The 115,343-nt window shown below is 72.1% G+C and carries 92 protein-coding genes, 1 other RNA gene and 1 riboswitch (2 of these 94 running past the window's edge); of the genes, 47 read left to right on the top strand and 46 right to left on the bottom strand.

Annotated elements, in window-relative coordinates:
* A protein-coding gene (locus P3T29_RS03240) for a carbohydrate-binding module family 20 domain-containing protein (protein WP_280714776.1) crosses the window boundary here: on the bottom strand, nucleotides 1–444 show its start. 1,224 nt of this gene lie to the left of the window's left edge; only the first 444 of its 1,668 coding nucleotides appear in the window; its start codon is at nucleotides 442–444; the stop codon falls past the left edge of the window.
* A 325-nt stretch (nucleotides 445–769) separates the two neighbouring features.
* A complete protein-coding gene (gene pulA / locus P3T29_RS03235) occupies nucleotides 770–6,283 on the bottom strand; it encodes a pullulanase-type alpha-1,6-glucosidase (protein WP_280714775.1) in 5,514 nt (1,837 codons plus the stop codon).
* Between the two features lie 393 nt (nucleotides 6,284–6,676).
* On the opposite strand from pulA, the gene P3T29_RS03230 reads away from it, so the two are divergent.
* Nucleotides 6,677–7,636, top strand: coding sequence for a phosphatase PAP2 family protein (locus P3T29_RS03230; RefSeq protein ID WP_280714680.1), 960 nt, complete (start codon nucleotides 6,677–6,679; stop codon nucleotides 7,634–7,636).
* A 100-nt stretch (nucleotides 7,637–7,736) separates the two neighbouring features.
* Here the strand turns inward: P3T29_RS03230 and P3T29_RS03225 are convergent, their stop codons facing one another.
* The 10 genes from P3T29_RS03225 to P3T29_RS03180 all read right to left on the bottom strand — a co-directional run bounded on the left by P3T29_RS03225 (nucleotide 7,737) and on the right by P3T29_RS03180 (nucleotide 22,129).
* Nucleotides 7,737–9,410, bottom strand: a complete 1,674-nt coding sequence (locus P3T29_RS03225) for an MFS transporter (protein WP_280714679.1) — start codon at nucleotides 9,408–9,410, stop codon at nucleotides 7,737–7,739.
* Between the two features lie 266 nt (nucleotides 9,411–9,676).
* Nucleotides 9,677–12,748, bottom strand: a complete 3,072-nt coding sequence (locus P3T29_RS03220) for a bifunctional [glutamine synthetase] adenylyltransferase/[glutamine synthetase]-adenylyl-L-tyrosine phosphorylase (protein WP_280714678.1) — start codon at nucleotides 12,746–12,748, stop codon at nucleotides 9,677–9,679.
* Between the two features lie 93 nt (nucleotides 12,749–12,841).
* Entirely contained in the window at nucleotides 12,842–13,975 is a 1,134-nt protein-coding gene (locus tag P3T29_RS03215; RefSeq protein ID WP_280714677.1) for an FAD-dependent monooxygenase, read from the bottom strand.
* Nucleotides 13,976–14,032: 57 nt separating this feature from the next.
* Nucleotides 14,033–14,638 carry an ATP/GTP-binding protein gene (locus P3T29_RS03210; protein WP_280714676.1) on the bottom strand — a complete coding sequence of 202 codons (606 nt, stop codon included), beginning with the start codon at nucleotides 14,636–14,638 and terminating at the stop codon, nucleotides 14,033–14,035.
* A 20-nt stretch (nucleotides 14,639–14,658) separates the two neighbouring features.
* Entirely contained in the window at nucleotides 14,659–15,021 is a 363-nt protein-coding gene (locus P3T29_RS03205) for a DUF742 domain-containing protein (RefSeq protein WP_280714774.1), read from the bottom strand.
* Between the two features lie 62 nt (nucleotides 15,022–15,083).
* Complete coding sequence (locus P3T29_RS03200) at nucleotides 15,084–15,518, bottom strand: roadblock/LC7 domain-containing protein (protein ID WP_280714675.1); 435 nt, start codon at nucleotides 15,516–15,518, stop codon at nucleotides 15,084–15,086.
* A complete protein-coding gene (locus tag P3T29_RS03195; RefSeq protein WP_280714674.1) occupies nucleotides 15,515–17,950 on the bottom strand; it encodes a nitrate- and nitrite sensing domain-containing protein in 2,436 nt (811 codons plus the stop codon). The genes P3T29_RS03200 and P3T29_RS03195 overlap by 4 nt, the downstream gene beginning before the upstream one ends.
* 409 nt (nucleotides 17,951–18,359) lie before the next feature.
* Nucleotides 18,360–19,874, bottom strand: a complete 1,515-nt coding sequence (locus P3T29_RS03190; RefSeq protein WP_280714673.1) for a pyridoxal-dependent decarboxylase — start codon at nucleotides 19,872–19,874, stop codon at nucleotides 18,360–18,362.
* Nucleotides 19,871–21,331, bottom strand: coding sequence for a diaminobutyrate--2-oxoglutarate transaminase (locus P3T29_RS03185; RefSeq protein WP_280714672.1), 1,461 nt, complete (start codon nucleotides 21,329–21,331; stop codon nucleotides 19,871–19,873). Before P3T29_RS03185 ends, P3T29_RS03190 begins: the two co-directional genes overlap by 4 nt.
* Before the next feature lie 117 nt (nucleotides 21,332–21,448).
* Entirely contained in the window at nucleotides 21,449–22,129 is a 681-nt protein-coding gene (locus tag P3T29_RS03180; RefSeq protein ID WP_280714671.1) for a pyridoxamine 5'-phosphate oxidase family protein, read from the bottom strand.
* A 484-nt stretch (nucleotides 22,130–22,613) separates the two neighbouring features.
* On the opposite strand from P3T29_RS03180, the gene P3T29_RS03175 reads away from it, so the two are divergent.
* Genes P3T29_RS03175 through P3T29_RS03155 form a run of 5 tightly spaced genes read left to right on the top strand, consistent with a single transcriptional unit; the run spans nucleotide 22,614 to nucleotide 28,389 of the window.
* Nucleotides 22,614–24,011 (top strand): SidA/IucD/PvdA family monooxygenase, encoded by a 1,398-nt coding sequence (locus tag P3T29_RS03175; RefSeq protein WP_280714670.1) that lies wholly within the window; start codon nucleotides 22,614–22,616, stop codon nucleotides 24,009–24,011.
* Nucleotides 24,012–24,041: 30 nt separating this feature from the next.
* Nucleotides 24,042–24,392 carry a cupin domain-containing protein gene (locus P3T29_RS03170; protein WP_280714669.1) on the top strand — a complete coding sequence of 117 codons (351 nt, stop codon included), beginning with the start codon at nucleotides 24,042–24,044 and terminating at the stop codon, nucleotides 24,390–24,392.
* Between the two features lie 55 nt (nucleotides 24,393–24,447).
* Complete coding sequence (locus P3T29_RS03165) at nucleotides 24,448–26,094, top strand: class I tRNA ligase family protein (RefSeq protein WP_280714668.1); 1,647 nt, start codon at nucleotides 24,448–24,450, stop codon at nucleotides 26,092–26,094.
* A 43-nt stretch (nucleotides 26,095–26,137) separates the two neighbouring features.
* Nucleotides 26,138–27,214 carry an FAD-dependent oxidoreductase gene (locus tag P3T29_RS03160; RefSeq protein ID WP_280714667.1) on the top strand — a complete coding sequence of 359 codons (1,077 nt, stop codon included), beginning with the start codon at nucleotides 26,138–26,140 and terminating at the stop codon, nucleotides 27,212–27,214.
* On the top strand, nucleotides 27,211–28,389 hold the full coding sequence (locus P3T29_RS03155; RefSeq protein ID WP_280714666.1) for an MFS transporter: 1,179 nt from the start codon (nucleotides 27,211–27,213) through the stop codon (nucleotides 28,387–28,389). The genes P3T29_RS03160 and P3T29_RS03155 overlap by 4 nt, the downstream gene beginning before the upstream one ends.
* Here P3T29_RS03155 and P3T29_RS03150 read toward each other — a convergent pair.
* The 6 genes from P3T29_RS03150 to P3T29_RS03125 all read right to left on the bottom strand — a co-directional run bounded on the left by P3T29_RS03150 (nucleotide 28,362) and on the right by P3T29_RS03125 (nucleotide 32,402).
* Complete coding sequence (locus tag P3T29_RS03150) at nucleotides 28,362–28,733, bottom strand: hypothetical protein (RefSeq protein WP_280714665.1); 372 nt, start codon at nucleotides 28,731–28,733, stop codon at nucleotides 28,362–28,364. The genes P3T29_RS03155 and P3T29_RS03150 overlap by 28 nt on opposite strands.
* Nucleotides 28,730–29,344 carry a sigma-70 family RNA polymerase sigma factor gene (locus P3T29_RS03145; RefSeq protein ID WP_280714664.1) on the bottom strand — a complete coding sequence of 205 codons (615 nt, stop codon included), beginning with the start codon at nucleotides 29,342–29,344 and terminating at the stop codon, nucleotides 28,730–28,732. The genes P3T29_RS03150 and P3T29_RS03145 overlap by 4 nt, the downstream gene beginning before the upstream one ends.
* An 89-nt stretch (nucleotides 29,345–29,433) precedes the next feature.
* A complete protein-coding gene (locus P3T29_RS03140; protein WP_280714663.1) occupies nucleotides 29,434–29,811 on the bottom strand; it encodes a hypothetical protein in 378 nt (125 codons plus the stop codon).
* A 185-nt stretch (nucleotides 29,812–29,996) separates the two neighbouring features.
* Nucleotides 29,997–30,185 (bottom strand): hypothetical protein, encoded by a 189-nt coding sequence (locus P3T29_RS03135; protein WP_280714773.1) that lies wholly within the window; start codon nucleotides 30,183–30,185, stop codon nucleotides 29,997–29,999.
* A gap of 68 nt (nucleotides 30,186–30,253) precedes the next feature.
* Nucleotides 30,254–30,715 (bottom strand): hypothetical protein, encoded by a 462-nt coding sequence (locus tag P3T29_RS03130; RefSeq protein WP_280714662.1) that lies wholly within the window; start codon nucleotides 30,713–30,715, stop codon nucleotides 30,254–30,256.
* 325 nt (nucleotides 30,716–31,040) lie between these two features.
* Nucleotides 31,041–32,402 carry a glutamine synthetase family protein gene (locus tag P3T29_RS03125; protein ID WP_280714661.1) on the bottom strand — a complete coding sequence of 454 codons (1,362 nt, stop codon included), beginning with the start codon at nucleotides 32,400–32,402 and terminating at the stop codon, nucleotides 31,041–31,043.
* A gap of 219 nt (nucleotides 32,403–32,621) precedes the next feature.
* Between P3T29_RS03125 and P3T29_RS03120 the strand changes: the two genes are divergently transcribed.
* Nucleotides 32,622–34,376, top strand: coding sequence for an NAD+ synthase (locus tag P3T29_RS03120; protein WP_280714660.1), 1,755 nt, complete (start codon nucleotides 32,622–32,624; stop codon nucleotides 34,374–34,376).
* A 58-nt stretch (nucleotides 34,377–34,434) separates the two neighbouring features.
* Here P3T29_RS03120 and P3T29_RS03115 read toward each other — a convergent pair whose 3' ends face one another.
* From P3T29_RS03115 to P3T29_RS03105, 3 genes are all read right to left on the bottom strand, one after another.
* The gene (locus P3T29_RS03115; RefSeq protein ID WP_280714659.1) at nucleotides 34,435–35,511 is read right to left on the bottom strand and encodes an endonuclease/exonuclease/phosphatase family protein; all 1,077 of its coding nucleotides are present in this window, start codon (nucleotides 35,509–35,511) and stop codon (nucleotides 34,435–34,437) included.
* A 119-nt stretch (nucleotides 35,512–35,630) separates the two neighbouring features.
* Entirely contained in the window at nucleotides 35,631–36,338 is a 708-nt protein-coding gene (locus P3T29_RS03110; RefSeq protein WP_280714658.1) for a TetR/AcrR family transcriptional regulator, read from the bottom strand.
* A gap of 72 nt (nucleotides 36,339–36,410) precedes the next feature.
* Nucleotides 36,411–38,015 (bottom strand): MFS transporter, encoded by a 1,605-nt coding sequence (locus tag P3T29_RS03105; protein WP_280714656.1) that lies wholly within the window; start codon nucleotides 38,013–38,015, stop codon nucleotides 36,411–36,413.
* A 284-nt stretch (nucleotides 38,016–38,299) separates the two neighbouring features.
* Between P3T29_RS03105 and panB the strand changes: the two genes are divergently transcribed.
* From panB to P3T29_RS03090, 3 genes are all read left to right on the top strand, one after another.
* On the top strand, nucleotides 38,300–39,232 hold the full coding sequence (gene panB, locus P3T29_RS03100) for a 3-methyl-2-oxobutanoate hydroxymethyltransferase (RefSeq protein ID WP_280714655.1): 933 nt from the start codon (nucleotides 38,300–38,302) through the stop codon (nucleotides 39,230–39,232).
* 156 nt (nucleotides 39,233–39,388) lie between these two features.
* Complete coding sequence (locus tag P3T29_RS03095) at nucleotides 39,389–40,384, top strand: ATP-binding cassette domain-containing protein (RefSeq protein WP_280714654.1); 996 nt, start codon at nucleotides 39,389–39,391, stop codon at nucleotides 40,382–40,384.
* Nucleotides 40,381–41,205, top strand: coding sequence for an ABC transporter permease (locus P3T29_RS03090; protein ID WP_280714653.1), 825 nt, complete (start codon nucleotides 40,381–40,383; stop codon nucleotides 41,203–41,205). The genes P3T29_RS03095 and P3T29_RS03090 overlap by 4 nt, the downstream gene beginning before the upstream one ends.
* A 35-nt stretch (nucleotides 41,206–41,240) precedes the next feature.
* Here the strand turns inward: P3T29_RS03090 and P3T29_RS03085 are convergent, their stop codons facing one another.
* The gene (locus tag P3T29_RS03085; RefSeq protein ID WP_280714652.1) at nucleotides 41,241–44,594 is read right to left on the bottom strand and encodes a BTAD domain-containing putative transcriptional regulator; all 3,354 of its coding nucleotides are present in this window, start codon (nucleotides 44,592–44,594) and stop codon (nucleotides 41,241–41,243) included.
* Nucleotides 44,595–44,784: 190 nt separating this feature from the next.
* On the opposite strand from P3T29_RS03085, the gene P3T29_RS03080 reads away from it, so the two are divergent.
* Entirely contained in the window at nucleotides 44,785–45,600 is an 816-nt protein-coding gene (locus tag P3T29_RS03080; RefSeq protein ID WP_280714651.1) for a site-2 protease family protein, read from the top strand.
* Between the two features lie 110 nt (nucleotides 45,601–45,710).
* A complete protein-coding gene (locus P3T29_RS03075) occupies nucleotides 45,711–47,759 on the top strand; it encodes a transglycosylase domain-containing protein (protein WP_280714650.1) in 2,049 nt (682 codons plus the stop codon).
* Between the two features lie 94 nt (nucleotides 47,760–47,853).
* Here P3T29_RS03075 and P3T29_RS03070 read toward each other — a convergent pair whose 3' ends face one another.
* A complete protein-coding gene (locus tag P3T29_RS03070) occupies nucleotides 47,854–48,036 on the bottom strand; it encodes a hypothetical protein (RefSeq protein ID WP_280714649.1) in 183 nt (60 codons plus the stop codon).
* A gap of 100 nt (nucleotides 48,037–48,136) precedes the next feature.
* Entirely contained in the window at nucleotides 48,137–48,829 is a 693-nt protein-coding gene (gene npdG, locus P3T29_RS03065) for an NADPH-dependent F420 reductase (RefSeq protein WP_280714648.1), read from the bottom strand.
* A gap of 46 nt (nucleotides 48,830–48,875) precedes the next feature.
* Here npdG and P3T29_RS03060 point away from each other — a divergent pair, with 46 nt between their 5' ends.
* Both P3T29_RS03060 and P3T29_RS03055 read left to right on the top strand, forming a co-directional pair.
* The gene (locus tag P3T29_RS03060; RefSeq protein ID WP_280714647.1) at nucleotides 48,876–49,457 is read left to right on the top strand and encodes a hypothetical protein; all 582 of its coding nucleotides are present in this window, start codon (nucleotides 48,876–48,878) and stop codon (nucleotides 49,455–49,457) included.
* Between the two features lie 66 nt (nucleotides 49,458–49,523).
* Entirely contained in the window at nucleotides 49,524–50,849 is a 1,326-nt protein-coding gene (locus tag P3T29_RS03055) for an MFS transporter (protein WP_280714646.1), read from the top strand.
* 28 nt (nucleotides 50,850–50,877) lie between these two features.
* On the opposite strand, the gene P3T29_RS03050 is transcribed toward P3T29_RS03055, so the two are convergent.
* A complete protein-coding gene (locus P3T29_RS03050; RefSeq protein WP_280714645.1) occupies nucleotides 50,878–51,096 on the bottom strand; it encodes a hypothetical protein in 219 nt (72 codons plus the stop codon).
* Nucleotides 51,097–51,200: 104 nt separating this feature from the next.
* On the opposite strand from P3T29_RS03050, the gene map reads away from it, so the two are divergent.
* Nucleotides 51,201–52,046: a type I methionyl aminopeptidase gene (gene map / locus P3T29_RS03045; protein WP_280714644.1), complete on the top strand. Its 846-nt coding sequence runs from the start codon at nucleotides 51,201–51,203 to the stop codon at nucleotides 52,044–52,046.
* Between the two features lie 125 nt (nucleotides 52,047–52,171).
* Here map and P3T29_RS03040 read toward each other — a convergent pair whose 3' ends face one another.
* Nucleotides 52,172–52,873 (bottom strand): bifunctional DNA primase/polymerase, encoded by a 702-nt coding sequence (locus P3T29_RS03040; protein ID WP_280714643.1) that lies wholly within the window; start codon nucleotides 52,871–52,873, stop codon nucleotides 52,172–52,174.
* Between the two features lie 398 nt (nucleotides 52,874–53,271).
* Here P3T29_RS03040 and P3T29_RS03035 point away from each other — a divergent pair, with 398 nt between their 5' ends.
* The 6 genes from P3T29_RS03035 (at nucleotide 53,272) to P3T29_RS03010 (ending at nucleotide 57,040) form a co-directional block, all read left to right on the top strand.
* The gene (locus tag P3T29_RS03035) at nucleotides 53,272–53,493 is read left to right on the top strand and encodes a hypothetical protein (RefSeq protein ID WP_280714642.1); all 222 of its coding nucleotides are present in this window, start codon (nucleotides 53,272–53,274) and stop codon (nucleotides 53,491–53,493) included.
* Nucleotides 53,494–53,803: 310 nt separating this feature from the next.
* A complete protein-coding gene (locus tag P3T29_RS03030) occupies nucleotides 53,804–54,091 on the top strand; it encodes a helix-turn-helix transcriptional regulator (protein ID WP_348532788.1) in 288 nt (95 codons plus the stop codon).
* 90 nt (nucleotides 54,092–54,181) lie between these two features.
* Complete coding sequence (locus tag P3T29_RS03025; protein WP_280714641.1) at nucleotides 54,182–55,798, top strand: MFS transporter; 1,617 nt, start codon at nucleotides 54,182–54,184, stop codon at nucleotides 55,796–55,798.
* A 186-nt stretch (nucleotides 55,799–55,984) separates the two neighbouring features.
* A complete protein-coding gene (locus P3T29_RS03020; protein WP_280714640.1) occupies nucleotides 55,985–56,383 on the top strand; it encodes an ACT domain-containing protein in 399 nt (132 codons plus the stop codon).
* A 158-nt stretch (nucleotides 56,384–56,541) separates the two neighbouring features.
* Nucleotides 56,542–56,688: a hypothetical protein gene (locus tag P3T29_RS03015; RefSeq protein WP_280714639.1), complete on the top strand. Its 147-nt coding sequence runs from the start codon at nucleotides 56,542–56,544 to the stop codon at nucleotides 56,686–56,688.
* Nucleotides 56,689–56,818: 130 nt separating this feature from the next.
* Complete coding sequence (locus P3T29_RS03010) at nucleotides 56,819–57,040, top strand: hypothetical protein (protein ID WP_280714638.1); 222 nt, start codon at nucleotides 56,819–56,821, stop codon at nucleotides 57,038–57,040.
* A 36-nt stretch (nucleotides 57,041–57,076) separates the two neighbouring features.
* Here the strand turns inward: P3T29_RS03010 and P3T29_RS03005 are convergent, their stop codons facing one another.
* From P3T29_RS03005 to P3T29_RS02995, 3 genes are all read right to left on the bottom strand, one after another.
* A complete protein-coding gene (locus tag P3T29_RS03005) occupies nucleotides 57,077–57,517 on the bottom strand; it encodes a hypothetical protein (RefSeq protein ID WP_280714637.1) in 441 nt (146 codons plus the stop codon).
* 181 nt (nucleotides 57,518–57,698) lie between these two features.
* An RNA gene (rnpB, locus tag P3T29_RS03000) (RNase P RNA component class A) lies at nucleotides 57,699–58,100 on the bottom strand.
* Nucleotides 58,101–58,174: 74 nt separating this feature from the next.
* Nucleotides 58,175–59,641, bottom strand: coding sequence for an MFS transporter (locus tag P3T29_RS02995; RefSeq protein WP_280714636.1), 1,467 nt, complete (start codon nucleotides 59,639–59,641; stop codon nucleotides 58,175–58,177).
* A 260-nt stretch (nucleotides 59,642–59,901) separates the two neighbouring features.
* Here P3T29_RS02995 and P3T29_RS02990 point away from each other — a divergent pair, with 260 nt between their 5' ends.
* On the top strand, nucleotides 59,902–60,996 hold the full coding sequence (locus tag P3T29_RS02990; protein WP_280714635.1) for a porin PorA family protein: 1,095 nt from the start codon (nucleotides 59,902–59,904) through the stop codon (nucleotides 60,994–60,996).
* Between the two features lie 237 nt (nucleotides 60,997–61,233).
* Nucleotides 61,234–62,040 carry a peroxide stress protein YaaA gene (gene yaaA / locus P3T29_RS02985; protein WP_280714634.1) on the top strand — a complete coding sequence of 269 codons (807 nt, stop codon included), beginning with the start codon at nucleotides 61,234–61,236 and terminating at the stop codon, nucleotides 62,038–62,040.
* 150 nt (nucleotides 62,041–62,190) lie between these two features.
* Here the strand turns inward: yaaA and P3T29_RS02980 are convergent, their stop codons facing one another.
* The 3 genes from P3T29_RS02980 to P3T29_RS02970 all read right to left on the bottom strand — a co-directional run bounded on the left by P3T29_RS02980 (nucleotide 62,191) and on the right by P3T29_RS02970 (nucleotide 65,125).
* Complete coding sequence (locus P3T29_RS02980) at nucleotides 62,191–63,372, bottom strand: bifunctional RNase H/acid phosphatase (RefSeq protein WP_280714633.1); 1,182 nt, start codon at nucleotides 63,370–63,372, stop codon at nucleotides 62,191–62,193.
* A gap of 4 nt (nucleotides 63,373–63,376) precedes the next feature.
* Nucleotides 63,377–64,120 (bottom strand): C4-type zinc ribbon domain-containing protein, encoded by a 744-nt coding sequence (locus P3T29_RS02975; RefSeq protein WP_280714632.1) that lies wholly within the window; start codon nucleotides 64,118–64,120, stop codon nucleotides 63,377–63,379.
* Nucleotides 64,121–64,219: 99 nt separating this feature from the next.
* On the bottom strand, nucleotides 64,220–65,125 hold the full coding sequence (locus tag P3T29_RS02970; protein WP_280714631.1) for a Nif3-like dinuclear metal center hexameric protein: 906 nt from the start codon (nucleotides 65,123–65,125) through the stop codon (nucleotides 64,220–64,222).
* Between the two features lie 502 nt (nucleotides 65,126–65,627).
* Here P3T29_RS02970 and lanL point away from each other — a divergent pair.
* The 6 genes from lanL to P3T29_RS02940 all read left to right on the top strand — a co-directional run bounded on the left by lanL (nucleotide 65,628) and on the right by P3T29_RS02940 (nucleotide 74,895).
* Nucleotides 65,628–68,525 carry a class IV lanthionine synthetase LanL gene (lanL, locus tag P3T29_RS02965; protein WP_280714630.1) on the top strand — a complete coding sequence of 966 codons (2,898 nt, stop codon included), beginning with the start codon at nucleotides 65,628–65,630 and terminating at the stop codon, nucleotides 68,523–68,525.
* Between the two features lie 64 nt (nucleotides 68,526–68,589).
* The gene (locus P3T29_RS02960; protein WP_280714629.1) at nucleotides 68,590–70,605 is read left to right on the top strand and encodes an alpha/beta fold hydrolase; all 2,016 of its coding nucleotides are present in this window, start codon (nucleotides 68,590–68,592) and stop codon (nucleotides 70,603–70,605) included.
* A 221-nt stretch (nucleotides 70,606–70,826) separates the two neighbouring features.
* Nucleotides 70,827–70,970: a VenA family class IV lanthipeptide gene (locus P3T29_RS02955; RefSeq protein ID WP_280714628.1), complete on the top strand. Its 144-nt coding sequence runs from the start codon at nucleotides 70,827–70,829 to the stop codon at nucleotides 70,968–70,970.
* Nucleotides 70,971–71,105: 135 nt separating this feature from the next.
* Nucleotides 71,106–72,734 carry an ABC transporter ATP-binding protein gene (locus P3T29_RS02950; protein WP_280714627.1) on the top strand — a complete coding sequence of 543 codons (1,629 nt, stop codon included), beginning with the start codon at nucleotides 71,106–71,108 and terminating at the stop codon, nucleotides 72,732–72,734.
* A gap of 18 nt (nucleotides 72,735–72,752) precedes the next feature.
* Nucleotides 72,753–74,567 (top strand): ABC transporter ATP-binding protein, encoded by a 1,815-nt coding sequence (locus P3T29_RS02945; protein ID WP_280714626.1) that lies wholly within the window; start codon nucleotides 72,753–72,755, stop codon nucleotides 74,565–74,567.
* A 172-nt stretch (nucleotides 74,568–74,739) separates the two neighbouring features.
* The gene (locus tag P3T29_RS02940) at nucleotides 74,740–74,895 is read left to right on the top strand and encodes a hypothetical protein (RefSeq protein WP_280714625.1); all 156 of its coding nucleotides are present in this window, start codon (nucleotides 74,740–74,742) and stop codon (nucleotides 74,893–74,895) included.
* A 49-nt stretch (nucleotides 74,896–74,944) separates the two neighbouring features.
* Here P3T29_RS02940 and P3T29_RS02935 read toward each other — a convergent pair whose 3' ends face one another.
* Complete coding sequence (locus P3T29_RS02935) at nucleotides 74,945–76,033, bottom strand: alcohol dehydrogenase catalytic domain-containing protein (protein ID WP_280714624.1); 1,089 nt, start codon at nucleotides 76,031–76,033, stop codon at nucleotides 74,945–74,947.
* 160 nt (nucleotides 76,034–76,193) lie between these two features.
* Here P3T29_RS02935 and P3T29_RS02930 point away from each other — a divergent pair, with 160 nt between their 5' ends.
* The 5 genes from P3T29_RS02930 (at nucleotide 76,194) to P3T29_RS02910 (ending at nucleotide 81,784) form a co-directional block, all read left to right on the top strand.
* Nucleotides 76,194–77,507 (top strand): M48 family metallopeptidase, encoded by a 1,314-nt coding sequence (locus P3T29_RS02930; RefSeq protein ID WP_280714623.1) that lies wholly within the window; start codon nucleotides 76,194–76,196, stop codon nucleotides 77,505–77,507.
* Between the two features lie 76 nt (nucleotides 77,508–77,583).
* The gene (locus P3T29_RS02925) at nucleotides 77,584–78,249 is read left to right on the top strand and encodes a class I SAM-dependent methyltransferase (protein WP_280714622.1); all 666 of its coding nucleotides are present in this window, start codon (nucleotides 77,584–77,586) and stop codon (nucleotides 78,247–78,249) included.
* 226 nt (nucleotides 78,250–78,475) lie between these two features.
* Nucleotides 78,476–79,699, top strand: coding sequence for a hypothetical protein (locus tag P3T29_RS02920; protein WP_280714621.1), 1,224 nt, complete (start codon nucleotides 78,476–78,478; stop codon nucleotides 79,697–79,699).
* Nucleotides 79,700–79,706: 7 nt separating this feature from the next.
* A complete protein-coding gene (locus tag P3T29_RS02915; RefSeq protein ID WP_280714620.1) occupies nucleotides 79,707–80,669 on the top strand; it encodes an N-acetylmuramoyl-L-alanine amidase in 963 nt (320 codons plus the stop codon).
* A 110-nt stretch (nucleotides 80,670–80,779) separates the two neighbouring features.
* Nucleotides 80,780–81,784, top strand: coding sequence for a hypothetical protein (locus tag P3T29_RS02910; protein ID WP_280714619.1), 1,005 nt, complete (start codon nucleotides 80,780–80,782; stop codon nucleotides 81,782–81,784).
* Nucleotides 81,785–81,914: 130 nt separating this feature from the next.
* Here P3T29_RS02910 and P3T29_RS02905 read toward each other — a convergent pair whose 3' ends face one another.
* The 3 genes from P3T29_RS02905 to P3T29_RS02895 all read right to left on the bottom strand — a co-directional run bounded on the left by P3T29_RS02905 (nucleotide 81,915) and on the right by P3T29_RS02895 (nucleotide 85,113).
* Entirely contained in the window at nucleotides 81,915–82,973 is a 1,059-nt protein-coding gene (locus P3T29_RS02905; protein ID WP_280714618.1) for a prenyltransferase, read from the bottom strand.
* Nucleotides 82,970–83,704 (bottom strand): class I SAM-dependent methyltransferase, encoded by a 735-nt coding sequence (locus P3T29_RS02900; RefSeq protein WP_280714617.1) that lies wholly within the window; start codon nucleotides 83,702–83,704, stop codon nucleotides 82,970–82,972. Before P3T29_RS02900 ends, P3T29_RS02905 begins: the two co-directional genes overlap by 4 nt.
* Nucleotides 83,705–83,799: 95 nt before the next feature.
* Complete coding sequence (locus tag P3T29_RS02895; protein WP_280714616.1) at nucleotides 83,800–85,113, bottom strand: glycosyltransferase family 4 protein; 1,314 nt, start codon at nucleotides 85,111–85,113, stop codon at nucleotides 83,800–83,802.
* Between the two features lie 236 nt (nucleotides 85,114–85,349).
* On the opposite strand from P3T29_RS02895, the gene P3T29_RS02890 reads away from it, so the two are divergent.
* The 7 genes from P3T29_RS02890 (at nucleotide 85,350) to pip (ending at nucleotide 93,025) form a co-directional block, all read left to right on the top strand.
* Nucleotides 85,350–85,961: a TetR family transcriptional regulator gene (locus tag P3T29_RS02890; RefSeq protein WP_280714615.1), complete on the top strand. Its 612-nt coding sequence runs from the start codon at nucleotides 85,350–85,352 to the stop codon at nucleotides 85,959–85,961.
* Between the two features lie 132 nt (nucleotides 85,962–86,093).
* Nucleotides 86,094–86,159, top strand: a riboswitch (cobalamin riboswitch).
* 110 nt (nucleotides 86,160–86,269) lie between these two features.
* Complete coding sequence (locus tag P3T29_RS02885; protein WP_280714614.1) at nucleotides 86,270–87,649, top strand: terpene cyclase/mutase family protein; 1,380 nt, start codon at nucleotides 86,270–86,272, stop codon at nucleotides 87,647–87,649.
* A complete protein-coding gene (locus tag P3T29_RS02880) occupies nucleotides 87,646–88,335 on the top strand; it encodes an SCO2322 family protein (RefSeq protein ID WP_280714613.1) in 690 nt (229 codons plus the stop codon). Before P3T29_RS02885 ends, P3T29_RS02880 begins: the two co-directional genes overlap by 4 nt.
* 8 nt (nucleotides 88,336–88,343) lie before the next feature.
* Nucleotides 88,344–89,483 carry an energy-coupling factor transporter transmembrane component T gene (locus P3T29_RS02875; protein ID WP_280714612.1) on the top strand — a complete coding sequence of 380 codons (1,140 nt, stop codon included), beginning with the start codon at nucleotides 88,344–88,346 and terminating at the stop codon, nucleotides 89,481–89,483.
* Nucleotides 89,480–91,102, top strand: a complete 1,623-nt coding sequence (locus P3T29_RS02870; RefSeq protein ID WP_280714611.1) for an ABC transporter ATP-binding protein — start codon at nucleotides 89,480–89,482, stop codon at nucleotides 91,100–91,102. Before P3T29_RS02875 ends, P3T29_RS02870 begins: the two co-directional genes overlap by 4 nt.
* A complete protein-coding gene (locus P3T29_RS02865; RefSeq protein WP_280714610.1) occupies nucleotides 91,099–91,977 on the top strand; it encodes an ECF transporter S component in 879 nt (292 codons plus the stop codon). Before P3T29_RS02870 ends, P3T29_RS02865 begins: the two co-directional genes overlap by 4 nt.
* 82 nt (nucleotides 91,978–92,059) lie before the next feature.
* Nucleotides 92,060–93,025, top strand: a complete 966-nt coding sequence (gene pip, locus P3T29_RS02860; RefSeq protein WP_280714609.1) for a prolyl aminopeptidase — start codon at nucleotides 92,060–92,062, stop codon at nucleotides 93,023–93,025.
* An 86-nt stretch (nucleotides 93,026–93,111) separates the two neighbouring features.
* On the opposite strand, the gene P3T29_RS02855 is transcribed toward pip, so the two are convergent.
* Together P3T29_RS02855 and P3T29_RS02850 are read right to left on the bottom strand one after the other, a co-directional pair.
* Entirely contained in the window at nucleotides 93,112–95,181 is a 2,070-nt protein-coding gene (locus P3T29_RS02855) for a phospholipase C, phosphocholine-specific (RefSeq protein WP_280714608.1), read from the bottom strand.
* A 256-nt stretch (nucleotides 95,182–95,437) separates the two neighbouring features.
* A complete protein-coding gene (locus P3T29_RS02850) occupies nucleotides 95,438–95,773 on the bottom strand; it encodes an antibiotic biosynthesis monooxygenase (protein ID WP_280714607.1) in 336 nt (111 codons plus the stop codon).
* A gap of 158 nt (nucleotides 95,774–95,931) precedes the next feature.
* Here P3T29_RS02850 and P3T29_RS02845 point away from each other — a divergent pair, with 158 nt between their 5' ends.
* The gene (locus tag P3T29_RS02845) at nucleotides 95,932–96,720 is read left to right on the top strand and encodes a GNAT family N-acetyltransferase (RefSeq protein WP_280714606.1); all 789 of its coding nucleotides are present in this window, start codon (nucleotides 95,932–95,934) and stop codon (nucleotides 96,718–96,720) included.
* Between the two features lie 64 nt (nucleotides 96,721–96,784).
* On the opposite strand, the gene P3T29_RS02840 is transcribed toward P3T29_RS02845, so the two are convergent.
* Nucleotides 96,785–98,755 (bottom strand): MDR family MFS transporter, encoded by a 1,971-nt coding sequence (locus P3T29_RS02840; protein ID WP_280714771.1) that lies wholly within the window; start codon nucleotides 98,753–98,755, stop codon nucleotides 96,785–96,787.
* Nucleotides 98,756–99,138: 383 nt separating this feature from the next.
* Here P3T29_RS02840 and P3T29_RS02835 point away from each other — a divergent pair, with 383 nt between their 5' ends.
* A complete protein-coding gene (locus P3T29_RS02835; protein ID WP_280714605.1) occupies nucleotides 99,139–100,077 on the top strand; it encodes a peptidoglycan-binding domain-containing protein in 939 nt (312 codons plus the stop codon).
* A 22-nt stretch (nucleotides 100,078–100,099) separates the two neighbouring features.
* On the opposite strand, the gene P3T29_RS02830 is transcribed toward P3T29_RS02835, so the two are convergent.
* The 3 genes from P3T29_RS02830 to P3T29_RS02820 form a co-directional block, all read right to left on the bottom strand.
* Nucleotides 100,100–100,681 carry a TMEM165/GDT1 family protein gene (locus P3T29_RS02830; RefSeq protein ID WP_280714604.1) on the bottom strand — a complete coding sequence of 194 codons (582 nt, stop codon included), beginning with the start codon at nucleotides 100,679–100,681 and terminating at the stop codon, nucleotides 100,100–100,102.
* A 207-nt stretch (nucleotides 100,682–100,888) separates the two neighbouring features.
* Entirely contained in the window at nucleotides 100,889–101,641 is a 753-nt protein-coding gene (locus P3T29_RS02825) for an ABC transporter permease (protein WP_280714603.1), read from the bottom strand.
* Between the two features lie 3 nt (nucleotides 101,642–101,644).
* The gene (locus P3T29_RS02820) at nucleotides 101,645–103,261 is read right to left on the bottom strand and encodes a phospholipid carrier-dependent glycosyltransferase (RefSeq protein ID WP_280714602.1); all 1,617 of its coding nucleotides are present in this window, start codon (nucleotides 103,259–103,261) and stop codon (nucleotides 101,645–101,647) included.
* 183 nt (nucleotides 103,262–103,444) lie between these two features.
* Here P3T29_RS02820 and P3T29_RS02815 point away from each other — a divergent pair, with 183 nt between their 5' ends.
* The gene (locus P3T29_RS02815) at nucleotides 103,445–104,521 is read left to right on the top strand and encodes a MerR family transcriptional regulator (RefSeq protein ID WP_280714601.1); all 1,077 of its coding nucleotides are present in this window, start codon (nucleotides 103,445–103,447) and stop codon (nucleotides 104,519–104,521) included.
* Between the two features lie 58 nt (nucleotides 104,522–104,579).
* Here P3T29_RS02815 and P3T29_RS02810 read toward each other — a convergent pair whose 3' ends face one another.
* Complete coding sequence (locus P3T29_RS02810) at nucleotides 104,580–105,881, bottom strand: MFS transporter (protein WP_280714600.1); 1,302 nt, start codon at nucleotides 105,879–105,881, stop codon at nucleotides 104,580–104,582.
* Nucleotides 105,882–106,003: 122 nt separating this feature from the next.
* Here P3T29_RS02810 and P3T29_RS02805 point away from each other — a divergent pair, with 122 nt between their 5' ends.
* The 3 genes from P3T29_RS02805 (at nucleotide 106,004) to P3T29_RS02795 (ending at nucleotide 112,234) form a co-directional block, all read left to right on the top strand.
* A complete protein-coding gene (locus P3T29_RS02805) occupies nucleotides 106,004–106,588 on the top strand; it encodes a MarR family transcriptional regulator (protein ID WP_280714599.1) in 585 nt (194 codons plus the stop codon).
* 350 nt (nucleotides 106,589–106,938) lie between these two features.
* Complete coding sequence (locus P3T29_RS02800) at nucleotides 106,939–110,817, top strand: Pls/PosA family non-ribosomal peptide synthetase (RefSeq protein WP_280714598.1); 3,879 nt, start codon at nucleotides 106,939–106,941, stop codon at nucleotides 110,815–110,817.
* A gap of 40 nt (nucleotides 110,818–110,857) precedes the next feature.
* The gene (locus P3T29_RS02795) at nucleotides 110,858–112,234 is read left to right on the top strand and encodes a M1 family metallopeptidase (protein WP_280714597.1); all 1,377 of its coding nucleotides are present in this window, start codon (nucleotides 110,858–110,860) and stop codon (nucleotides 112,232–112,234) included.
* A 203-nt stretch (nucleotides 112,235–112,437) separates the two neighbouring features.
* Here P3T29_RS02795 and P3T29_RS02790 read toward each other — a convergent pair whose 3' ends face one another.
* The 3 genes from P3T29_RS02790 to P3T29_RS02780 form a co-directional block, all read right to left on the bottom strand.
* Nucleotides 112,438–114,282: a glycosyl hydrolase family 18 protein gene (locus P3T29_RS02790; protein WP_280714596.1), complete on the bottom strand. Its 1,845-nt coding sequence runs from the start codon at nucleotides 114,280–114,282 to the stop codon at nucleotides 112,438–112,440.
* Nucleotides 114,283–114,605: 323 nt separating this feature from the next.
* A complete protein-coding gene (locus P3T29_RS02785) occupies nucleotides 114,606–115,184 on the bottom strand; it encodes a Uma2 family endonuclease (protein WP_280714770.1) in 579 nt (192 codons plus the stop codon).
* Nucleotides 115,185–115,268: 84 nt separating this feature from the next.
* Nucleotides 115,269–115,343: the end of a hypothetical protein gene (locus P3T29_RS02780; protein ID WP_280714595.1), read on the bottom strand. Its footprint extends 417 nt past the window's final position; 75 of the gene's 492 nt are visible here — the last part of the coding sequence; the start codon falls outside the window, past its right edge; its stop codon occupies nucleotides 115,269–115,271.

Below are 115,343 nucleotides of genomic sequence, written 5' to 3'. Positions count from 1 at the left end.
GTAGTTGGTGATCGGCTGGCGGCAGGAGTGGAAGTCCTGGTCCTGGTAGGTGCCGGGGTAGTTGTACTTGGTGTAGTTGGTCCCGCCGGTGCCGGTGCCCGAGCCGGCCGTCATGTGGTTGATCACCGCATCGGCGATGACCTTGACGCCCGCCGCGTGGCAGGTGTTCACCATGTTCTGGAACGAGGTGCGGTCGCCGAGCCGCCCGGCGATCTGGTAGCTGACGGGCTGGTAGGAGGTCCACCACTGCGGGCCCTGGATGTGCTCCTCGGCCGGGGAGACCTCGACGTAGCCGTAGCCCTTCGGGCCCAGCGTGTCGGTGCAGGCCTTGGCGACGGAGTCGAACTTCCACTCGAACAGGGTGGCGGTGACGTCCTTGGTACCCGGCGGGGTGGCATGGGCGACGGTGGGGGCGAGCGTGAGGCCGGTGCCTATCGAGAGCACCAGAGCGGCGGAGGCGCTCAGCGCGCCCAGCGTGCGGGCACGCCGACGGGTGGGGGAGGTGGTGACCACATTGTCTCCAGGGGGGCTGGGGTGGCAGCCTGGTACGCCCGTGAACGTGGGGGCACGGGCGGTCAGAAATGACGGCGTTACACCTGAGTAGCTTGCTGCAAGAAGACTGAAACTTGCAGGAAACTTTCAGTGCGCTGAATTTATGGGCGCGTGAAGATCACGTCAAGGCTGCCGGATGCAACATTTCGATGTCGACAACAGGGGCCCCACCCGAAGGCGGAGCCCCTGCGTTCGCGCAGAAGGTGCGACGGTTACGTCAGTTCTGGACGAACACCGCCACGGTCCGGGCCGGCACCGTGAAACTCCCGGTGGCGGCGTCGAAGCCGGACTGCTTCACCACCTGGTCAGTGCCCTGCGCCTGCACCGGGTGCAGGCTCTCGCTGGTCCCGGCCAGGCCGGGAACGGTCTGGCGCTGGGCGGCCGGGGTGGCGTTGAAGACCACCGTGATGCCCTTCTCCGCGCCGGGCAGGCCCGTCCCGTCCAGGTGCAGCGTGATCACCCCGGGCGTCTCCCCCGCCGTGCCGGAGAGCGGATAGGAGAGCCGCTGCTGCACCTGGGCGGCGGTGCTCAGCGCGAACAGCGGCGAGGACTGCCTGATCCGCAGGAACTGCTGGTACTGCGCGGTGGTGGCCTCGGTCTGCGCGCAGCCCATGGCCAGGTTCGGGTCGGCCAGCAGCGGCTTCGCCGCCGCCCACATCGACTGGTTGTCCGCCGCCATCGGCAGGCCGTGGCCCCAGCCGGTGCCCTGGGTGCAGTCCCAGTGGATGGAGTTGAACCAGTCGCCGGAGTTGAAGGAGTTGGCGTCCAGCGACTTGGAGCGCAGCAGGTCACTGCCGGCCACCGCGAAGCCCGGTCCCTGGGCGAGCGCGGTGAGCGAGAGCCCGAGCGCCTGCATCCTGGCCCGGTCGGCGGGCGAGGTGCCGGTCGGCAGCTTGTAGGCGAGGGCGTCGAACAGGTCGGTGTTGTCGTGCGCGTCGACGTACTCGACCGCCTCGCCGGGGTTGGCCGCGTAGCCGGTGGGCGAGCCGTTGTAGTCGACTCCCGCGCCGGTGACGGCCTTTCCGGAGCTGTCGGTGAACGAGTACCCCGCCAGGTTGCCGGTCAGGCCGACCTCCAGCTGGTCCATCTGGTGCAGCAGCGCGGCCTTCTGCTGGTCCGGAGTGCCGTTCGCCGCCGAGCCGTTGGGGTCGGTGTAGAGGCCCGAGGCGAAGCCCTGCTGCGGCGCGGAGGAGAGCATGAAGTTCCCGCCGCGCGCCGCGTCCCGGACCCGGTCGTTGAAGGTCGCGATGCCGGTGCCCGCCATGTTCTGCTGAGTGGCCTGCACGAAGCGGGAGTTGTTGGCGACGACGCCGAAGTTCCAGCCCTCGCCGTAGAGGAAGACGCCCTTCCCGTCCACCCCGTCCTTGGCCTTGGTCAGCCCTCGCAGCGCCGACTGGACGTCCAGCATGGTCGACTTGGGGTCGATACCCATCAGGTCGAAGCGGAAGCCGTCCACCTTGTACTGCCGCGCCCAGGTGACGACGGAGTCCACCACCAGCTTGTTCATCATGGCGTGCTCGGGCGCGGTGTCCGCGCAGCAGCTGTCCGTGGTGACCTTGCCGTCGTCGGCGAGCCGCTGATAGTAGCCGGGGACGACCTTGTCGAGCACCGAGTGGTCGGCCTGCCCGGCGGCGGCGGTGTGGTTGTAGACCACGTCCAGCACCACCCGCAGCCCGGCCTCGTGCATGGCCTGCACCATCTGCCGGAACTGCACAGTACGTGCCGTCCCGTTCGGGTCGGTGGCGTACGCGCCCTCGGGCACGTTGTAGTGCAGCGGGTCGTAGCCCCAGTTGTACGCGTCGTCGGCCTGGACCGCCGCCACGCACTCCTGCTGCTTGTCGCTGTCCGGGGGCAGCGAGGCGAGGTCGCAGGCGGGCAGCTTCTGGTCGGCGCTCGGCGGGATCGAGGCGATGTCGAAGGTCGGCAGCAGGTGGATGGTGGTGATGCCGGCCTTGGCCAGCGCCCGCAGGTGCTGCATCCCGGCCGACTTGGACTCGGTGAAGGCCAGGTAGGTGCCGCGTTCGGCGGCGGGCACGGTGGTGTCGGCCGCCGAGAAGTCCCGGACGTGCAGCTCCTGGATCTGCTGCTTGACCGCCGGGATCGCCTGCGGGGTCTGCTGCTGGTCCCAGCCGCCCGGCTTGGTGGAGCGGTCCGCGAGGTCCGCCACCAGGCTCCGCTTCGAGTCGGGCGAGAGCGCGACCGAGTACGGGTCGGTGACCAGGTTGGTGACCTGCTGCTGGACGCTCGGCGCCCAGACCTTGACCTGGTACAGGTAGTACTTGCCGCTCAGTTGCCCGGCATCCCGGGTCAGCGACCAGACGCCGCTGGCGTCGTCGCGCCGCATCGGGACGGTCTTCGGGGTGCCGCCGGTCGCCTGGTCGAAGAGCTGGACGGAGACCTCGGTGGCCGTGGGCGCCCAGAGCGACAGGGTCACACAGTGGTTCTGGTAGACCGGGCCGAGCTTGGCCCCGGCCGCCTTGGCCGCGTAGAGGTCGTCCAGTACGCCGGGGAGCTGCACGCCGGTCGCCGCGAGCACCGCGCCGTTCGGCAGGTGCTCGCTGAAGACCGGTTCGCTGCGCAGTGCCTCGGTGATCCGCGCGGTGTCACGGGAGTCCACGGTGAAGGCCCGGTAGCCCGCGAGGTTCGGGTACTTGGCCTTCTGCGCGTCGGTCAGGGCACCGGGGTTGAGCCGGATCCAGTGCCCGGGCTTGCTGAGCGCGCCCTTGTCGACCGTGAGCCCGCCGGCGGGATCGTAGATCAGCTGCGCGCTGGTGCCGCCCGCCAGAGTGCCGTCGCCCGCACCGTAGTTGGCGGGGACGACCACCGTTCTGGCGTCGATCCACTGCGCCTTGGCGGTGGAGAGGTCGAGCTGCGAGGAGCTGCCGGACGGTTCGGGGAGGAGGTAGCTCTGCTGGCCGCCGATGATCCAGATCTCCCGGCCGCTGCTCGCGAAGTCGAGCGACTGGTCGTTCGGCAGGTCCTTGTCGTTGCCGTTGTGCAGGATGTAGCTGAGGCTGGTCGCCCCCGCCGCGAGCGGCACCTCGAAGACGTCCCCGAAGCCGTCCCGGCCGGCGGGCTGCAGCGGCTTGCTCCAGTCGGTGGGCGTCGCGGCGCCCGTCCAGTCGTGCAGGCCCCAGCCGTCGTAGTTGCCGTCCGCGCGGTGGTAGTGGATCACCGCCGTGCCGGCCGGGGCCGGAGCGGCCGGGTCGGGATCGGTGGTGTGGACGGTGGGATCGCCCTCCTTGACCCACACCTCGCCCGTGCTGCCGATGTCGATGTGCCGGTCGGTGGCGACGTCCTTGGTGCCGTTGTTCTCCACGATGAACCCGACGTCGGCGGCGCCGTCCTTCAACTTGACGTAGGCGAACGCCCCGTACGCGTCCCGGCCGGTGAACCCGTGCCCGGCGGGCCAGTTGGTCTGCTCGCCGTCGGCGAGGTCACCCCAGGCGTAGAGGTTCCAGCCGTCGTAGTTGCCGTCCTTGCGCTGGTAGTGCACCACCGCGTACGGGCGCGAGGTCCTGGTCGGGACCGGCTTCGGGTCCGGGGTGCCGGTGGTGAAGGAGCCGGTGGCGGACCGCAGTCGGCCACTGGAGTCCTGCACCACGGCCTTGTAGCGGACCACCGTCCCGGGCGCTGCGGCGCTCACGTCCTGCGTCACCTTGAAAGTGACTTGGCCGGCAGAGCCGGACGTTCCCTCGTCGGCCGTCCCCAGCGTCTGCCAGTGCCCGTTGCCGATCTGCGCGGCGAACGAGACCCGGTCGAAGCCGCCGCCCGGCACGTCCGCACCGATGGTGACCGTACCCGTCGCACCGTCCGCCGGTGCCTGGAGGGCGAGTTGCGGGGCCGCGTCCGTCTTCGCGAGCCTGCCGGCCGCCTTGAACACCACCGAGGAGAGCGGCGGCACGGTGACGGTCAGCTTCTTGTCCGCGCCGCTGGCGCCGGCCGAACCGGCCTGCGGGTACAGCTGGTTGAAGCTCATCCCGGCCGAGAAGGTGTCGAGTGCGACGGTCTTCGCGTCGGTGGAGTTGTTCACCGCGACCAGGTACTCGACCTGCTGCTTGGCGTCGATCCGGGAGAACGCGTACACACCCGGCCCGTCCGCCGCGTACCGCTCGATCTGCGCGCCGTCGGCGAGCGCCGGGTTGGCCTGCCGCAGCTTCGCCAGCGTCGATATGCCCTGGTAGAGCGCGCCGCTCTGGCCGTACCGGTCGGCGGAGCCCGGGGTGCCGCCGATCACGTTGTCGGTGTTGTACGAGGGCGTCCTGGAGGCGAACATGTCCTGCCGGGCGTCCTTGTCGCCGCCCGCGCCGGTGAAGCCCTGCTCGTCGCCGTAGTAGACCACGGGCTGACCACGCGTCAGGAACTGCAGCTCGTTGCCGAGTTGGTCCTTCTTCAGCAGCGTCGCCTGGTCGGCCCCCGGGTTGTCGCTCTGCAGGAAGCTGCCGAACCGGCCCATGTCGTGGTTGCCGAGGAAGGTCGGCAGCTCGTACGCGTTGCTGTCGGCGCTGGTGTATCGGTAGTCCTGCGAGTACACCGCCGAGAGGGCCTTGGCGGAGCCGTTCTGCGACACGAAGCTGCGGGCGCCCTGCTGGAACGGGAAGTCCAGGGTGGCCTGCAGCTTGCCCTGTGTCACGTACGGCGCGGTGACGGTCGGGTCGGCCGAGTAGACCTCGCCGAACATGAAGAAGTTCTTGTTGCCGTGCTGGGCCGCGAACTTCTTGAGCGAGGGCGCCCACTGCTGCCAGAAGGCCATGTCGACGTTCTTGACGGTGTCGATCCGGAAGCCGTCGACGCCTGTCTGCGCCACCCAGTCCTGGTAGACCTTCTCGAAGCCCTTGACCACCGCCGGGTTCTGGGTGTCCAGGTCGTCCAGGCCGGCGAAGTCACCCTCGGTGGCGGACTCGCCGGCGAAGGTCGAGTTCCCCCGGTTGTGGTAGAGCGAGGTGTCGTTGAGCCAGGCCGGGGACTTCACCGTGGCGTCGGCCGGAGTACGGAAGACCGGCGTGTACGGGAAGGAGTTCGAGGTGAGCTTCGGCCACTTGCCGCCCGCGTCGGCGATGGCGGTCTCGTCGACCGGGTTCCCGTCGGTGTCGAGCGTCGGGTAGGCGCCCGTCGAGCGGTAGTCGTAGCTCTGCTGGGCGTAGTCGATGACGTCGGCGGTGTGGTTGGTGATGACGTCGAAGAAGACCTTCATGCCCTTGCCGTGCGCCTTCGCGATCAGCTCCTTGAGCTGGGCGTTGGTGCCGAAGTGCGGGTCGACCTGGGTGAAGTCGGTGATCCAGTAGCCGTGGTAGCCGGCCGAGGCGGCGGCTCCGGTGCCCTGCACCGGCTTGTTCTTGAAGATCGGGGCCAGCCAGATGGCGGTGGTGCCCAGGCCCTGGATGTAGTCCAGCTTGTTGATCAGGCCCTGTAGGTCACCGCCGTGGTAGAAGCCCTTGTCGGTCGGGTCCAGGCCGTTGTCCATCCGCGAACCGGTGATGCCCCCGGTGTCGTTGCCGGGGTCGCCGTTGGCGAAGCGGTCCGGCAGGACGAAGTAGAACTGCTCGCGGGTGAGGTCGTGCCGGGCCGCCGAGGCGGCGAGGGCGGCGTCCGAGGGCGGGGGCGGCGGAGCGGCGGCGGCCGCGACGGGGGCCGAGCCGAGGGTGGCCGCGAGCAGAGTGGCGGCGAGCAGACCGGCCGCGCGGCCGGGTCTGCGGTAGGGGGTGGTGCTCCGTGGGTGGCGGGGCGGCACTTCGGCCACTGAGGGCTCCCTTTGGGCGGCTCGTCGACGTTTGAGTGGCGTGGACGCTAGCGGCTGCAAGATATTTCAGCAAGATGTTGAAAACGTTGCAATCAAGGTCTTCACCGAACCGTTGCGAAGCAGCCGGAGGCCGCCGGGAGCGAGGCGGGCCCCAGAGCCGGGACCCACGCCGGGGCCCAGCCGGAACCCAGTCGGGGCCCGGCCGGACAGGGCGGACGGGCCTCGGAGGGGGTCGGCTCGACCGGTGGTCTGCGAACGAGTCACAATGGACTTCATGCCCACCCCAGGTACCACGCCCCTCACGCTTTTGGGGGACAGCTGGTGACGAATCCCCTACCGCAGGATGAGCGGGCGGCCACAAGTCGTCTGGCAGACTTCTCGTCCATGGGGGAACCGACCGAGATCCGTAATGCGAGCGCAGACCGCGCCGACGCGGCTCGCGGGGCCGGTTCCGTCCCGGGCGAGGACCGTACGGTCCACCGACCGGACGGAGCCACCCGCGCCGCCCAGACGCCTGCCGCCGCGCTGCGCAGCCGTGTCCGCGATCAACGCCGGACACCTGCGAGACCTCGGCTCTGGTTCGAGCTGGCCCTGATCGGCTTCAGCTACCTGATCTACTCGCTGGTCCGCAACGCCGTCCCGACCCAGGCGACGGCGGCCCAGCACCACGCGAGCATGATCTGGCACTTCGAGCAGAGCCTCGGCATCGCGGTGGAACGCTCGGTGAACCACGGCGTCAACTCGGTCAGCTGGCTGATCGTGGGGATGAACTACTACTACGCCACGCTGCACTTCATCGTGACGATCGGCGTGCTCATCTGGCTCTACCGCTCGCACCCGGGCCGTTACGCCGCGGCACGGTCGGTGCTGTTCGTGACCACCGCGATCGCCCTGGTCGGGTTCTACTTCTTCCCGCTGGCGCCGCCCCGGCTGATGGACAACGGGCACTTCGTGGACACCGTGTCCGTCCACCACACCTGGGGTTCGATGGCCTCCGGGGCGGGCGCGCACGTCTCCAACCAGTTCGCCGCGATGCCGTCGATGCACATCGGCTGGTCGCTCTGGTGCGGCCTGACGATCTTCTTCCTGGCCCGCCGCCCATGGGTCCGTGCCCTCGGCCTGGCCTACCCGCTGGCGACGCTGGTCGTGATCATCTCGACCGCCAACCACTTCTGGATGGACGCACTGGGCGGCGAGGTCTGCCTGGCGGTCGGCTTCATGGCGTCCCGGGCGATCTACCACGTCTGGGTCTACCGGCTCCCCCGCCACCCGGGCGGATCCGACGCCGACCCACCGATCACCGTCCCCGAACAGTGGGCCACCCCGGTCGCAGCACAACGCTAGACGCTGAACCAAAGCAGGGGCGCGGGGAACTGCGCGAAACCGGAAGGCACCGACCTGTGCCCTCCCGCTTCGCGCAGTTCCCCGCGCCCCTGTCCGTGTTTCAGGCCTTCACACAGGGCGCGCCCCGGGGGAGGCCGTAGCGGCTGGCCACCTGGTAGGTGCCCGCGTGGGCGGCGTGCAGGACCGTCCAGTCGCTGCCGCCCTGGGTGAGGCAGCTGCCGGTGCCACCCGCGTCGCCGCCCAGGGAGAGCCAGGGGGACCACGGGATGCGCAGCAGTACCGAGCCCGGCTCCGGGACGTCGATGGTGACGGCGGCCGGCCCGGCGAGCTGTACGGTCGCGGGCGGGGCCACCAGCGGCAGTGCGTCCATCACGCGGTAGAGCTGCCAGTTCGCGTCCTTCCACACCGGGCTCAGCCAGTCGTGCGGCTCCTGGACGATCCGGGCCTCGTCGACCGCCGCGTCGTCCGGCGGTCCGGCGGGCAGCACCACGAAGCCGACGCCCCAGAACTGCAGCCAGGCGTGGTAGTCGTCCGGGCTGAGGGTGTCCTGGTAGAAGAGCGGGTTGCGCGCGACGTCGGCCTGCCGGTTCCAGCCCCGGGCCAGGTTGACGTACGGCGCGATGTCGGACGCCTCCCCGTGGGTCCGCAGCGGCACCACCTCGACCCGGCCCCGGTCGGCGCCGATCCGGCGGAGTTCGTCGATCAGCGGCTTCGGGTGCAGGGCCGTCGCCTGGGCCGGCACCGTGGCGACCAGGTCGCCGATCGGCTTGGTCACCTGCCAGACGGCACCGACGCACAGCAGCAGGGCGACCGCCACCCGGCGCCGCCGGGCCCGCAGCGGGTCCGCCGGGACGCCCGGCGGCCGGTGGAACAGGGCGGCGAGCAGCACGGTGGGCCCGAAGAGCAGCGGCAGGCGCTCGACGTTGCTGCCGACCGGTGACGGCACCACCCAGGTCAGCGCGGCCCCGAGGGCGTAGATCGCCGAGCCGGCCCGCAGGACACGCCATCCGCGCGGCAGTACGAGGGCGGCGCAGGCGGCGGTCACCGCCAGCGGCGCGGCCAGCCACCAGTCGAAGGGCTGCACCCCCTGGAAGGGGAAGAGCAGCGCCGTCCCGCCGATCACCAGGAAGGGTCCCGCCGCGACGGCGTAGGACTCCGGCCGGCGCCGGTCGAGGAAGAGCGCGGCCGCGACCACCTCCAGGAACAGCCCGGCCACCGGGCTGGCCATGGTGGCCAGTACGCCGAGGCCGAGGACGGCGGCGAGCCGGCGCCGGTCATGGCCGGCCGCCGGGAACAGCAGTGCCACCGCGCCGAGGGCGAAGAGGATCCCGAGCGCGAAGGTGACCCGGCCCGAGAAGAGGTCGGCGGAGAGCGCGAGGGCCGTCCAGAGCGCGAGCACCAGCGGCCGGCCGGCCCGGACCCGGGTCAGCAGCCGCGCGGCGACCGCTGCCGACGCCGTGGTGGCGAGGACCCCGGTGGTGCGCACGCCCAGCCAGCCCATCAGGTACGGGGACAGCAGGCTGTAGGACGCGGTGTGCATCCCGCCGTACCAGGAGAGGTTGTACGCCGAGTCGGGGTTCTGCCGGATGAACTCCGTCCACGCGTACTGCGCGGCCAGGTCCCCCGAGTCGTTGGCCAGGAACAGCGCCCACAGCACGTTCAGTACGGCGGCGAGCGCGGTGGCGGCGAGCAGCGGGTCGCGCAGACCCGGCAGGCCCAGTCCCAGCCGGGGCCGTCCGCCCACGGCGGACTTCGCCCATCCCCAGGTGGCCATACGGTCTCTCTCTGCCTGGAACGGGCTCGGAAGCACCCACCGGAGCGGTTGCCGGGGTCGGTGCGGGTCGTCCATGATCGACGGGACGGTTGTGAGCCTACCGGCCGATGGGACGTCAGACCGGAGTTTCGCACACCTGTCCTTCGCCCGCCCGCCCAGGTCGCCCGAGCCGTCCGGCAGCCCGTCCCGCTGCGGGCTCAAGGGCCATAATCCGGGCCGTGATCAGGGCCGTGATCCGGCGTGATCAGGGCCGTGATCCGGCGTGATCAGGGGCCGTAGAACAGCCGCTCCACCACCGCGCGGGCCCGGCGGGTGGTCCGGCGGTAGTCGTCCACCAGCTCGCCCGAGTGCCCGGCGCCGTAACCGAGGTAGCGCGCCACTCCGGCGAGTTCGCGGGCGTCGCCGGGGAAGCTGTCTCCCGGGCGGCCGCGCACCAGCATCACCGCGCTGCGCACCCGGGAGGCCAACTGCCAGGCCGCGTCCAGCACGGCCGCGTCCTCCGCCGTCACCAACCCGGCCTCGGTGGCGGCCGCCAGCGCGGCCCTGGTCCTGGTGGTGCGCAGCGCGGGCAGTTCGTGCCCGTGCTGGAGCTGGAGCAGCTGGACCGTCCACTCGATGTCGGCGAGGCCGCCCCGGCCGATCTTGGTGTGGGTGGTCGGGTCGGCCCCGCGCGGCAGCCGCTCCCTCTCGACCCGGGCCTTTATCCGGCGGATCTCGATCAGGTCCTTCTCGGGCACCCCGGTCCCCGGGTAGCGCAGCGGGTCGATCACGGCGCGGAACCGCTCGCCCAGCTCGGCGTCGCCCGCCACCGGCTCGGCGCGCAGCAGCGCCTGGCTCTCCCAGACGTGCGACCAGCGGCGGTAGTACGCCTGGTACGAGGCGAGGGTGCGCACCAGCGGGCCCTGCCTGCCCTCCGGGCGCAGGTCGGCGTCGATCAGCAGCGGCGGCTCGGGCGAGGGCGCGGAGAGCAGGGTGCGCAGCCGGTTGCAGACGGCCTGGGCGGCGCGGGCGGCGTCGTGTTCGAGCGAGCCGAGCACCGGCTCGTGGACGAAGAGCACGTCCGCGTCGGAGCCGTAGCAGAGCTCGCGGCCGCCGAACCGGCCCATCGCGATCACCGACAGCCGGGTGGGCAGCTCGCCGTGCTCGCTCTCCCAGGCGGCGACGCAGGCCCTCAGCGCGCCCTGCAGGGTGGCCGCGTTGAGGGCGGTCAGGGCCTCCCCCGCCGTGTCCAGGGCGGTGCCCGGGTCGTCCCCGAGCCGGCCGAGCACGTCGGCGGCGGCGGTCCGGAACAGCTCCCGGCGGCGTACCGAGCGGGCGGCGGCGACCCCGGCCTCGGCGGACCCGGCCCGGCCGACGGCGGACAGTATCTCCTGCTCCAGCGCGGCCCGCCCGCGCGGGACGAGGCCGTTCGGGTCGCCGAGCATGGCGACCGCCTCCGGCGCGCGGAGCAGCAGGTCGGGGGCGAGCCGCCCGGCGGAGAGCACCCGGGCGAGCTGTTCGGCGGCGGCGCTCTCGTCGCGCAGCAGCCGCAGGTACCAGGGGGTGCGGCCGAGCGCGTCGGAGACCTGGCGGAAGCCCAGCAGCCCGGCATCCGGGTCGGCCGAGTCGGCGAACCAGCCGAGCAGCACCGGCAGCAGGGTCCGCTGGATGGCGGCCTTGCGGCTGACGCCGGAGGCGAGCGCGGTCAGGTGGCGCAGGGCGTTGGCCGGGTCGGCGTAGCCGAGGGCCTCCAGGCGCGCCATGGCGGCCTGCGGGCTGAGCCTGGTGTCGGGCAGCGGCAGCTCGGCGACGGCGTCCAGCAGCGGGCGGTAGAACAGCTTCTCGTGCAGCCGCCGGACCTCGACGGCGTGCCGCTTCCACTCCCGTTGCAGCGCGGCCACCGGGTCGGCCCGGGTGTCGTCGTTGATCAGCTCGGTGAGGGAGCGGGCCAGCCGGCGCTGGTCGGCGTCCTCGCGGGGCATCAGGTGGGTGCGGCGCAGCCGGTGCAGCTGGATGCGGTGTTCCAGGCTGCGCAGGAAGCGGTAGGCGGCGTCGAGCGAGTTGGCGTCGGCGCGGCCGACGTAACCGCCGTCGCGGAGCGCGGCGAGCGCTTCGAGGGTGTTGCCGCTGCGCAGGCTGTCGTCGGTGCGGCCGTGCACCAGCTGGAGCATCTGGACGGCGAACTCGACGTCGCGCAGCCCGCCGGGCCCGAGTTTGAGCTGCCGGTCGAGCTCGGTGGCCGGGATGGCGTCGACCACCCGGCGGCGCATCTGCTGCACGTCGGTGACGAAGTTCTCCCGCTCGGCGGCCTGCCAGACCAGCGGCGCGGTGGCCTCGGTGTACGCGGCGCCGAGTTCGGCGTCGCCCGCCACCGGACGGGCCTTCAGCAGCGCCTGGAACTCCCAGGTCTTGGCCCAGCGCTGGTAGTACGCGAGGTGGCTGGCGAGGGTGCGGACCAGCGGCCCGTTCCGGCCCTCGGGGCGGAGGTTGGCGTCCACCGGCCAGATCGTGCCCTCGCCGGTGGTGTCGGAGCACAGCCGCATCATCCGGGCGGCGAGCCGGGTGGCGGCCTGCATCGCCCGGTGCTCCTCGACGCCCTCGCGGGCCTCGGCGACGAAGATCACGTCCACGTCGGAGACGTAGTTGAGCTCCCGTCCGCCGCACTTGCCCATGGCGATCACCGCCAACCGGCAGAGCCCGGCCGCCTCCGGGTCCTCGCCGGCGGCGAGGTCGAGGGCGGTCTGCAGGGTGGCGCCCGCCAGGTCGGCGAGCTCGGCGGCGGTCTGCGGCAGGTCGGTGGTGCCGCTGAGGTCGCGGGCGGCGATGGCCAGCAGGCAGCGCCGGTAGGCGACCCGCAGCGCGTCGGCCTTGTCCCCGCCGCCGTTCCCGCCGCCGTTCCCGCCGCCGTTCCCGCCGCCGTTCCCGCCGCCGTTCCGGAAGACCCGGTCGGAGAGCTGACGGCGGAAGTCCTCCGGGCCGGGGTGGATGTCACGCACCTCGAAGGTGACCAGGGCGTGCCAGTGCCTGGGGTACCGGGCGAGGTGGTCGCCGAGCGCGGCGGAGGCGCCGAGGACGCCGAGCAGGCGGTCACGGAGCGGTTTGGAGCTGGTCAGGGTGTCCCGCAGGGTGTGCCGCTCGGGCTCGTCGAGGGCCTCCAGCAGCCGGGCCAGGCCGAGCAGTGCGAGGTCGGGGTCGGCGGTGGCCCCGAGGGCGTCCAGCAGGACGGGGTCGGTGGCCAGCCCGTGCAGCCCGGGGCCGTCCAGCAGGCGTACGGCCGCCTCCGGGTCGGTGAAGCTGCGCCGGACGAGCCGTATCTCCAGCCGACTGGTCCGGTTACCGGTCCGTTCCTCCACTGCCATCGCCCCTCCGCCGGCCGAGAGCGCGTGTTCCGCCCTCTCAGCAGGTTACGTGCCCGGTCCATAGGGCGCCCTCAGGCCGCAGGCGGAACCAGGTCAGTACGGCTGCACCAGGACGTGCGCCGCACCCGGGATGCCGGTCCTGAGCAGCTCGTCGTCCTCGGGAGTGGTGGGCGTGCCCGTCTCCTGCTTGAGGACGGCCCGCGACATGCTCTGGACCCACATCGCGCGGGGGCGGCGGCGGGTCTCCCAGGCCGCCAGCGCGGCGGGCACGCTCGGCTCGGCGTCCAGGGTGAGCGCGAGGACGAGGGCGTCCTCGACCGCCATCGCGGCGCCCTGAGCGAGGTGCGGGGTGCTCGCATGGGCCGCGTCACCCGCCAGCACCACCCGCCCGACGTGCCAGGGCTCCTCGACGGTGACCTGGGAGATCCGCGAGTACACCACGGCCGCCGGATCGGTGACCTCGGTGAGCGCCTCGGCCACCGGACCGCCGAAGTCGGCCAGCCGCTCGGCCAGTTGCTCGTGCGCCCGCTCCGGATCCGGCCGGAAGTCCTCGGCCTCGGCGAAGACCGCGCCGAGGTACATCAACTCGTCGGTGATCGGGGTGAGCAGCGCCTTGGCCGCCCGGTTGCCCGCGCTCATCAGCACGCCGCCCACCTCGGGCGCACGCGGCACGGTGACCCGCCAGTTGGCGAATCCGGTGTACTCGGGGGCGTACCTGTCCCCGTACAGGCGGCGGCGCAGCGGCGAGCCGATGCCGTCGAAGCCGATCACCAGGTCCCAGCGGCCGGTGGAGCCGTCGGAGAGGGTGACCTCGACGCCCGCGCCGTCGTCCGTCAGCTCGGTGATCGTGCTGCCGAAGCGGATCACGGCCCCGGCCGCCGTGGCCGCCCGGGCGAGCAACTTGGCCAGGGCCGGGCGCGGTATCCCGTTGTTCGAGGGCACGTCACCCATCCGGGGCTGCGGGATCTTGGCGAGGACGGCCCCCGCCGGGTCGCAGATGGTCAGCGCGTCCCACACGAAACCGGCCGCCAGACAGTCGTCCAGGACACCGATCTCGCGCATGACGTGCAGCGCGTTGGAGGGCTGGATGATCCCGACACCGAGGGCGTCCAGCTCCTCGCACAGCTCGGCGACCTCGACCAGGTGACCGCGTCCGGCGAGGGCGGTCGCGAGAGTCAGGCCCCCGATGCCGCCGCCGTGGATCAGGGCGCGCAGAGGTGATGCCATGTCAGTTTCTCCTGGTCGTACGGGTGTTCAGCGCACTGGTGTTCAGCCGACTCGTGTTCAGCCGACGGGGACGGGCTGGAGAACCGGAAGGTTCATCAGGTGGTCGACCAGCGCGAGCAGTACGTCACGCCCGAACGGCCGCTCCCGTACGTCACCGACCAGCATCGGCACCTGCGGGTCGAGGTCGAGCGCGGCCCGGATCTCGGCCGGCGAGCGGGTGTTGATCCCGTGGAAGCAGTTGATCGCCACCACGAACGGGATGTCCCGGCTCTCGAAGAAGTCGATCGAGGCGAAGCTGCTCTCCAGCCGCCGGGTGTCGGCGATCACCACACCGCCGAGCGCGCCGTTCACCAGGTCGTTCCACATGAACCAGAATCGCTCCTGGCCCGGCGTGCCGAAGAGGTACACCACCAGCTCCGGACTGACCGTGATCCGGCCGAAGTCCAGGGCCACCGTGGTGGTGTCCTTCTCGTCCACCCCGGAGAGGTCGTCGACTCCGACGCTCGCCCTGGTCAGGTACTCCTCGGTACGCAGCGGCGTGACCTCGCTGACCGCGCCCACCAGGGTGGTCTTGCCGACACCGAAACCGCCGGCGATCAGGATCTTGACGGCGGCGGGGGCAGCGGCGGCCACCTGGCTGCCGGTCGTGGGCCTGTCTGTCATCGGACTGCTTGTCATCTGGCTCAGAGTCTCCGGAGTCCTTCGCGAACGGCCTTCAGCAGGCCGAGGTCTGCGCCACCGGCCGCGCGGGCCACCGACAGCGGGGCACGGGCGAGCAGCAGCCCCTGGGCCACCAGGTCGCCGAGCAGGATCTTGGTCACCGAGACCGGCAGGTCGAGGTCGGCGGCGATCTCGGCCACGGCGGCGGGCTGGCGGCAGCGGTCCAGGATGACGCGGTGCTCCGGCTGGAGCCCGCGCCCGCCCGGCCGGTAGGGCCTGCCGTACTCGTCCAGCTCCTGCTGGGTGGTCGTCAGCACGGTGATGAGGGTGAGGTCGTCCCGCTCCGGGGCGGTCCGGCCCCGGGTGATGGTGTACGGGCGGACCATCGTCCCGGCGCCGTCCGCGCCCTCGCCGTGCTCGTCCTCGTCCTCGTCGGCCCAGTACGGGGTCACCCGCGGCCGCCCCGGGCTGCGAAGGCGTCGAAGTCGCCACGGACCGGAGCGCTCAGCTTCTGGCCGACCTGCTGCACCAGGTTGTGCATCGCCAGCGACATCACCTCGGCGTCGACCTCCTGCGAGGCGACCACGGCCAGGTGCGTGCCCTGACCCGCCGAGGTGATGAAGAGCCAGAGCTCGGCCAGCTCGACGATCACCTGGTGCACCGAACCGCCGTCGAAGAGCTGTCCGACGCCGCGCGCCAGGCTCTGCTGTCCCGTGGCGATGGCGGCCAGCCGCTCGGCGTCGGAGCGTTCGATGGTGCGGTCGTGGCTGACCACGAGGCCGTCGTCGGAGAGCAGCACGGCGTGCTTGGTCCCGGCGACCGAGTCGACCAATCCGTCCAGCAGCCAGTCGAGGTCCTGGTGGGTGGCGGTTGTGCGCGTCATGACCGGTCTTCCGTCGAAGGGGTGGGGGGTCGGTCCGAGAACTCGTCAGCGGGGGACGGGCTCTGGGCGTCTGGTGGAGCGGGGAGGAACTCGTGCTGCTCGGGCAGGGCGGGGTTCGGCTCGGCCGTCTCCCTGGCCTCGCGTGACCGCCGTTGGAAGGCGCCGATCGCCGCTCCGGCCCGTCGGGGGGCGGGTCGCAGCAGCGGGTTGTCGTCCCAGCGGGGCGGCTTCGGGGCGGTGGTCTGCTCGCCCTCCGGGAGGCGCAGCTCGGCGACCAGGCTGGCCTGCCGGATCCGCTGCGGCAGCGGCGCGTCACCGGTCGGCGCTTCGGCCGACCGCTGCGGCGTGAGGTGCGGCGTGAGCTGGGCCGGGAGCTGGGCTGGGAGCTGGGCTGGGAGCTGGGCTGGGAGTTGTGGCGTGAAGTGTGCGGTGACGCCGGCAAGCGCGCGGCCGCGCGAGCGGGTCGGCAGGGTGCCGCCGAGTTCCAGCGGCTCGATCATCACCGGACGGTCCAGCGCCGGACGGTCCACCACCGGACGCTCCACCCGCTCGGTGGTGACCAGCTCGGCGGGAACGAACAGCACGGCACGGGTGCCGCCGAAGGCGGACGGCCGGAACTCGACCTGCAGGCCGTGGGTGACGGCGAGCCGGGCGATCACGTGGAAGCCGAGCCGGATGTCGTCGGTACGGGCAAGCGCGTCCATCCGGGGCGGACGGACCATCAGCTGGTTCGCCGCCAACAGCTGGTCCTCGTCCATCCCGAGGCCCCGGTCCTCGATCTCGATCGCCAGGCCACGGCCGACCTGCGCGGCCCGCACCTCGACCGGAGTCGGCGGCTTGGAGAAGCTGAGGGCGTTCTCGATCAGCTCGGCGAGCACGTGCGCGACCGGACCGACCACCCGCTCCGACAGCCACGGGCTGCCCTCGACGTCCAGCACGACGCGCCGGTAGTCCTGTACCTCGCCCTGGGCCGCGCGCAGCACGTCGAGCAGCGGGACGGGCTTGCGCCAGCGGCGGTGCGGAGTGCCGCCGGCCAGGATCACCAGGTTCTCCTCGTAGCGCCGCAGCCGGGCGGTGAGGTGGTCGAGGTCGAAGAGGCCGTCCAGCACCTCCGGATCCTCGAAGCGCCGCTCCAACTCGTCGAGCTTCTTGAGCTGCAGGCCGATCAGCAGCTGCGTCCGGCGGGCGATCCGCTGCAACAGCCGCTCGAAGCCACGGTGTTGGTCGGCCTGCCGGACGGCGGCCTGCAGGGCGCTGGTCCTGGCCAGGTTGAGTGCCGTACCGAGGTGGGTCAGTTCGTCGTCGCCGCCGTCATGGGTGCCACGGTCGATGGCACGGGCCTCGGCCTCGAGGTCGACCTGTTCGCCACGCGCGAGCCGCTCGACCACCTCGGGCAGGGCGTGTTCGAGGTCCTGCGCCTGGTCGTGCAGGCCGACGATCCGGCGGCGCAGCGAGCGGGTCAGCCGCCAGGTCGTCACGATCACGGCGATCACGGCGATCAGACCGATCGCACTGGTGAGCAGGATCCGGAGCAGCAGTGAGAGGACCATGCCCTTGCCGGTGGAGACCACTCCAGCGGTGCGGGTCTCGATCAGGCCGACCAGGGACGGGTTGACCTGGTCGACGGCCTGGCGCCACTGGTCTCGGTACGGTCCGAGCGGGACCGCGCCCGAGGCGTCCGGGAGCGCGGGCTGCAGCAGGCTCTGCTCCACGGCCGTCTTGGACTTCCAGGCCGGGCCGTCGGCGAGTTCCCGCCACTTCGCCGCCTCGGCGGGCGGCAGGTACGGGAGCAGCTTGGTGTCGATCAGGAACGACTGTGCGGCGATGGACTGCTGGACCTGCCGCAGGTCGTCGGAGCTCAGCTTCTGGTCGGGCCAGCCGCGCGCCAGCAGCGCGTCCGACCGGGCGATCATCTCCTTGGTCCAGAACAGGTCGACCAGCGGCCGCGAGACCCAGGTGACCTCCCCGTCGTCCACGTGGCTGAGCGCCGTGAACAGCCGCAGGTCCACCGCGATCAGGTCGGTGTAGTAGGTGTATACGGCCGCCTGCCGACTGCTGTCACCCTGGTCGACCTGGGTGCGTTCGGCCGGCAGCTCGGTCATCGCCCGCTGCGCCTCGGACACCGCGTCGCGCACCTCGGCGGGCGCGTGCGAGGCGGCGACCCGGGAGAGCTTCTGGAACCTGCTGATCGCCTGGTCCGTCAACTGCCGCTGATGCTCCAGCGCATCGGCGTCAGCGCTCCGGCCGGCGGTCCCCCTGGCCGCGAGCAGCTCGGCGCTGAGCCGGCGCTCCTCCTGGAGGTTGTAGTACACGATGTTGGACGGCTGACCGGCCTTCTGCGCCAGCAGCCCCTGGGCCGCCTGCCGCTGGAAGGAGTACAGGGTCTGACCAGTGGTCACCGTCCAGAGCACGGCGAGCGCGACACTGGGCACGACCGCGAGGACGACCAGAGCCGTCCGCAGGGTGATCCGGCTCCGCCTGTCCTTGCCCTTGGCCTTCCTGTCCTTGGCCTTCGTGCCGCTGTCTTTCGTACCGCTGTCCTTCGTGCTGCCGCTGTCCGATGCGATCCGCCGGTATCCACGCGTGCGCAGAGCATTCTCCCTGGAGACGGCGACAGTCGGTCATGACCGGCCAGATCTGATAGGAACTTTGACGCGTTGATATTAGTCACACCACACAACAAGCATGAAAACGCCGTCTGCTGTCACAGCGTCGACACCTTGCGGACAACCTGCCGTCAGGCCGTGAGCACCTCAGCTCCCGCCGCCGTCAGGACCCGCCGATGCCCGGCCACCTCCACAGCCGCCCGCCAGCACCCCTCCGCACCACGCCCACCAGCCGCTACCCGGCCTGCTCCGCCTCCTCCGCCTGCCCGGCGGCCACGACGAGCCGCAGCAGCTGCTCGATCCCGGCGGGCGTGGTGTGCGGATTGAGCAGGGTGAGCTTGAGCCGGATCCGGCCGGGGCCCTCCCCCGGCAGCTCGGTGCGGCCGATGACGGCCCGGCCCTCGCGCAGCAGGCGGCGGCGCAGCGCGGCGTTGACCACGTCGACCGCGCGGGGGTCGTCGCGCAGCCCGTCCCGCTGCGGCAGGTACCTGAAGACGGCGGTGGTGAGCACCGGCGCGGTGTGCAGCTCCAGCTGCGGATGAGCGGCGGCGGTGGCCGCCGCGTGCCGGGCGAGGTCGTGGCAGGTGTCCACGAGCCGACCGAGGCCGGACCGGCCCAGGGTGCGCAGGGTGACCGCGATCTTGAAGGCGTCGGCGCGGCGGGTGGTGCGCAGCGACAGCCCCAGCAGGCTGGGGTAGCCGGCCTCCTCGTCGTCGGCCGGGTTCAGGTAGACGGCCCGGCGGGCGAGCGGGGCGTACGTCTGCGCGTCGCGTACCAGGAAGACGCCGGCCGCCGCCGGTTGCCAGCCCAGCTTGTGCCAGTCCAGCGAGACCGAGTCCGCGCGGGCGATCCCGTCCAGCAGCGGGGCGAGCCGGTCGGAGAGCAGCGCCCCGCCGCCGTACGCCGCGTCCACGTGCAGCCAGGCGTGGTTCTCGGCGGCGAGGTCGGCGATCCGGGGCAGCGGGTCGATACCGCCGGTGTCGGTGGTGCCTGCCGTGGCCACCACCGCCACCGGGATCTCGCCCCGGCCGGCCGACTCCCGCAGGGCCACGGCCAGTGCCCCGGCGTCCATCCGCAGGTCGCGGTCGACCGGGACGGCGACCACGGCGTGCTCGCCGAGGCCGAGCAGGGCGGCGGCGCGCTGCACGGAGAAGTGCGCGGCGGCGGAGGCGAAGATCCGTGGCGTCAGGCCCGGTGGCAGGCCGTGCAGTTCGGTCGGACGCCCGCCGGCCCGGCCGAGCGCGTGGTCGCGGGCCAGCATCAGGCCCATCAGGTTGGACTCGGTACCGCCGGAGGTGAGCACCCCGGCCGAGGCCGCCGGGGCGTAGCCGACCAGCGCGGCGAGGTCCTGCAGCAGCAGGGTCTCCAACGCGGTGGCCGCAGGAGCCTGGTCCCAGGAGTCCTGGGAGGGGTTGAGGGCGCTGACCGCGAGGTCGGCGGCGACGGCGAGCGCGAGCGGCGGGCAGTGCAGGTGCGCGGCACAGGACGGGTCCGCCGGGTCGGCGCTGCCGTGGGCGAGCAGGGTGGTGAGCCGGTGCAGCGTCTCCGCACCGCCGCCGGCCGCATGCTCGAGGGTGGTCGCCACCAGGTCGGCGATCTCCTTGGGAGCCCCGGCGGGCAGCGGTCCGCCTCGGCGCGCGGCCCCTTCCGCAAGGCCGTCCAGGACGGTCTCGAGCAGCGGCCGCAGCGCGGCCGGTCCGCCGAGGCCGCCGGACAGCGCGGGAAGCCCGGGCTGGGTGTTCTCGGTCATGCCCGGCCGCCCGCCGTCTCCTTGCTCACCTCAGTGATGGCGTCCGCGAGGCGCTCCAACACCGACTCGACCTGCTCGTCCGTGATGACCAGCGGTGGCAGCAGCCGGACCACGGTGTCGTGGCGGCCGCCGAGTTCGAGGATCAGGCCGCGTTCGAAGCAGGCGGCCCGGACCCGGGCAGCGAACTGCGGAGCGGGCGGCAGCGACCCGCAGCGGTCCGGCTCGCCGGCCGGGTCGACCAGCTCGACGCCGATCATCAGACCCCGGCCCCGGACTTCGCCGATGGCGGGCAGTTCGCCGCGCAGCGCCTCCAGCCGGGCCATGATCCGGGCGCCCACCAGGGCGGCCCGCTCGGCCAGCCCCTCGGTCGCGACGAAGCGCAGGGTCGCGGCGCCGGCCGCCATGGCGAGGGTGTTGCCCCGGAAGGTGCCGGTGTGCGCGCCCGGCTGCCAACCGTCGTACTCGGCGCGGTAGACGACGACCGCGAGCGGCAGGCTGCCACCGATCGCCTTGGACAGCACCATGGCGTCCGGGACGATGCCGCTGTGCTCGACCGCCCACATCGCGCCGGTGCGGCCGACGCCGCTCTGCACCTCGTCCACGATCAGCGGGATGCCGCGCTCGGCGGTGATCCGGCGCATCTCGCGCAGCCAGCCGTCCGGCGCGGGGACGGCTCCGCCCTCGCCCTGTACGGCCTCCAGGATCATCGCGGCCGGTGGCACCACGCCACCTGACGGGTCGTCGAGCAGCCGCTCAGTGTAGGTGGCGGCGAGTCCGGCCCCGGCCTCGCCGCCGACGCCGAACGGGCAGCGGTAGCCGTACGGGTACGGCAGCCGGGTGACCCCGGCGACGGACGGCAGCGGAGCCTTGACGGCGACGTTGCCGGTGGCGGCCAGCGCGCCGGCCGTCATGCCGTGGTAGCCGCCGGTGAAGGCGAGTACGCCGTGGCGGCCGGTGGCGGTCTGCATCAGCTTCAGCGCCGCCTCGACGGCGTCCGTCCCGGCCGGGCCGCAGAAGTGGATCCGGGCGCCGTCCGCGAACTCCTTCGGCAGCGTGTCGAAGAGCGCGCTGGTGAAGTCGTCCTTCTCCGCCGTGGCCAGGTCCAGGACGTGCAGCGGGGCACCGCTGTCCAGGGTCCGCCGGATCGCCTCCAGCACCACGGGGTGGTTGTGGCCCAGCGCCAGCGTGCCCGCGCCGGAGAGGCAGTCCAGGTAGCGGCGGCCGTCGGCACCCTCCACGACCATGCCGTCGGCCCGGACCGGGACGATCGGGAAGGAGCGGGCGTAGGTGCGGGCCGAGGACTCGCGAGCGCGCTGACGGTGCAGGATCGCGTCACCGGGCGTCGCTGTGGCTGTGGCGGCCGTTGTCGCGGTCGCTGTGGCCGCCGTTGTCGCTGTGGCTGCCGCTGCCGTTGTCGCGACTGCGGTGTCGGGGGTGCTGCCGCTGGCAGAGGTCATGGCGAGACTCCGGTGTAGGTCCGGGTGAACAGAACTGGAGCACGGAACGGGAGCACCGCGCCCCCCGGCGGCCCAACGGGCCCGCCAGGGCGCGCGTCCGGGGTTGGCCGGGCGCGGCTAGCCGAGGCGCTGGTGCTCTCGCGCCGTGAGGTGTGCCGGGGCGGCGATGCCCTCGGCGAGCAGCGGGTCGGGCTCGAGGGCGCCCCAGGTGGCGTTCAGCGGGAGCACGCCGGCCCAGACGCCCAGCTCGGCGTCGGGCCCGTCGCCGTCCTCCGGCGGGCCGCTGCGCAGCTTCACCGACGCCTCGTCCAGGGACAGCGCGAGCAGGACGGTGGCCGCGAGTTCCTTGCGGTTGGGCCGGCGGGCGTAGTCCCACTGCCCGGGGGTGATGTGCTCGGTCAGGCTGCGCAGTCCGGCGAGCTTCTCGTCGGGGTCGGTGACGGCGCGCGGCACGCCGTAGACCATGGCGCTGCGGTAGTTGACCCCGTGCTCGAAGACCGAGCGGGACAGCACCAGGCCGTCGACGTGAGTGACCGTCAGACAGACCGTGGCCTGCGGTGATGCGACCAGACTGCGACTGGCGACCGACCCGTGGAAGTACAGCGTGTCCCCCTCGACGCCGTACACGGTCGGCACGACCATGGGGGTGCCGTCGACGACCACGCCGAGGTGGCAGAGGAAGCCGGCTTTCAGCACGGCGTCGAGGTCGGCCCGGCTCGAACTCCCCTGCTCGCTCAGGCGGCGATGGCGGGTGCGTTCCGTCTCGGGCAGGACGAGGCTCGGCGTCTGCTCGGTCATTATCGGTCTCTCTGTCAGTACGGCAGGGCGGGTCCGCTGCCGTGCTCTCGTGCTCTCGTGCACCCGGGGGTGCCGAAGGGGCCGGGAGGCGCCGGTAGGGCATCCACAGTCGCCCCGGCCGCCCACCCCACCCGTCGGTCGACGACGGTGGATGCGAGGTGGCGGTCAGATCCGACACTAGCGATCTTGTCACCTTGTGACCAGAGTTGCCTGTGAATCCGTTGCAAACTGACAGAACGTTAACGGATTACTTGCCAACCGGGCGTTGCGTGAGCAAGAGTGCTTGAACAGCGGCCGTCGATCGACAACCCGTCACCGGTGCTGGATCGGGGCCCCATCGGGAGCTACCCGGACGCTCTGGGCATCCACCTCCGTCCGGGACATCCGCCTCCACCTGCCCCGCCGGCCTTGCTGTCCACCTCGCAACCCGTACGGAGCGCGAGGGCCGACCCATGACTTCATATTCCGGCACGAAAGAGTGGGAATGACGAACGACATGCGCTCCATGGCGGAGCCCCTCGACCTCCTGGGCGTTGGCATCGGGCCGTTCAATCTCTCGCTGGCGGCGATGGCCGACCAAGTCCCTGGTCTGCGGGCGAACTTCTTCGAACGGACCCAGGAGTTTCGCTGGCACCCCGGGCTGATGATTGACGGCACCACCCTCCAGGTCCCGTTCCTCGCCGATCTCGTCAGCCTGGTCGACCCGTCCAGCCCGTGGTCGTTCCTCAGCTATCTCCGGGCCACCGAACGCCTCCTCCCGTTCTACTTCGCCGAGCAACTGCACATCCAGCGCACCGAGTACGACGCCTACTGCCGCTGGGTGAGCCGGGAGCTGCCGCAGTGCCGTTTCGGCCACCAGGTCGACTCGGTCACCTGGGACAAGACCCGGCAGGCCTTCGCCGTCGACTACACCTACGAGGACGCGACCGGCGACGAGGTGGTGGCCGGCCGCGACTACACCCGCAACGTGGTCCTCGGCATCGGGACCGAGCCCGCCGTACCGGCCCCGCTCCGCCATCTCGTCGCGGACAGCGGCACGTCGGCCTTCCACTCGGCCGACTACCTGGCCCGCCGGGAGGAGCTGCTCGCCAAGCCGCACGTCACCGTGATCGGATCGGGCCAGTCCGGCGCCGAGGTCTTCCTGGACCTGCTGCGCTCCCGGCCGGTCGGCGCCGAGGGCCTGCACTGGATCTCCCGCTCCCCCTCCTTCGCCCCCATGGAGTACTCCAAGCTGGGCCTGGAGCAGTTCACCCCGGACTACACCCGCTTCTTCCGCCAACTGCCCGAGCAGACCCGGGACGAGCTGCTGCCGCAGCAGTGGCAGCTGTACAAGGGGATCAGCGCCGAGACGATCGGCGCGATCCACGACGAGCTGTACCGCCGTACCGTGGGCGGCGGTTGGCCGGACGCCGTGCTGCGCCCGGCGACCGCGATCCGCACCGGACGGGCCCGCGACGGCCGGATCGACCTGGAGATCGAGCACGTCCAGCAGGGCGCCACCGAGACGCTGACCACCGACGCCGTCGTACTCGCCACCGGCTACACCGAGCGCCCGGCCGACAGCCTGCTGCACGGGCTCGCCCCGTACCTCGTCCGCGACCACGCGGGCCGGCCGCTGGTCGACGCCGAGTACCGGCTCGTGCTGGACGGACCGGTCAACGGGTCCGTCTTCGTCCAGAACGCCGAGCGGCACACGCACGGAGTCGGGGCGCCGGACCTCGGGCTGGCGGCGTGGCGGTCGGCCGTCATCCTCAACGCTCTGACGGGCCGTCAGATCCACCACCTGCCCGAGCGGACCGCCTTCACCACCTTCGGGGCGCGGACCGCCCCCGGGCCCGGAACCGCCGCAGCGGACGCGGCCCCGTCGGCCGCCCTGCGCTGACCACCTCCCCATCTACCTTACGGAGCAGGCATGTTGATCAGGAAGACGGGCGAGGACCAGCTGGTCGACGCCTACGGCATCCGCTTCCAGCAGATCTACCCGCACGGTGGCGAGGAGCTCGCCCCCTGGGGTGTCGGCCGGGCCGTCGTCGAGCCCGGTGGGGCCACCGAGCCGCACGACCACGAGGACCACGAGATGTTCGTGTTCCTGTCCGGCACGGGCATCCTGACGGTCGACGGCGAGGAGTCCGAGGTCGGCCCCCAGGTCACCGCCCTCCTCCCGGCGGGCAGCCGGCACCACGTGCGGAACGAGAGCGCCACCGAGCGGCTGGTGTTCCTCTCCGTCTACTGGCCGACCGAGCACGGCCCGATCGACCTCTGACCTCCCGCCCTCACATCTGTTCCTTTTTTGCGTTCGTCTGATCCGGAGCCTCGCCATGCCCTCTTTCACCCTGGTCACCGCCGCGCCGCCCACGCCCAACGGCGACCTCCACCTGGGCCACCTGTCCGGCCCGTACTCGGGCGCGGACATCCACATCCGCGCCCACCGGCTCCGGAACAACGGCGGGCTCTTCCTCACCGGTTCGGACGTCCACCAGAGCTACGTGCCCACCAAGGCGAGGCGGGACGGCGCCGACCCGCTGGAGATGGCCGCCGGCTTCGCGGACGAGATCGCCCGGATCTTCGCCTCGGCCGGCTTCGCCCCCGACTCCTACGTACGGCCGCAGCACTCCGAGCTGCACCGCACCATCGTCCGCGAGTTCTTCGGCCGGCTGCACGCCCGGGGCGCCCTCCGCGCCCGTACCGAGCCCGCGCTGTTCTGCGGTGACTGCGACCGCTACCTCTTCGAGGCCCATCTCACCGGGAAGTGCCCGCACTGCGGCGCCGCGAGCGACGGGAACTCCTGCGAGAACTGCGCCCTGCCCAACCAGTGCACCGACCTGGTCGACCCGCTCTGCAACGCCTGCGGCGGGACGCCGGTGGAACGCCCGGTCCAGCGGCTGGTCTTCCCGCTCAGCGAGTACGCCGACCAGCTGCGCGCCTTCCACGCCGCCACCGACATGAGCCCGCAACTCGAGGCCCTGTGCGCGGACATGATCGAACGCGGCCTGCCGGACATCCCGGTCAGCCACCCGACGGACTGGGGCATCGAGATGCCCGTCCCCGGCTTCGAGGACCAGCGGATCTACGTCTGGGCCGAGATGATGCCCGGTTACTTCGCGGAGTTGGCGGAGGCCCTGCACGGCGCCGGGCAGGCTCCGGAGAGCTGGCGCACGGTCTGGAACGACCCGGACACGGAGATCGTCCAGTTCTTCGGGTTCGACAACGGCTACTTCCACGCCCTGCTCCAGCCCGCCCTGTTGATGGCCTACGACCCGTCCTACCGGCTGCCCCGGGCGCTGGTGACCAACGAGTTCTACCAGTTGGGCACGTCCAAGTTCTCGACCAGCCGACGCCACGCCATCTGGGCCAACGACCTGCTGGCCGCTGTCCCGGCCGACGCCGCCCGCTTCGTCCTCTCCCACGACCGCCCCGAGAACGAGCGCACCTCGTTCAGTTGGGCCCGCTTCCACGAACTGGTCGACACCGAACTCGCGGGCACCTGGCAGCACTGGCTGACCGGCCTGTTCAGCCGGATCGAGGCGCAGGCCGACGGCCTGGTGCCGCAGGCATCCGAAGCGAGCCGGTCCCAGGCGCAGTTCCTCCGGCTCCTCGACCGGATCGCCGAGGACTGCCTCCTGGCCTACTCCGCAGCGAGCTTCTCCCCCCGCCGCGCCACCAGGATTCTCTGCGAACTGGTCCGCTGCGCCCAGGACTTCGCCGCCGGCCAGACCCGCACCCGGGAGGCCGGTTCGACCACCACCGCACTGGCCTACGAGGCGGCGGCGGCCCGCACCCTCGCCCAACTCGCTTACCCGGTCATGCCGGAGTTCGCCGAGCGACTGTGGACCTCCCTCGGCGAGGAGGGTTCCCCGCGCTGGGACGGAGTCCAACTCCCCACCCCTGGACGGCCCGTCGAGACCCGGACCCGGTTCTTCGAGGCCCTGCCCGCGAACATCGAGGAGCAGGTGATGCAGCCGTGAGTGGGTTCAGCACCCCCGGCTGCGTGAGCGCGGCCGCCGCCTGATGACCGGAACAGCCGTCGTGGTCGGGGCCGGTGTCTTCGGGCTGTCCGTCGGCCGGGAACTCGCGGGCCGGGGCTGGTCCGTACGGATCGTCGACCCCAACCCGCCGGGAACCCAGGGGCCTTCGGCGGCCGAGAGCCGGATCCTGCGGTTCTCGCACGGCCACGACAGCCGGTACCCGCGCATGGTCAGGCGGGCCCGGGCGATGTGGCGAGCCCTGGAGCTGGAGTCCGGCAGGCAGTTCGTGCTGCCTGTCGGCGTGCTCGTCCTGGGCCCGCCGCATCCCGACGACGGTGAGTGGGAGCACGCCAGTGCGGCCCGGCTCCGCCAACTCGACATCCCCGTCGAGACGGTGCCGGCCGAGGCCGTCGGCCGCCGCTTCCCCGGCTTCGACGGCCGGGGAAGCGGCACCGTCCTGTTCGAACCCGAAGGTGCCGTGCTCCGCGCCAAGGAGGCCGTCCTCGCGCTCGCGGAGTCCGCCGCCGACCGGGGCGCCGAGCTGCTCCAGGCCACCGCCCTCCCGGTGGCGGGTCGGGCCGTCGTCAACGGCGAGCCGCTGGCCGCCGACGTGACGGTGTGGGCGGTGGGTCCGGGCCTGCCCGGGCTCTTCCCCGGCCTGACCACGGTCCGCGCCGTGCGCCAGGACAGCTGGTACGTCCAGCCGACGGGCCCCTGGGCCGCGGCCACCGGCCAACCCGCCTGGCTGGACCGCGCCCACGGCTACTACGGCGTCCCGGCGGTCGGGTCGCTGGGCGTCAAGGTCGTTCCCGACGTCGAGACACCGCCGGACGCAGCCACCGAACTGCCCCCCGAGGGCCTGCCGGAGCCCGTCCGCGCCTACCTCGGCGCCCGGCTGCCCGATCTCGCCCACGCCCCGGCGCTGCGCCGCGAGTCGTGCAGCTACGCGCTCACCGACGACGAGCACTTCCTGCTCGCCCCGCACCCGCAGCACCCCGGCACCTGGTTCGTCGGCGGCGACTCCGGCCACGGCTTCAAGCACGGGCCCGCCTGGGGCGCGTACGCCTGCGACGTCATCGAGGGGCGGACCGGCGCCTCCCCTCGGCTCACCCTCAGGTGAGCATTCGTCAGGTGCCGCGCTCGACCTTGCCACCAGCCCTGTGGATCCTCGCCGTCGGGGCCTTCGCCATCGGCACCGACGCCTACGTGATCGCCGGTGTGCTGCCGGACCTCGCGCCCGGGCTGCACGTCCGGGCGAGTACGGCCGGCCAGTTGGTCACCGTCTTCGCCGCCGTGTACGCCGTCCTCGCCCCCGTCAGCGCCTCACTCACCGGCACTCTCTCCCGCCGGACGGTCCTGGTCGGCGCGCTGGCGACCTTCACGGCGGGGAACGCGCTCACCGCCACCGCGCACAGCTACCACCTGGTACTGATCGGCCGGATCGTCGCCGCCGCCGGAGCGGCTACCTTCACCCCGCAGGCCTCGGCCACCGCGTCGGCCCTCGTCCCACCGGAACTCCGCGCCAGAGCCCTGGCCGTCGTCATCGGCGGCCTGACCAGCGCCACCGCCCTGGGCGTCCCGCTCGGAACGTTGGTCTCCGGCGTACTCGGCTGGCGGGCCACACTCTGGGCGGTGGCCGGCCTCGGCGCGGCAGCGCTGGCAGGCACCGCAGCCTGGCTCCCCGACCTGCCCGCGCCGACCGGACACCCCTTCGCCGAACGGCTCTCGGGGCTCCGGGACCGGGCAGTCCTCGTCGTACTGACCGTCTCCCTGCTCACCGTCACCGCCGAGCAACTGGTCTACACCTACATCGGCCCCGCCCTGACCGGAGCCACCGCCGGACATGCGGGCCCCCTCGCCGGGCTCCTGCTCGTCTTCGGCGTGGGCGCGGTGGCCGGCAACGCCATCGCGGGCATCGCCACCGACCGCTTCGGCAGCCGCACCACCCTGCTGCTCGCCGTCGGCGGGATGACCACCGACCTCGCCCTGCTCCCGTGGTGGTCCCACGCCATGCCGTCCGCCACCGCCGCGATGTTCCTCTGGGGCCTGACCGGCTGGATGTACGTCGTCCCGCAGCAACACCGCCTGCTCGCCCTCTCCCGCCAGGGCGGCCAACTGGCCGTCGCGCTCAACAGCTCCGTCCTCTACCTGGGCATCGCCGTCGGCGGCCTCCTCGGCGGCGCGGTCCTGACCCTCGCGAGCCCACCCTGGCTCGCCGCCCCCGCCCTGCTCCTCGGCACCCTCGCGGTCGCGACCGCAACCGTCGGCTACCCGCGCACGGAGGCCGAAGCCTGAGCCGGACCGCTGGTCACCTGGGGGGGCGCAGCGGACGGGCCGACCGGGCGGGCCGGTGTGGACGGCGATGGTCCGCTGATGCCCGGGGTGCCGGCGGGCCGTGCCGGAGCCGGGTCCGGCGCGCTGCCGGGCAGCAGTACCAGCAGGCACACGGCCGCCACGGCGGCAGCCGCACCGAGCGCGGCGAAGGCAACCCGGCGCACCCGGCGCACTCCCCAACTGCGCCCCTGCGGGGGTACGTCGTGGCGCAGGTCGCGGTACGTGACGAGCACGGCGCGGGCGGCCAGCGCGGCGCGCAGCCGGTCCTCGGTCGCGGACCGGCGGTCTTCGGTACTCGGCCTCATCGGCCCGCCCCCAACTTCTTCTCCAGCACGTCCAGCGCGCGGCTCGCGGTGGACTTCACCGTGCCGCGCGACAGCCCGAGCGTCTGCGCGATCTGCGCCTCGGTCAACTCCGACCAGTAGCGCAGCACCAGCACCTCGCGTTGACGCTGCGTCAACTGTGCTAGTGCGTCCAGCACTTCACCGTGCTCCTCGGCGAGCAGCAGTCCCTCGTCGACAGGCGGCCCGTAACCTTGGTGGGGCGGCGTGTAGGCCCGGGCGGTACGACGTCTGCGCAACACCGAGCGGGCCGCGTTGACCACGGCGGTGTGCAGGTAGGCCCCGGGGTCCTGGAGCCCGTCCAGCGAGGTGCCGTGCGTACGGCAGACGGCGGCGAAGGCGTCCTGGACGACGTCCTCGGCCGTGTGCAGATCGTCCACCAGGAAGAGCGCGAGCCGCACCATGTCGAGCCGCCGCGCCCAGTACAGCTCGCTCAGCGTGGGCGGCGGCTCGTCGTCGCACGGCGTACCGAGCGCCCGGAGATGACGTCCCCGTACCGGCGCTTCCCCGGTCCGGGGCATGAGCGAGAGCAGCCGGGACCACCAGGACGGCGCTGCGGGAATGGCGTACTGCATGGGCCTCGATCCGTTCCGGGAGGGGCGGGCCGACCTGCGGACAGGCCGGTCCGCCCCGTGGTGCTGCCGCTGCCGCTACTTCTGGACGCCTACTTCTGGACGCCGCTACCCGGGTTGATCACCCGAGGCGCGTTCTCCGCCGGAGCGGGCGCGGCGGCGGGCTTGGCCACGGCGGCCGACTTGTCCGCCGACTTGTCGGCCGCGACGACCTTCGCGGCACCGGCGGGCGCCGAGACACCAGGCGCCGAGACACCAGGCTTCGAGACAGCGGGCGCCGAGACACCGGGCGCCGACGCGACCTGCGGGGTCGCGTCCCCGTCCGTGGTGACCGTCGGCGCGGCGGGGGCCGGCTTCACATCGGCGACGGCCTGCGCGGCGAAGCCACCGCCCAGCAGCAGCGCGACACCGGTGACGGTACCCAGAACCCGGAGGCGGGGACGGAAGTTCCGCTTGGCGTGCAAGGACATGAGACTCTCCCGAGGAAGTGACGGAAACACGGTCTGGAACAACAGCTGAAGGGCCCCTTCAACCCACCAGACGCGCGACATCCCCCGAGGTTGCGACCGCATCCGAAAAACTTCACGGCGGCCGCGTCACTGTCAGAGGTCAGCCGACTCCGACTCCGACTCCGTGGACCACAGTGACGGCCCAGCTATCGCTTCAGCGCCCTGTATCGCTTGAGCAGAGCGGTGAGCTTCTCGGGGTTCGCCTCACCGTTCAGTTCGCTGAGGAGATCATCAGGGCAGAACTCATAATGGTCACCCCACCACCGACGCACCGTGTTGTCCCAGATTCGGTAACCGCCCGGCACGCCCCTGGCCACGTACCGCCGCCTACCCACGATGCCCCCGATGCGACCGCTTCTGTCGCCCTTGCTCGACAAGATGGTCCGAGTGGAGTCTGGGCAACCTAGTCGGCAGCCGAGGCATAGCTCTCCCAGAAGTCGATGATCTGTTCACACTTGTCGTAGAAGTCGGGGTCAGGCCCGCGTCCCCAGTAGCTGTCCTGGAGCGGCGGCAGACGGAAGCTGCGTCCGCTGTCCGTCGTTACGTTGAGGATGGTGGCGGTCCCCAGGTGAGCCGAGTAGGTATCAATGGAGTCCACCTCGCTCCAGAGCACAGCCCGCCCCGGCAAAGCACCCCGGCGAACAACGATGCCCTCCGGCCCCAGCACGGTCACGCCCCCACCGCTGGTCCAGACGGCAAGTACAGCGGCCAGTGCAAGGGGGATGGCCAGGCCAACTGCCAGGACCAACGGGAGCCCCAGGCCGGCCGTGAGACCCTCGACGGCCGCTACGGCCACGACCGTAAAGACAATGACCAGGTTCCAACCCAGATCACGCCGCTGACGTCCGGACAGTTCGAAGATCAACGAGGGATCGTCCTGCTGAGGGAGTGGCATCAAATCATCCTGGTCACGGTCGTTCGACTGGCGAAAGGCAGCGTGATCATATGCCTGCCGGGCAGCGCTAGAGCTGGGAGACCCCTGGTCGCTCACGGATCTTGACGAGCGCCATGCCCTCGATCCACTCCATCGGCAGCCACAGGCGCTGGAAGGCACGGCCGGGACGCAACAGCGCGGCAGCCGGGCGGGCGGGACACACTGGCGACCCGGACAACCCAAAACGGGCCTGGGCCGACGACTCGCAGTCACCGGCCCAGGCCCGTCAACACAGCGGAAGCCCGCTGACCTGCTCCTACAGCACCTGCAGGTTCTTCCGCAGCTCAAATGGCGTGACCTCGGAGCGGTACTCCTCCCACTCCTGGCGCTTGTTGCGCAGGAAGAAGTCGAAGACGTGCTCGCCCAGGGTCTCGGCGACGAGTTCGCTGCGCTGCATGAGGTCGATGGCCTCGCCGAGGTTCTGGGGCATGGGCTGGATGCCCATCGCGCGGCGTTCGGCGTCGTTGAGGGCCCAGACGTCGTCGTCGGCGCCTGGGGGGAGTTCGTAGCCCTCCTCGATGCCCTTGAGGCCGGCGGCGAGGGTGACGGCGTAGGCGAGGTAGGGGTTGCAGCCGGTGTCGAGGGAGCGGACCTCGACGCGGGTGGAGCCCTGCTTGCCCGGCTTGTACATCGGGACGCGGATCAGGGCCGAGCGGTTGTTGTGGCCCCAGCAGATGTACGAGGGGGCTTCGCCGCCCGCGCCGGCGGTGCGCTGGGAGCCGCCCCAGATCCGCTTGTAGGAGTTGACCCACTGGTTGGTGACGGCGGCCGTCTCGGCGGCGTGCTTGAGCAGGCCGGCGATGAACGAGCGCCCCACCTTGGAGAGTTGGTACTCGGCGCCGGTCTCGTGGAAGGCGTTGCGGTCGCCCTCGAAGAGCGAGAGGTGGGTGTGCATGCCCGAGCCCGGGTGGTCGGAGAAGGGCTTCGGCATGAAGCTGGCGTGCACGCCCTGCTCCAGCGCGACCTCCTTCATGACCAGGCGGAAGGTCATGATGTTGTCGGCGGTGGAGAGCGCGTCGGCGTAGCGGAGGTCGATCTCCTGCTGGCCCGGGGCGCCCTCGTGGTGGGAGAACTCCACCGAGATGCCCATCGACTCGAGCATGGTGATCGCCTGGCGGCGGAAGTCGTGGCCGACGCCGCGCGGGGTGTGGTCGAAGTAGCCGGACTGGTCGGCCGGGATCGGCGGGGTGCCGTCGCCCGGGAGGTTCTTCAGGAGGAAGAACTCGATCTCCGGGTGGGTGTAGAAGGTGAAGCCGAGTGCGGAGGCCTTCTCCAGCGTGCGCTTGAGTACGAAGCGCGGGTCGGCGTACGAGGGTGAGCCGTCCGGCATCAGGATGTCGCAGAACATCCGCGCGGTACCCGGCGTCTCCGAGCGCCAGGGCAGTATTTGGAACGTCGTCGGGTCGGGCCGGGCGATCATGTCCGACTCGTAGACCCGGGCGAAGCCCTCGATCGCCGAGCCGTCGAACCCGATGCCCTCCTCGAAGGCCTGCTCCAGCTCCGCCGGGGCCACCGCCACCGACTTGAGGAACCCGAGCACGTCGGTGAACCACAACCGGACGAACCGAATGTCACGCTCTTCGAGCGTCCGAAGCACGAACTCCTGCTGCTTGCCCATGGGGACAGTCTCACCTCTGCTCTTTACGTTCGTGTTACGCCCGAGAGCTGCTCGGAAGCGCCCCGAAACCGGCCCGAAAGCGGCTGCTCCCATCATGGCTGATCTTCCGCTCCTTGCCGACACCCGAACCGTCACAGAGCTCCGGCCCGCCTCGCCCGCGTGGACGTCGACCCACCCTGCCCGAGACATAGCGTCAGTTAGACGATTACACTCGGGGGCATGCCCAATCTCCGTCTCGCCCTGAGCCAGATCGACCCCGCTGTCGGTGACCTCGCGCGCAACAGCGCGGAGGTGGTGCGCTGGACCAGGCAGGCCGCCGAGGCAGGCGCCCAGCTGGTGGCCTTCCCCGAGATGGTCCTGACCGGCTACCCGGTCGAGGACCTCGCCCTGCGCAGTTCGTTCGTCGAGGCCTCCCGGAGTGCCCTGGTCGAGCTGGCCGCCCGGCTGGCCGCCGAGGGCCTGGGCGAGCTGCCCGTCGTGGTCGGCTACCTCGGACGGTCCGAACTGGCGTCGGCCAAGCTCGGGCGGCCGGCCGGCTCGCCGCAGAACTGCGCCGCCGTGCTGCACCACGGCCAGGTGGTCACCCGGTTCGCCAAGCACCACCTGCCCAACTACGGCGTCTTCGACGAGTACCGCTACTTCGTCCCCGGTGACCAGCTCGCCGTGATCCGGCTGCACGGGGTGGACATCGCGCTGGCCGTCTGCGAGGACATCTGGCAGGACGGCGGCCGGGTCAGCGCCGCCCGCGAGGCCGAGGCCGGGCTGCTGCTGGTGATCAACGGATCGCCGTACGAGCGCAACAAGGACGACGTCCGGTTGGAGCTGGTCCGGCGCCGCGCCGCCGAGGCGGGCTGCACGCTGGCGTACCTGAACATGGTCGGTGCCCAGGACGAGCTGGTCTTCGACGGCGACTCGGTCGTCGTCTCCCCCGCCGGCGAAGTGGTCGCCCGGGCCCCGCAGTTCGAGGAGAGCCTGCTGCTGCTCGACCTGGAGCTGCCCGCCGCGACCGCCGACCACACCGACGGGCTGCTGCTCAGCGACGGGCTGCACCTGGTCCGCACCGAGCTGGGCGGCGAGCCGCAGTCGGGACCGGCCCAGCCGCTGACGGCCGGTGTCGCGCCCCGGCTGAGCGACGAGGCGGAGATCTACCAGGCACTAGTCGAGGGCACCCGGGCGTACGTCCGCAAGAACGGCTTCAAGTCGGTGCTGATCGGCCTCTCCGGCGGCATCGACTCGGCGCTGGTCGCCGCCATCGCGGTGGACGCCGTCGGCGCCGGGAACGTCCACTGCGTCTCGATGCCGAGCCAGTACTCCTCCCAGCACTCCCGCGACGACGCCGCCGAGCTGGCCCGCCGCACCGGGCTGCACTTCCGTACCGTGCCGATCGCGCCGATGTTCGACGCGTACATGGACGCGCTCGGGCTCACCGGCCTCGCCGAGGAGAACCTGCAGTCCCGGCTGCGCGGCACGCTGCTGATGGCGATCTCCAATCAGGAGGGGCACATCGTGCTCGCTCCGGGAAACAAGAGCGAACTCGCGGTCGGCTACTCCACGTTGTACGGCGACTCGGTCGGCGCGTACGGACCGATCAAGGACGTCTACAAGTCGCTGGTCTTCCGGCTGGCGCGCTGGCGCAACGAGCTGGCCGTCGAGCGCGGCGAGGTCGAGCCGATCCCGGAGAACACCATCACCAAACCGCCGTCCGCCGAGCTGCGGCCGGGCCAGGTCGACACCGACTCGCTGCCCGACTACGACCTGCTGGACACCGTCCTCGACCTCTACATCGAGGGCGACCAGGGCCGGGACGCGATCGTCGCGGCGGGCTTCGACCCGGCGGTCGTGGACCGGGTGGTCCGCCTGGTCGACGGCGCCGAGTACAAGCGCCGCCAGTACCCGCCGGGCCCGAAGATCTCCGCCAAGGGCTTCGGCCGCGACCGCCGTCTCCCGATCACCAACGGCTGGCGCCAGGGCTGACGGATCGTCAATCCCGGCTCCCCACCGGCGGGTTCGTACCCACGGGCGAGCCCGCCGGTCAGTACCGGTACTCGGCCGCGACGGCGCGGTGGTCGCTGCCGTCGGCAGGGAGGACCCAGGATCTGGTGGGCGTCAGGCCGCCCTTGCTGAGGATCTGGTCGATCCGGGCCATCGGGAAGGCCGACGGCCAGCTGAAGCCGAAGCCGTCGCCCGCCGCACCCTGGGCCGAGCGGAGCTGGGAGGTGATCGGGGCCAGGCTGCGGTCGTTCACCGTGCCGTTGAGGTCACCGAGCAGCAACACCTTCTTCAGCGGCTCAGCCTGCACCGCGTCGCCCAACGCCTGTGCGCTGACGTCCCGTTGGCCGGCCGTGAAGCCGCCGTCGAACTTCACCCGGACCGACGGCATGTGTGCCACGTAGACCGCGAGCGGGCCCTTGGGGGTGGCGACGGTGGCGCGGAAGGCCCTGGTCCAGCCGATCCTGATGTTCACCGGCGAGACGTCGGTGAGCGGGTACTTCGACCAGAGGCCGACGGTGCCCTCGACCGCGTGGTACGGATACGTCGCGGCGAGGCCCCTGGTGTACGTGGAGACGGCTCCGCCGGCGAGTTCCTCCAGCGCGACGATCTGCGCACCGGACCCGGTCATGAGTCTGACGGTACCGGCCGGATCCTTGTTGTCGGCGGCCACGTTGTGGGTGAGGACGGTGAAGTCGCCCTGGCCGGTGCTCTTGTCGGTGAGCAGCCCGCCGAACAGGTTGAGCCAGACGATGGCAGGCAGCAGCACCGCCGACAGCGCGGTGGCCGAGCGGCGGCAGAGCGCGAGCACCAGCAGCACCGGGACGGCCAGGCCGAGCCAGGGCAGGAAGGTCTCCAGCAGGCTGCCGAGGTTGCCGAACCCGTCGGGCAGCGAGGCGTGCAAGGCGAACAGCAGCGCGACGAGCACCGCGAGCGTCGCGAGGATCCAGCCGCGCCGCCAGTCGCGCCAGTCGGCGCGGGAGGCACGGGAGGCACGGGAGGCACGGGAGGCACGGGAGGCACGGGAGGCACGGGAGGAGGCCGGGAGCGGGGCGGAGGCGGAGGGTTCGGAGTCGCCACCGTCCGCCGGTGTCACTGTCCTGTCCTCAGCCTGCGTCATCCTGTGATCCTCCGAACTGTCCCGCTTCGCCTGACCAATCCCGGTTTAGTCGGATTCTCGGCTCAGCCTATGACGGGACAGACGCGGCAGGCGTACCCCGAGGTTGCGACGCGCCCCGATCAGTGAGATTGGCCACCGGACGGGCTCAGACTCAGACCCACCGAGCCCACACTCACCGCACTCGCGCTCATCCCGCTGAGCGCCGCGTCGACCATGCGCTCGGAGAGGCCGGGCTCCTCCAGGTCCACGTCGTCCCAGAGGACGGTACGGATCAGGATCGGGCCGAGCAGGAGCTCGACCAGCAGCTCGATGTCGAGATCGGACCGGAGCAGCCCCTGGTCGACCCCGCGCCGGACGAGTTGGTGAGCCCGCTCGCGGCGCGGCTTGAGCACCCGTTCCAGGTAGACGGCCTTCAGCTCCGGCCAGGTGTTCATCTGGCCGAGTGCCGCCTTCAGCACCCAGCGCGAGCGTTTGGCCAGCCCGCGCAGGCGCATGGACTCGACCAGCGCGATCAGGTCCTCGCGGACGTCGGTACTGGTGAGCTCCGGTTCGATCGGTTCGAGCCGGGCGACCAGGTCGACGAGCAGGGCCTCCTTGTTCGGCCACCGCCGGTAGATGGTGGCCTTGCCGACCCCGGCGGCGGCGGCGATCCCCTCGATCGAGAGGCTGCTGAGGGCCGCACCGTCGGTCATCAGCTGCTCGACGGCCGCGAAGATCGCCTGCTCGGCGGCCTCGCTGCGCGGTCGGCCCCGCCGGGGAGCACAGGGCTCCCCGGTGGGGCAGTCGCGGGCGGTTCCGGCCGCCGGAGCCGGGATCTCGGTCTGCATGTCCCTATTCTCCACTGATGTTCACGACAGCTGACGCGCCGCCCTGGAGCGACGCTGGAGCGGGCTCCCCGGTCACGCCTCGGCGGGCTGCGGCTCGCCGGCCGCCCGGTCCTGGACACCCGGCGCGGCGGGCGCGGCCGCCACGACCTTGCCCGGCAGCAGCACCAGGGCCAGCAGCACGCCGATCGCGGTGAACCCGGCGGAGAGCCCGGCCACCACGTGCATCGCGTGGACGAAGGCTTCCTTGGCGGGGTCGACCAGCCCGGCCTGGTGGGTGCCGCCGGCGATCGCGAGGGTGGCCTCCAGCGACTCCCCAGCCTTGTCGCGCAGGGCGGCCGGGAGCTGGGCGAGCTGACCGGAGATGCCGTTCCGGTAGACGCTGGAGAGCACGGCGCCGAGCACCGCGACCCCGAGCGAGCCGCCGACCTGACGGAATGTGTTGTTGATCGCGGACCCGGCGCCCGCCTTCTCGCGGGGCAGCGAGCCCATGATCGCGACGGTGACCGGGGGCATCACGTGCGCCATCCCGGCACCCATCAGGAAGCCGATCCCGACCAGCAGCCAGATCGAGGTGTGGACGCCGAGCAGCAGGTAGCCGAGGAAGGCCACCGAGATCAGCGCCATACCGCCGGCGCAGGTGGCCCGGACGCCGAAGCGGTCGACCACCAGCCGGGCCCGGGGGGCGAAGACCAGCTGTGCGGCGGCGAGCGGCAGCATCAGCACACCGGCCTGCAGGGCGCTGTAGCCGCGCACGCTCTGGGTGTAGAAGACACCGAAGAAGGAGACGCCCATCAGCGCGAAGAAGACCAGCCCGACGACGGCGACGGACCCGCTGAACTGCTTCTTCCGGAACCAGGTGACGTCCAGCGCCGGGTGCTCGGTACGCCGCTCGTGCAGGACGAACAGCACGAGTGCCACGACGCCGCCGAGCACCGGACCCCAGGCCGCGACGGCGGTGAAGTCCGCCAGTTCGCCGCCCTTGATGATGCCGTAGATCAGCGCGACCAGGCCGATGATCGAGAGCAGTACGCCGACCGGGTCCAGCTTGCCGGGCATCGGGTCCTTGGAGTCCGGGACGAGCAGCGTCATCGCGACCAGCGCGGCGATCACGATCGGTACGTTGACCAGGAAGACCGAGCCCCACCAGAAGTGTTCGATCAGCGCGCCGCCGGTGATCGGGCCGATCGCGATCGCCAGGCCCACCGCGCCAGCCCAGATGCCGATCGCCTTGGGCTGCTCGTGGCGCTCGAAGACGTTCATGATGATGGCCAGCGTGGCGGGCATCACGAAGGCGCCGCCGAGGCCCATCACCGCGCGGTAGGTGATCAGTTCACCGGGCGAGGAGGCCATCGCGGAGAGCAGCGAGCCGAGGCCGAAGACCACCATGCCGCCGAGCAGCGTCCACTTGCGGCCGATCCGGTCACCGAGCAGACCGGCGGTGAACAGCAGGCCCGCGAAGACCAGGGTGTAGGAGTTGATCGCCCATTCGAGGTCGCTCTGGCTGGCGCCGAGTCCGGTGGGGGCGGGCGAGGCGATGGTCTTCATCGCCACGTTGAGGATCGAGTTGTCGAGGACGACGACGAGCAGGGCGAGCACGAGGGTGCCCAGGATCGCCCAGCGCCGTCGGTGGATCGCCTCGGGTATCCGTGGTGCTGCGGGCGCGGCTGCGGTGGCCATTGGTGTGTTCCCGTCCGTACGTGATGGTGCGGACTTACGAGTCGGATGCGTCTCGTAACCCCTAGGACAGTAGGATAACCTCTTTTTCGATACGAGACGGGACCGTATCGTAAAGCCTGGGCAAAACGCCCGCCGGAGACCCGGCGAACGGCCCCCCGAAGGCTCAGCCGCGAGGATCTACGGGCACCGGCTCTTTTGCGACCGGCCGCGCGCGTGCAAGCATGGAGGAGATCCGGGGACGCCGTACGGCGCCACGAGACGACAACCCTTCAGGAGCCTGTTCCATGAACGCTTCTCCGCTTTCGCCTGCCCAGACGCCGGAGCCCGCCGCTACCCGGCCCGCCTCCGCCCAGCCCACCGCCACCCCGGCGGAGGCCACGCCGCGCACGGGCAGCACCCTCTACGGCGGTGTGACCAACCGCCGCGTCACCGTCCGCGACCTGGCCGCCGCCAAACAGCGCGGCGAGCGGTGGGCCATGCTCACCGCGTACGACGCCCTGACCGGCGGCGTGTTCGACGAGGCCGGCATCCCGGTGCTGCTCGTCGGGGACTCGGCCGGCAACTGCCACCTCGGCTACGAGACCACTGTGCCCGTGACCATGGACCAGATGGTGATGCTCTCCGCCGCCGTCGTCCGAGGCACCAAGCGCGCCATGGTCATCAGCGACATGCCGTTCGGCTCCTACCAGGAGTCCCCCGCCCAGGCCATGCACAACGCCGCCCGGCTGATGAAGGAGGCGGGCGTCGGCGCGGTCAAGCTGGAGGGCGGCGAGCGCAGTGCCCGCTCCATCGAGCTGCTGGTCGAGGCCGGCATCCCGGTGATGGCCCACATCGGGCTGACCCCGCAGTCGGTGCACGCCTACGGCGGGTACCCGGTGCAGGGACGCGGCGACGAGGCGGCCCACCAGCTGCTGCGCGACGCGAAGGCCGTCCAGCAGGCGGGCGCCTTCGCGGTGGTGCTGGAGGCGGTACCCGCCGAGCTGGCCGCCCAGGTCACCGAGCAGCTGGCGATCCCGACCGTCGGCATCGGCGCGGGTGTCGGCACCGACGCCCAGGTGCTGGTCTGGACGGACATGGCCGGTATGACGGCCGGTCACATGCCCAAGTTCGTCAAGCAGTACGCCAACCTGCGGGCCGTGCTCGGCGACGCGGCCCGCGAGTTCGCGGACGAGGTCGGGGCGGGGACCTTCCCGGCGGCTGAGCACAGCTTCAAGTGACCGGAGCGGGCGCGAGGAGCTGCGCGACCAACTGCTGGTCGCGCAGCTCCTCGCGCCCCTGGGGGTACCCCGCCCTGACAATGGGATGACAGTGGGATGACAGCGGAGTGACAGCAGTGTCAGCGGCCTGACAGCGGCGCCCGGCAGCCTGAGGGCATGACACGAATCGCGACAGAGAACGCCGTCGAGGTACGCGGCCTCGTCAAGCACTACGGGAACACCAAGGCGCTGGACGGCGTCGACCTGACCGTCCGGCAGGGCACCGTGCTCGGGGTGCTCGGCCCGAACGGGGCCGGGAAGACCACGCTGGTCCGCGTCCTCTCCACCCTGATCAAGCCGGACGCCGGGACGGCGTACGTCGGCGGGTTCGACGTACTGCGCCAGCCCAAGCAGCTGCGCCGCACCATCGGTCTGACCGGGCAGTACGCCTCCGTCGACGAACTGCTCTCCGGCTACGAGAACCTCTACCTGATCGGGCGGCTGCTCGACCTCCCCGGCAAGGCGGCCAAGGCCCGCGCCGGCGAACTGCTGGAGCGCTTCTCGCTCACCGAGGCCGCCAAACGCCCGGCCAAGACCTACTCGGGCGGTATGCGGCGCCGCCTCGACCTCGCCGCCAGCATGATCGGCCGTCCCAAGGTGCTCTACCTGGACGAGCCCACCACCGGTCTCGACCCGCGCACCCGCAACGAGGTCTGGGACGAGGTGCAACGGATGGTCGCCGAGGGCACCACCGTGCTGCTCACCACCCAGTACATGGAGGAGGCCGAGCAGCTCGCCCACGGGCTGACGGTCATCGACAAGGGCCGGGTGATCGCGTCGGGCGGCGTCCGGGAGCTGAAGGCGCAGGTCGGCGGCCGGACGGTGCAGGTACGGCCGGTGCACCCCGCCGAGCTGTCCGAGATGGCCCGCTGCCTGCACGACTGCGGCATCACCGCCGCCACCGTCTCCGAGGACACCGGCCTGCTCTCGGTGCAGATCACCGAGGACGAGGAACTCACCGCCGTGGTCGGCGTGCTGGGCACCCGGGGCTTCGGCATCGCGAGCATCGACACCAAGCTGCCCAGCCTGGACGAGGTCTTCCTCGCCATCACCACCAAGCCCGGCGCCACCCCCGCCACCACCACTCCGATGCTGAAGGAGGCCGTGGCATGAGCGCCGCGACCCTCAACCCCGCTCCCGCCACGATCGGCCACCTGGCGGACCCCCGGATCGGCCTGCGCGGCAACCTGCGCCACGTCGGCGCGCTGACCAGGCGGAACCTGATGCGGATCAAGGCCGACCCGGAGTCGATGCTCGACGCGTTGCTCGTGCCGATCATCTTCACCGTGCTGTTCGTCTACGTGTTCGGCGGCGCCGTGAAGGGCAGCCAGCAGGAGTACATCCAGTACATGATCCCGGGCCTGCTCGGCACCACCGGCCTCAACCTGGCGATGGCGGTCGGCACCGGCCTGAACAGCGACTTCCAGACCGGGGTGATGGACCGCTTCCGCACCCTGCCGATCGCACGGTCCGCCGTCCTGCTCTCCAAGCTGGCGGCGGAGGTCCTGCGCGGGCTGGTCTCCTTCACCATCCTGATCGGCTTCTCGACGATCCTCGGGCTGCAGATCAAGACCGACTTCCTGCACCTGCTGGCGGCGGTCGGGCTCTCCCTGCTCTTCGGGATGTCGATCGTCTGGATCTCGATGCTGCTCGGCATGTCGCTGCGCAGCGCCCAGGCCGTCCAAGGAGTGTCGATGGTGGTCATCATGCCGTTGCAGTTCGGTAGTTCGATCTTCGCGCCGACCAGCACCATGCCCGGCTGGCTGCAGACCTTCACCGAGTACAACCCGCTGTCGGCGCTGGCCGACGCCTGCCGCAACCTGATCAACGGCGGGGCGCTGACCCACTCGGTGCTGATCGTGCTGATCTGGTCGGTGACGATCACCGCCATCACCGCGCCGCTGGCGGTGGCGAGGTTCCGCAAGCGGACGTGAGCCGGAGCGGGCCCGAGCCGGACCCGGCTCAACCGTCAGAACGATCCCAGCTCGTCCAGCAGGGCGGCCGCCTCCGCGAGGGAGAGGCGGCCGCCCTCGGCGATCGCCTCCGCGAAGACCTCGTCACCCAGCACGGCGCGCAGGGCACGGTCGCCCGACTCCCGCTCCCGCCGCTCCAGGTACGAGCCCAGGTTCCCGTGCAGCTGGTAGTGCGCGCCGAGCAATACGGCGGCCCTCCGGGCCGGGCGCGGGTCGCCGTCGTGGTCCGCGAGCGCGAGCAGCACGCCGAGCGCGGGCAGGATCAGCATCACCGTCATGTGTTCGGCGAACACCGAGGCCGCGTCGTCCACCGAGCGGATCTGCCGACGCCCCTCGAGCATCAGTGCGAGCCCCCCGCCCGGATCGCCGCTCCGCGCCGTCACCCAGGCCCGGATGCAGGTCACGATGCCGCCGAAGACCTCCGGCACCACCGGCCCGAACGCCTGCTGGCTGAGCTCCAGTTGGTCCAGCTGGCCGAGCGCCTCGGGGTACTCGTCCCGCCCCATGTGGAGGCTGCAGAGCACCATCCGCCCGTACAGCGTCGCGCCGTCGGCGGAGTGGGTGCCCCAGACGACGCCGTCCAGCGCCGCCCGGACCAGCCGTTCGCCCTCGGCCGGATCGGTCTCGAACAGCGTCTCGCCGAGCCGCACCTGGAGCATCGGTACCTCGTGCGCGGCGCCCAGCTTCTCGGCGAGGTCGATCGCCTGCCGGTAGGACGCCGTCGCGAGCGCGTACTCGCCACGCTTCGCCGCGCTCTCCGCCTGGGTGGCGAGCGCCTCGGACATGCCCCAGCGGTCGCCGGCCCGGGTGAACAGCTCCAGCGCCTCGTCACCGTCCGCGATCGCCTGCTCCAGCCCGTCGGCCCAGTCGTTCAGCATCCGGGACCTTATCTGCAGGATGAAGGCGAGGTCGAGGTCACTGCCGTGCACCCGGCAGCCCGCCACCGTCTCGTCCGCCAGCGGCCGGAGCTGGTCCAGCTCCCCGGTCAGGAAGGCCGCGAAGACCCGCATCAGCACGGGGTACCGGTACGACTGCGGCAGGTCCGGGGTGTACGTCCGCAGCACCGAGTTGGCCAGGGCGGTGGCGTCGGCGTCCCCCAGCATCGCCATGTTGCCCGTGAACAGGCCCACCAGCTGGTGGATCCGGAGCTGCCGCCGGGCCTCCGCCAGCATCCCGGGGCGCATCGGGGGCGGCGCGGCCAACGGCCCGGCGAGCAGCGGGACGGGCGCCGGGGCGTCCTCGGCGAAGGCGTCCGGGCCGAGCGCGACGACCGCCTCGTACCAGCCGCTCGCCTCCCGGTGGTAGTCGCGCAGTGACCAGAACCAGCTCATCCCCAGCACGATGACCAGGGCCTCCTGCTCATCCCCGGCGCTCACCGCCCGGCGCAGCGCGGCCCGGATGTTGTCCTGCTCGCACTCCAACTCGGCCAGCTTGACCAGCTGTTCGGGCCCGCGCAGCAGCGGCTCGGCGGTCCGGACCAGCTCCCGGAAGCAGCTGATGTGGCGCCGCGCCGCGTCGTCACCGGGTGTCTCGGCGAGGCGCTCGGCGGCGTACTCGTGGATGGTCTCCAACATCCAGTACCGGGGCTGTGCCCCGAGCCCGGCGACCAGCAGGGACTTGTCGACCAGCGAGAGCAGCAGGTCGGCGACCTCCTCGCGCGGCACGTCCGTACCGCCCGCGCAGACCTGTTCGGCCGCCTCCAGCGTCCAGCCGCCGGCGAAGACGGAGAGCCTGCGCAGTACGGCGCGTTCGCGCTTGCCCAGCAGGTCCCAGCTCCAGTCGACCACGGCGCGCAGGGTCTGCTGGCGGGGCAGCAGGGTGCGGGCGCCGGCCGTGAGCAGGGTGAACCGGCCGTCCAGGCGGTCCGCGATCTGACGTGGCGTCAGACCGCGCAGCCGGGCGGCGGCCAGCTCGATGGCCAGCGGCAGGCCGTCCAGTCGGCGGCAGATCTCGGCGCAGGCCGCCGGGTCGTCGGCCGGGTCGAAGCCGGGACGGGCCGCCGCGCCGCGCTCGGCGAACAGCCGCAGGGCGGCCGGGTCGGGCAGCGGCTCGACCGGGACGACCATCTCTCCGGGTACGCCTAGCGGCTCCCTACTGGTCGCCAGCACGGTCAACCCCGGGCACTCGGCCAGGAGTTGGTCGGCCAGTTCGGCGGCGGCCTGGATCAGGTGCTCGCAGTTGTCCAGCACCAGCAGCAGTCGGCGGTGAGCGAAGTGCTCGACGATCCGCCGCACCGGGTCGTCCGAACGGGTCACGTCCGCCACCCCACTGGTGTGCAGGACGGTCTCGCGCAGCCCGAGGGTGGTGAGCAGCGCTCCCGGCACCGCGGCCGGGTCGTCCAGCGGTGCCAGCTCGGCGAGCCAGACGCCGTCCGGCCAGGCCCCGGCGGCCTGTTCGATCCGGCCGGCCTCGACGGAGAGCCGGGTCTTCCCGGAGCCGCCCGGGCCGGTCAGCGTGGTCAGCCGCCCGGCCGCCAGCGCGGTCTTGAGCGAGCGGAGATCGACGTCCCGGCCGACGAAACTGGTCAGCCTCGGCCGCAGGTTGCCGACCGCACGCGGGGCGGGCCGGACGGGGACGGGAGCGGGTACGGGTACGGGCGCGGGAGCAGTGGGAGCGGCGGCCGGCACGGTGTCGGCCGACTGCCGCAGCAACTCCTGGTGGACCGCCCGCAGTTCAGCCCCCGGATCGGCGCCAAGCTCCTCCGCCAGCGCCCGTCGGGCGGTGTCGAACTGCCGCAGCGCGTCGGCGGTACGTCCGCTGTCGCGCAGGGCCCGGATCAGCAGCACCTGCAACTGCTCGTCCAGCGGCCGCAGTTCGCACAGCTCGGCGAGTTCGGCGGTCAGCTCGGCGGCCCGGCCGAGGGCCAGTTCGGCATGGATCCGGTGCCGCCGGGTCTTCTCGCGCTGCGCCTCCAGCCGGGTGGCGGACCCGGTCCGGTCCGGCAGGTCGGCGAGCGCGGGGCCGCGCCAGAGCGCCAGCGCCGCGCCCAACCGCTCGGCGGCCCGGGCGTGGTCGGCGGCGTCCAGCGCCTGGCGTCCCTCGGAGCTCAGCCGCTGGAACTCCCCGAGGTCGGTGGTGTCGCCGGTCAGCCAGTAGCCCGCCGGGCCCGAACCGATCTCGTCCCGGCCGACCGTCCGACGCAGCCGCCCGACCAGCGTCTGCAGCGCGGCGGCGGGGTCCTGCGGCGGATCCGCGCCCCAGACCTCCTCCACCAGCAGTTCCGCCGGGACGGGCCGCCCCTGCCGCAGGACCAGTGCCGCCAGGAGCGCGCGCAGCCGCGCGCCACCCAGGGGTACCTGGGTGCCGTCGTCCTGCCGGGCCGTGGTGATGCCGAGGATGCCGTAGTACACCGCTCTATTGTGATCGATGCCTCAGCGCGGCTTCGCACGGGCATCCCGCCCGGGGCCCGCCGGAACCTACGCGGAACCCGGGTGGGCTACCACACGTTCACTGGGGACGGCTTGTCCGGGCCCACCCGGCCCGGCATGATCGGACCTTGTCCAAGTCCCGCCGCCCCCGACCGCTCGGAGCCCCACCGCCATGACCTTCGCCGATGCTCAGCGCTCGCGCAGCGAGGACCGCCGGATCAGCCCGGTCTTCTGGGTGCTGCTCGCGACCCTCGGTACCTCCGGCTGGGCGGTGTGGTCGGGCTACGGCAACGCCCGCTTCGGGGTGTTCCTCTTCGTGGTGGCGGGCTGGATGGTCTCGCTCTGCCTGCACGAGTACGCGCACGCCCGGACGGCGATGCACAGCGGCGACATCTCGATCGGCGGCAAGGGCTACCTGACCCTCAACCCGTTCAAGTACGCCAACTCCATCTACAGCTTCGTGCTGCCGGTGATCTTCATCGTCCTCGGCGGGATCGGCCTGCCCGGCGGCGCGGTCTACATCGAGCGGAGCCGGATCCAGGGCCGGCTGAAGCACAGCCTGATCTCGGCGGCGGGCCCGCTGGTCAACGTGGTCTGCGCGGTGCTGCTGCTGATCCCGATCGGCGCGGGCTGGCTGGACGATCCCGGTGTGCACACCTTCGTCCAGGACCAGGAGCTGAACGTCTCCCCACTCGCGGCCGCGCTCGGCTTCCTCGCCCTGCTCCAGATCAGCGCCGCACTGCTCAACCTGCTGCCCGTCCCGGGCCTGGACGGCTACGGCATCATCGAGCCGTGGCTCTCGCTGAAGACCCGGCGCGCGGTCGCACCGTTCGCGCCGTACGGGATGCTCACGGTGTTCATCGTGCTGTGGCAGTCGGCGGTCAACCAGTGGTTCTTCACCCTGGTCTACGACATCATGAGCCTCTTCGGCGTCGACGGCGCCTACGCACAGCTGGGCCACTACCTGTTCCAGTTCTGGCAGAACTGACGGCTGTGGCGGCGTCGGCAGGCCCGCCGCCCGATTCTGTCGCAATCCTGTGACGGACAACGCCCGCCGATCGGTCCGATTTCTCATTCTGCGTACTTACGCTCAGAGGCATGTCTTCGTCGCACTCTGGCTCCTTCGTACACAAGATCGGGCTCACCGCCAAGCTGATCGCCATCAGCACGGTGGCCGGCGTGATCACCGCCGGGCTGGCGCTGCCCGCCATAGGCAGTGTCGGGCTGGGCGCGAAGGACGCCGTCTCGGGCTTCAACAGCCTGCCGAGCGACTTCACGGCTCCCCCGCTCTCCCAGGCGACCACCGTCTACGACGCGGCCGGCGGCGTGATCGCCACCGTCTACAGCCGGGACCGTACGGTCGTGCCCAGCGACCAGATATCCCCGCTGATGAAGTCGGCCCTGGTGGACATCGAGGACAACCGCTTCTACCAGCACGGCGCGATCGACCTCAAGGGCGTGCTGCGGGCGATAAACAAGAACGCGGCGAGCGGCGGGGTCTCGCAGGGCGCCTCCACCCTCACCCAGCAGTACGTGAAGAACGTCTTCGTCGACGAGGCGGGTGACGACCAGCAGGCGGTGCTGGCCGCCCAGGCGCAGACGATCGGTCGCAAGCTCAAGGAGATGAAGTACGCGATCAAGCTGGAGGAGACCCTCACCAAGGACCAGATCCTCACCAACTACCTGAACATCACGTTCATGGGTGAGCAGGCGTACGGGGTCGAGGCGGCCGCCCAGCGGTACTTCAGCGTCCACGCGAAGGACCTCAGCCTCCCGCAGGCCGCCCTGCTGGCCGGTATCGTGCAGTCGCCCACCGGGTACGACCCGATCGTCAACCCCAAGCAGTCCAAGGACCGTCGGGACACGGTGCTGCGCAAGATGGCGCAGTACGGCACCATCACCCAGGCCCAGGCGGACCAGGCGATAGCCACCCCCATCACGCTCAACGTCAGCCGCCCGCAGCAGGGTTGCATCACGGCGGCGCAGGGCGAGGGCTTCTTCTGCGACTACGTGCACAAGATCGTCACCACCGACCCGGCCTTCGGCGCCAACTCGGCCGAACGACAGGCGCTGTGGAAGCGCGGCGGCCTGCAGATCCACACCACGATCGACCCCAAGGCGCAGCAGGCCCTGCAGCAGTCCGTCACCAGCCACGTCTACGCCTCGGACAAGGCCGCCACCGCGATGACGGTGGTGCAGCCGGGCACCGGGAAGATCATGGCGATGGGGCAGAGCCGCCCGTACGGGGTCCTGGACAACCAGACCACGATCAACCTGAACGTCACCAAGGCGATGGGCGGCGGCCTCGGCTTCCCGACCGGCTCGACCTTCAAGCCGATCGTGGCCGCCGCCGCGCTGGAGAACGGCATCACGCCCTCGCAGTCGTACCCGTCGCCGTACAGCATGCCGTGGCCGGCGATGAAGACCTGCGGCGGTGCCCCGCTCAAGGAGGGCGGCCAGGTGAGCAACGACTCGCACAGCCTGGTCGGGCCGTTCACCATGGCGCCGGCGATGGCCCAGTCGGTGAACACCTACTTCGCCGCACTGGAGGGCGACGCCGGGCTCTGCAACGTGGTGCAGATGGCCAACAAGCTCGGCATCACCCAGCAGGCGGGCGGCGAGACGCTGCAGCAGGTGCAGTCCATGACCCTCGGCAGCAACGACCTGACCCCGCTGGAGATGGCGAGCGTCTACGCCGCCTTCGCCTCGCACGGCACCTACTGCACCCCGACGGCGATCACCTCCGTCACCACCGCCGACGGCAAGTCGCTGAACATCCCGGCGTCCAACTGCACCAACGTGATGTCCGCCACCACCGCCGACTCCATCACCACCATGCTCAAGGGCGTCGTCCAGGACGGCACCGGCACCCAGGCCGGCCTGAGCGACCGCGACAGCGCGGGCAAGACGGGTACCACCAACAGCGGCAGGCAGGTCTGGTTCGTCGGCTACACGCCCGAGCTGTCGGGCGCCACGGTGGTCAGCGACACCGCCGCGCCGACCTCGCTGGACGGCCAGCGGATCGGCGGCCAGACGATCGACCAGGCGTTCGGTGGCACCCTGGCCGGCCCGATCTGGCGGGACGCGATGACCGGCGCACTCGACGGCACCACCCCGCAGTCGCTGACGACGGTCCCGCTGCAGTAGGCCCCCCGGGGGGACGACAGGGGCGCGGGGCTCTGCTTGATCAAGGCTTGATCAAGCAGAGCCCCGCGCCCCTGTTCCGGCCACCGGGTTCTGGCTACTGGTTGTCCGCCGCCTTCGCAAGGCGCTCACGCCGCAGGTGGAACCAGGCGATGTTGCTGGCGACGCCCGCGAGCAGGACCCAGATCACGCCGAACCAGTTGCCCTCGACGAACGAGACCACGGCTGCGGTCACCGCCAGCACGAAGACGATCGAGGCCATCAGGGCGTTGCGGGGCATGTCGGGGGCTCCTTGGTACGGGGGCGCGATCGGCACCCATTGTCACCGAAGGCCCCCCTTGATCGGGCAAGGGGGGCCTTCCGCATACGGTCGTACCAGCCTAGACGTCGGTGATGCGCAGGCCCGCGTGGGCCTTGTAGCGGCGGTTCACCGAGATCAGGTTGGCCACCAGCGACTCCACCTGGTGGGCGTTGCGCAGCCGCCCGGCGAAGACGCCACGCATGCCGGGGATGCGGGCGGCGAGCGCCTGCACGATGTCGGTGGCCTCGCGGTCCTCGCCGAGCACCATCACGTCGGTGTCGATCTCCGCGAGCGACTCGTCCTGCAGCAGCACCGCCGAGAGGTGGTGGAAGGCGGCCGTGACCCGCGAGTCCGGGAGCAGCGCGGCGGCCTGCTGGGCGGCGCTGCCCTCCTCCGGCTTCAGGGCGTACGCGCCCTGCTTGTCGAAGCCCAGCGGGTTGACGCAGTCGACGACGATCTTGCCCGCCAGCTCCTCGCGGAGCGCCGAGAGGGTGGCGGCGTGCCCGTCCCACGGCACGGCGACGATCACGATGTCACTCTCCCGGGCCGTGGTCGCGTTGTCCGCGCCACGTACGCCGAGGCCCAGCTCGGCGGCGGACGCCTCGGCCCGCTCGGCCGTACGGGAGCCGATGACGACCTGCTGGCCGGCCTTGGCCAGCCGGTAGGCCAGGCCCCGGCCCTGGTCGCCGGTGCCGCCCAGGACACCGACCACGAGCTGTGAGACGTCAGGAAGCTGGTGGGCCGGGTTGGTCACTGAATCGTGGGTACTCATGGGGAGATCCTGCCAAAGCGGGGGTGGCGGCTCCATCCTGATCGGCATGGACGCCGTGAGAGTTTCAGCACTACGCCAGTCCCTGACCGGCAGCGGCTGGCTGGAGTCGGCCGGGCTGTTCGCGGGCGCGCTGCGGCACGAGGTCAGCCGCCGCACCGCCGGCGGCCTGCTGCTGGTCGGCACCGAATCGTACGAGCCCTGGCACCTCGCCGCGCACCTGGACGACGAGGCGCTCTGGTCGGGAGTCCCCCGGCTGGCCCCCACCCTGTTGCGCCATCAGGTACCGGAGGGCGCCCCGGCGCACCTCTCGTACGGTCTCGGACGGCTGACGGAGGTCCGGCGCGGCGTGACCGTCCTGGTGGTGGCGCCAGCTGCCGCCGGGGCGCCGCTGCTGGAACGGGTGCACGACGCCCGCCGGGGCGGCGCCACCGTCCTCGCCCTCGACACCGGCGACCGGGAGTTGGCGGGCCTGGCCCACGAGCGGCTGGCGGTGCCGGGCGCCGGGGAGGAGCCCTTCGACCTGGTCCAGCACCTGGTCAGCACCGCCGCCGGGGCCACCCCGACCACCCGCTCCCGGCTGGCCCGCCTCGCCCAGCGGCTCGCCGCCCCGACGGCAGCCCGCTGGTAACCGCCTCCGTGCCTGACCTCGTAATTCGATTGCCCGGAACGGACACTCGGCGGAGGATTCCCTCCGATGACTTCCGAACCTCCTGATCCCGAGCGACAGCCACGACTGCGCGCGCTGTTCCGTCAGATCCGCCCCGATCTGACGCCCTGGCGCTCCTCGCGGGACTTCCGCCTGCTCTGGAGTTCGGGGTGCGTCTCCGCCTTCGGCAGCTTCCTGACGTATGTCGCGGTGCCGCTGCAGATCAAGCAGCTGACCGGCTCCTCGCTGGCCGTCGGCCTGGTCGGGGCGGTCGAGCTGCTCCCGCTGATCGTCTTCGGCCTGTGGGGCGGCGCGCTCGCCGACGCGCTGGACCGCCGGAAGCTGGTGCTGCTCTCGGAGGCCGGGCTCGGTCTGCTCTCCGGGCTGCTGCTGGTCAACGCGCTGCTGCCGACTCCACTGCTCTGGCCGATCTACCTGGTCGCGGGTCTGGTCGCCGCCGTCGACGGGCTCCAGCGCCCGGCGCTGGACTCGCTCACCCCACGGATCGTCGCGCACGATCAACTGACCGCCGCGTTCGCCCTCAACTCCCTCTACCGCAACGCCGCTTCGGTGGCCGGCCCGGCCCTCGCCGGTGTCATCGTGGCACTGGCGGGCGTCCGGACGGCGTACGCGCTGGACGTCACCACCTTCGCCGTCTCGCTGCTGCTGCTCGCCCGGATGCGCGCCGTGCCGCCGGCCACCGGCGCCGAGAAGCCCTCGCTACGGGCGATCGTCACCGGCGTGAAGTACGCCTGGAGCCGACGGGACCTGCTCGGCACGTACGCCATCGACACCTGCGCGATGCTCTTCGCGTTCCCGGTCGCGATCTTCCCGTTCCTGGCGAGCGACCTGCACGCCGACTGGGCGCTCGGCCTGATGTACGGGGCCTCGGCGGTCGGCGCGCTGGCGGTCTCGGCGACCAGCGGGTGGACGTCCCGGATCCACCGGCACGGCCGGATGCTGGTGGTCTCCGCACTCGGCTGGGGCGCGGCGATGGCGCTGGCCGGGCTGGCCGGCTCCATCTGGCCGGTGCTGCTCTGCCTCGCCCTGGCCGGGGGCGCCGACCAGATCAGCGGCATCGCCCGTTCCACCATGTGGAACCAGTCCATCCCGGACGAGCTGCGCGGCCGGCTGGCCGGCGTCGAGCTGCTCAGCTACTCGGTCGGCCCGCAGCTGGGCCAGGTCCGGGCCGGCGGCATGGCAGGCCTGATCGGTGTCCGGGGCTCGGTCTGGGCCGGCGGCCTGGCCTGCGTGGTCGGCGTGCTGGGCCTGACCGCCGCGCTCCCCCGGCTGCTGGCCTACGACGACCGCACCGACCCGAACGCCGCCGCCGTCCGCGCCGGCCGCGAGGCCACCGCCGCGCTGGCCGCCTGAGGCCTCGGAGCCCTGGGCTGACTCCAGGTCAGTCCTCCTGCTGGTCGGCCGCCTCGTCCTGCTTCTTCCACTCCCGGTTGCGCTCGGCGGCGATCTCCAGCGCGTGGCCGGCCTCCTCCCGGGTGGCGTACGGGCCGAGGCGGTCCTTGGCCGGGCACTCCGGGCCCTCCTCGACCTTGCCGTGCTTGATGCAGTAGAACCACTCGCCCGGCTGTCCGGTGGGCTTGCGGCCGAATCCCAGTGGCATGGCTGAGTCTCCTGTTCGTCCGGTTGCTTCGTCGAGGATCATTCCCGCCGACCCTCTCGCACACACAGCCGGGCCCGTGGCACCCGGCCGATAGACTCGCCGTCATGGCTCTCGTACCCGGCATCCAGTCCCCCATCCGCAAGGTCCCCGCGCACATCGCACGCCCGGAGTACGTCGGCAGGCCCGCGCCGACCCCGTACACCGGGCCCGAGGTGCAGACCACCGAGACGATCGAGAAGATGCGGATCGCCAGCCGGATCGCCGCGCAGGCGATGGCGGAGGCCGCGAAGCTGATCGCACCGGGGGTCACCACCGACGAACTCGACGTGGTCGCCCACGAGTACATGTGCGACCACGGCGCGTACCCGTCGGACCTCGGCTACCGGGGCTTCCCCAAGTCGATCTGCACCTCCGTCAACGAGGTGATCTGCCACGGCATCCCGGACTCGACGGTCCTTCAGGACGGCGACATCGTCAACATCGACGCGACCGCCTTCATCCACGGCGTGCACGGCGACCTGAACGCGACCTACCTGTGCGGCGACGTGGACGAGGAGTCCCGGCTGCTGGTCGAGCGGACGCGCGAGTCACTCAACCGGGCGATCAAGGCGGTCAAGCCGGGTCGGCAGATCAACGTGATCGGCCGGGTCATCGAGTCGTACGCCAAGCGCTTCGACTACGGCGTGGTCCGCGACTTCACCGGGCACGGGATCAACACGTCGTTCCACTCCGGTCTGATCATCCCGCACTACGACAGCGACCGGGCCACCGAAGTGATCAAGCCCGGGATGACCTTCACCATCGAGCCGATGCTCACCCTCGGCACGTACGACTACGAGATCTGGGCGGACGGCTGGACGGTCGTCACCAAGGACCGCAAGCGCACCGCCCAGTTCGAGCACACCCTCGTCGTCACGGCCGACGGCGCGGAGGTCCTCACGCTTCCCTGATCGGGGCAACCACAAGGGGCGCGGGGAACTGCGCGAAACCCGGAAGGCAACAGACCGTCACCTTCCGATCAAGCTCAGCTCCCCACGCCCCTGTTCCAGAAATCCGGGTACCTGTCGGCGAAGCCCTACCCGATGAGCCACTGCTCCTCAGCGACCGCGCCGGTCTCGGTGCACGCGTCCGTCAGGACATCCAGCACACGCAACGCGTCGGGCAACGGCTGCTCGGGCCCGCGCAGCCACCGCACCTCGGAGCCGTCCGGCAACGCGGCCGGCGGCACCAGGGTGTACGAGCCACGGCAGTGCCAACGCAGGCCGGGGTGCTCGGACATGGTGTCCGGGGTGCTGTCCAGCACGCTCGGCCACCACTCGTCCTCGTCGGCGGGGGTGCCCTTGGTGGCCGTGAAGAAGAGGTAGCGCTCCTCGCCGACGGCCGCGACCGGGCCGCCCACGCCGAGCAGGTCGAGCCGCTCCAGTGCCAGGCGTCCGGCCTCGGCGGGCACGTCGAGGACGTCGTGGGCCCGGCCGGTGGCGGTGACGAAGTTCGCCTGCGAGTCCCGCGAGAGCCAGTGGGCCAGCTGCTCGGGGTCGGTCGTCGCCTGGGACTGCCAGGCGAAGGAGACCGGATGCTGGGCGGGGGCCGGACAGCCGACCCGGTCGCAGGAACATCGGTGACCGGCCGGGTGCGCGGCGGGCGCCACGGGGAAGCCCGCCCTCACCGCGCCGAGCAGCAGATCCAGCCGGACGGCCGCGTCCGCACCGGTCGCGGGTCCGACCCGCCGCCGGTCACGCCGCTGCCACCAGGTCGTCCACCTACTGCTGGCTTCCATCGGGCCCCTTCCGCACCTGCTGTGACCTACCGTGCCCGGTACGGCACAGCAACCGACGCAACATCCGACGCAACGTCCTGGCCGGCCCGTTGCTTCCCGGGTCCGACTCGGTCCGACGCGTCCGCCACGGGCCGGAGCCGGGGTCGCCGGACGGCCGACGCCCGGGGTCACGTTACGGAGTACGAGAGTTGAAGCTCGGCGGGCGGGCGCACCGATGCGCGCCCAACCGGCCCGTACGGGGCCCGCTTGCCCGGGAGAACCCCGGGGGCGTACAGAGCAGGATAAGGGTGCGGACGGGGTCCTCTTGACCGGGGGCGGTGCTGCGCCGGTCACACCGCCTTCACACACCCCGCTCACCTCGCCGGTTCGCCATCGCCGCAGAGGTTTACGCTGGGCCGGTGAGAAGCGCAGAGACGGAATTCATCGGCGGCCCGCTGGACGGCAAGGTACTGCCCATCATGCTGAGCCCGTTCAACAGCGTGCCGAAGATCTACCGGGTGCCGGTCCCCGCCCACGGCGACGTGCCCAGCACCACACTGATCTACCGCCGGGCCAAGGAGTACGACGCCAAGGGCCGCTCGCGCTGGCGGTACGAGTACGACCAGGCCCTCTCCGACTGACCCGTCCCCCTGCCCGCGACGCGCGCGGTGCTCGACGGGTTCGGCCCGGTCGCATGGCACCTGCCGCCCGACGAGTTCGGCGCTTTCGACCGCGCCGTGACGGAGCTGGACGCGGAATACCGGGCGCTGCGGGACGAGCGGACCCCTGACCCGACACGACCCGCCGACACCGACGTCGAGCTGACCGGAGCGTTGCTGCGCCAACTCCTCGGTGCGCTGCTGATCCGCGTGGCGCGCCTCCCGGACCCGGCCGGCCGCCCCCGCCCCCGCCACGCCCGGCGCCCAGGTCCACCTCGCCTTCCGACGCGAGCTGGAACGCTCCTTCGCCACCACCCGCGCCATCGAGGACTACGCCGCGCGGCTCGGCTACTCCCCCCGAACCCTGACCCGCGCGTGCCTGGCCGCTACCGGCCGCAGCGCCAAGCAGCTCGCCGACGCCCGCGTCGCCCTGCAGGCGCAGCGGCTGCTTGCCCACACCGACCTGCCCGTGGCCGCGATCGGCCGCGCGCTCGGCTTCACCGAGGCCACCAACTTCGGCAAGTTCTTCGCCCGCGAGACCGGCCGCACCCCGGGCGGCTTCCGCCGCGCTCAGCGCTGAGCGCGCTCAGCGACCAGAAGGCCCCGCAACTGGCTGACATCCGTGGCGCGTCGCGGATCGGCTCTCCGGGGCGGCTGGGACGATGCGCCCATGGCATCCAGGACAGGCACTCCCAAGAGACCGGCAGCGGCGGGACCGGTCCTGATGACACTCGCCGCCGGACAGTTCCTGATGGCGCTCGACAGCTCGGTCATGAACGTCTCGATCGCGACGGTGGCCCACGACGTGGGCACGACAGTGAGCGGGATCCAGGGCGCGATCACGGCCTACACACTCGTGATGGCGATGCTCATGATCCCCGGCGGCAAAATCGGCGCGCTCATCGGCCGCAAGCGCGCGTTCGTGACCGGCTGCGGCATCTACGGCTGCGGTTCGCTGACGACGGCGCTCGCCCCGAACCTGCCCATGCTGCTGCTCGGTTGGTCGTTCCTCGAAGGGGTCGGCGCGGCGCTCATCCTGCCCGCCATCGTGGCGCTGGTCGCCGGTAACTTCACGGTGGAACGCCGACCCGCCGCCTACGGACTGGTCGCTGCCGCAGGGGCCGCTGCGATCGCGGTCGGCCCGATCATCGGAGGCGTCGCCACCACGTACTTCTCCTGGCGCTGGGTCTTCGCCGGCGAGGTCGCGATCGTCCTGGGCATCCTGGTCCTCGCCCGCCGCATCGCGGACGCCCCGACCGACCGACGCGCGCACCTCGACCTGCTGGGTGCGGTGCTCTCCGCCCTCGGGCTCGGAATCTTCGTCTTCGGCGTACTGCGTTCGGACACCTGGGGCTGGTTCCGGCCGAAGCCCGACGCACCCGCCTGGCTCGGCATCTCGCTGGTGGTGTGGCTGATGCTGGCGGGCCTGCTCCTGATCTGGCTCTTCCTGCGCTGGGAGGCCCGCCTCGTGGAGCAGCACCGGGAGCCACTGGTGGACCCGGGACTGTTGCGGAACCGGCAGCTCACCGGCGGCCTGACGATGTTCTTCTTCCAGTACCTGGTGCAGATGGGCGTGTTCTTCGTCGTACCGCTGTACCTGTCGGTCGCACTCGGTCTGTCCGCACTCGCGACCGGCACCCGCATTCTGCCGCTGTCGCTGACACTGCTGGCCGCCGCGATCCTGATTCCGCGCCTCGTCCCGGACGTCTCGCCGAGGCGGGTGGTGCGGCTCGGGATCCTCTTCCTGCTGGCGGGTGCGCTGGTCCTGCTGGGTGCGCTCGACGCAGGCGCGGACGCGTCGATCGTCACCATCCCGCTGCTGCTGATCGGGCTGGGCATGGGCGCGCTGGCGTCCCAGCTCGGGGCGGTCACCGTGTCCGCCGTCCCGGACGAGAAGAGCGCGGAGGTCGGCGGCATCCAGAACGCCGTCACCAACCTCGGCGCCTCGATCGGTACCGCACTGGCCGGATCGATCCTGATCGCCACGCTGACGACGTCGTTCCTGACCGCCATCACGCAGAATCTGGCAATCCCGACCCAGGTCAAGAGCCAAGCGACCGTCCAACTCCAAGGCGGCGCGCCCTTCTTGTCGGACGCCCAGCTCAAGACCGCCCTCAACAACGCGGGCGCGAGCCCCCAGGTGTCCCAGGCCGCACTGGACGCGAACGCCGCAGCCAGACTCGACGGCCTGCGCGCCGCGCTGGCCATCCTCGCCCTCACCGCTCTCCTCGCGCTGTTCTTCACCCAGCGGATCCCGACGAGCCAGCCGCGCACGACAGACACTTAGCGGCGCGCCCGATGAGACCGCCGCCCGCCCGAAGCCCCGAGCCGGAGACGCCCACTGGTCTCTCCTGATTCCCTGTCAGACCGCTGACCTGCGCGGTCGATCCCCGGCGCGAACGGTCGGCCTTCGACGCGAACGGACAGCGCGTCGGCCCACGGCTCGCGCGCCGCGCGGGCTAACGTGACCGCCATGGCCGGCGAACGAGACCTCCAGAAGCTGCTCAGCGAAATGCACCCCGTCCTCAATCCCGGGCGGTACGTGTACTGCACCCTCCCCGCCAGGATCCCGGCCGGGCTGCGCCCGGTGGTGACGGTCACCGAGGCGGAGGGCCCGACCGTGGTGGTCGCGCAGGAGGAGGCCGACTCCCTCGGCCTGCGGTACGAGTACGTGGCCGCCTGGATCACCCTCGAGATCCACTCGGCCCTGGAAGCCGTCGGCCTGACCGCAGCCGTAGCCACCTGCCTCGCCGAGATCGGCATCAGCTGCAACGTGGTGGCCGGTTTCCACCACGACCACCTCTTCGTCGCGGCCGACGACGCGGAGCGCGCGGTGGCGGCACTTCAGGCACTGGCGGCCGACCGACCCTGACCAGCCCCGACCGGCCCCGACCGGCTCTGCGGCGTGCTCGGGCCAGGACAGGAGCATCAACGGCACCGAGGCGTCTCCATTCGACCTTCACAAATCCGCCGTGTACACGACCAGTCACCCAAGGTAGTGTCAGTCCCTGCCAACTCGGAGGGAAAACGATGGACCGCGACAAGATCCCCAGAACAATCGCCGGCACCGACACCTTCGTGATCGACCCGGAGGACGACCAGCAGGACTGCACCCGCCCCTGCTGCCGTGACCTGGACATCCCGACGCACTGGGGCCAGTGGCTCCGACCCAACTGAACCAGCGGACGGCATCCCGGTGCCTTGCCCCCTCCACCCCCGGAAGAGCAAGGCACCGACCCGGCCCGCTCCGGACCACCCGATCCGGCCGCGACTGTCAGCCCCGGGCCTCATGCTGGACACCGTGAAGATGCCCAGGACTACATGCGGTACCTGCAAGCGAAACATCGCCGCCCTCCCCGGCGGCGGCCCCGGCCAGTGGCGACTGAGCCGACATGACGCACCCCATGACGGCACCCGCCGCGAGGAGTTGGTGTCCTGCTCCGCAAGCCTCCGCCCGGTCGAACTTGACGCACTCGACTTCCAACTCCCCCTCCCACAGGAGGAGTCGGAGCTGATCGTCCTTTTCTGAACCGCCGAGGCGCAGCGACCACCCGTCCCGGACGGTCTAGATCCACCCTCGCCGGCCGAGGCGGCCGAAGACGGCCTTGTGCGCTTCGCGGATCGCCTCGATCTCGTCCTCGTCGAGGTCACCCCGCGTGGAGTAGAAGGCGACCGGGCCGTGCATCTTGATGACCCGCCCGGTCGGCTCCGGCAGGTCGTCGGCCTCGTCACCCGCCGGGAGCTCGTAGCGCTTCGGATCACTGAGTTCGAAGTACACGCCGTTGGCCACCTTGTTCATGCGGCCTTCGTCCGCGCGGTCGTACGGCGCGAAGTAGTACACGTTCAGCGGGCTGTACTGCGAGATCATCTCGGCACCGCTCTCCCCCTCGGCCCCGAGCCCCTCGGCCACGGCGGCCCGCATCTCCCGCCAGGTGCCGGTCGTGAAGGCGAGCGACCCGTCGACGCCGACCATGGCGTAACGCCTCGGGAGCTGACTGTCGGGCATGCCGAAACTCCGTCCTCTGCACCGGTGCTGACGGTGAGAATCGTAGTCGGCAGTCAACGGTAAGTGACAGTTGTCCGATGATCAGGCCACCGGTCGCCCGGCAGCGACCGGCGCCGGCACCCAGGCCGTCGCTCCAAAAGGAAGGCCCGACCAGCGTTTCCGCAGGTCGGGCCCAGTACGACGGACGAGTCGGCCTTATACGCCGGGTTCTGTCTCCCTCGGCCTTGCGGCCTTCGGGGAGGCGGCCATCCATCTAGGGCTGCCGTTGCCGACAGCCTCGTGCGGTCTACCCGCGGACTCGGGCGAGCAGCCCTCGATCATCCGCGCACGGTGCCCGAGGGCACCGATCTTGACCTTGCTCCGGGTGGGGTTTACCTAGCCGGCCGAGTCACCTCGGTCGCTGGTGGTCTCTTACACCACCGTTTCACCCTTACCTGCGGCCGGAGCCGCAGGCGGTCTGTTCTCTGTGGCACTGTCCCGCGGGTCACCCCGGGTGGGCGTTACCCACCACCCTGCTCTGTGGAGCCCGGACGTTCCTCGGCGGGCCCCAGAAGGGACCCGACGCGACCGCCCGGCCGGCTCGTCCGCCGTACTGGTCATCGTAGCCGCTCGGCGGGGCCGCCCCGTACCCGTACCGGCCGCCGCGAACGGCGCGGGCTACCCGACGGGCCGACGGCTGCGCTCCGGGTCGAGCCGGGTGGCGACCTCGGCGGCCGTCCGGGCGGCCCACGGTGTGGTGGTGACCAGCCCGAGCAGCAGGATGACCAGTCCGAGCCCGGTCACGATCCACCAGCCGACGTGGCTGGCGACCGCGAAGCCGGTGGTGAACGGCCCGACTATGGCGGTGGTGACGACGGTGCCGATCACCGCGACGCCGAGCGACTGGCCGACCTGACGGCTCGTCGAGGCCACGGCGGCGGCCACACCCGCCTGGGCGCTGGGCATGCCGGAGACGGCGGAGTTGGTGATCGGTGCGTTCACCATCCCGAAGCCGAGCCCGAACAGCGCGTACGCGAGCAGCAGCAGTGCCGTCGGCGAGTCGGTCGCGAGCCGGGTGAGCAGGAGCCCGCTCGCCGCCAGCGCCGTGCCCGCGACCAGGAGTGGCAGCCGTGGCCCGCGGCGGCCGACGATCCGCCCGGAGAAGGGCGCGCTGACCAGCGTCATGGCGGCCATGGGCAGGGTCCAGAGCCCGGCCTCGACCGGGCTGTAGTGCCGGACGTCCTGCAGGTAGAGGGCGTTCAGGAAGAGGAATCCGCCGAGCGCCGAGAACGCGCAGACGGCCGTGACGGTGGCACCGCTGAACGGGACGCTGCGGAAGAACCGCAGGTCGATGAGGGGTTCGGCGATCCGGCGCTCCCACCAGGGCAGCAGGAGGAGGGCCAGCAGCGCGAGGGCGCCGAGCAACAGGATCACCGGCGAGGTCCACCCGCGTCCCGGGCCCTCGATGATGACGGCGGTGCCCGAGCCGAGCAGCAGCACGATCAGGACCTGCCCGACCGGATCCAGCCGCCGGGGCCTGGGGGCCCGCGACTCGGGCACGTAGCGGAACGTCAGCGCACAGGCGACCAGGCCGACCGGGATGTTTATCAGGAAGATCGACGGCCACCCCGCCACATCGACCAGGAAGCCGCCGATCAGCGGACCGAGCGCCATGCTGAGGCCGACCACGCCGCCCCAGACGCCGATCGCCTGGGCCCGCTCGCGCGGTTCGGTGAAGGTGTTGGTGATGATCGACATCGCGACCGGGTTCAGCATCGACCCGCCCACCGCCTGCAGCGCGCGGAAGGCGACCAGCAACTCCAGGTTGGGCGCGAGGCTGCAGAGCAGCGAGCCGAGCACGAAGAGCAGCAGACCCGTCTGGAACACCCGCTTGCGGCCGAGCCGGTCGGCGACCGAGCCCGAGAGCATCAGCAGGGACGCGAGCACCAGGGTGTAGGCGTCGATGATCCACTGCAGCCCGGAGGCGGGGGCGTGGAGATCCCGCTGGATCGACGGCAGCGCGATGTTCACCACGGTGTTGTCGAGCCCGACGATGAACAGGCTGAGGCAGCAGATCGCCAGGATCAGCAGCCTCCGCCGACGGCCGGGCGAAGCTTGGACTTCCTGGGTAAGTACCGATGCCACCACGTATTGCACCCTACCGCTGCGTCCTGCGGCGACGGCGACCGCCTCCGGACGGCTGAACTCCTGCGGCCGTTCGGCCCCGCGCGGCTGTCAGGTGCGCGACCGCCGGGGATGCATGCGGAACTGAGCACTCGACAGAGCTCCGCAAAGAACAGTCAGCGAACAGTCCCAGACGTACCGACCAGCAGACATCCGGCAGACATTCGGCAGTCGTCCGGCAGTCGTCCGGCGGACATCCAGAGCAGCAAAGGGGCCAGCCCATGCAAGGAGCGAAGGTCCTTCACACCGGCGCGGTCGTCGTCGGCGTGATCCTGATCGCGGCCGCCGCCGTCACCGCGTTCTTCGTCACACCGAACTACGTGGCCCGGCTGCCCGACGACACCAACACCCAGCGCTCCTACGCAGGCACGTTCAAGACCCTGCTCGACCCGCAGGCGGTGGCGCAGGGCAACCTGGTCGCCGCGCTGAAGCAGAACGTGCCGCTGACCGTCGACCGGCGCGTCAAGGTGGAGCAGACCTCGGGTGACACCGCCCTGGTCAGTGACGCCCGTACCACCGGCGCGGCCGGGACGACCATCGAGAAGACCACCTGGCAGTACGCGCTCGACCGCCGCTCCCTGGAGCCCGCCGCCAAGCACCCGAGCAGCTGGTCCGTGATCGACGCCCAGGGGCTGACGGTCAGCTGGCCCATCCACGCGAAGAAGCAGACGTACACCGGCTGGGTGCCGGAGACGGCGGCCACCACGCCGGTGGCCTTCAGCCACTCGGAGAACCACGCCGGCCTGACTGCGTACGTCTACCAGGTCACTGCCGCTCCCGCGCCGATCACCGACTCCCAGGTGCTGGCCCCGCTGCCCAAGGCCCTGCCGCAGAGCCTGCTGAAGCTCGTCGCCCAGCTCGGCCCGCTCACCCCTGCGGCCAAGCTGCAGCTCACCGCGCTGCTCCCGACGCTCGGCGACCCGGTGCCGATCTCGTACACCCAGCAGGAGAACGACACCTTCTGGGTCGAACCGGAGACCGGCGTCGTGATCGACGTCAACCGCTCCCAGCAGCGCGCGGCCGGGGTCAAGAACCCGAACGGCGGGGCCTTCATCGAGCTGCTGCCGGTGATCGACGCCACCTACCAGCAGACGCCGCAGTCGGTGCAGGCCGCCGTGCACGACGCCCAGAAGGGCCGCAAGGCCATCGAGCTCTACGGCAGCACACTGCCGGCCCTCGGAGCTGCGCTGGGGATCGTCCTCGTCCTCGCCGGTGTACTGCTCGGCCGACGGGACCGCCGCAGGCGGCAGGAGCAGCCGGGGAACCCGCGGGAAGGCAGGCCGGAGAACCCGCCGGAGGACGCGGCGGGCTCCTGAGGCGAACGAGGTTCGGGGCCGGGACGGAGCGGACCGTACGCGTACGGGTGGCCTGGTCCGCCAGGGTGAGCCGAGCGTTGATCCGGTGATCCGGGTGTTGATCCGGGTGTTGGTCCGGGCGGAGTCGACGGAGTCGGCGGCTCCGCCGCTCAGGTGCGTGAGACGGGGGGTGAGTAAGGGGCGCGTAGGTCAGTAAGGTGGCAGGGTCCGCTGCCACAAAGTGTTGAGGAGTCCGCTGTGCTGGTCCTGCTGCCGCCGTCGGAGGGGAAGGCTGCTTCCGGGGCCGGGGTGCCGCTGGCGCTCGACGAGCTCTCCCTGCCCGGGCTGGCCGGAGCGCGGGCGGCCGTGTTGGACGCGCTGGTCGAGCTCTGCTCCGGGGATGCGGACGCGGCGCAGCAGGTGCTCGGGCTGAGCCAGGGGCTGCGCGGCGAGATCACCCGTAATACCGGGCTGCGGACGGCGGGGGCGCTGCCGGCGGGCGAGGTCTACACCGGGGTGCTGTTCGACGCGCTCGGGCTGGCCAAGCTGGACGAGGCGGCCTACCAGCGGGCGGAGCGCTCGCTGCTGGTGTTCTCCGGGCTGTGGGGCGCGGTGCGGATCGGGGACCGGATTCCGCCGTACCGCTGCTCGATGGGGGTGAAGCTGCCGCCGGTGGGTGCGCTGGGCGCGTACTGGCGGCGGGAGCTGGCAGAGGAGCTGCCGGGCGTCGCGGACGGGCTGGTGCTCGATCTGCGGAGTTCCGCGTACGCGGCGGCCTGGAAGCCTGCGGGTGAGGTGGCGGCGCGGACGGCGACCGTGCGGGTGCTGCAGGAGCGCGAGGTGGACGGGGTGCTGAAGCGCTCGGTGGTGAGCCACTTCAACAAGGCGACCAAGGGGCGGCTGGTCCGGGATCTGCTGATCGCGGGTGCGGAGCCGGGATCGCCGGGTGAGCTGGTGGATGTGCTGCTGGAGCTGAACTACCGCGTCGAGGTGTCGGCGGAGGGGTCTGCGCGTAAGCCTTGGATGTTGGATGTGGTGGTGACGGAGGTCACTGACAGAATCTGAAATCTGTCAGCTGATATCTGATAGTCGATGTCGGTCAGTTGACGTCGGTCAGTTGAGATCCGTCATCCGGCGGCGGGCCGGGAGACTCCAGCCCGCCGCCATCGCCCACCCGTCAGCAGTCACCGTCACCCGCACCCGCACCCGCACCCGTCAGCGCAAGTGGCTCGTGTCGTTGAGCAGCCGCAGCGAGGCGTTCCCGTCCGCGTAGTACTGGACCGCACAGAAGGACGCCGCCGACAGCTCCATCCGGTACATCGAGTCCGGCGGGGCACCCAGCGCCAGGCGTACCAGCGTCTTGATCGGGCTGACGTGCGAGACCACCAGCACCGTCTTCCCCGAGTACCGGGCCAACAGCTTGTCGCGGGCGACGCCCACCCGGTGGGTGAGGGTGGTGAAGCTCTCGCTGCCCCCCGTCGGCTTCGCCTTCGCCGACCCCAGCCAGGCGGCGAGGTCCTCCGGGTAGCGCTCCTGCGTCTCGGCGAAGGTCAGCCCCTCCCAGTCGCCGAAGTCCAGCTCACGCAGCCCCTCCTCGAGCCGTACGTCGAGTCGGAGCCGTGTCGCCACCGCCTCGGCGGTCTGCCGGGTCCGCTGCATCGGCGAGCTGACGACGGCCTGGATGGTGCCACGCGCGGCCAGCTCCTCGGCGGCCCGCGCCGCCTGCCAGAGCCCCTTCTCGGAGAGTGCCGGATCGCTGCCGCCGCTCCCGGAGAAACGCTTCTCCGGCGTCAGCGGCGTCTCCCCGTGCCGGAGCAGGACGAACGTGGTGGGCGTCCCCAGGTCGGCCGGCCCGGCCCACCCCGCCTTGGGCGCAGCCGGAGCGGGCAGGGCCTCCTCGACGAGGACGGCGGAGGCGGCGGAGGCGGCGGAGGCGGCAACCAGCCCGGCCACCCGCCGCTGCTTGGGCTCCCACGGCCGGCCGGCCTTGCCCGCGTCCATCGCCTCGTTGGCCAGCCGGTCCGCGTCCTTGTTCCGCTCGCGCGGGATCCAGGTGTAGGTGACTTGGGAGCGCGGCAGGACGGTACGGGCCTCGGCGGCCAGCGGCTGCATGTCGGGGTGCTTGATCTTCCAGCGCCCGGACATCTGCTCCACGACCAGTTTGGAGTCCATCCGGACGTCGACGCCCGCGTCCGGGTCCAGCTCACGCGCCGCCCGCAGGCCCGCGATCAGGCCCTTGTACTCCGCCACGTTGTTGGTGGCGTGGCCGATGAACTCGGCGGTCTCGGCGATGATCTGCCCGGTGTCACTGTCGCGGACGACCGCTCCGTAGCCGGCCGGCCCCGGGTTGCCCCGGGAGCCGCCGTCAGCCTCGACGATGAACCTCCGACCGGCCATCGGGTCAGGCGCCCGACTCGGCGGTGCGGACCAGGATGCGCCCGCAGTTGTCGCAGCGCACGACCGCGTCCTTGGGCTCGGCCTTGATGGCGTTCAGGTCGGAGACGGCGAACTCGACCCGGCAGCCCTCGCAGCGACGCTGGTACAGGCGGGCCGCGCCCACGCCGCCCTGCTGCTCGCGCAGGCGGATGTAGAGCTTCAGCAGGTCGGCCGGGATGACGGTGGCGACGGCCTCACGGTCCCGCTTGACCTTCTCGGCATCGGCGTCGATCTCGGCGAAGGCGGCCTCGCGGCGCGCCTCGGCCTCCTTGAGGACGACGGTGGAGTGGTCCAGACGGGCCGTCAGCTCGGTGACCCGGGTCTGGGCGGACTCCATCCGCTCCATGATCTCCAGGACCACGTCCTCCAGGTCGCTCTGGCGCTTGGCCAGCGACCCGACCTCGTGCTGGAGGTTCTCCAGGTCACGCGGGGAGCCGACGGCGCCGGAGTCCAGGCGCTGCTGGTTGCGGGCGGTCCGGGCGCGGACCTGCTCGACGTCACCCTCGGCCTTGGCCAGCTCGCGGGTGGTGTCGCCGAGCTGGGCCTGGGCGGCCACGACCAGCGAGGTCAGGGCGGTGTGGTCGGCGTTGGCCTTGTCGATCTCGGCGTGCTCGGGCAGGCTGCGGCGCCGGTGGGCCAGCTGGTCGAGGCGGGAGTCGATGGCCTGCAGGTCGAGCAGGCGGATCTGGTCTGCGGGCGCGGCGTTCAAGCGGAGAGCTCCTGTGAATCGGTCAGGTTCAGGTCGGGTTCAGGGGGTGCGCGGCGGCAGAGCTGCGCGGCGTCGGGTCAGCCGCTCAGCTGCGTCTGCTCATCTGCGCGGCGGCACGTCTTCACTACGAGGGCCGTCGTCGGCCCCGGAGGTAGCGGTCAGCGGGGTCTGCGGGGTGCGGGTCATCGGCGCGTGGGCGGTCCAAGGGTCGGTGACCAGATGCGAGATCCTGGTCTCCAGCTGCCACCCGTGCTTGTCGGCCGCCGCGCCGAGCCCGGCGGCGGCGAGCCCCAGCCAGGGCCACTCGGTGGCCCAGTGCGCGGCGTCCAGCAGTGCGACGGGGGCGGCCTCGGCGGCCTCCGAGGCCGGGTGATGGCGCAGGTCGGCGGTGACGTAGGCGTCGACGCCGGCCGCCCGTACCTCGGCGAAGAAGCTGTCGCCCGAGCCGCCGCAGACCGCGACCCGGCTGATCAACCGGTCCGCGTCCCCGGCCACCCGGACACCGGCCGCCGTGGCGGGCAGCCCGGCGGCGACCTGGGCGGCGAAGGCGGAGAGGGTCAGCGGCGGTTCGAGGACGCCGATCCGGCCGGTACCCCGGCGCCCCGACGGGTCGGTCGGGTCCGCGATGAGCGGTCCGAGGACCCGCAGGCCGACGGCCTCGGCGAGGGCGTCGGAGACACCCGGATCGGCGTGGTCGGCGTTGGTGTGCGCGACGTGCAGGGCGATCCCGGCCCGGATCAGGCTGTGCACCACCCGGCCCTTGAAGCCGGTCGCGGCAACGCTGGTGGTGCCGCGCAGATAGAGCGGATGGTGCGTGACCACCAGGTCGGCACCCCACTCGACGGCTTCGTCGACCACCGTCCGGACCGGGTCGACGGCGAAGAGGACGCGGCTGACCTGGGCGTCGGGATCCCCGCACACCAGGCCGACGGCATCCCACGATTCCGCCCACCTCGGTGGGTAGAGCTCTTCGAGCGCGTTGATGACGTCGGACAGATTCGGCACCTGCTGAGACTACCGCGCGAACCGAGCGGGACGGGCCTCCACACTGCGCAGCCCGGCCCCGCCCGGGCCGTACAGCTGCTCGTCAACCGGCGTGCGGAGGCGCTCGACGGGCTCCGGGGACCGTCGTGAACCACCTCCACCACGGGCGCCCCGCCCACACCCCGAGGGTCTCGCGCATTCGAAAACGAATCGAGATCACCCTTACGAGTGAAGTGACTCGTTGTGCGTTGAACCACACCGGTCCCGAAAGTAACTTCAGTGGAGCGAACGAGAGTTGCCTCGACCTGGGGGGTCGAGAAGGTGCTCTGCCGAGACCAACCTGTCCGGGCCCCAGCGCCCCGCCGATCACGCGGAGCGCCGGTCGAGGGCCCGATCGGCGGACGCGACCGGGGCAGCTCCCGTACTTCCGAAGACCGATCGAGCCGGGGTGCCCCAGCAGTGGGCACCGACGGCGACGCCACGAAGGGGTGTGAAGCAGATGGGGGCGGGCACACCACTGCGCATGGCTGGGGGGCCGGGGTCGGTGGACGACGCGCCGGGTGCGGACGGCACGTTGGTGGAGGTGGCGTGGGCGGCCATGGCCGGCGCCGGAGTCCGGGGAGGCGACGGGTGGGGGTTCACCGTCGAGGGCTTCTGGTGCACGGTCCGGCCGGCCACGCCGGAGACGGCAGGAGAGCCGGACCTCGCACCGGCTGCGGAGGGCTGGAAGCTGCACGTCAGTGCGGCCTCCGAGGCGGCGTCGGAGGTGCTCGCGGCGGTCGCCACGGTCATCGCCGCCGACCCGTGCCCGTTCAAGTTCACCGCCGACCGGGAGAAGCTCCACGAGATCAACTCCCGGAACAGCGAGCGCGGCTCGGCCGGGAAGTTCATCACCGTCTACCCGGCGGACGAGGTGCAGTTCCGACGGATCGCCGAGGAACTGCACCTCGCCACCGAGGGCCTGCCCGGCCCGACCGTGCTCTCCGATCGGGCGTACGCGCCGGGCAGCCGGGTCCACTACCGCTACGGAGCGTTCACCGGCCGCGCCGAACTCGGCAACGACGGTGCGTACCGCTCGATGCTGCACGGGCCGGACGGTGCCCGGGTCGAGGACGTCCGCTCCGCGAGCTACCGGTGTCCGCCCTGGGCGGTCGACCCCGTCGAGGGGAGGGGGTCGACCCAGGCCGGCGCGGCACCCGAGTCGGGCTCAGGCGCATCCGCGCTCAAGCCCCGCACGGGCGGCGTGCTGCTGGGTGGCCGGTACGCGCTGACCGCCGCCGTGCGGCACAGCACGAAGGGTGGTGTCTTCCTCGGCCGGGACACCGGGAGTGGGACGGAGGTCGTGGTCAAGCAGGCCCGCGCCCATATAGAGGTGGACCGCTCCGGCACCGAGGCGCGCACCGCCCTGCGCCACGAGGCCGCGCTGCTGACCCGGCTCGACGGGCAGGAGCTCACCCCGCACCCCGTCGAGCTGATCGAGCAGGGCGACTCGCTCTTCCTGGTGGAGGAGCGGATACCCGGGCAGCCGCTGGGCACCTGGGTCGCGGCCCGGCTGCGGCGGGACGGCACGCCGGACGTCGACTGGGCCGAGGCCGGTCCGATGACCCTCGCCCTGGTCGACCTGGTCGAGCGGGTGCACGACCAGGGCCTGGTACTGCGTGACCTGTCCCCCGGCAATGTGATGGTCCGGCCCGACGGCGGCCAGCGGGTCGACCTGCGGCTGATCGACCTGGAACTGGCCGCTCCGGCGGGCAGTACGGCGGGCTCGGCCGGCACTCCCGGTTACCGCGCGCCCGAGCAGGGCCCGGCGACCACCACCGCCCCGGCCGAGTACAGCGCCGACCTATACGCGCTGGGCGGCCTGCTCTTCCTGCTCGCCACCGGACACGATCCGCTGCTCCCCGAGGACCTGCCCCGGGCCCGCCCGGTCGGCGAACGGCTGGGCCGCTGGCTGGAGTTGGCCGCCCGTAGCGGCACGACCGCGCGGCGGCTGGCGCCGCTCGTGCTCGCCCTGCGCGCCGAGGAGCCCGAACGGCGCTGGAGCCTGGCCGACGTCCGCGAAGCGTTGACCGACGACGTCGTGATCGCGGACGCGGTGCCCCGGAGCGTCGACCGGCGGACGGACGCGATCGACCGCCTGCTCCGCGACGGTCTGCGTCAGCTGGCCGACAGCGCGACCCCGCAGCGGTCCGACCGGCTCTGGCCGACCGCGCCGGCGGGCCGGCTCACCGACCCGTGCAACGTCCAGCACGGCGCGGCCGGAGTACTCGCCCTGCTGGCCCGCGCCGCCGCCGCGCCGTTGCCCGAGCCGGAACGCGAACTCGCCCGGTCGGCCGCCAGGTCGGCCGCCGAGTGGATCGAACGGCGCTGCGCCGCCGAACCGGTGGTACTGCCCGGTCTGCTCTTCGGGCGCTCCGGGACCGCGTGGTCCCTGCTCGACGCCGCCGAGGCACTGGGCGACCGGGAGTTGGCCGCCCGGGCGGTCACGATGGCCCGTCGTGTCCAACTCCACTGGCCCAACCCCGACATCTGTCACGGCGCGGCCGGCGCGGGCTTCCTGCAACTGCGGCTGTACCGCTCCACCGGGTCGGCGGAGTTCCTCGATCGGGCGGCCGAGTGCGCCCGGGGCCTGCTCGGCGCCGCGCAGCACGAGCCGTACGGGGTGGTCTGGCCGGTACCGAAGAACTTCGACTCCAGCCTCGCCGGGGCGACCCATCTGGGGTACGGCCACGGGGTGGCGGGAGTGGGCGCCTTCCTGCTGGCGGCAGCCGACGCGACCGCCGGAGCGCCTGCCGGGGCGGCCACCGGACCCGACGGGAAGGACGCGTTCCTTGCCGGAGCCCGGCAGGCCGCCGCAACGCTGGCCGCGACCGTCCGGCGCGACGGCAACGGCGACGGGACGGGCGCGGGGGCCGGGACGGGCGCAGGGGCCGGGATGGGCGCCTGGTGGCCGCAGAGCGCGAGCGACCCGGAGAGCGTCAAGTTGCAGCACTGGTGCAGCGGTTCGTCCGGTATCGGCAGCTTCCTGATCCGGCTCTGGCAGTCGACCGGCGACACCGACGCGTACGAGCTGGCGCTCGCCGCCGGGCAGGCGGTGCTCGACAGCCGGTGGCACAGCGGGGTCTGCGCCTGCCACGGCCTGGCGGGCAACGGCGAGTACCTGCTCGACCTGGCGGAAGCCACCGGCGAGAGCCGGTTCCGTGACGGAGCAGGCGAGTTGGCAGGGCTGATCGCATCCCGGGCGGCGCTCCGCGACGGGCTGCTCATCCTCCCGGACGAGACCGGCACCGGCTGTACACCCGCCTACGGCACGGGCACCTCCGGCGCGCTCGCCTTCCTGCTCCGGCTGCGCCACGGCGGCCCCCGGCTCTGGCTCGACCCGCACTCACTCGCCGCCGGGCCAGTGCCGGAGCGGCAGTGAGTTCGCACGTCCCGAACTGTCCCAGCAATCCCCCAAATCCCAACTCCCAGGAGGTGAGCCCACGATGAGCATCGCCACCCGCACCACAGCCCAGGCGCTGCGCCGGCTGAGCTTCACCTTCGCCACCGACGGCTCGCACGCGGCCTGCCTGGCGGCGGGCGCCGACGGCGGCTGGTACGTGGAGAGTTGGCGGCTGCACGCGGACGGCCCGGCCCGGCCGACCGCGCTGCCGCTGCCCGGCAACCGGTCCGAGAGCCTGCGCTCACAGCTGGTGTCACTGCCGGACGGAAGGGTGCTGATCTGCCGCCATGACGGCGACCGGCACGATCTGGTCCTGGCGGCGGGCCCGGGCAGCTCCGAGGGCTTGGCCGCGCCCGTCACCGAGCAGCGGCTGGCCACCCTCAGGATGCCCGGGCTGCGGTTGCTGCCGATCCCCGGCTCCGCCCGGGCCGCCAACCTGCCGGTGGCCGTCGCGCTCGGCACCGACACCCAACCGGTCACCACGGCCTGGCTGGTCTACGCCGACGGCTCGGAGCCTCGGCAGATCGCCGAACTCCCCGGGCTGCACGGCGGTGGCGTCTGGCTCGACCACACCGGAAGGCTGCTCGCGCTGGACCGGGTCGCTTCAGGGGTCGTGAAGTCGATCGCCTTCGATCTCGACCTCGGCCGGGTGACGCCGCTGCTGGAGATAGCGGAGCGCAGCAACGACCGGTTGGTGCTGTTCGACCCGGACACCCGGTTCGCCATGGTCCGCAGCGACGCCCCCGGCGTGGACCGGCTCGGCTGGGGCGTGCTGGGCGGCGCGGAGCCGCTGCGCTTCCCGGAGTGCCTGCACGTGCCGGGGATGTTCCTGCGGCCGGTCGCCCTCGCGCCGTCGCCGGGCACCCCGGCGGAGCCCGAAACGCTCCGGGTCGCTCTGCAGATCGACCACGGCGCCGCCTCGGCGCTCGCGGTCTGGGCGCCCGGCTGGGGCCGTCTCGACCCGCTGCTGGTGCCGCCCGGGCGGCTGGGCGCGGTCGGCCACTGGTCCACCACCGGCCTGCGGATGCCGTACTCCGCACCGGACCATCCGGCGGCCCTCGCGACCCTGGAGGTGGACACCCTGCTGAGCCTCGGCCCTGCCGGGGCACCCAGCCCGATGGCCCTGCCGCTCCAGCTCGCGCCGCTGACGCCGGTGCCCGCGCACGGCCCGGCCGCCACGAGTGGCGCGACCGGCTCCTCCGCCGAGTTCTCCCGCTACTCCCCGCCCGGTTGGCGACTCGACGCCAGCGCAGCGCCGGCCGACGGCAGCCAGTGGCACCCCGCCCAGAGCCTGGAGCTGTCCGGCCCGGCGGGCCCGATCGAGGCCGTGGTGTACGGCGGCGACGCCTGGTTGAGCGCCCGGCACCTGGTGGTCGCCCTGCACGGCGGCCCGGCGGACGCCTGGCGGCTGGAGTTCGACCCGGCGCTGCAACGGATGGCGGCCGAGGGCCTGGCGGTACTGGCCCCCAACCAGCGCGGCAGCACGGGTTACGGCGTCGAGCACGCGATGTCGATTCGCGGCGCCTGGGGCGGACCGGACCTCGCCGACATTCTGTACATACTTGATGGACTGTCAGGTCAGCGGGCGGCGCTCGGACTTGAACCACCTTCGCTGTTCGGCGTGAGCTACGGCGCGTTCCTCGCCCTGCTCGCCGCCGCCCACGCGCCAGGCGACCAGGTCAGCCGGTGCGCCGTGGTGGCACCGTTCCTGTCCGGCGCCCGGCTGCTGGCCGAGGCCGCCGCACCGGTACGGGCGCTGACCACCCGCCTCGGCGGGGCGCAGCCGCTCGAGGACGCCCGTGGCCCACGTGACGTGCTGCAACTCGCGCACCGGCTGCGTGCTCCGCTGCTGGTCGTGCACGGCGACCGGGACGAGGTCGTACCGGTGAGCCAATCCCGCTCACTACGGCACGAGTTGCTGCGGCTCGGCCGGACCGAGGGCGCCGACTTCCGTTACGTGGAAGCCGCCGGAGCCGGGCACGAGGTGCTGGCCGAGGAGGGTGCGGCCGTCCTCCACGAGGTACTGACCGCCTTCCTGCGCACCGGCAGACCCACCTGAGCCCTGCGCCCAGCTGAGTCCTGCCGAGGCAGCAGGCCCACCTGAGACTTCCCGACCGGTCGGCCGGCCGGCAGCCCTCGAGCTGCCGAGCCGCCGTCGGACCCGGGAGCAAGACCTGCGGCGGAGGGGTTCCGCCGCAGTCGCCACACCCGAGTGACATGTGGCAGCACAACCGTCGTCCGCACCGTGCGGCCGACGAACATCAAGGGGAGGACCCAATCATGCAGAACATCATGGACTTCGAGACCGACCTCGCGGCTCTGCAGGAGCTGCCGGAGACCGAGTCCGTCGAGCTGACCGGCCAGGGCGGCGGCTGCCAGTACACCTGCCTGATCCTGACCTGCCTGATCTTCACCATCAGCTAGTAGCTGCTGCCAGGCAGACCGGCAAGTCAGGCCGTGCCACACCCATCGCCGGGTGTGGCACGGCCCGCCCACATCACCCATCGCTTCAACGACCCACCTCACCCCAGACTCCCGACCCCACCGAGGGGGTGCACCATGCGCGGCTCGACCCTTGCCCTCGCCCTGGCCGTCCCCGCCGAGGCGGCCGCGACGCTCGCACTGCCAGGCACGGTCGCCGGGGCGGTCGACGCCGTACTCGGCGGCAACGCCACCGCGCCCGGCCTGCTGCTCGGCGTCGTCCTGCTGGGCGGCGCGGCCGCCGGGGCGCTGGCCGCGGCCGCCGGTCCCGGCTGCGCCGCCGACGCCACCGTGGCGCTCCGCTCCCGGCTGCTGCGGCACGTACTGGCGGTCGGCCCCGCCCCGCACGGCCTGCCGAGCGGGGACCTGACCTCCCGGCTGGTCGGATCGGCGGCGGACGCGGGCGGCGCCTTTCCGGCCCGACTCGGTGCTCTCACCGCCCTGTTGACCTCGCTCGGCGCCGTCGTCGGGCTCGGCGTGCTCTCGCCCTGGCTGGCGCCAGCCTTCTTCGCCGGGGTGCTGCCCGGCATCGTGCTGATCCGGCTGTTCCTGCAGCAGGCCGGACAGGTGTTCACCCGCTACCAGGAGGCCCAGTCCGAGCTCGCCGCCCGGCTCACCGGCGCACTCGGCGGCCTGCGGAGCATCCACGCGGCCGGCGCCGAGGAGCGGGAGGCCGCGCGGGTGCTCGGCCCGCTGCCCGAACTCTCCGCTGCCGGGCACGCGTTGTGGTCCACCCAGCGTCGTACGGTCTGGCAGGCGACGCTGCTGGTGGCCGTGGTGGAGCTGGCCGTGCTCGGCACCGCCGGGTGGCAGGTGGCGGACGGCGTCCTGCCACCCGGGGCCCTGGCGGCCGCCGCCGGGTGGGCGGCGCTGGGGGTGGGCTTCTTCGAACAGGTCGAGGCGCTGGCCGGGGTCGCCCACGCCAGGTCCGGCCTGCTGCGGGTGGCGGAGGCGCTCGCGGTACCGGCCCCGAGCCCCGGCTGCCGGCTTCTGCCGGACGGCCCGGGCGAGTTGGTCTTCCGGGAGGTCGTGGTCCGGGACGGCGGGAACGTCCTGCTCGGCCCACTCGACCTCACCGTCCCCGGTGGCCGCACGGTCGCCCTGGTCGGCCGGTCCGGCTCTGGGAAGTCCCTGCTGGCGGCACTGGCCGGGCGGCTCCGCGCACCGGACGCCGGGTACGTCCTGGTCGACGGCGTCCGGGTGGACGAGCTGACCGTCCCCGAGCTGCGCCGGGCCGTGGGCTTCGCGTTCGAGCGCCCGGTCCTGGTCGGCGCCACCGTCACGGAGTCGCTGGAGGGCGCCGGTCCGGCGGAGGCCCGCGCCGCGTATGCCGACGGCTTCCTGGCCCGCCTGCCGGACGGATACCGGACGCCGCCCGCCGAACTGCGCCTGTCCGGCGGCGAGCTGCAACGCCTCGGCCTGGCAAGGCTGTTGGCGCAGCAGCCGCGCGTGATGATTCTCGACGACGCCACCTCCAGCCTCGATCTGGCCACCGAGCACCACGTCACCCAGGCGCTCGCCGACTCGACCCGGGGCCGGACCAGGCTGATCGTCGCCCACCGCGCCCAGGCGGCGGCCCGGGCCGATCTGGTCGCCTGGCTGGACGCCGGCCGCCTGCGGGCGCTCGCCCCGCACGCGGAGCTGCTCGCCGAACCTGACTACCGGGCCGCCCTCGTCGGCACCGCCGCCGCGCAGGAGTACCGCTGACGTGCAGGAGTACCGCTGATGGGCCGCCACCGCGAGTCGCCCGACACACCGGGCTGGACGCTGCTCAGGCAGCAACTCGACTCGACCCGGACCCCGTTGATCCGGGTACTGTCCTGGTCGGCGGTGGAGGCGCTGCCCGCGCTGCTCTCCGGCCTGCTGATCTCGGCCGCCGTGGACCAGGGCTTCCTGGCCCACCGGCCAGGCGTCGGCTGCCTCTGGCTGGCCGCACTCGGCGCAGCCGCCGCCGTCCGTGCGTACGCGGCCCGCGCAGCCTTCCCGCACGTCGCCGCCGTGGTGGAGCCGCTGCGCGACGCCCTGGTCGTCCGGGTGGTACGCGGCGCGCTCGCCCGGCCCGAAGCGGACCCGGCGGCCGTCGCCCGGCTGACCGAACAGGTCGAGTCAGCACGGCAGTTGACCGCCACCCTGCTGCGCACCCTGCGCGGCGTCGGGGTGACGCTGGTGGCCGCCCTGCTCGGCCTCGCGCTGCTCGCGCCGGTCGCACTGCTCCTGGTCCTCCCCCCGCTACTGGCCGGCGGCCTGCTCTTCGTCCGGTTGCTCGGCCCGCTGGTGGCGCGCCAACGCGCCGTGGTGCTCGCCGACGAGCAGGTGTCGGCGGAGACCGGCCTGGCCTTCGCCGGGCTGCGCGACATCTCGGCCTGCGGCTCGCAGCAGCGTGTCGGCGACGCCGTTGCTGCCACAATTCACGTGCAGGGTAAGGCGGTTCGGTCCCTCGGTCGGGCGGCGGCGCTGCGCTCGCTCTCGGTGGCGCTCGGCGGACGGCTGCCTGTGCTGGCCGTGGTCGTGGCGGCGCCCTGGCTGGTCCACCGGCACTGGCTGACGGTCGGGCAGGTGCTCGGCGTGGCGGCCTATCTGCTCCAGCAACTGGAGCCGGCCGTCCGGACCCTGGCCGGGATGGTCGGCGGCTGGGTGCTGGAACTCACGGTCGTCCTCGACCGGTTGGCCGCCATCCCCCCGACGACACCCGCGCCCGACCGGCCCGCGCAACCGGCGAGCGGACCGGCCGTACGGGTCACCGGCCTGCACCACGCGCACGGACCGGCGGCGCAGCCCGTACTGAGCGGCTTCGACCTGGAGCTGACGGCTGGCGAGCACCTGGCCGTGGTCGGCGCCAGTGGTGTGGGCAAGTCGACGCTCGCCGCGCTGCTGGCAGGTCTGCTCGCGCCGCAGCAGGGCGAGGTGTCGATCGGCGGTGTGCGGCCGCACGAACTCCATGGACCGCTGCGCGCAAGGCAGTTGGCGCTCGTTCCGCAGGAGGCGTACGTCTTCGCCGGCACGGTCCGGTCCAATCTGACCTGGCTCGATCCCGAGGTGGGCGAGCAGCGGCTGACCGAGGTGGTCGCACTGCTGGGCGCGGCGGAGCTGGTCGCGCGGCTCGGCGGGCCGGACGGGGTGATCCGGGATCCGGCGACGCTGTCGGCCGGTGAGGGCCAGCTGATCGCCCTGGTCCGGACGTACCTCTCCCCCGCCCCCGTGGTGGTGCTCGACGAGGCGACCTGTCATCTGGACGGCGCCGCCGAGGAGCGGGTCGAGGAGGCGTTCGCCGCCCGGCCGGGCACGCTGGTGGTGATCGCGCACCGGATCGGCTCCGCGCTACGGGCCGACCGGGTGCTGCTGCTGGACTCCGGCCGGGGCATCATCGCCCGGCACGGCGACCTACAGGTGCTCTCGCCGCTCTACCGCGAACTCGTCGGTCACTGGCTGGGTTCCACAGCACAGGCCGCGCCACAGATCCCGCAGCCGGCCACGCCGTCAGCCGAGCGACGACGGGAACCGGAGGACGCCGTGGGGGCGTCCGTCCGACCGAGGTCCTGACGATCTCGTTACGCACACCTGGGACCGGGCCGATATGGTGGCCCCCGAACAGGCCGTGACGCTCCCGGCACAGGCACGTCCCGCACTGTCGGCCGTGCCTCGGCCCGATGACCGGCAGCACGCCGGCTTCGCTGATCAGCACCCCCGCACCCCGCACGGAGAAGACGAACTGATGTCCGAAACCCTCACCGACTCCACCGAGCACGACAGCACCACGCCCGGCGCCGACGAGGCCACCGCCACGGACGCCGTGCACGGCCGCCACCGGGGCGTGACCGCGCCCGACGACACCTCGGAGGCCGACCCGCACGGCCGCCACCGCCGCTGACCAGCCCAACCGTCGGCCGGCGGGGTCTCCCCGCCGGCCGACGCGCCCGTCAGTCCAGCGTGATCACCGTCCGCAGCGCCTCGCCGCTGCGCATCTGCGCGATCGCCTCGTTCACGTCGGCCAGCCCGACCCGGTGGGTGATCATCCCCGCCAGGTCGATCCGGCCGGCCCGCCAGAGTTCGATCACCCGCGCGGCCGTCCGCAGCACGTCACCGCCGCCGTACATCGACGGCAGGATCCGCTTCTCGTTGAAGAACAGCTCGGCCATGCTGAAGCCGACCTGGTCGTCCCACGCCCCGGCGCCGATCACGACCACCGCCCCACCACGCCGGGTGGCGTCGTACGCGGCCCGCACGGTGGCCGCGCGGCCGACGGCCTCGAAGACGTAGTCGTACCCGCCCGCCTCCAGGCCCTTGGCGGCGGCCTTCAGCCCCTCGGGCGCGACGGCATCGGTGGCCCCGAAACCGAGTGCCCGCTCCCGCCGCGACTCCACCGGGTCGACCACGGTGATCCGCGCCGCACCACAGACCCGCGCGCCCTGCACCACCGCGACACCGACCCCGCCCGCGCCGATCACGGCGACCGACGCGCCGGGCTCGACCCGCGCGGTGTTCACGGCCGCGCCGACGCCGGTGGTCACCCCGCAGCCGATCAGCGCCGCCAGCTCGTACGGCATGTCGCCCGGCACCTTGATCACACTCCCGGCCGGGACCACCACCTCCTGCGCGAACGTCCCGGTGCCGTAGAAACCGGACGCCTCCACCGCCGCCTCGCCGGAGCCGAAGGTGAAACCCGGCGCGCCGAGCCGCCGGAGGCTGGTGACGCACAGGTGGCCCTGCCCGCGACGGCAGTGCGGGCAGACCCCGCAGGGCGGCATCCAGCAGAGCACCACCCGGTCACCGACCGCGACCCCGGCCACGCCCTCCCCCACCTCGGTCACATCACCCGCGCCTTCGTGCCCCGGCACGAACGGCGCGGGTTGCGGCAGCACCCCGCTCATCGCCGACAGGTCGGAGTGACACAGACTCGTCGCCCGCAGGCGCACCCGCACCCTCCCGGGCCCGAAGCCGACCGTCTCGACGTCGTCGCGGACCTCCAGCTTGTCCTGGCCGGTCTGGTGCAGGATCGCTGCGCGCATATGGCTGCTCCCGGGGATCACGTAGTGGTGGAAGCGCCTGCCGCTTCCGGGACCTCGTCCAGAGTCTCCTTCAGCGGGAGTCACGTCGAGACGGCGGGCCTGCCGGTCGGAGAGCCCCCACCCTTCACCGTTCCCTCACCTGCTGGCATGATCACCCCTCATGCAGACACCCAGCCTCGCCCCGGCCCACGCCTGCCCGTCCTGCGGGAGCGAGCTGGAGGTCGACGAACGCTTCCCCCGCTGGTGTCCCGGCTGCGAGTGGAACCTGGCGCCTGCCGCGCCCGCCGTACCCCACCGGACACCCCGTCAGCAGCGCAAGGCCCTGCGCGACGAGCGGCGGGAGGCCGCGCGCCAGGCCACCGTCCGGGCCAGGGTCGAGAAGCTGTACGAGTCGCTGACCGACCGTCCGGCGCGGACTCGTGACGCGAGCTGGTTCGCGGCCGCCACCATCGCGGGCCTGGTCCATCTGCTGACGCTGGTCCTGTTCACCGGGTCGGTCGCGCTGGTCTGCGACGACCGGTGGCCGGTCCGCGTGCTGGGCGTGCTCGGCCTGGTCGTCACAGTCGTCATGCGTCCGCGCCTCGGCCGGCTGAAGGACGACGCGACCGTCCTGCGCCGCGCCGACGCCCCCGCGCTCTACGCGCTCGCCGACCGGGCCGCCGCCGCAGTGGGCGGCAAGCCCGTGGACGTGATCCGGGTGACCCGGTCCTTCAACGCCTCGTTCGGCAGGGCGGGCCTGCTCCGCCGGAGCCGGCTCACCCTGGGGCTGCCGCTGTGGACCGTCCTGACGCCGCAGCAGCGGATCGCCCTGCTCGGGCACGAGTTCGGACACGACGTCAACGGCGACGCCCGGCGCGGCCTGTGGCTGGGCACCGCGCTCAACACTCTGGCGGCCCTGCACGATGCCTTCCTGCCCGACCGGCGCGGGCCGCAGCGCGGCAGAATCCTGCTGTTCGCCATGATCGCGGGTACCGTGCAGGGGCTGATGTGCCACCTGATCCGTGCGGTCCTGAACCTGCTGGACGGGCTCACCACCCGCTCCGGGCAGCGCGCCGAGTACCGGGCCGACGCGCTGGCCGCCGAACTCGCCTCGGCCGCCGCCGCGCAGGGCATGCTGGAGACATTCCTGCTGTACCAGACCTACGAGACCGTGCTGCTGCGCCTCCGCGCCACGCCCCGGCCCCGCCGTAGCGGCCGTCCCGGCGACCAGCCGCCCGCCGTCGACTTCTGGACGTCACTCGCCGACCAGTTCGCCTCGATCCCCCCGCTGGAACGCGAGCGCCTGCGCCGGCTCAGCGCACTCGACCTGGGCTCGGTCGACCGGACCCACCCACCGACCCACCTCCGGATCCGCCTGCTCGGCGGGCGGCCGGACCAGCAGCCGTCCGTGACCCTCAGCACCACCGAGATCGCGGCGATCGAGGCCGAGCTCGCCCCCGCCCGGGCGCGAGTCGCGAGCGAGCTGCTCGACTGACGGCACCCCTTGCCTACCGTGCAGTAATGTCCGCGAGAGACTCGACACCGTACGCACCGCAGCAAGGAGCAGCACCATGACCAACCTCCGGGAGAACACCGGCCCGGCGCCCGAGGTGCTGGCGGCCTTCGAGGCGGCGACCGGCTTCATGCCGGTGGACGAGGGCCTGGCGCTGTACGCGGCGGCGGTCGAGGCGGCGGGGCGGACGGGTCTGCCGGTGCTGGAGATCGGCACCTACTGCGGCCGATCCGCGATCCTGCTCGCCGACGCCGCCCGGACGGCCGGGACGGTCGCGCTGACAGTGGACCACCACCGGGGCTCCGAGGAGCAGCAGCCGGGCTGGGAGTACCACGACCCGGGTCTGGTCGATCCCGAGGTCGGCCTGATGGACACCCTGCCGAACTTCCGGCGCGCCCTGCACCACGCGGGTCTGGAGGACCACGTGATCGCGCTGGTGGGCCGGTCGCCGCAGGTCGCCGCCGTGTGGGGCGGGAAGCTCGCGCTGGTCTTCATCGACGGCGGTCACACCGACGAGCACGCCACCGGTGACTACGAGGGCTGGACACCGCACCTCGCCGAGGACGGGCTGTTGGTGGTGCACGACGTCTTCCCCGACCCCGCCGACGGCGGGCAGGCTCCGTACCGGGTCTACCTGCGGGCACTCGCGGAGGGCTTCGAGGAGGTCTCGGTCACCGGCTCGCTCCGGGTACTGCGCCGGACGGGCGTCTGCCTTCCCAGCTGACGCCCGGGCCCCGGCCCACGGCCCACGGCCCACGGCCCACGGCCCACGGCGGAAGTTCTCCAGGCTCCTGCGGGCACGATCGCCGATGCTCTAACGTCCATCCACATGGCCGCTCCTCCGGGTGCCGCCGTACCGTCCGCCGGAAACGGCCGGTACGGTGTCGGCGGACACCCGGACGAGACGGCCGTCAGCGGCGCGGGACGACAGCGGGGGCGAGGGCCAGGCTTTGACCGACCAGGACAACACCGCTCCAGCGGTCTGGGATCCGACCGCACGGGGTGGCGCGGGCGGCTGGGTACGGCCGCAGCCGGCCCCGGAGCAGCGACAGCAGCAGTCCGCGTCGCCACCGGGGGCGATCGGCGACCAGGGCCCGCCGCTCGGCGCGCGCCCGTATCTGCCGACGCCGCCGCCCCAGGCTCACCCGACTCAGGCGGCTCACCCGACTCGCCCGGCCGACGCGTCCGCCGATTACGGCTACCCGCTGGCACCCCCCGCTCCCCCGGCGGGCCCGCCCGGCTTCCCGGCCCACTCCGCCGGTTTCCCCACCCCGGCCGCCCCGGCGCCGTCCCCGGCCTTCCCCCCCACCGGGTTCCCGCCGCCGGCCCCCGGGTACGGGTACCCGGCTCCCGGGTTCCCGCCCACGAGCCCGCCCACCGCCGGGTACGGGTACCCGCCCCCGGGCTTTCCGCCCGGTACGGAGTACCGCCCGTACGAGGAACTCACCCCGTACGAGCACGAGGAGCGCCCCCGCAGCCGGACCTCGCTGTACGTCGCGCTCGCCGTCGGGCTGGTCGTGGTGCTGGGCGGCGGTGCCGTCTGGACGCTGGAGAGCAATAACGGATCGACCGAACAGGCGAAGCCCGCCCCGGCCACCTCCACGCCGCCGGCGGCGCCGACGCAGCCCGACCCAGCCCAGTCGGCCCTGCCGGGGACGGCGGACGCGAGCAGCAGCCCCTCCCCGAGCGCGTCCGCCTCGGGCGCGGGCCCGGGCGCCGCCGCCGAGGCCAAGGCCCTGGACGACCTGCTCGCCCGGGGCGAGAACGCCAAGGCCCCGATCGGCAACGCGGTGGCGAAGGTCGACAGCTGCCCGGGGAAGGCCGAGGTGGAAAGTGCCGCCCAGGTCTTCCAGGACGGTGCCACCCAGCGCGACCAGCTGATCGCCGACCTGGCCAAGATCAACCTGGCCGACCTCCCGGGCGGGACCGACGCCGCGCAGTCGCTGCGCACCGCGTGGCAACAGTCCGGTGACATCGATCGCGCGTACGCTGCCTGGGCCCACACCGTCGGCAGCCAGGGCTGCACCGGCGGCGCCGCCCCGAACACCGCCGACCTGAAGCGAGCCAACGACCTCAACCCGCAGGCCACCCAGTCCAAGAAGGACTTCGTGGCGAAGTGGACCCCACTGGCGGCCACCTTCAACCTGACAGTTCGCACCTGGGACAGGATCTGAACCACCCGTGACCGGCACCACTGACGAGCGCCCCGACAACCGTCGCTCGACCCGCTTCCGTCTGACCGTCATCCTCTGCGCCGCCCTGCCGATGTCCTTCGCGGGCTGGCTCGGCTGGCAGGCCCTGGCAGGCGACGGCTCGAGCAGCGCCGCCGCCGCCCCGGCGGCGGTTCCCGCCCAGGTGGTCACCCCGACCGCGCCGAGCAGCCGGCCCGCCACCCTTGCCGCTGCGCCGTCCCCGTCCCTCCCGGCCGCTACCCCCACGCCGACGGCCGGCCCGCTGAACGGGCGTACCGTCCTCATCGACCCCGGGCACAACCCGGGCAACGTGGACCACAGCGCCGAGATCAACAGCCAGGTGGACGTGGGCAACGGCCACAAGGAGTGCGACACCACGGGGACCTCGACCGACGCCGGCTACAGCGAGGCCGACTACACCCTCGATGTCTCCCGGCGGGTCCGGGTGATCCTCCAGGCGCGTGGCGCGAAGGTCGTGTTCACCCAGGACGGCGACCGGCCCTGGGGGCCCTGTGTCGACGAGCGGGCCAAGATCGGCAACGACGCGCACGCCGACGCCGCGATCTCGGTGCACGGCGACGGCGCGCCGGCCTCCGGCAGCGGCTTCCACGTGATCATGCCCGCCCAGGTGAACGCGGGTAAGGCCGACACCTCGGCGATCGTGGCGCCCTCCCACCGGCTGGGGGTGCTGGTCCGCGACCAGTTCCAGGCCGCCACCGGCGAGCCGTACTCGAACTACCTCGGCGAGCAGGGGCTCGACACCCGCAGCGACCTGGGCGGGCTCAACCTCTCGGTGGTGCCGAAGGTGTTCATCGAGTGCGGCAACATGCGGAACCCGGGCGACGCCGGGCGGATGACGGACCCGCAGTGGCGCCAGAAGGCCGCCCAGGGCATCGCCGACGGGCTGACCGCCTTTCTGACCACACCCGCCGCCGCCCGTTCGGCGGGCTGACCAGGCCGCCAGGAGCTCTTCCGGTAGGCCGCTGTGCAACCGGGAACAACTTGGCCATAGGCTTTTGCCCCGATACCGCCGTCCACGACACACCAACGAGGGGAACGTTCGTGAATCTGCGCGCTCTCACCAGGGGAGACGCCGCCGTCGCAGGTGCGGCCGTCCTACTGCTCATCGCTTCCGTCCTGCCGTACCGTTCCTTCAGCCTGTGCTCTCCCCTGCTGAAGGGCACCTGCTCCTCGGTCTCGTCCAGCGCCTGGACGACCGGGCTCTTCCCGATCCTGCCCTCGGTCTTCTTCCTGGGGCTGGGTGGTGCCGCGCTGATCCTGCTCCAGCGTTTCCAGGGTGAGAGCGCCGGTACCCGGCAGGTGCTCGGCCTGCGGCTGGACCAGTGGGGCACCGCGCTCTCGGTCGCCGCGCTCTGGTCGGCGCTCTGGTCGCTCGTGGGCGGCGGTACCGGTGTCAGCAGCGGCATCGGTGCCTACCTGGCGGTCATCTCGCTGCTGGTGCTCGCCGGCGCCGCCGCCGCAGGCCCCCTGGTGCCCGCGCTGAAGGCCCCGCTGCTGACCGACAAGCCCGCCACCCCCAAGGTCCAGGGCTACGCCGGCACCCCGGGCGGCTACCCCGGCGCCACCGGCCCCGGCGCCACCCAGCCGGGCCAGTCCGGCCAGTACGACTACGGCTACCAGCCTGGTGCCCCGATGGGCCAGCAGGGCGGCGCCCAGCAGGCCCCGGGGTACGGCGGCCAGCCGCAGCAGCCCAGCGGGTACGAGCCCCAGGCGGGCGGCTACGGCTACCCCACCCCCGGCCAGTCGCAGGAGCAGCTCCACCAGTCCCCGCTGCCGACGCCCACCCCGACACCGACCCCGACGCCCGCACCGGCTCCCACGCCCGCGCCGGCCGCGCCGGCCGCCGACTTCGCGCCGTTCTGGTTCGCCGTGCCGGTGCCCCGCCAGCTGAGCCCGAAGGACAACCCGGCGGGCCCGCCGGTCGGTGAACTCGTGCCGGGCACCTGGTACCTGGCGGTCGAGCAGCGCGGCGCGGCCCTGGTCGCCCAGCTGCCGGACGGCACCCACGGCCTGCTCAGCGACACCTCGGGCATCCAGCGCGGCTAGCCTCCGGCTGGGAAGCGCACAAAGGGCGCGGGGAACTGCGCGAGGCGGAAGGCTGCAGACCGTTGCCTTCCGAATCGCGCAGTTCCCCGCGCCCCTTCTGTGGTTGCTCGGTTGCCGGTTGGCGGAGCCGCTAGCAGCAGTCGCTGACGACCAGTCCGCTCGGCAGTTGCTCCCCGCCGAAGACCGCGACCGTGGCGGGGTCACCGCCGAGTGCGGCGACCGCCAGCAGCAGCGCGCCGGCCGTCCAGGTGGTGCGCTCCTCGGGCCAGATCGCGTCGTCCTCGAAGACGTACCCCGTCCAGTACGAGCCGTCGGTGTGCCGCAGGTGCTGGATCCAGCGCAGGATCTCCACCGCGCGGTCGGACTGGCCCACCGCCCAGAGGGCGAGGGCGAGTTCGGCACTCTCGCCGCCGGTCACCCAGGGGCGGTCGCTGACACAGCGGACACCGAGGCCGGGTACGACGAAGCGTTCCCAGTCCCGTTCGATCCGCTCGGCGGCGGCCGTTCCGCGCAGTGCGGTGCCGAGGACGGGGTAGTACCAGTCCATCGAGTAGCGGTTCTTGTCGAGGAACCGCTCGGGGTGCCGGGACACCGCGTGACCCAGCCGTCCGGCCGCCAACTCCCAGTCGGGCTGGGGCTCTTCGAGGTAGTCGGCGATGGCGAGCCCGCAGCGCAGAGCGTGCAGGATGCTGGAGGAGCCGGTGAGCAGCGCCTCCTGCGGCGCGGTGCCGTCCTCGTCCAGCCGCCAGGCGATCGGGCCGCCGGGCAGCCGCAGCGCCACGGTGAAGTCGAGCGCGCGGCGGACGGTGGGCCAGAGCCACTCCAGGAACGCGTCGTCGCCGGAGCTCAGGTGGTGGTGCCAGGCGCCGACGGCTATGTACGCACAGAAGTTGGTCTCCTTCGACGCGTTGGTCACCTCGCCGTCCGTGTAGGCGGCGTACCAGGAGCCGTCCGCGTTCTGGCTCGACACCAGCCAGCGGTAGGCGGCCTCGGCGGCGGCGTGCTCGCCCGCCGTATCGAGGGCCATCGCGGCCTCGGTGTGGTCCCACGGGTCCAGGTGTCCGCCCTGGAACCACGGGATGGCGCCGTCGGACTGCTGGTCGGCGAGGATGCTCCGTACGGTCGCCGCGGCCTGCTCGGCGTCCAGCACGCCGTCCAGCAGCAGCACCTCGGGGACGGCGGCGGTCACGCGCCGGGCCGGTTGGGCTTGGTGGCGTACGCGACGAAGCTCTTGCCGATCGCGGGGTTGAGCGCCTTCTCGGCGGCCTTGAGGACCGTGCTGATCACCGGGGTGCCGACGATGTCCCAGACCAGCAGCTGGTGGTACGCCTTGACCGGCAGCGCCTTGTCGTTGTCGACGCCGACCGCGCACTTGATCCACCAGTACGGCGAGTGCAGCGCGTGCGCGTGGTGGGTGCCGTACGGGTTCAGGCCGGCCTCGCGCAGCTTGTCCAGCAGCTCGTCGCCCCGGTAGATCCGGATGTGGCCGCCCTCGTTGGCGTGGTACTCGTCGGAGAGCGCCCAGCAGATCTTCTCCGGCAGCCAGCGCGGCACGGTCACGGCGAGCACGCCGCCGGGCTTCAGGACGCGGACCATCTCGGCGAGCACGCCCTTGTCGTCCGGGATGTGCTCCATCACCTCGGAGATGATGATCTTGTCGAAGCTCTCGTCCTCGAACGGAAGCGCCAGCGCGTTGCCCTCCATGGCCACCGCCGAGGCACCCGCCGGCGCCTCACCGGCCTCCTTCATGGCGGCGAACCACTTGCGCACCTCGGCGATCTCGTCGCCGTTCTGGTCGAGCGCGACCACGTCGGCACCACGCCGGTAGCACTCGAACGCGTGCCTGCCCCCGCCACAGCCCAGGTCGAGCACCCGGTCGCCGGGGGCGAGCGGGAAGCGGGAGAAATCGACGGTCAGCACTGCGGGGCTCCCATTCGTTGGTGCTTTACTGCAGGAAGTCTGTACTGCAAGCGAGTTGACGGTAGGTCAGGGGTATGTCAGCTCGGTGGGCAGCGTCAGGCGACGTAACGCCAGCCGGCACCCGAGCGGGCGCGCTGCCCGGCCCCGGTGGCGATGGCCGCACGGTAGCGGTCGGCGGTCAGCTCGGCGGCCCGCCGCCAGGTGAACCCGGCGAGCACCCGCTCCCGTCCGGCCGCGCCCAGCGTGGCCCGCAGCTCGGGGTCGTCCAGCAGCCTGCCGAGCGCCACGGCCAGCGCACCGGCGTCGCCGGGCGGCACCGCGAGGCAGGTCTCGCCGTCCGGACCGGTCACCTCGGGGATCGCGCCGCCGGTGGTGGCGACCAGCGGGGTGCCGGTGGCCATCGCCTCGGCGGCGGGCAGCGAGAAGCCTTCGTAGAGCGAGGGGACGCAGGCGACCTCGGCCGAACGGTAGAGGTCGACCAGTTCCTGGTCGGTCAACCCGCTGCGGAACTCGATCGCCGACTCCAGCCCGAACCGCCGGACGGCCTCCGCCACCGGACCGTCCGCGCGCTGCTTGCAGACCACCACCAGGTGCGCGTCCCGCTCGGTACGGAGCTTGGCCAACGCCTCGACCAGGTACACCAGCCCCTTGAGCGGGACGTCCGCGCTGGAGGTGGCGACGATCCGGCCGGGGACGACGGCGACGTCCTCGGACGGCGACCAGAGTCGGGTGTCCGCGCCGATCGGCACCACCGAGATCGCGCCGGGGGCGGCCCCCAGGTGATCGGCGATCTCGGCCTTCGAGCTGCTGGACACGGTGATGATGTGCTCCAGTCGCCGCACGACCCGACGCTGCATCCGGGTGAAGGCGTACCAGCGGCGCAGCGAGAGCCGGCGCAGCATGGTCGGCGCGGCGTCCAGCTCCAACTGCCGGTCCACGGTGACGGGGTGGTGCACGGTGGTGACCAGCGGGAAGCCGTGCCGCGCCAGGCCGAGCAGGCCGTAGCCGAGGGTCTGGTTGTCGTGGACGACGTCGTACCGGCCCTTGTGCAGGGCGAGGTACTGCCGGGCCCGCAACGAGAAGGTCAGCGGTTCGGGGAAGCCGCCGATGCGCATGCCCGCGACCTCCAGCACGTCCACCGGGCCCCGGTACTCGCTGAGCTTCGGCGTCCGGAAGGGGTCGTCGGCGCGGTAGAGGTCGAGACTGGGCAGCTCCACCAGCCGGACCGATCCGGGGCCCTCGACCTCGTCCAGCACCGGGAAGGGCTGGGCTCCGATCACGTCCACGTGGTGGCCGAGCCGGGCCAGCTCGCGCGAGAGGTGGCGGACGTAGACGCCCTGGCCGCCGCAGAACGGGTCACCCCGGTAGGACAGCAGGGCGATCCGCAGCGGTGGCGGCAGCGCGGTCATCCTGGGGCCCCTATCCCTACCTCACCCGAGCGGACACCGGCGGTAAAGTAGATCACGTTTCATGGTGCGGAGTGGTGCAGAGTGATGCGGAGTGGTGCGGAGCTCATCGTTGGGCAAGTGAACAATGAGAGACCTCGAAGATACCGGCCCGTAGCTACCCCTTCGGCGCCAGGGCTGGTGATTCACGCCACGCCGAGCCACTGTCCCGCACCAGACGCCGCGCACCGGGAGCCCCCTTGACCACCGACATCGCACCGGGCGGCCCGCTCACCCCGCGCCAGGCCGAACGTCGCAGCCGCATCCTGCGCGCCGCCACCGCGCTCGCCGCCAGGGGCGGGTACGAGGCGGTGCAGATGCGCGAGGTGGCCGAGAGCGCACAGGTCGCACTCGGGACGCTGTACCGGTACTTCCCGTCCAAGGTGCACCTGCTGGTCGCGCTGATGCAGGTGCAGCTGACGCAGCTGCAGGAGCGGGTCCGCCGCCACCCGCCGACCGGCGAGGATCCGGCGGCGCGGGTCGCCGAGACGCTCACCCAGGCCTTCCACGCGCTCCAGCGCGAGCCCCGGCTCGCCGAGGCGATGGTCCGGGCGCTCTCCTTCGCCGACCGCTCGGTGAGCACCGAGGTGGACGAGGTCAGCGGCCTCACCTCGGCCATCGTCCTGGACGCCGCCCGGCTCGGCGCCGCACCGACCCCCGAGCAGCAGGCCGCCCTCCGGGTCATCGGCCACACCTGGCACGCGACCCTGCTGGGCTGGCTCTCCGGCCGCACCTCGCTCGCCGAGGTCCGTGCCGACCTGCACACGGCGGCCCGGCTACTGACCATCGGCCCGGCTGCCCACTCGGGCTGAACTGGTACCGGTTCCACCTGCCCCGAAGCCGTCGCGTGCACGGCCCGGCCGGAACGGGCGGAACGGGCGGATAGAGTCGTCAGCGCTCGATACGCCAGTACCCACACCTTCATCCGCATCTCCCTGGGGAAAGCCGGTGCGAGTCCGGCACTGACCCCGCAACCGTGAGCCCGCGCGTACGCCGGCGGGCGAGTCGGAGTGCCCGGGGAGACGCGAGCGGCCACCGCCGGACCCCGGTCCGGCTCCGTCGAGGTCTACGGGCGGCCCGTCATGGGCCGCTGCACCGCTCACCGAAAGGCAACCTCCGCATGCTCACCGCCGCCCGTCTGGGCGCCACCACACTGGCCGGTCTGCTGCTGGCCGGCGTCTCCGCCGCACCGGCCCTGGCCGACGCCACCGCACCGTCCCCGTCCCCCGTCGCCGTCCCCGCCGGGCTCTACGGCAAGGGTGACCCGACGTACGACGGCGTCTGGCGCCAGTCGCTGGCGCTCACCGCGCTGGCGGGCGCCAAGGTCGTCCCGGCCGACTCGGCGGTCGGCTGGCTGACCGGCCAGCAGTGCGCCGACGGCGGCTGGCCGTCCTTCCGCGCCGCCACCGCCACCGCCTGCGACGCCAAGACGGAGGACAGCAACGCCACCGCCGTGGCCATCCAGGCGCTGACCGCGCTCGGCGGGCACCAGGACGCGGTCGCCAAGGGCGTCCAGTGGATCAAGGCCAACCAGAACGCGGACGGCAGCTGGTCCTACAACCCCGGCACTCCGGGCGACGGGAACTCCACCGGGCTGACCGTCAGCGCCCTGCTCGCCGCCGGCACCGACCCGGCGGGCGTGAGCAAGGCCGGCAGGAGCGGGTACGACGGCCTGGCCGCCTTCCAGCTCGGCTGCGCCTCCGCCGCCGACCAGCGCGGCGCCTTCGCCTACCAGCCGGGCGCGGGCGGTGCGCTCGCCGCCAACGCGCTGGCCAGCGTGCAGGCCACCCTGGGCGCGGCGGGCGGCAAGCTGCCCGTCACCAACACCAACCGGGTGGACGCCGCACCCAAGCCGCTGACCTGCGCCGCCGGCAGCACCTCGACCGGCGTCCCGCGCGCTGAGTCCGCCGAGGCCGCATCGGCTTACCTGGTCGGGCAGTTGAACGCCAACGGCCAGCACCTGATGCTGACCACCCCGGGTGCCACGCCCACCCCGGACTTCGCCGGGACGGCCTGGGCGGTGCTCAGCCTGATCCAGGCCGGACACCCACACCAGGCCGCCGGCGCGGCCGACTGGCTGACCGGCAACGGCTACAACTGGGCCGCGAAGGGCAAGTCCGGCACGGACGCGTCGGCCGCCGCCGCCATGCTGCTGGTCGCCCAGGCCGCGCAGCTGGACCCGTACAACTTCGGCGGCACCAACCTCGTCCAGCTGCTGACGGACGCCGGTCCCGCGCCCAAGTCGATGCCCCCCGCCACTGCCGCCGCCGGCCCCGCGCCCGGCTCCGCCACCACCGGCAACAGCGGCTTCTCCCCGCTCTGGGTGATCGGCGTCGGCCTGCTCGTCGGCATCGGCGGCGGGCTGCTGATCAGCCTCAACCGCAAGCGCGGCACCCAGGCGGGCAAGCCTGCCAAGGCCGCCACCACCAAGGCCGCCGAGCCCGAGCCCACGCCGGAGTCCAAGCCCGAATCCAAGCCCGAGGGCGACGACCAGAAGTGACGCCCGCACCCCGCCTTACGGCGACGGCCACCCTGGCCGCCGCCGTACTGGCGCTCCTGCTGCCACTGCCACTGCTCACCGCCGCGCCCGCGCACGCCACCGGCTACCGCTACTGGTCGTTCTGGAACTCCTCCGGCAGCGGCTGGACGTACCAGCAGTCCGGCCCGGCCACCTACGTCCCGTCGGACGGCGGCGTGGACGGCTGGCGCTTCGCGGTCAGCCCGGACGGCGGGCAGAACGCCGCCCGGCCCACCGCCGCCGGGGACTTCGGCGCGATCTGCGGTGCGACGCCCGCTCAGCCGGGGAAGAAGCGGATCGCGGTGGTGCTGGACTTCGGCACCCCGGCCGACGCCCCGTCGGGCGCGACGCCGCCCGCGCCGCGTACCGCCTGCGCCGCCGTACCGGCCGCCGCCAGCTCCGCCGAGGTGCTCGCCGCCGCCGTCCCGCCGCTGCGTTACAGCTCCGACGGCATGCTGTGCGCCATCGCGGGCTACCCGCTCACGGGGTGCGGTGACATCGTGTCGGGTAACCCGGGCAGCTCGGGCAGCTCGGGTGGCACTGCCGCCGCCCGCACTCCCGGGCCGAGCTCCGGGCCGGGCCCGGCCGTCGGGGTGGTCGCCGGTGCCACGCTGGTCGCCCTGCTGGGCGGTGCCGCGTTCTGGCAGGCCCGCCGCCGCCGTTCCTAGGAATCCCTGTGCCCAAGCTCCGTACCACCCGCTCGCCCGTCGGCCCGCGCCAGTTGCACCCGGGTGCCTGGTGGATCTGGGCGCTCGGCCTGGGGGCCGCAGCCTCCCGGACCACCAACCCGCTGCTGCTCCTGCTGATCGTCGGTGTCGCCGGGTACGTCGTCGCGGCCCGGCACGGTGACGCGCCCTGGGCCCGCTCGTACGGGGCCTTCCTCAAGCTGGGGTTGGCGGTGCTCGGCCTCCGGATGGCCTTCGCGATCCTGCTCGGCTCGCCGATCCCGGGCAGCCACGTCCTGCTGGATCTCCCCCAACTCCCGTTGCCCACCTGGGCGAAGGGCGTTCGGATCGGCGGCGCGGTGACGCTGGAGGGGCTGCTGTTCGCGCTCTACGACGCGCTGAAGCTGGCCACCCTGCTGATCTGCGTGGGCGCCGCCAACGCGCTCGCCAGCCCGGCCCGGCTGCTGCGGGCCCTGCCCGGAGCGCTGTACGAAGCGGGGGTGGCGGCGGTGGTCGCGATGACCTTCGCACCCAACCTGATCGCCGACGTCCAGCGCCTGCGCGCCGCCCGGCGGCTGCGCGGGCGGTCCGACCGTGGCGTGAAGTCCCTGCTCAGCGTGGGTCTTCCGGTCCTCGAGGGCGCACTCGAACGGTCGGTCGGCCTGGCCGCCGCGATGGACTGCCGGGGCTTCGGCCGCACCGTCGACGTACCGCGCGGGACAGCCCGGACCACCGCCGCACTCACTCTGGCCGGGCTGCTCGGGGTCTGCGTGGCCGCGTACGGGCTGCTCACGGCGGACGGCTCCGCCTGGGCCCTGCCGCTACTGCTGTTCGGCCTGGCAGCGGCAGGCGGCGGCCTGCTACTCGGTAGCCGACGGGCCGTCAGATCCCGTTACCGGCCCGACCCCTGGGCCGTCCGGGAGTGGCTGGTCGCCGGTTCGGGTGTGGCCGTCGCCGGGCTGCTGGTGTGGCTGTCCGGGCTGGACCCGGCCGCCTTCACCCCGTCGGTCGTACCACCCGTCGCACCCCGACTGCCGCTGCTGCCCGCCCTCGCCGTGCTGATCGGCCTACTGCCCGCCGTCGCCGCACCCCAGCCACCCAGCCCAACCAGCTCACCAAGCTCACCCAGTCAGCCCGGGAGGGCCTCGTGATCACCTTCGAGCAGGTCTCGGTCCACTACCACGACGCTGCGGAGCCGACCCTGCGCGGCGTCGACCTGACCGTGCCCGAGGGTGAACTCTGCCTGCTGGTGGGCCCGTCCGGCTCGGGCAAGTCCACCCTGCTGGGCACCGTCAGCGGGCTCGTCCCGCACTTCACCGGCGGGGTGCTGCACGGCCGGGTGACGGTCGGCGGGCGCGACACCCGCGCCCACCGGCCGCGCGAACTCGCCGACCTGGTAGGCACGGTGGGCCAGGACCCGCTGGCCCACTTCGTCACCGACACCGTCGAGGACGAACTCGCCTACGGCATGGAGTCCTTGGGCCTCGCCCCCGAGGTGATGCGCCGCCGGGTCGAGGAGACCCTCGACCTGCTCGGCCTGGCCGACCTGCGCGACCGGGCGCTCAGCTCGCTCTCCGGCGGCCAGCAGCAGCGCGTCGCGATCGGCTCGGTGCTGACCACCCACCCGAAGGTACTGGTCCTGGACGAGCCGACCTCCGCGCTCGACCCGGGTGCGGCCGAGGACGTGCTCGCCGTCCTGCAGCGCCTGGTCCACGACCTGGGCACCACCGTGCTGATGGCCGAACACCGACTGGAGCGCGTCGTCCAGTACGCCGACCAGGTGCTGCTGCTGCCGGGCGGCGGCGCCACCCCGGTGCTCGGCGACCCCGCCGAGGTGATGGCCCACTCGCCCGTCCACCCACCCGTGGTGGCGCTCGGCCGGGCAGCCGGCTGGTCGCCGCTGCCGCTCTCGGTCCGCGACGCCCGCCGCCGGGCCGCCCCGCTGCGGGCCCGCCTGGCGGGCCGTACGCCACCCCCGACGCCCACCGCGACCGGTGAACCCGTGCTCTCCGTCCAGCGGTTGACCGTCCGGCGCGGGCCCGTTCCCGCACTGCGCGGGGTCGACCTCGACCTGCGGGCGGGCGAGATCACCGCGCTGATGGGACGCAACGGCGCCGGAAAGTCCACCCTGCTCGGCTCGTTGGTCGGCCTGCACCAACCCGCCTCCGGCACCGTCCGGGTGGGCGGGCTGACCCCGCACAGGACCCGCCCGCAGGAGCTGATCCGCCGGATCGGCCTCGTCCCGCAGGACCCGCGCGACCTCCTGTACGCGGAGACCGTCGCCGCCGAGTGCGCGGCCGCCGACCAGGACGCGGGCGCGGCCGGTAACACCGAGCCGGGCACCTGCCGAGCCCTGGTCTCCCGGCTGCTGCCCGGGATCGACGACGCCCTCCACCCGCGCGACCTCTCCGAGGGCCAGCGGCTCACCCTCGCCCTCGCCGTCGTCCTCACCTCACGCCCCGGGGTGATCCTCCTCGACGAGCCGACCCGGGGGCTCGACTACGCCGCCAAGGGCCGGCTGGTGGAGATCCTGCGCGGGCTCGCCGCCGACGGCCACGCCGTCCTGCTGGCCACCCACGACGTCGAACTGGCCGCCGAACTAGCCCACCGGACGGTCATCCTGGCCGACGGCGAGGTGGTCGCCGGCGGCCCGACAGCCCAAGTGGTGGTCTCCTCACCCGCGTTCGCACCCCAGGTCGCGAAGGTCCTGACCCCACTACCCTGGCTGACGGTACGTCAGATCACCGACGCACTGGACGACTCCCTGTGACGCGCCCACCCGCCGGCAGTCCGGCACCGCTCGCCCGACCACTGCCGCTGACCCGACCGGTACCGCTGGGCCGACGCTCCGTCACCGCCCTCGTCCTGATATCCGCGATCGGGGTGGCCGCCTTCGGCTGGCCGCTGCTCGCCTCCGGCAGGTCCGCACTGGTGGGCCACTCCGCCGACGCGCCCTGGCTGTTCGCCCTGCTGCTGCCGCTGTTGCTGGCGGTGGTGATCGCCCAGATCTCCGAGGGCCGTTCGGCGGGCGGCGGCGAAGTCGGGCTGGACGCCAAGTCGGTGGCCCTGCTCGGCGTACTGGCCGCCGCCGGGGCCGCTCTGCGGCCGCTCGGCGCGGGTACGGCGGGGCTGGAGCCGATGTTCTTCCTGATGGTGCTGTCGGGTCGCGTGCTGGGCCCGGGTTTCGGCTTCGTCCTCGGATCCGTGTCGATGTTCGCGTCCGCGCTGCTCACCGGCGGCGTCGGCCCCTGGCTGCCGTTCCAGATGCTCAGCATGGGCTGGGTCTGCCTCGGCGCCGGCCTGCTCCCGGGCCCGGCCACCCTGCGCGGCCGCCGCGAACTCGCCCTGCTGGCAAGCTATGGAGCAATCGCCTCGGTCGCGTACGGCACCATCATGAACCTCCAGGGCTGGCCCTACATCGGCGGCCTCGCCAGCTCGGTCGCCTTCGTCCCGGGCGACCCGCTCGCCGCCAACCTCCCCCGCTTCGCCGTCTACTGCCTCACCACCTCCCTCGGCTGGGACCTCCCCCGCGCCACCCTCACCGCCGTCCTCTGCCTCACCATCGGCGGCCCCATCCTCCGCTCCCTCCGCCGGGCAACCCGCCGGGCCGCCTTCGCGACACCGGTGACCTTCATCGAGCCGTGAGACAGAACCGGGAGCCACCGCTCCGGCCGTCCACTAGCCTCGCGGGGTTGTTCTCCCCGTTTGTTCCAGAAGGAGACCGTCCATGGACCAGAGGTTCCCGCTCATCGAACCGTACGCACACGGCCTCCTCGATGTCGGCGACGGCAACGAGATCTACTGGGACACCAGAGGCAACCCCGACGGAAAGGCCGCCCTGTGCGTGCACGGCGGTCCCGGCAGTGGGGGGCGCCGCAGCAGGAGCAGGATGTTCGATCCCGAGGTCTACCGGGTCGTCCAGTACGACCAGCGTGGCTGCGGTGAGAGCCGGCCGCACGCCTCCGATCCGGCCGTCGGCCTCGAGCACAACACCACCGAACACCTCATCGCCGACATGGAACGGCTGCGCGAGCACCTGGGCATCGAGCGCTGGCTCCTCTACGGCGGCTCCTGGGGCTCGACCCTGATCCTCGCCTACGCCCAGCGCCACCCCGAGCGGGTCTCCGAGATCGTCATCGTCGGCGTCACCATGACCCGGCCGGAGGAGACCGACTGGCTCTACCACGGCGTCGGACGGCTGCTGCCCGGCCCGTGGGAGGCGTTCCGCGACGCACTGCCGGCTGCGGACCGGGACGGCAACCTCGTGGCGGCCTACGACCGGCTGCTCAACAGCCCGGACGAAGCCGTCCGGTTCAAGGCGGCGCGGGACTGGTGCACCTGGGAGGACGCCGTCATCGCCCACGAGGCACTCGGCAACCCGGGCTCCTACAGCGACCGGCCCGACGACGCGCTGCTGGCCTTCGTCCGGATCTGCGCACACTACTTCGCGAACAACGCCTGGCTCGAGGACGGACAACTACTCCGCGACGCACACCGGCTGGCCGGAATCCCGGGCGTACTGATCCACGGCCGGCTCGACCTCGGCTGCCCACTGAAAGCCCCCTGGGAGCTGGCCAAAGCCTGGCCGGACGCCGAGCTGAAGGTGATCGACGACTCCGGACACACCGGCAGCCCCGCCATGCGGCAGGCGACCCTGGAGGCGATCGCCCGATTCGGCGAGAACGGGCGCTGACCGGCTCCGAAGCCGCTTCCCGGCGGAGGTCGCCACCTTCACAGGTGACGACCTCCGCCGGGCCCGCGTGCGGGTGAGCGGGAGCGTCAGCCGCTGATGCTCTCGGCTCCCGTCTCGATGTGCCCGGTGGCGCGGCGGCTCCAGCTGGGGTCGCCACTGACGGTGACGGTGAAGTCGTACCAGCCGTGGCTGTTGGTGACCGCGTCGAAGTAGGGCGTGGCGGTCGCCCCGGCGGCGACCTGGTACGTCCACGGGTCGTCGGTACGGTAGTTGGTCGAGGTAATGGTGAAAGTGACGGTGCTGGTACCGGTGTTGGTCAGCTTGAACCAGAGCGCCTCCGAGCCGTCCTCCGGTGACGGCGCGTAGTACGTCGAGGCCTCGGCGGTCTTTCCGGCGGTGGTCGCGTTCCCGGCGATGCGCCGCAGGAAGCGGTTGGGGCCGACGACGGTGAGGTCGTACTGCCCGTCGCCGAAGTTGGCGCCGATGTTGAAGTAGTCGCTGGTGCTGCCGTCGACGCCGGTCGAGGCGTTGTAGGGCGCGACGGTGTACTGCCAGGGCCCGCCGCTGCGGTAGGCGTTGGCGTAGATCGAGTAGTGCGCGTAAGCAGTGGCCTGCGGGCCCTGGTTGGCCAGGTCGACCCAGAGCAGGATCTGGTTGTTGGCGTCGTACTCGATCCGGTCCACCCAGGCGTTGGGCTGGTACGGCAGCGCGCGGGCGGGCTTGGTGCCGGCTTCCTGGACGGGCAGGGAGTTGGTGCCGGGGCTCGGGTTGATCTGGGTGTTGGCGGTGGCCTGGCTGATGGTGTCGTTGGTGGCGGGGAGCGCGGGCAGCCCGTACACGGGGTTGGTGAAGTCGAAGGCTCCGGTGAGGTCGCCGCAGACCTGGCGCCGCCAAGTGCTGATGTTGGCGCAGGTGGCGGGGGTGCCCAGGGCAGCGGTCCAGGTCTCCAGGAAGCGGATCACGCTGGTGTGGTCGTAGACCTGCGAGTCGACGTACCCGCCACGGGTCCACGGGGAGGCGATGATCATGGGCACCCGGAAGCCGAGGCCGATGTTGGTGCCGGAGTAGAACTCGCCAGCGGTCCCGGCGGGTGCGACGGGCGGCGGCACGTGGTCGAAGAAGCCGTCGTTCTCGTCGTAGTTGAGGAACAGGACGGTGGAGTCGAAGGTGGCCGGGTCCGCCGCCAGGGCCTGGATGACGAGGTTGACGAAGTGCGCGCCGTTCTCCGGCGGGCCGTCCGGGTGCTCGGAGTACAGCTGGTTGGCGACGACCCAGGAGACCTGCGGCAGCGTGCCCGCGACCGCGTCGGCCCGGATCGCGGCCGCGATGTCGTCCGGCGTCGAGCCGGTGCTGCGCACCGATCCCATGCCGCGCTGCGCGAGCGGGCTCGAACTCGGCGCACCCGTGAACTGGTTGAAGTACGCGAGGGCGTTGTCGCCGAAGTTGTCGGAGGCGTTCTGGTAGACCTTCCAGCTCACGCCGGCGTTCTCGAGGGACTCGGCGTAGGTCTGCCAGTGCAGGCCCGACTCGGAGCCGCCGTCGTAGGCCGGACCGCCTGCGGTGGCCGACGGGTCGATCGTGCCGGACCACAGGTAGGTGCGGTTGGGGCCGGTGGCCGAGAGTATCGAGCAGTGGTACGCGTCGCAGATGGTGTAGTTGTCGGCCAGCGCGTAGTGGAACGGGATGTCCGACCGGTTCATGAAGCCCATGGTCCGGTTCGAACCCTTGGCGGAGATCCAGGAGTCCATCTTCCCGTTGTTCCACGCCCCGTGCTGCGTGGACCAGGAGTGGTCGAGCGACCCGTCGCACTGTGCCAGCAGTTCCTTGCTCGAACCCCACCACCAGGTGTTGGTGGCGCTGAGCTGCCACGGGTACTGCCGACCGCTGCCGTCGGGCTGGTTGAAGACGCTGTTGCCGCCCCCGAGTTGGATGGTGGCCTTGTCGCCGAAGCCACGCACCCCCTTCATCGTGCCGAAGTAGTGGTCGAAGCTGCGGTTCTCCTGCATGAGCACCACGACGTGCTTGACGTCGGCGATCGTCCCCGTGCTGGTCGCAGCGGCCGCACGCGGCGCTGCGCCGGGCAGGGTCTGCAGGCCGAGGGCTGCGCCGAGGGCGGCGGCGGAGCCGAGGAAGGTACGACGAGTGACGGGCGTCACGGGAGGCCTCCGAGGATTTGTCTGTCCAACTCCAGCCCGGAGACTGTGCGACGGCCACGTGTCTGCTGTCCAGTAGCAACGTGGCGGCGAGGTGAAGCACAGCGAACGATTGGACTGGATCACGTACCGGCCCACCGCCGACGGCCGGTGACAAGTACCGGTCGACCACCAGGGCTTGGCCAGGATCGTCCTCCTCCCGCAGGACGCCCCCGACGGCGGGGCTCCCCGGAGGGCGCCCCGCCGCACGCACGGAACGTCAGGCCTTCGGCCCGGTCGACTGGACGACCTCGAAGGACCACAGGGTGGAACCGGAGGCGGCCGGACGCTGCGGCGCCTCGCCCTCGGCGGGCGGCGGGCCCTGGCGGTGGGCTGCCTGCATCGGGCCCTCCATCCAGGCCTTGAAGTGCTCCTCGCTCGCCCAGCGGGTGTAGACCAGGTACTGCTCGGTCCCCTCCACCGGGCGCAGCAGCTCGAACCACTCGAAGCCGTCGGAACTCTCCACCGCCCCGGCCCGCGCGGCGAAACGCTGCTCCAGGCTCTCCCGCATCTCGGTCGGCACGGTCAGCACGTTGATCTTTACGACACTACCCATAGGACACCTCTCATGATCTCGGCCCAGCCGGCGATCCCCCGAAGGCATCGCCCACGGCATAGCGTACGAACTCCGAGCCGCTCCGGGGTCGACGGCGAGCAGCAGCGCACCACCCCGCCGGACGAAAACCCGTTGACCAGCTGCGTAAAGCCTCCCGGGTGACAGATACTGATCAACTCCTCGCCGCCTACGACGACCAGCTCCGTGGCGCCGGCGAGCCCGGGCCCGGGACAGTCCACGAGTACGACGGCCGGCTGCTCCGCGTCACCGGCGGGCACCAGGGCTTCCTCACCGCGCCGCGCGACCTCGGCGTGCGCGGCGACGAGCTCGACGCGCTGATCGCCCGGCAGCGCGACCACTTCGCCGCCCGTGGCGAGTCAGTCGAGTGGAAGACCCGAGGTCACGACGAGCCCGCCGACCTGACCGACCGTCTCGTTGCCGCCGGGTTCGTCCCCGAAGGGCGCGAGACCGTCATCGTCGGCCACACCGCCGACCTGGCCACCGACCCGGTACTCCCCGCAGGCGTGACGCTCCGCCAGACCGCCGATCCCGCTGACCTGCACCGGATCGGCGCGATGGAGACCGCTGTCTGGGGCCGCGACATGAGCTTCCTCGGCGACTTCCTGGTCCACCGGACCACCGCGGAGCCGGACGGCATCGTGGTCCTGGTCGCCGAGGCGGACGGCGAGGTGGTCTCGGCCGCCTGGCTGATGCTGCGCAACGGCGTCGACTTCGCCGGGCTCTGGGGTGGCTCGACCCTGAGCGAGTGGCGCGGGCGTGGCATCTACCGCGCCCTGGTGGCCCGCCGCGCCCAGCTCGCGGCCGAGCGTGGCTACAAGTACCTGCACGTGGACGCCTCCGACGACAGCTCGCCGATCCTCCAGCGCCTCGGCCTCCGGGCCGTCACCACCACGACGCCGTACGTCTGGTCACCACCGGCCGCCTGATGACCGGAGGCACCGTGGGGTGCAGGAACCGGGGACAGCACCCGGGACTGAACCCGGAGGCTGCTCAGAACGAGCGGCCCTCGCTGTGCGGGACGTGCTGCGGCTCGAGGCGGTCGGTGCGGTCGGGTCGGTCCCGCTCGTCGCCGCAGAGGGTCGCGCTGAGGCGGTTGAGCAGCTCGGCGAGGTCGCTGAACTGCTGCTCGTCGTAGTCGCCGAGGAGTTTGCCGAGCTGGGTCCGGCGGGCGGCGACGAGCTTGAGGGCCACCTCCGTCCCGGTCTCGGTGAGGTGCATGGGCAGTCCGTTCCGTACGGCGAGGCCCCGGCTCTCCACCTCCCGGGCGGCTTCCTCGATCACGCTCACCGGGATGATCCTGCGTTCCGCCAGCTCGGCCGGCTCGGCGTGGCCGTGCCGGTGCATCTGGAGCACCAGCCAGCTGGAGGCCGGCTTGAGGTCGAGTCCGGCCTCGGCGGTGATCCGGCGGAAGAGGTCCCGGCGGGCGTCCCGGGTGCTCAGGACGGACAGCGAGCGGGCGATCTCGTCCAGCGAGGACCGTTCGACGGGGTTGAGCCCGATGGACTCGCTGAGGTCGGGCGCGGTGACGGTGGAGCGGAGCTCCCGCTGCTGGATGAAGAAGGAGAGCACGAACGCGACGAGCGCGACCGGCACGGCGTAGAGGAAGACCCTGGTGATCGACTCCGAGTACGCGTGGTAGATCCCGTTCCGCACGGCGGGCGGCAGCGCGGCGATGAGGCGCGGGTCGGCGGTGACGGCCGCCGGGCGGAAGCCGGCCGGGAGCGGGAGGCCCCGGAGGGCGTCCGTCAGACGTCTGTTGAGGCCGCTGGCGAAGATGCTGCCGAAGATGGAGACGCCGAAGGACGCGCCGATCGAGCGGAAGAAGGTCACCCCGGCGGTGGCCACACCCAGGTCCTCGTAGCCGACGGAGTTCTGCACGATGAGCACCAGGACCTGCATCACCAGGCCTAGGCCCAGGCCGAAGACCAGGAAGTAGAGGCTCATCACGGTGGTGCTGGTGTGCTCGGTGAGCCGGGAGAGCAGCAGCAACCCGACACTGGTGACGGCGGTGCCCACGATCGGGAAGATCCGGTAGTGCCCGGTGCGGGCGACGATCTGGCCGGAGCCGATCGAGGTGAGCAGCATGCCGAGCACCATCGGCAGCATGTGGATGCCGGACATGGTGGGCGAGACCTGCTTGACGACCTGCAGGAAGGTCGGCAGGTAGGTCAGCGCGCCGAACATCGCGAAGCCGACCACGAACGAGATCACCGCGACCAGGCTGAACGTACGGTCGCGGAACAGCCGTAGCGGGAGCACGGGTTCGGCCGCCTGCCGCTCGACCTCGATGAAGGCGACCAGCAGGACGAGCCCGAGGACGCCGAGGCCGATGACCTGCCAGGAGCTCCAGGCCCAGGTGGTGCCGCCGAGGGAGGTCATCAGCACCAGGCAGGTGGCCACGGCGGCGATCAGGAAGGTGCCCAGGTAGTCGATCGTGTGGTGCCGCTTGGTCTCTCCGACGTGCAGCACGGCGGCGATGACCACCAGGGCGACCACGCCGATCGGCAGGTTGATGTAGAAGACCCAGCGCCAGGTCAGGTTGTCGACGAAGAGGCCGCCGAGCAGCGGCCCGAGCACACTGGTGACGCCGAAGACGGCGCCGAACAGGCCCTGGTACTTGCCACGGTCGCGGGGCGGCACCAAGTCGCCGACGATCGCCTGCGAGAGCACCATCAGGCCGCCGCCGCCCAGGCCCTGCATGGCCCGGAAGCCGATCAACTCGCCCATGTTCTGGGCGATTCCGCAGAGCGCGGAGCCGGCCAGGAAGATCACGATGGAGGCCTGGAAGAACCGCTTGCGGCCGTACATGTCGCCGAGCTTGCCCCAGAGCGGGGTGGCCGCCGTGGAGGCGAGCAGGTAGGCGGTGACCACCCACGAGAGGTGTTCCAGGCCGCCCAGGTCGCTGACGATGGTCGGCAGCGCGGTGGAGACGATGGTCTGGTCGAGCGCGGCGAGCAGCATCGCCAGCAGCAACGCGCTGATCGGGACCCAGAGGTTGTGGACCGGCACGGCCGGAGGCCCCGCCGACGGAACAGCGGCCCCTGCTGTGCTGCGCTCGGGCTCGGCCGCCGGGTCCGCCATGCCAGCTCCTCGGTGATGTGGCCCGGCGGGACCGGGCGGCTCGGCTGATGGTCAGCCAACTTCACCATGATGTCAGGATTGTCCGACTATAAGGCGGTTGATTGCTCCATCCGCAGGCCCGGCCACCGCGAATCGCCGGCGGATTCGATATCGCCCGCAACCATCACAATCCCGCTCCAGAGCGGACGACTCTCCCTGTCCACCCACCGGAAGCTGCTGCATAATCAGGCGCGTCCGCCACCCGAACCGAGGAGGACCGGCCCATGCCGGGACAGCACTGCCCCGTCTGTGGAGCCGTACCGACCCCCGCCGGCTGCGCCTGCCACCAGCACCCGGACTTCGAGGAGACGGCAGTCCTGCCGCAGTTGGACGGCCCGGAGCTGGTGCGGCCGTACGTCCCCGCCGCCGCGCTGCTGCCGCCCGTACCGGCGGACGACTTCCCCACCGCCATGATGCCGCAGGTGCCGGATTACGAGCCGACGCCGATCCAACCACCGTACGAGCAACCCGCGTACCAGCAACCCGCGCACGGGCAGCAGCAGTCGGCCGCAGGTGGCCGGGCCGAGCAGCGCGCGCGGCAGCGGCAGTCCTCGCCGGGCCGCAGACGGGCCGTCATCCTCTCGGCGGGCGCGGGCATCGCAGCCGTGGGGGCGGGCCTGGCCCTCCTCGTCTCACCGTTCTCGGACGGCGGCCACGGCAGCAGTGCGGCCGCCGTCCCGCTGGCGGTCAGTACCTCGGAGGCGACCCTCCCGGCCGCCTCCGTCAGCGCCGTCCCCTCGCCGTCCGCGTCGGACAGTCCGAGCCCCTCGCCGTCCCGTACGAAGGCGACCCACAAGCCCACCGCCAGCCCTACGCCGTCCGCCGTGAGCAGCCCGCCGGTGACCCAGGCCGCGTCCCCCTCCCCGAGCCCGAGCCCCACCACCCCCAGCGCCACACCGAGCACCGACACCCCGACATCCTCCGGGACGGTGGCGACGCCGGGCGTTCTGCAGTACGGCGACAGCGGCGACCAGGTCCTGGCGTTGCAGCAGAAGCTCGCCGTGGTGCTGTGCTGGATGCACGTGAAGGTCAACGGGAGCTTCGGCAGCAACACCGAGCAGGCCGTCAGCTACTTCCAGTCCATGCAGGGTGTCCAGGGCGACCCCGACGGTGTGGCCGGCCCGAACACCCAGGCCGCCCTGGCGCAGCGCTCCGGCTGCTGACTCAGCTGCCCGGGTCGCGCTCTCAGCCCACGATCGCCTCGACCAGGCTGAAGGCCGCCAGCAGCAGCATGATCCCGGCGGCGACCCTGACGATCACCTTCATCGGCACGTACTGCAGCAGCTTCTGCCCGCCCACGATGGCGATCCCGCCCACCGCGCAGAGTGCCAGCCAGGCGCCCAGGCCGACCGAGAGCGGGTCGGCGTACTTCGCCGCCAGGTTGGCCGTCATGATCTGGGTGAGGTCGCCGAACTCGGCGACCGCGACGACCACGAAGCTCGCGCCGGCCACCCGCCAGAAGCCGGCCGAGGACGGCTCCTTCCCCGCGTGGCCCTCCTCGTCGTCGTTGTGCCGGAGCAGCATCGCCGCGCCGAGCAGGAAGAGCAGGCCGGTGACGCCCTCCACCCAGCGGTGCGGCAGCATCGCCAGCAGGCTGCCCGCGACCAGGGCCAGCCCGACCTGGAGGGCGAAGGCGGCGGCGATCCCGGCGAAGACGTAGCCCGCCCGGTAGCGGGTGCCGAGCACCAGGCTGGCCAGCGCGGTCTTGTCCGGCAGTTCGGCCAGGAAGATGACGCCGAAGGTGAGAGCGGCAATGGTCAGGCTCATCGGTGGTGGGATTCCCTAGGTAGGGCTGCCGGGCCGGTGCTCCGTCAGGGACGCCTCGGCCCGACAGCACTGGTCATGGTCACAGCACTGCGGCCGAAGGTCTCGCCAACACCCCGCAACCGCTGGGTGTCCCGGGCGCCGGGCCCACGAATGGGCCAGTATGTCGACGGTCCGGTGGAGGGCTACTCCCCTTCAACGTCCACCAGCCTACTGGACTCCGGTGGTGACCTTCCCCCGCCCGACCAGCTCCAACACCACCACGATCGCGACCGACTCCACCGCGAGCAGCGCGATCAGGACGAACAGCTGTACGGCTCCGGCCTGGACGGGCGTGGCGCCGCCGAGCAGCATGCCGACGAAGGCGCCGGGCAGTGTGACCAGGCCCACCGTCCGGGTCTGGTCCAGCGCGGGCACCAGCGAGGTCGCGGCGGCCGTACGGCAGATCTCCAGGCGGGCGTCCCGGTCCTCGAAGCCGAGCGCGAGCGCCGCCTCCACCTCGCCGCGCCGCTGGCGCAGCTCGTCCAGCGCCCGGCGGCCCGCCAGCGAGGTGGCGCTGAGCGCGCCGCCGATCAGGATGCCGGCCACCGGGATGATCGAGATGCCCTTCAGCGGCAGCAACCCGGTGCCGAGCAGCAGGGCCAGCACCGGCAGTATGCCGAGGCCGATCGGGGCCGCCGCCCAGACCCAGCCCGGCCCGTCGGTCATCCGGCGCCCGGCGGTGCGGACGGCGACCGCGAACATCACCAGGACGAACAGCGCGGACGTCCAGAGCGAGCCGACCACCCAGGTGATCACCGACGCGACCACCGCCAGCTGCACCACCGCCCGTACCCCGGCGCGCAGCACGGCCCGCCCGTACCCGAGCAGGCCCCAGCCCGCCGCCGCGACGGCGCCGACGCCCAGCAGCGCCGTGACCACCCCGAGCAGCGGGGTCACCGGGAGGAGCTGGGTGGCGGCCACCGGTCAGATCCAGCTGGTGAACCACATCCGGTTCTGCCAGTCCGTCATCGGGATCACCTCCGCCGTGTAGAGCGGGTAGAAGAAGAGGAAGCAGATCATGATGGCCAGCACGATCGCCCCGGCCGCCCCCGCGCCGTACCGGCGGCGCCGCGCCGAGCAGCCGGGCGGCCCGACGATCGCGCCGAGCAGCTGCGCCACCGCCAGACAGAGGAAGGGCACCAGCACCACCATGTAGAAGGAGAAGATGGTGCGGTGCTGGTACTGGAACCAGGGCAGGTAGATCGCCGCGACGGCCGCCAGCACCGCGCCGGAGCGCCAGTCCCGGCGGAAGAACCAGCGCCAGAGCAGGTAGACCAGCGCGAAGCAGGCCGTCCACCAGAGCAGCGGGGTGCCGAGTGCCAGGATCTGGCTCGCGCAGCCGCCTGGCGCCGTGCAGCCGCGCTGGCCCTGCGGCACCTGCTGCCAGTACATGGAGACCGGGCGGCCCTGGACGAGCCAGCTCCACGGGTTGGACTGGTAGGTGTGCGGGGTGCTCAGACCGGTATTGAAGTCGTACATCTGCGCCTGGTAGTGCCACCAACTGCGCAGCCCCTCGGGCACCCAGCTCATCGAAACCTGCGGCAGCGGAATGTCCACCACCGGTGTCCGGGGCGGGGAGAGCCCGGCCCGCCCGTCGGCCCACTGCCGGTCGAAACCACCCTTTGTGAGGAACCAGCCCGCCCAGGAACTGACGTACACCACGGCGGCGACGGCGACCAGGGAGAGGAAGGCGGGCAGCGCGTCCCGGCGCAGCATCGAGCGGTACGGGCGGCGCGCCCCCGCCCAGCGGCGGCCCGCCTGGTCCCAGAGGACGGTCAGCAGGCCGAACACGGCGAGGATCTGGGCGCCGTTCCATTTGGTGGCGCAGGCCGCGCCGAGCAGCAGCCCGGCGGCGAGCCGCCAGGGCCGCAGGCCGAGCCGGACCTCGTCACCGGCCGTGCCGCCCTCGGCGCGCGCGGCGCGCAGGTACTCCCGGGTGTGGTCGCGGTCGATCAGCAGGCAGCCGAAGGCGGCCAGCACGAAGAACATCAGCACACCGTCGAGCAGCCCGACCCGGCTCATCACGAACTGCAGGCCGTCCACCGCCATCAGCAGCGCGGCGGTGCAGCCGAGCAGGGTGGAGGAGAACAGCCGCCGCCCGATCCGGGCCAGCATCAGCACCGTCAGGGTGCCGAGCAGCGCGACCATCACCCGCCAGCCGAAGGGGTGCAGTCCGTACGCCCACTCACCGAGCGAGATCACCCATTTGCCGAGCGGCGGGTGCGCGATGAACTCGGGCGCCGGGGAGAGCGGGACGATCTGCGGGACGGCGAGGACGTCGGTGTTGGCGTTGTCCGGCCAGACGCCCTCGTAGCCCTGTTGCAGCAGGGACCAGGCGTCCTTGGGGTAGTACGTCTCGTCGAAGACGAAAGCGTTGGGGTACCCGAGGTTCCAGAACCGCAGCAGGCCGGCGAAGAGCGCGACGGCGATCGGCCCGAGCCACCCCGAGTACCGGACCGCCCAGGAGAGCGGCCCGCTGCGGGGCGGCGCGTCGGGCCCGGCCACAGGGGTGGGGGGGTCGGTGACCGCCGCGTACGTCATGACCTCGCCGATTCGTTGCCGGGGCTCGTCCGGAGCCTGCTGATGGGACGACAGCCCCGGCTGACACTATGTGGTGCGCGCGGCGAAAACCTAGCCGGATCGGCCCGGCGAGCCGCATGCCCCCAGGCCGGTGTTGACCCTCGACCTGGTCGAGCCCGCAGAGTCCTCGGTGTGGAGAGCGAGATGCGCAGTATCGGCGAAATGGCCCGGGACAGCGGGCTGAGTGTGAGTGCCCTGCGGTTCTACGACGGCGCCGGGGTGTTCGGCCCCGCCCGGGTGGACCCGCGTACCGGGTACCGCTGGTACGCGCCGGACCAGTTGGCGGACGCCCGGCTGATCGCCCGGCTACGCCGGGTCGGGATGCCGCTGCCGGACATCTCACGGGTGCTCACGGCCGACCGGGCGGACGCCCGGCTGGTGCTGGACCGCCATCTGCGCCGCCTCGAGGACGGCCTCGCCGACGCCCGTCGCGAGCTCTCCACGGTACGGACACTCATCGACCAGAGGGAGATCTCCATGACCGCGACCCGACCAACCGCGACCCGACTGACCGTCCCCGCCGCCGAGTTGGCCGCCGCGCTCGACGCGGTGCGGTTCGCCGTCGGCACGGACGCCGGGCTGCCCGCCGTGACCGGCGTACTGCTGGAGCTGGAGGCGGACGTGCTGCGGCTGGTCGCCACCGACCGCTACCGCCTCGCCGTCTCGCAAGCCCCGGCCGACGGCCTGACCGGCCCGGCGGCGAGCGTGATCGCGCCGGTCGCCTTCGTGGACGGGCTCCGCGCGCTGCTGGCCGGCCGCACCGACGCCGCTGTGCTGGAGGTCGACGGCGCGGTGCTCACCGCCACCGTCGGCGACCGCCAGGTCGGCGGCGAGCGGATCGACCAGGACTACCCCGACTACCGCCGGATGCTGCGCCTGCAGCCGACCCGTCAGGTCCCGGTCGGGGCCGCCGCCCTGCGCGAGACCCTGTCCTCGGGCGCCACCCGCAGCATGGTGCGCGGCCAGGACGGCGCGGAGTGCGAGGTCTCGGTGCTCGTCCTGGACGCCGACGGCACACTCACCGTCTCGGACAGCGGCAGCGGCAGCGAGCGCGCCGCCCTGTCCGTCGGGGTGAACCGGGAGTTCCTGCTGGAGGCCCTGGACGCGGTCGGCCAGGACCAGCTGGTCCTGGAGCTCGGCGGCCCGATCGTCCCGCTGGCGATCCGCTTCCCGGCCCGCCAGGACACCTTCTCGCTGCTGATGCCGACCAGGCTCTCGTAGCTTGCGCTCTCAGGGGCGCGGGGCTGAATCCCCGCGCCCCTGAGAAAGTGCGACCGGCTCAGGCCGCCGTCTGGAGCTCGCGGACCGGAACCCGGACGATCTCGGCCGGGCCCGCGTTGTCCTGAGCGGGCGTCAGGTGACGCCGGAGGCGGATCGCCAGGGTGACGATCAGCAGGGTGCAGGCCGCCATCGCGGCCAGGTAGATCGGCCAGGTGCCGGAGCCGACCAGCAGGACGCCGACCGCCGGGCCGACCGCGATCGCGACCTGCTTCACCAGCGCGTAGCCGGAGTTGTAGGTGCCGAGCAGCCGGGCCGGGGCCAGGTCGGCGACGATCGGGCCGAGGGTGGGGGCGAGCAGCGACTCGCCGACGCCGAACAGGGCGTAGACGGCGACGATCGCGACCGTGGCGGCGAGCGCCTCGGTCCGGACCAGGCCGGCCACCAGCGCCATCGTCCAGGCGCCCAGCCAGACCACACCGGCCGCGGCCATCGCGGTGGTGCGGCGGCGGCGCTCGGTGAGCTTCACCATGAACATCTGCAGGACGACGATGGTCAGCGCGTTGGCGCCGATCGCCAGGCCCAGGGTGGACGGCGCGGTGTGGACGGTGTCGGTGGCGAACGCGGCGACGCCCGACTCGAACTGGCCGTAGCAGGTGAAGAAGATCAGCCCGGCGAGCAGGCAGAGCCGGAACATGGCCTTGTCCGCGACCAGGGCGCGCAGCCCGCTCGGGCCCTTCGCGTCCTGGACCAGGAAGGGCGCGGCCGCCGGGATGCGGGCGGTGCCGGTGACGGCGGCGAGGCCCAGGAAGGTGATCGCCTCGATGGTGAAGAGGCGGGTCAGGCTGGACGGGTCCGCGACGTTGACGATCTGGCCGCCGACCAGGGCGCCGATGCCCATCCCCAGGTTGATCAGGGTGAACTGCAGGGCGAAGGCCCGCGACCGGGTGGCCTTGGTCGAGCAGCGCACGATCATGGTCGCCAGGGCCGGCTGGCAGGTGGTGACACCCGCGCCGAACAGGAAGGACGAGACCAGCAGCAACGGCGCGCCGGTGGCGTGCCCGAACGCGAACGCGCCGGTGGAGGCCAGCACCGCGCCGACCAGCAGCACCGGCCGGGGGCCGTAACGGTCGATGCCACGGCCCGTGAAGGGCAGCACGGCGAGCGCGGCCAGCGCGAAGACGGTGAACACCATCCCGGCCGCGAGTGAGCCCAGGCCCCGTACCTGGTCCACGTAGACGAACATGTACGGCATCGTGAATCCGCTGCCGAACGCACTGAGCGCGTTGCCGATCTGGACGCGGCGCAGCGGGCCGCCCGCCCTGTTACGCCGCTGCCTCTGCTGCTTCACCGTGCCGGTCACCGTGCACACCCTTTCGCTGGATACTCTTAAGCTCGGAAGATTTCAGAGCTAAAGTCTATATATCGAAAGCTTAACGTGTCAAAGGCTTAAGTCCCACAAGCCGCCGTGGGAGACTGGTCACCATGAGCGAACGCAAGCCCGCACCACCGACCGGCACGCCCGGCGACGAGCTGGACATCGCCGCGCAGGTCGCCGCCTACCAGCGGGAATTCCCCGATGTCGACCCCCAGGTGGAGACCATCGTGTCGACCCTGTCCCGGGTCGCCCGGCGGATGTCGGTCTCGTACAGCAGGCAGCTGACTGTGCTCGGGATCACCTCCGCCGAGTGGGAGGTGCTCAAGGCCCTGGTCGTCGCGGGCAACCCGTACCGCCTCGGGCCCGGTGACCTCGCCAAACGGCTCGGACTGACGCCCGCCGCGATGACCCACCGGATCGACCGGATGGTCACCGAGGGCCTGGTCACCCGGGAGCGGGACGAGAACAACCGGGTCCGCGTGATCATCGAGCTGACCGAGGAAGGCCGCGACAAGTGGCTGGAGTCGATGCGGATGGCGGCGGTCTTCGAGGAGGAGCTGCTGCAGGACGTCACTGCGCAGGAGCGCCCCGCCCTGTCCCAGCTGCTCGGCCGGATGCTGCACCGGATCGAGCAGACCCAGCCGGACGCCCTGGGCCGCACGGACGACCTGACACAGCACCCGGCGACCTGACGGAGCCCGGAGCGATCAGCAGCGAGAAGCCCAGGCCGCCGGAGGGTGGCCTGGGCTTCCGGGCGTCTCGGACTGCGCCGTCAGGGTGAATCCCCCTGCCCCCGATATGGCGTGAGTCACATTTCCGGGAATGCGACTGACGGACCGTCAAATTGACTGACGTGTCGTCACATCGCTATCGGGGCACCCCTTCCAAGTACTGACTGATCGTCAGATCAGCTCAGATTCAGACCAGTTGGGACGGAGATCGACCGGAAGAGCACCCCCGGACTCCACAACGGCGGGGCTACTATCGATGGGTTGTCCACTTCGGCAGAGTCACGGAGGGGTACGAGGTACGAGGAGCACCCATGGTCGTCACGACGCAGAGCTGCACCACACCGGAGCGGGAAGCCCAGGCACCCGCCCTCTTCCCGGGCCGCCCGGCCACCGCACCGCGCACCCTGGTGGACCTGCTGGACGAGACCGTCCGGGCCCATCCGCAGGAGCCGGCCCTCGACGACGGCACCACCACGCTCAGCTACCGCGCACTGGCCGCCGAGGTCGAAACGCTGCGTCGGCGCCTGGCGGCGGCCGGGATCGGCGTCGGCGACCGGGTGGGCGTCCGGGTGCCCTCCGGCACCAACGACCTGTACGTCTGCATCCTGGCCGTGCTCGCGGCCGGGGCCGCCTACGTCCCGGTGGACGCCGAGGACCCGGACGAGCGGGCCGAGCTGGTGTTCGGCGAGGCCGCCGTCAGCGCCGTCCTGGGCGCCGGGCGCAGCATCACGGTGACCGCCGCCGCGACCGGCGGCTCGGCCGGCCGCCCCGGCCCGGAGCACGACGCGTGGATCATCTTCACCTCGGGATCGACCGGCAAGCCCAAGGGCGTCGCCGTCACTCACCGTAACGCCGCCGCGTTCGTGGACGCCGAGGCCGCGCTCTTCCTCCAGGACGAGCCGATCGGCCCGGGCGACCGGGTGATGGCCGGGCTGTCGGTCGCCTTCGACGCCTCCTGCGAGGAGATGTGGCTCGCCTGGCGCTACGGCGCCTGCCTGGTGCCCGTACCGCGCTCGCAGGTGCGCAGCGGCGCCGACCTCGGCCCGTGGCTGGCCGAGCAGGAGATCACCGTGGTCTCCACCGTGCCCACACTCGCCGCGCTCTGGCCGGCCGAGGCGCTGATCGAGGTCCGGCTGTTGATCTTCGGCGGCGAAGCCTGCCCGCCCGAACTGGTGCAGCGCCTGGTGACCGAGGGCCGCGAGGTCTGGAACACGTACGGCCCGACCGAGGCGACCGTGGTCGCGTGCGCCGCACTGCTGACCGGCGAGGAGCCGGTCAGGATCGGCCTGCCACTGGACGGCTGGGAGCTGGCCGTGGTGGACGAGGCCGGCCGGCCCGTCCCGATGGGCGCGAGCGGGCAGCTGGTGATCGGCGGCGTCGGGCTCGCCCGCTATCTGGACGCGGCGAAGGACGCCGAGAAGTACGCCCCGCTGGAGTCGCTCGGCTGGTCGCGCGCCTACCGCAGCGGCGACCTGGTGCAGGCCGAGCCCGAGGGCCTGGTCTTCCTCGGCCGCGCCGACGAGCAGATCAAGCTCGGCGGCCGCCGGATCGAACTCGGCGAGGTGGACGCGGCACTGCAGGCCCTGCCGGGCGTGGCCGGCGCGGCAGCCGCCGTCCGGACGGCCAAGGGCGGCAACCAGCTGCTGGTCGGCTACCTGGTCACCCAGGACGGCTGGGACAAGGCGGCGGCCGTCGAGCGGCTGCGCGCCGAGCTGCCCGCCGCCCTGGTACCGCTGCTCGCCGCCGTCGACTCCCTGCCCACCCGCACCTCCGGCAAGGTCGACCGCAACGCGCTGCCCTGGCCGCTGCCCGGGCTGGACGCCAGGAGCGGCCCCGCCCAGCAGCTCTACGGCACCGAAGCCTGGCTGGCCGAACAGTGGAGCGAGATCCTCGGCGTGCCGGTCACCGGCGCCGACGACGACTTCTTCGCGATCGGCGGCGGCAGCCTCGCCGCCGCCCAGCTCACCACGCTGCTGCGCCGCCGCTACCCGTCGGCCGCCGTCCTCGACATCTACCAGCAGCCCGTGCTGCGCAAGCTCGCCCGCCTGCTGGAGCGCTCCGCGCAGAGCGAGGGCGCCGTCCGCCCGGTCGCTCCGGTGCCGGTCCGGGCCAAGGTCGTGCAGACGCTGCTGCTGCTCCCTCTCTTCACGCTGGTCGGCCTGCGCTGGACCACCGGGCTGCTGGCGCTCGGCAACGTGCTCAGCCGGTTCGGCCACTACCCGTGGGCGCCGACCGCCTCGTGGTGGCTGGTCGGCGCCGCCGCGCTGCTGCTCCTCAGCCCGCCCGGCCGGCTCGCCATCGCGGCCGGCGGCGCCCGGCTGCTGCTGCGCGGCGTCCGGCCCGGCAGCCACCCGCGCGGCGGCGGCGTCCACCTGCGGCTGTGGACCGCCGAACGGCTGGCCGAACTGAGCGGCGCCACCTCGCTCTCCGGAGCCTGGCTGGTCCGCTACGGGCGGGCCCTCGGTGCCCGGATCGCGCCCGAGGTCGACCTGCACTCGCTGCCGCCCGTCACCGGCCTGCTCCGGCTCGGGCGGGGCTGCGCGATCGAGGCCGAGGTGGATCTCTCCGGCTACTGGCTGGACGGCGACCTGCTGAAGATCGGTCAGATCCGGGTCGGTTCCGGTGCGGTGGTCGGCACCCGCAGCGTGCTCTTCCCCGGCGCCCGGATCGGCAAACGGGCCGAGGTCGCGCCCGGCTCCGGCGTCACCGGCCAGGTGCCCACCGGCCAGCGCTGGAGCGGCGCACCCGCCGTCAAACTCGGCAAGGCCGAGCGCAACTGGCCCGAGCAGCGCCCGCCGCGCCGCGCCCGGTGGGCCGCCGGGTACGGCGCGACCGGCCTGGCGCTCACCCTGCTGCCCGTGGTCTCCGGGCTCGCCGCGCTGGCCACCGTCGGCCTCTTCGTCCACCCGGGCGACGGCCTCGGCCCCGCCGTGCGCGGCGCGCTGACCGGCCTGGCACCCGCGACGCTGGCCTTCGGCCTCACCTACGCCGCTCTGCTGCTGGCCGGGGTCCGGCTGCTCAGCCTCGGGCTGCGCCCCGGCCACCACCCGCTGCACGGACGGGTCGGCTGGCAGGCCTGGACGGTCAGCCAGCTGATGGACCTGGCCCGCGAGACGCTCTTCCCGCTGTACGCGGGCCTGATCACCCCGGTCTGGCTGCGGGCGCTGGGCATGAAGGTCGGCAGCCGGGTCGAGGCGTCCACCGTGCTGGCGCTGCCCAGCCTGACCACCGTCGGCGACGGAGCCTTCCTGGCCGACGACACGCTGATCGCCCCCTACGAACTCGGCGGCGGCTGGCTGCGGCTCGGCGAGGCGGAGATCGGCGAGCGGGCCTTCCTCGGCAACTCCGGGATGACCGCGCTCGGGCGTGCCGTACCCGACCGGGGCTTGGTGGGCGTGCTGTCCGCCACCCCGAAGAAGGCCAAGAAGGGCAGCTCGTACCTGGGCATGCCCCCGATGAAACTCCCGCGCGCCGCCGCCGGTGGCGACCAGAGCCTGACGTACGACCCGCCGGCCCGGCTGCTCTGGGCGCGCGGGCTGGTCGAGGTCTGCCGGCTGCTGCCGGTGCTGGCCTCCGCCGCGCTCGGCGTGCTGACGCTGGCCGCGCTGTCCTGGCTGGCCGTGGCCGGCTTCCCCGCGCTGGCGGCCCTGCTGTCCGGGGTGGTGCTGCTGGGCGCCGGGGCGGTCGCCTGCCTGGTGTCCGTCGCGGCGAAGTGGCTGCTGGTCGGCCGGTTCCGCGCGGTCGAGCACCCGCTGTGGAGCAGCTTCGTCTGGCGCAACGAGCTGGCCGACACCTTCACCGAGGTGCTGGCGGTGCCGTGGCTGATCGGCTCGGTGCCGGGCACGCCGGTCATGAACCTCTGGCTGCGCGGCCTCGGCGCCACCGTCGGCCGGGGTGTCTGGTGCGAAAGCTACTGGCTGCCCGAGGCGGACCTCGTCACGCTGGGCGACGGAGTCAGCGTCAACCGTGGCTGTGTGCTGCAGACCCACCTCTTCCACGACCGGATCATGCGGATGGATACTGTGATCCTTCGCGAGGGCGCCACACTCGGCCCTGGCGGAATCGTGCTGCCCGGCAGCACCATCGGGGCCCGTAGCACGCTGGGGCCGGCCTCCCTGGTGATGCGAGCGGAGTCCGTCCCTGCCGACACCCGCTGGCTGGGCAACCCGATCGAGGCCTGGCAGGCGTAGCCCGATGGACGACGCCAGAAGCCAGGGAGCGTTTGAACCCGTGAGTCCCAAGCAGGTGCCCGCCGTCGGCGTGGACCCGTACTTCCCGACCCACGGGGACGCCCGCTACCGGGTGCACCGGTACGAACTCGTGCTGGACTACCGCCCCGGACCCAACCGGCTGGCCGGCTCGGCCCGGATCAGCGCGGTGGCGGGGACTTCGGGTGCCGGTTCGGCTGCCGGTCCGGGTGCCGCCGGCGAGCCGCTGCGCGAGTTCGCGCTCGACCTCGCGGAGTTCCGGGTCGGCCGGGTACTGGTGGACGGCAAGGCCGTGCACTACACCCACCGGGCCGGAAAGCTGCGGATCCGGCCCGCCAAACCACTGCCCGCCGGGGCCGCGTTCACCGTCGAGGTGCACTACAGCGGCAACCCCCGGCCGGTGCGCAGCCAGTGGGGCGGGCTCGGGTGGGAGGAACTGACGGACGGTGCGCTGGTGGCCAGTCAGCCCGTCGGCGCACCCTCCTGGTACCCGTGCAACGACCGGCCGGCGGACAAGGCCACGTACCTGATCTCGATCACCACACCCTCCCCCTACACCGTGGTGGTCGGCGGCCGGCTGCTCACCCGGACCACCCACGCCTCCAGCACCACCTGGGTCTTCGAGCAGGCGGCGCCCACCTCCAGCTACCTGGTGACCGTCTCGATCGGCCACTACCAGACCGTCCTGCTGACCGAGGCGGACCCGGCCGCCGGGCGGGTGCCGCAGACCGCGTACCTGCCGGCCCGGCTGCTGCCGGAGTTCACGTACGACTTCGGGCGGCAGACCCGGATGATGCCCTTCTTCGAGAGCATGTTCGGGCGCTACCCGTTCGGCGAGTACGCGGTGGTCGTCGCCGACGAGGAGCTCGACGTACCCGTCGAGGCGCAGGGCGTGGCCACCTTCGGGACCAACCACGTGGACGGGACGCGGTCCTCGGAGCGCCTCGTCGCCCACGAGCTGGCGCACCAGTGGTTCGGCAACAGCGTCTCCATCGCCGACTGGCGGCACATCTGGCTGAACGAGGGCTTCGCCAAGTACGCGGAGTGGCTCTGGTCCGAGCACGTGGGCGGCCGAACGGCGGCCGGGCACGCCGCCGTCGCACACACGCTGCTGTCCGGCCTGTCGCAGGACCTGCGGCTCGCCGACCCGGGCAAGAAGCTGATGTTCGACGACCGGCTGTACGAGCGCGGCGGGCTGACCATGCACGCACTGCGGCGTGCGCTCGGCGACGCCGCGTTCTTCCAGATGATCAAGGACTGGGCGGCGATACACCGTCACGGCGTGGTCAGCACCGCCGAGTTCACCGCGCACGCCGGGCAGTACGCGGCGGGCGGGTCGCTCGACGGGTTCTTCGACGCGTGGCTGTGGGAGCCGGGGTTGCCCGCGCTACCGCTCTGAGGCTCCGCCTTTGGGCTACCCGCACAACCGGAGACAGGGGTGCGAGGGACTGCGCTTGGCGGAAGGGTGCGGGCCTGTGCCTTCCGGTTTCGCGCACGCAGTTCATCGAGCAGGGCCCCGCGCCCCTGTCCGTGGTTACCCAGTTGCCCCATGGTCCGGCCCCGGACGAGTGGGAAGTCCGGGGCCGGGGTTCAGCGGGGTGGTCAGCAGGGGCCGTTGTCGGACCAGACGCCCCACTGGCCACTGGCGGTCGGGTCCTCGTTCGTGGTCCACCACTTGTTGGTGTAGTAGTGGCCCTTCCACGAGACCTTGGTGCCGGGCGTGGCGTAGACGGCGGTGGCGTTCCAGCTCGGGGCGGTGCAGGAGCCGGTCGGCGTGGTCGACGGCGAGCTGCTCGGGGAGTTGCTGGGCGAGCTGGAGGGGGAGCTGCTCGGGGAGGACGACGGGGAGCTGCTCGGCGAGCTGCTCGGCGTGGCCGAGGCCGAAGGCGAGCTGGACGGGGACGGCGCCGGGCAGTTGGCGGCGGAACCGTCGGTGGCGCTGGCCATCTTGTCGAACAGCGCGGTCTGGGTGCCGAGGTCGTAGAGCGAGAAGGCGAAGGAGCCGCCGAGCCCGTTGCAGTGCGCGTAGTCCGCCTTGGCCTGGATCGACTGGGCGTCCTCGCCCGTCCAGAAGGTGCTGCCGTCGTAGAAGTAGGCGGCCTTGGCGGTGTCGTCCCAGTAGGTGTCCGCCGGGTTGTCGACGAAGCCGTTCAGTTCCTTGTACATCCGGATGCCGTTGACGTTCCCGGACATCGCGGCGCCCGTGGCCGGGCCGGTCGCACTCTGGAAGAGGCCGTGGTTGGCACCGGCGGGGACGCCCGTCCAGCCTCGGTAGTAGAACGGCACACCCATGTTTATCTTGTTGGCGGGGAAGCCGCCCGCGATGCCGTACTGCGGGTCACCGACCGTCCACGCCTTGATCGCATTGTCGATCGAGTACTTGCCGTTGCCCGGCGCGACCGGGGTCATCGGGTCGTTCGGGTCCGAGTAGAGCGGGGCCTGATGGTTGGTCGGGCCGGTCGCGTCCCACGCACCGTGCATGTCGTAGGTCATGACGTCCAGGAACGAGAGGTACTGGCCGAGCTTGTCGGTCTCGACGTTCTGGATCTTGTCCTGCCCGGCACCGACCGCCGCCGAGAGGGCGTAGGTCTTGCCGTCGGCCTTGCCCTGGGCGTCCAGCTCGGAGCGCAGCTCGGCCATCAGCAGGGTGTAGTTCTGCTTGTCGGCCGGGCTGGAGTGGTTGCCGGTGTGGCCGCCGCCGCCCGGGTACTCCCAGTCGATGTCGAAGCCGTCGAAGATGCCGGCGCCCGAGCCGGGACCGCCGAAGCCGGCGTCCACGGGCAGGTTGCCCTTGATGAACATGTCGATGCAGGAGGAGGCGAAGGCCTTGCGATTGGCGTCACTGGAGGCGACGTCGGAGAAGTACTTGGAGTACGTCCAACCACCGATCGACAGCAGGATCTTGAGCTTCGGGTTCTTCGCCTTCAGCTCCTTGAGCTGGTTGAAGTTGCCCGTGATCGGCTGGTTCCAGGTATCGGCGACGCCGCTCACGCTGGTGGTCGTGTCGTACGACTTCTCGTAGTCGGCGAAGGCGTCCGCCGCGCCGTCACCGGCGTTCGGGTCGCTCTCGTTCTGGGAGGCGGCCTTGGTGGCCTCGAAACACTTCAGCGAGGTCGGGTTGATGTTCGCGAAGTCGTAGATCAGGTAGTCCAGCTTGCCTGCGACACCGGTGTCCTGAATGGTCTTCGGGTAGTACGCGTTGCCGTACACCGACCACTGGTCGAAGTAGGCGACCTTGATGCCGCCGCTGGTGGCGGGGGCACCGGTGGTGTTGGTGGCGGCCGCCTGGGCGGTGGCACCCGAGCCGAGCGCGAGGCCCGCGCCGAGCAGCAGGGAGACGGCGGTACCGGCCGCCAGCGCGGCCAGGCTCTTGGGCCGACGCTTGCGGGTCGGCCCCTGGAGAGCCTCGCCGGGAGTCTCTCGGGGAGAAAGGACAGCACGATCCATGGGTGCATGACTCCTGGTTGTGGGGGAACTGCCGTACCCCGTCGGGGTGGGACACACGGGGTGGGGCCATGTGGCCAGGGGCATGACAGCTGGGAATCGAGCGTGGGGCTGGTCTGACGGGACGCCGGGGTACGCCGAACCGGCGCCGGAGGTCTGGACCACCGGCGCCGGCCCAGGGGCTCCCTGCACCTGGCACAAAAATGGACTAGACCAACTCCGGCGTCAAGAGCCAACCTTGCGACTTGAGCCGCCGTTAAGGTTCCGCCGCCTCCTGAGCAGCAGAACGCCGGCCCACCGGAGCGGTGGGCCGGCGTCGGGATGACTCAGAGCTGGTCGATCTCCGTCAGATCGATGTCGACGGCGAACGGCACGCCGACCTTGAGCCGGTCGTGGTGGATGCCGGTGACGACGTACGTCCGGGTGGCCGGGTCGAGTTCGAAGACGTAGACGACCGGGCGGCGGCCCTCCGACTTCTCCACCCGCCAGAAGTGCGGGATGCCGGCCTGCCCGTACTTGCGGGGCTTGGTGTCACGGTCACGCTCGACCGAGTCCGGCGAGACCACCTCGACCGCCAGGACAACGTCACTCGCCTGGTAACCGGTCTCGTCGGCGTCCTCGGTCACCGCTTCGGCACGGACCACGGAGATGTCCGGCTCGGGGCGGTCGCGCTTACCGAGAATCACGCTCATCTCGCGCAACACCCGGAGATGGCCGGGGACCGTCGCACGGAGCCCCTGCGCGATCAAGTCCACCGCAAGCATGTGGAAGTACTTCTGCGGGCTCATGAAGACAAGGCTCCCGTCGATCAACTCCGTGTGCGGCGGGAGGCCAGGCATGTGGTCGAGATCGTCGGCGGTGAATCCACCTTCCGGCGGGATGAGCCAGTCGGGCACGGCTGTCATCGTTGCTCCCATGGTCGCGAGTCTCGCCGACACCGCCAGCGTACCCGGCAGGAATACCCGGGAACTCACTCCTGTGGGTGACGATCAGTAACGGACCGCGTTGCCGACTTTGGCCGTCACCGGGCTCGGGAGGTTGCGGTTGCTGCGGGCGGCGGCCTG

The organism is Kitasatospora sp. MAP5-34 (genome assembly GCF_029894335.1).
In the GTDB taxonomy this organism is placed as follows: Bacteria; Actinomycetota; Actinomycetes; order Streptomycetales; family Streptomycetaceae; genus Kitasatospora.
This window is presented reverse-complemented; position numbering and strand designations above follow the sequence as displayed.

Excerpts from the sequence above, each read along its gene's own strand:
- P3T29_RS02930 (WP_280714623.1), top strand. The coding sequence starts at position 76,194 with ATGCAGACACCCAGCCTCGCCCCGGCCCACGCCTGCCCGTCCTGCGGG.
- P3T29_RS03105 (WP_280714656.1), bottom strand. The coding sequence starts at position 38,015 with ATGGCCACCGCAGCCGCGCCCGCAGCACCACGGATACCCGAGGCGATC.
- P3T29_RS03110 (WP_280714658.1), bottom strand. The coding sequence starts at position 36,338 with ATGCAGACCGAGATCCCGGCTCCGGCGGCCGGAACCGCCCGCGACTGC.
- P3T29_RS03150 (WP_280714665.1), bottom strand. The coding sequence starts at position 28,733 with ATGAGGCCGAGTACCGAAGACCGCCGGTCCGCGACCGAGGACCGGCTG.
- P3T29_RS02935 (WP_280714624.1), bottom strand. The coding sequence starts at position 76,033 with ATGCGCGCAGCGATCCTGCACCAGACCGGCCAGGACAAGCTGGAGGTC.
- P3T29_RS03020 (WP_280714640.1), top strand. The coding sequence starts at position 55,985 with ATGGCCGGCGAACGAGACCTCCAGAAGCTGCTCAGCGAAATGCACCCC.
- P3T29_RS02785 (WP_280714770.1), bottom strand. The coding sequence starts at position 115,184 with ATGACAGCCGTGCCCGACTGGCTCATCCCGCCGGAAGGTGGATTCACC.
- P3T29_RS03190 (WP_280714673.1), bottom strand. The coding sequence starts at position 19,874 with ATGACCGAGAACACCCAGCCCGGGCTTCCCGCGCTGTCCGGCGGCCTC.
- P3T29_RS03180 (WP_280714671.1), bottom strand. The coding sequence starts at position 22,129 with ATGACCGAGCAGACGCCGAGCCTCGTCCTGCCCGAGACGGAACGCACC.
- npdG (WP_280714648.1), bottom strand. The coding sequence starts at position 48,829 with ATGAGTACCCACGATTCAGTGACCAACCCGGCCCACCAGCTTCCTGAC.
- P3T29_RS03120 (WP_280714660.1), top strand. The coding sequence starts at position 32,622 with ATGCCCAATCTCCGTCTCGCCCTGAGCCAGATCGACCCCGCTGTCGGT.
- lanL (WP_280714630.1), top strand. The coding sequence starts at position 65,628 with ATGGCTGGGGGGCCGGGGTCGGTGGACGACGCGCCGGGTGCGGACGGC.
- pip (WP_280714609.1), top strand. The coding sequence starts at position 92,060 with ATGGACCAGAGGTTCCCGCTCATCGAACCGTACGCACACGGCCTCCTC.
- P3T29_RS03115 (WP_280714659.1), bottom strand. The coding sequence starts at position 35,511 with ATGACGCAGGCTGAGGACAGGACAGTGACACCGGCGGACGGTGGCGAC.
- P3T29_RS03125 (WP_280714661.1), bottom strand. The coding sequence starts at position 32,402 with ATGGGCAAGCAGCAGGAGTTCGTGCTTCGGACGCTCGAAGAGCGTGAC.
- P3T29_RS02950 (WP_280714627.1), top strand. The coding sequence starts at position 71,106 with ATGCGCGGCTCGACCCTTGCCCTCGCCCTGGCCGTCCCCGCCGAGGCG.
- P3T29_RS03090 (WP_280714653.1), top strand. The coding sequence starts at position 40,381 with ATGAGCGCCGCGACCCTCAACCCCGCTCCCGCCACGATCGGCCACCTG.
- panB (WP_280714655.1), top strand. The coding sequence starts at position 38,300 with ATGAACGCTTCTCCGCTTTCGCCTGCCCAGACGCCGGAGCCCGCCGCT.
- P3T29_RS02800 (WP_280714598.1), top strand. The coding sequence starts at position 106,939 with ATGGTCGTCACGACGCAGAGCTGCACCACACCGGAGCGGGAAGCCCAG.
- P3T29_RS03165 (WP_280714668.1), top strand. The coding sequence starts at position 24,448 with ATGCCCTCTTTCACCCTGGTCACCGCCGCGCCGCCCACGCCCAACGGC.
- P3T29_RS02805 (WP_280714599.1), top strand. The coding sequence starts at position 106,004 with ATGAGCGAACGCAAGCCCGCACCACCGACCGGCACGCCCGGCGACGAG.
- P3T29_RS02925 (WP_280714622.1), top strand. The coding sequence starts at position 77,584 with ATGACCAACCTCCGGGAGAACACCGGCCCGGCGCCCGAGGTGCTGGCG.
- P3T29_RS02895 (WP_280714616.1), bottom strand. The coding sequence starts at position 85,113 with ATGACCGCGCTGCCGCCACCGCTGCGGATCGCCCTGCTGTCCTACCGG.
- P3T29_RS02835 (WP_280714605.1), top strand. The coding sequence starts at position 99,139 with ATGCCGGGACAGCACTGCCCCGTCTGTGGAGCCGTACCGACCCCCGCC.
- P3T29_RS02980 (WP_280714633.1), bottom strand. The coding sequence starts at position 63,372 with ATGGCCGGTCGGAGGTTCATCGTCGAGGCTGACGGCGGCTCCCGGGGC.
- P3T29_RS02990 (WP_280714635.1), top strand. The coding sequence starts at position 59,902 with ATGCAAGGAGCGAAGGTCCTTCACACCGGCGCGGTCGTCGTCGGCGTG.
- P3T29_RS03040 (WP_280714643.1), bottom strand. The coding sequence starts at position 52,873 with ATGGAAGCCAGCAGTAGGTGGACGACCTGGTGGCAGCGGCGTGACCGG.
- map (WP_280714644.1), top strand. The coding sequence starts at position 51,201 with ATGGCTCTCGTACCCGGCATCCAGTCCCCCATCCGCAAGGTCCCCGCG.
- P3T29_RS03160 (WP_280714667.1), top strand. The coding sequence starts at position 26,138 with ATGACCGGAACAGCCGTCGTGGTCGGGGCCGGTGTCTTCGGGCTGTCC.
- P3T29_RS02840 (WP_280714771.1), bottom strand. The coding sequence starts at position 98,755 with ATGCTGCTCGCCGCGCTCGACCAGACCATCGTCTCCACCGCGCTGCCG.
- P3T29_RS03225 (WP_280714679.1), bottom strand. The coding sequence starts at position 9,410 with ATGGCCACCTGGGGATGGGCGAAGTCCGCCGTGGGCGGACGGCCCCGG.
- P3T29_RS03145 (WP_280714664.1), bottom strand. The coding sequence starts at position 29,344 with ATGCAGTACGCCATTCCCGCAGCGCCGTCCTGGTGGTCCCGGCTGCTC.
- P3T29_RS03200 (WP_280714675.1), bottom strand. The coding sequence starts at position 15,518 with ATGACGCGCACAACCGCCACCCACCAGGACCTCGACTGGCTGCTGGAC.
- P3T29_RS03095 (WP_280714654.1), top strand. The coding sequence starts at position 39,389 with ATGACACGAATCGCGACAGAGAACGCCGTCGAGGTACGCGGCCTCGTC.
- P3T29_RS02790 (WP_280714596.1), bottom strand. The coding sequence starts at position 114,282 with ATGGATCGTGCTGTCCTTTCTCCCCGAGAGACTCCCGGCGAGGCTCTC.
- P3T29_RS02815 (WP_280714601.1), top strand. The coding sequence starts at position 103,445 with ATGCGCAGTATCGGCGAAATGGCCCGGGACAGCGGGCTGAGTGTGAGT.
- P3T29_RS03010 (WP_280714638.1), top strand. The coding sequence starts at position 56,819 with ATGCCCAGGACTACATGCGGTACCTGCAAGCGAAACATCGCCGCCCTC.
- P3T29_RS02945 (WP_280714626.1), top strand. The coding sequence starts at position 72,753 with ATGGGCCGCCACCGCGAGTCGCCCGACACACCGGGCTGGACGCTGCTC.
- P3T29_RS03205 (WP_280714774.1), bottom strand. The coding sequence starts at position 15,021 with ATGGTCCGCCCGTACACCATCACCCGGGGCCGGACCGCCCCGGAGCGG.
- P3T29_RS02850 (WP_280714607.1), bottom strand. The coding sequence starts at position 95,773 with ATGGGTAGTGTCGTAAAGATCAACGTGCTGACCGTGCCGACCGAGATG.
- P3T29_RS03140 (WP_280714663.1), bottom strand. The coding sequence starts at position 29,811 with ATGTCCTTGCACGCCAAGCGGAACTTCCGTCCCCGCCTCCGGGTTCTG.
- P3T29_RS03070 (WP_280714649.1), bottom strand. The coding sequence starts at position 48,036 with ATGCCCCGCAACGCCCTGATGGCCTCGATCGTCTTCGTGCTGGCGGTG.
- P3T29_RS02830 (WP_280714604.1), bottom strand. The coding sequence starts at position 100,681 with ATGAGCCTGACCATTGCCGCTCTCACCTTCGGCGTCATCTTCCTGGCC.
- P3T29_RS03055 (WP_280714646.1), top strand. The coding sequence starts at position 49,524 with ATGACTTCCGAACCTCCTGATCCCGAGCGACAGCCACGACTGCGCGCG.
- P3T29_RS03080 (WP_280714651.1), top strand. The coding sequence starts at position 44,785 with ATGACCTTCGCCGATGCTCAGCGCTCGCGCAGCGAGGACCGCCGGATC.
- P3T29_RS03005 (WP_280714637.1), bottom strand. The coding sequence starts at position 57,517 with ATGCCCGACAGTCAGCTCCCGAGGCGTTACGCCATGGTCGGCGTCGAC.
- P3T29_RS02960 (WP_280714629.1), top strand. The coding sequence starts at position 68,590 with ATGAGCATCGCCACCCGCACCACAGCCCAGGCGCTGCGCCGGCTGAGC.
- P3T29_RS03050 (WP_280714645.1), bottom strand. The coding sequence starts at position 51,096 with ATGCCACTGGGATTCGGCCGCAAGCCCACCGGACAGCCGGGCGAGTGG.
- P3T29_RS03025 (WP_280714641.1), top strand. The coding sequence starts at position 54,182 with ATGGCATCCAGGACAGGCACTCCCAAGAGACCGGCAGCGGCGGGACCG.
- P3T29_RS02820 (WP_280714602.1), bottom strand. The coding sequence starts at position 103,261 with ATGACGTACGCGGCGGTCACCGACCCCCCCACCCCTGTGGCCGGGCCC.
- P3T29_RS02885 (WP_280714614.1), top strand. The coding sequence starts at position 86,270 with ATGCTCACCGCCGCCCGTCTGGGCGCCACCACACTGGCCGGTCTGCTG.
- P3T29_RS03185 (WP_280714672.1), bottom strand. The coding sequence starts at position 21,331 with ATGACCTCTGCCAGCGGCAGCACCCCCGACACCGCAGTCGCGACAACG.
- P3T29_RS03220 (WP_280714678.1), bottom strand. The coding sequence starts at position 12,748 with ATGGCAGTGGAGGAACGGACCGGTAACCGGACCAGTCGGCTGGAGATA.
- P3T29_RS03175 (WP_280714670.1), top strand. The coding sequence starts at position 22,614 with ATGACGAACGACATGCGCTCCATGGCGGAGCCCCTCGACCTCCTGGGC.
- P3T29_RS02940 (WP_280714625.1), top strand. The coding sequence starts at position 74,740 with ATGTCCGAAACCCTCACCGACTCCACCGAGCACGACAGCACCACGCCC.
- P3T29_RS03210 (WP_280714676.1), bottom strand. The coding sequence starts at position 14,638 with ATGACAGACAGGCCCACGACCGGCAGCCAGGTGGCCGCCGCTGCCCCC.
- P3T29_RS03060 (WP_280714647.1), top strand. The coding sequence starts at position 48,876 with ATGGACGCCGTGAGAGTTTCAGCACTACGCCAGTCCCTGACCGGCAGC.
- P3T29_RS03215 (WP_280714677.1), bottom strand. The coding sequence starts at position 13,975 with ATGGCATCACCTCTGCGCGCCCTGATCCACGGCGGCGGCATCGGGGGC.
- P3T29_RS03230 (WP_280714680.1), top strand. The coding sequence starts at position 6,677 with ATGGGGGAACCGACCGAGATCCGTAATGCGAGCGCAGACCGCGCCGAC.
- P3T29_RS03170 (WP_280714669.1), top strand. The coding sequence starts at position 24,042 with ATGTTGATCAGGAAGACGGGCGAGGACCAGCTGGTCGACGCCTACGGC.
- P3T29_RS03075 (WP_280714650.1), top strand. The coding sequence starts at position 45,711 with ATGTCTTCGTCGCACTCTGGCTCCTTCGTACACAAGATCGGGCTCACC.
- P3T29_RS03015 (WP_280714639.1), top strand. The coding sequence starts at position 56,542 with ATGGACCGCGACAAGATCCCCAGAACAATCGCCGGCACCGACACCTTC.
- P3T29_RS02955 (WP_280714628.1), top strand. The coding sequence starts at position 70,827 with ATGCAGAACATCATGGACTTCGAGACCGACCTCGCGGCTCTGCAGGAG.